Below are 115343 nucleotides of genomic sequence, written 5' to 3' on the forward strand. Positions count from 1 at the left end.
CGAGCGACGCGCTGACCTCCATCAGGGCCTGCTCGAACTCGCCTGCAGCATCATCTGCCTCCGACGGCTCCGGGCGGCATTCTGAAACGATCAGTAAGAGCTTCCCGGAGCGCAACTGTCCTACCTGGCAGGCGAATTGCTGTGCAGTGGTTTCGCCGAGTCGTCCGCCTCGTTTCTGGGCCTGCACTCTCAGTAGGGCCATGGTTACTCACATGCGCCGCACACCAAGCGAGCGAGTGCGCCGGGAAGCGCTGGCGGACGCCGCCAGCGGGCGCCCAAGCCGCATTCGAGTCGCTCTCTATGCCTGCATCGATGATGATCGTGAGCCGCTGGAGGTTATGACAGCTCTACGGCGATGTGCCGAGGCGCGTGACTGGGTCGTCGTCTCGGCGGTATACGACGCAGTCTCGCCGACCGTCGCTCGCTCCGACCGCAAATTGTGGCCGGTGGTGGAGAACATGTTGATGGCCAGGACGGTCAGTGGCGTCCTGGTCCAGTCCGATGAGGAACTTGCCCGGGGTGCGGACGAGATGCACGAGCTCCGCGAGTGGGTGGCCCAGCAGTCGGCCTTCCTCCTCTCGACCCAGGTGGAAGGCCGCGCTGCATCCGCAACCAGCGACAACAGGAGCCCGGAGGCACTCCCTGCGGCACTCTCGACCTTCGGTTACACGAGGGGCGGGCGAACGAAGTGAGACGGAGGAGCACCGCCCGCGAAACCTTGAGCTTGCTCATGGCTCTGCACGGCGAGAACGGTGTCCTGCTGGCCCAGGCAGCCAAACCCTCGCTGGCGTCCGCATGCCAGGTTCGCGGCTTGGGCGAGAGTGCCGACGGGCCTGACCTCCCGCCGGGAACCATGGAGTATCCCGACTGCGAGTGCCCGCGGCACCGTGCTGGCCTGGGAAGGCCGGACTCGACGGTGAGACTTACGGCCGGCGGGGGGCGTTAATGGCCATCCGTAACCGTTACGCCTACGGCGAGTGGACCTCGTTGGCGGACCCGGAGGCGGAGCAGGAGTATTCCGTCGAATGCCTGGAACACGGCTGCGGCGCGGAGTTCAAAATCAAGGATGGTCCCGCCGAGGCTGATGGATGGAAGTACCAGCACACCATCCACACAGGTCACCGTCGCTTCTGGGAGACGCACGGTCGCGCCATGCTCGTCGGCCCGCCGCCCGGTGCGATCGTCGCCGGGGAGATCGTGGGCCGTGAACAGGCCGCTAACAGCCCGGAACGGGGGCGCCCCCGCTCGAACCCGTGCGCGGCACCGCAAGACTGGGAGCGCCGTGAAGGCCAGGGCGCGAGGTGACGGCGTACGGCGGCGCCCCAAGTTCCTGCTGCGCCGTCCCATGGAGTCGCTTACGCAGGAGGAGCGCAACATCCTCAGCAGCTTTTGCGAGCCAGTTCCGACGCTAGGCGAGCGAATGAGACGAGGGGCGTGGCCGGTCGGAGAATTCTGGCGTCGCCACGTGACCCACCGGGAGTTGTATCAGGGGCTCGACTCATGCCGTCGGCTGTTCGACGCGGGCCGCCTGAATCCAGCTCTCTGTCCGCTCAAGAATGAAGGAGATACCCGTGGTCATTTTGAGACCGGACGATTTTCCCGATGAGCTCCCGCCTCCCCCCAAGCAGCCGCCGGCGCCCGCCGAGGTCGGGTCGGCACTGCCGGTACCGGTATGTGGCGCAGAAGGGCATCAGCCGGCGGGTCGGTAAGTACTGACCCACGCAGACCCCCGCCCGGTCGTCCTCGTGGCCGTCGATGGCCGGGCGGGCCCTAGCTCCTGTCTCCCTGTCGGGCGAGGCTCACCCCCGAGGCCCCCGGCGGGGAGGCAGGGCACCAAACCCGCCCAACCGCTTCCTTGCTCCGGGACCTGGTTGAGCGGGTCAATACGTTGCCAGGCTTCATCCATAGAAGAAGGAGGCAGCAGATGAATGTGCAACATGCCGCCGCTCGCCCCTGGGGCGCTAGCCGGCTCGCACCGTACCCGACCACCCTTCGCCGTTCGCACACCACGGTGGCCATTGACGGTGACAGCCAGCTCGGCGTCTTCCGTGACCGCTTCGGCAACGTGCTCGAAATGGGCAAGCACGGCACCAGCTCCGGCACCGAGACCAACACAACTACAAACTCGGACTCGGCGCCCGACCAAGGTCACGACCAAGACAGCGAGCAGGACTGATGCCGTGACGCACAAGAGGCCGGTTCTGGTGGCCACCGAGGCGGACGATGTCACTGCTGACATGGTGATCACCGAACTCAACCGGCGCAGTGTGCCGGTGGTCAGGTTCAACCCCGCCGACATCGGCGAGGCTCTGACAGTCTCGGCTCGATTCGGTACCTGCCCGGCCTCGGTGGTCGGGCAGATCCGTACTCCGTCGAGAACCACCGGCCTGGCAGACGTTCGAGCGGTGTACTGGCGCCGCCCCATCTGGCCCGAGTTCCGGCACCTGAACCCCGACGACGCGCGATTCGCCGCCGCACAGGTCCGCTATGGACTAGGCGGTACCCTCTACGCACTTGATGGTCCTCTATGGGTTAATCATCCGCTTCGCAATGCCGCCGCCGATTACAAGCCCGCTCAGCTTGCCCTCGCTCAACGCCTGGGCCTCACTGTGCCGCCGACCCTCGTGACCAACGATCCGGGTGAAGCCCGAGAGTTCATCACCGCCCACCGTCGGGTGATCTATAAAACCTTACGGTGGACGCCGTACGAGCGAGACGGCGTCCCCATGACGGGATGGGCCGAGCCGGTCACAGCGAACGAGGTGGACGACAGCGTGCGCGTGGCTCCACACCTCTTCCAAGCCCGCGTCGACAAGATCGCCGACGTGCGAGCGTTGGTCGTTGGTCGGCGAGTGTTCGCCATACGCATTGATTCCGGTCTCTTGGACTGGCGTAAGGACTACTCCCGCCATTCGTACACCGTGATAGACCTGCCCAACCGCATGGTCTCAGCGCTCCTTGCCTACCTCGATCACCTCGGCCTGGTGTCCGGGAGTTTTGATCTCGCCCTGGACCGAGCTGGCCACTACTGGTGGCTGGAGCTGAATCCAAACGGACAGTGGGGGTGGCTGGAGGAACAGACCGGGCTGGGAATGTCCGCCGCATTCGCTGACCTGCTGACACGAGGAGACAACCCATGACCGATACCGCACGTCAGCGACGTGCCCTCGCTGACCGACTGGAGAAGTCCGGCGCCCTCACGACCCCGCAATGGCGGGCCGCAGTGGAGTCCGTACCGCGCGAGTTGTTCCTCACCTCCGGGGTGTTCCTGCCCGTGGACGGTGGTCGCTGGCGGCCGGTCACCGCAACGGGGTCTGACCCGGCGGAATGGGCGGAGATCGCTTATAGCGATCAGACCCTGACCACCCAGCTCGACGGCCACCTCACCGCCGACCAGGCCGGCGAGCCGGTGACCGGCGTCCCCACGTCCTCCTCGACTACCCCGGTCACCGTCGTCAGCATGATCGAGCACCTGGACGTGGAAGACGGGTACCACGTTCTGGAGATCGGCACGGGCACCGGGTACTCCGCGGCGCTGATGTGCCACCGCCTCGGCGAAGACAACGTGACGACGGTCGAGGTTGACCCCCGTGTGGCGGCCCGTGCGGATGCTGCACTGGAGACGGCGGGGTTCTCGACCTGGACGGTGACCGGGGACGGACTCCTCGGCCACCCCCGCCGGGCCCCGTACGACAGGGTGATTGCGACCTGTGCCGTCCGCCGTATCCCCTACGCCTGGGTGAGGCAGACCAAGCCGGGTGGCTTCATCCTGGCCACCGTCGGTTCCTGGCCCTACGGAACGGGCCTCGCCAAAGTAAGGGTGAACGACGGCGGTACCGCCGAGGGCTGCATCATCGGCCGCTCCTCCTTCATGCAGGCCCGATCACAGGCCACCACACCAGTGGCCGGCGACCTGTCCGCCCGCACGGCCTACCCCGACAACGAACGGGCGACGAAGGTCTCGCCACTCGTGCTCGAAGAATGGATGCCCGCCTTCCTGGCTCAGCTCGCGGCCCCTGGCGCACAATTCGTTCGCGCCACGGCGCACAATGGCGCCCAGCTCCTCTACGTCTTCGATCCTGACCGCGAATCCTTCGCCGCATTCACGGCCGACGGCGACGCCTGGATGGTCCGCCAGGGCGGTCCCGTGGCCCTATGGGACGACATCGAGCAGACCCTCATTGCCTGGCAGAAGGCCGGAAGCCCGGAGATCACCGCCGTACGGCTCCACGTCACTGAAAAAACGCATACGTACTGGATTGGTGACAAGCCCGCGCTGCGATGGGAGCACCCTCTTACCTGACCCGCAGAGCTCGGAAAGAGCTTCGGCCGTCCGGTTCAGGAAACAGCCAAAGGCACCCCCACGTCAGGTCAATCTGTCGCCGCTTCCGTCTTGCGGGCCTTAATGTACGTCCCCCGCTTCGGAATCGCGTAGGCGTAGCCCTCCGCCACGAGGTGGCCAAGCGCCCTCTGTGCAGTCGCCCGAGCTACGCCGTAGCGGTTCATGAGCTCGGGCGCTGAGGGGATAGAGCGGTCGACCTCAAGCTTTCCAGCCTCGATGTCCCGAATGATGTCCTCCGCGATCTGCTGGAACGGCGGCTTCGGGGCCCTGCGGTCGATCGCGTGCTCTGCCATGGGCTGAGCGTAGACAACCAGGCCGCGTCACGCCTACCTAGGTAAGGGTAGGTAAGCCTAGACAAGGAGCGTAGCGTCGCGATCGCAAAAGTGACTCTCGAACTGGTTGCCGGGGAATGGATCCCGCTGGTGTGAAATCTCCTCCTATGGAGTGGACGATGCATGGCCCGGGGTTGCAGTGCCGCGCGGCCGGGCCGGCCGCTGCCATCACCGCTTCGCACCCACAACGGAGATGATGTGTCACCCGAGAGCACGAACCGACCGAACGGGCCGTCAGAGCAAGCCGAGGACAACGGCCTTCGGGACGGGTTTTCGAAGGCCTTCGCCAGACGGCCGGCCGTGCCCCGGCGGGGGCTGATGCCGGGCAGGAGGGTGTGGACCGCTCTCGCCTCCGCCGCGGCGGTGACGGGGCTCGCCGTGGGGGCCGTTCCGCTGGCGAAGCAGATCCAGTTCACCTCGGACGACTCGAAGAAGGTCGCCGCGGTCAAGGAGCCGGGGAAGCCGGGCGCTGACGCTTCCTCAGCGCCCGGCCGCTCGAAGGACGCGGGGAAGGACGCGGGGAAGGGCCCGGGAGAGGCGAAGCCGGCGGGCACCGCGGGCGCCGGCAGCGGTGGTGCCGCCGGTGGCAAGGGCGGATCGGGGCAGCCCTCCGGCTCGGGCTCCGCGTCGGGCTCCGTATCGGGGTCGGGATCCGGATCCGGGGGGTCCGGGGGCGGCTCGGCGTCCGGCTCCGGCGGGTCCGGTGGCTCCAGCGGCTCCGGCGGGTCCTCCGGCTCCGGTGGTTCCGGTTCCGGGGGGTCCACCAGCTCCGGCAGCTCCGGCAGTTCCAGCAGCTCCGGCGGGTCCTCCGGCTCCGCGCACGAGGATCCCGGTGCGGCCTTCAGGGACGGCGGCATCAAGCCGCTGCCGCCGGAGCCCCCGAAGAAGGGCGTCGTCCAGCCGCCCAAGCCCGAGATCCCGCGCCCCCCGAAGCTCGACGACGGCAAGATCAAGGGCCAGGTCATGGGCTTCGCCGCGAAGCGGTGCGTGGACATCGTCGGCGGCAAGTCCAAGGAGGGCGCGCCGCTGGAGCTCGACGGCTGCTCCGGAGACCGGAATCAGCGCTTCGAGTTCCGGCCGGACGGCGAGGTCTGGTCCCTCTACGACGACCGGCTCTGCCTGGACACCCAGCGGGGCTCGACGGCGGACGGAGCCGCCCTCCAGCTCGCCGACTGCAACGGCAAGCCCAGCCAGGCCTTTGCGATCCAGCGGGACGGGTCCCTGGTGAACTCCAAGTCCGGCAAGTGTGTCGAGGCCGCGGACAGCGGCTCGAAGGGGCAGCGGCTCCAGTTGCAGACCTGCAACGGTGCCAAGAAGCAGAAGTGGCAGATCGGCTGAGCCGGAGCCGGAGCCGGAGCCGGAGCCGGAGCCCCGGGCCCCAGGCCTCGGGCTCCGGACCCCGGACGGTGCGCGCTACGCCGCCCCGTCCGGGACCGCCCCCGCCGGCTCCGGCACGTCCGGGCGGGTGAGGGTGACCAGGTCCGCCTCCGACGGCGCCTCGATCTCGGCGACCCGGTACGCCTGACGTTCCGTCATGGCCTGGAAGGTCTGGCGGGCGGAGCGCCCGTTGCCGAACCTGCTGTCGCGCGGGACGTGGGAGAAGTACACGCCGAGCGCGGCCCGCGCGTCCTCGGTGAGCTCGTACTGGTGCGAGGCGGCGTGCTGCTCCACGATCCGGACCAGTTCCGCGTCGTCGTAGTCCTCGAAGAGCAGGGTGCGGTTGAAACGGGAGGCGAGGCCGGGGTTGGAGTCGATGAAGTGCTCCATCTCGCCGGGGTAGCCCGCCACGATCACCACGACGTCGTCGCGGTGGTCCTCCATCAGCTTCACCAGGGTGGCGACGGCCTCCTGCGCGAAGTCGTTGCCCCCGCCCGCGCCCGCGGGGGCGAGCGAGTACGCCTCGTCGATGAAGAGCACGCCGCCCATGGCCTCCTGGAAGACCCGCTGGGTCTTCGGGCCGGTGTGCCCGACGTACTCGCCGACCAGGGAGGAGCGGTCGGCCTCGACGAGGTGGCCGCGTTCGAGCAGCCCGACGGCGGCGAGGATGCGGCCGTAGAGGCGGGCGACGGTGGTCTTGCCGGTGCCGGGGTTCCCGGCGAAGACCAGGTGGCGGCTGAGCGGCGGGGCCGCGAGTCCGGCGGCCTCCCGGCGGTGGACCATCCGCATGAGCTTCACGAGCGAGGCGACGTCCTGCTTGACGCGGTTGAGCCCGATCAGCCGGTCGAGTTCGCCGAGGAGGTCGTCCAGGCTCTCCTCGGGCCCCTCCCCGTCGCCGTCGGCCCCCGCCGTGGCGCCGGCGGTCCCGTGCCCGCCGGCCCCTGCCGGTACGGGCGTCTTCCGGTCCGGGGCACCGGTGAGCTGCGGCCACTGCGCCGACCCGACCCGTACGGAAACGCATTCCTCCACCACCGGCGCGGCGTCCGGATCGGCGCTCAGGTCCTCGGCGGCGTCCTGGACCCGGACGCGACGGAGCACCGGTGCGGCGGATCCGGCGAGATGGACGGCCGGGAAGCCGGGGGAGACGATCTCGCACTCCTCGAAGACCCCGCCGCCGCCGGAGTCGACGATCAGCCCGTTCTTCCCCGGCCGCAGCACGCGCACCCCGCTCAGCCGGGGCTCGGCGCCGCCGGCGACCACCACCCCGGACCCCGCGGCGTCCAGGATCTCCAGGCCGGTGACGCGGGGCGCGGCGCCGGATTCGACGACGAGGCCCGCGGTGCCCGCTCGCAGCAGCCTGCCGCCGGTGATCTCCTGGTCGCCGGGGCCGAGGACGGCCGCGGCGCGCTCGCTGTCGGCGATCTCGCAGCCGTGCAGCAGGGCCGGGCCGCGGCCGGCGGCGGTCACGCCGTTGCGCGTGCGGTGCACGGCGACGCCGCGGAGTTCGGCGCGGACGGAGTCGGCGAGGTCCACCCCCGACATGCCGCAGTCGCTGATCCAGGTGCTCTCGATGACGGCTCGCGCGCCGGCGACCAGGTGGGTGCCGTGTTCGGGGGTCCTGGTGATGCGGAGCCCCCGCAGCCGGATCTCGGCGCCGCCCCCCGCGTGGACGGGGCTGTAGGCGCACTCGTCCAGGGCGCTGTCGTCGAGGTGCACGACGGCGTCGCCGGTGGCGACGAGGCCGTTGGCCGCCGACGCGCGGATCACGGTTTCGCGGGCCGTGAGCCGGGCGGAGCCGTGCACGACGACGGACGCGGCGCCGGTGCGCACGATCCTGGTGCCGGTGACCTTGATCCGGGCCTCTTCCCCGGCGCTGATGCCGGAGCCGCCGCTGTCGCGCAGCGTGCAGAAGGCCAGCTCCACCTCGCTCCGGCCGTCGGCGCGTACGGAGTCCCCGCCGCTGCCCGAGAGTTCGCAGTCGTGCAGCCGGACGCCACCGCCCGCATCCTGCGGTTCTGCCGCCTCCGCCCCGGGTGCGGGGGAGCTGCCCAGGACCCGTACGGCGTCCGAGGCGCAGGCCCTGACGCGGCAGTCGGTGAGCCGGGCGGAGCCCTGGTCCTCGACGAGCAGCCCGCTCCGGCCGGCACCGTCGATCAGACACTCCCGCAGGGTGACGGCGGCGTCCTCCCGTACCCGCAGCGCGGACCCGGTGGTGTCCCGGATGTCGGTGCGGAGCAGTTCGACCCTGGTCGATCCGCCCGCGACGATCCCCGTGCCGTCGGTCCCGAGCAGCCGGCAGTCGGTGAGGGCGACGGCCCCGCCGGTGCGCAGCAGCACCCCGGCGAGGGCGGCGCCGGCGAGGGCCGTGCCGGTCATGGCGAGCGCGGCGTCCCCGTGCACCTCCAGCCGGCCCGTGCCGATCCGGCCGCCGGACCACTCCGTGCGCCCGCCCGCGAGCACGACGGCGGGCCGGTCGGCGGCCTCCCCCGCGACCACGAGCCCGTCGACCACCACCCGTGCGCCCGCGGCCACTTCGAGGGCGGGGCGCCCGTCACCGGGGGCGGCCAGGACCACGGCACCGGGGCGTCCCCCCGCCTCCTCGCCGAGGACCCGCAACGCCACGCTGCGCTCGACCCGCACCGCCTCCCGGTAGACGCCGGGGGCGATGCGTATCTCGTCGCCCTCGGCGGCCGCGGCCAGGGCGGACGCGAGGCCGGGGTGGGCGCTGGGGTCGCCGGTGGCCACCCGGTGGGTGGCGGCCGGCTGGGCGGGGACTGTCACGGGGGCTCCGTCAGAGGTACAGGTGCGGGACCGGGCGGTGCCGGTGGTGATGACAACTTCTCATTACCCGTCGGCCCCGGGTTGCGGGGGTGGCGCGAGGCGGCCGAGCGCCTCGGACCGCATCTGCTCCGCCCAGCCGACGTTGTGGTACTCGCGCAGGAACGCGAGGAGGTTGTCCATGCGCCGGTCGAAGGGCCGGGACTTCCCCCAGAGGGACCCCAGGCCCCCTTGGGACTCCAGGGGCTTGAGGAGCTTGGACCAGGACTCGACGGCGTGCCCGATGTTCTCCTCGGTCAGCGTCTGCCTCTCCGTGATGACCCCGGCCAGCTCGGCGAGACCGGCGAAGTCCTGCTGGACGGCCAGTTGCCTGCGGAACTCGTCCATCCGCCGCTTGTACGGGGCGATGAGGTCGTTCGTCAGGAGCTTGTACTGGTCCTTGCTCCAGACGGCCTTGTCGTCGAGCTGCAGGAGCGCCCGGTCGACCCTCTGCCGGTACGTGGTCTCCAGCCCCTCGTAGACCGTCTTCGTGTAGGCCAGCTCACCGCCGGGCTCCAGACGGAGGTCGCGGGTGAGGTCGTGCGTCCTGGAGAGCCCGAGCCACGCGCCCCTGTCGCTGTAGAGCATGTCGCTCTCCTGGCTGAGGATCTTCCACTGCCCGCTGCTCCTGTCGTGCCACAGCATGTTGGCGGCCTGGTACTGCCCTCGCTTCACCGGCGTTTCGTACTCCGCGTCACCGAACCAGTCGACCACCTGGCGGTCCTGATGCAGACGGAAGCGCATGTCGGCCCCCTGGCTGCTGCCGGGGGACTGGAAGTGCCAGGCGGTGAACCCGGTCTCGTCGACGTCGGTGATGGCCAGGGCGCAGCCGTTCATGGTGGGGGTCACGACGAATTCGGAGCCGGGGTGCTCGCCGGGCACCCTGGGAACGCGCACCGTCCCGATGTTCGAGATGACGTTCCCGTTCGCGCTCACCTCCGGGAGCCCGTTCATGTAGGGGAGGAACACGGGGGACAGGTAGTCGCTGTCCCGCGCCACCGGGGGACGGCGGTCCGCGTACTTGGCCAGCCCGGCGCGGTCCGCGTTCACCTGGATGTACTTCTCCACGGCCGGGGTGAGCATCACGGTGGTGTCCCGGGCCGGCAGACCCTCGGCCTGGTGGATCACGAACCAGTGGCGGCCCTCCCAGGTGTTCAGCTTGTCCAGGAACTCCACGATGTCGCCGCTGTTCAGCCAGGGCGACCTCGAGGCGATGTTCATGTCGAAGCGAACGGAGATCACGTGCGACGTGAAGAAGGCCTCGGGCTCCGCGGCGAAGGCCCGTGTGAAGCGTTCGTCCTGCGGTGCGAGGTTCGTCAGCGGCGTCGGGACCGGTGCCGGCGCCGGCTCGACGGCGTGCGGCGTCGCTGCCGGGGCGACAGCGCCGTCCGGCACGATGTCGTCCGGCACGGTGCCGTCGGGCACCGGGTGCTCCGGTACGGCGCCTTCGGCCCCCGCCTCCGGCAGTCCGGTGCCGGAACTCCCCTCACCGGGGTCGGTCCACCGCATGCCGCCGGGCAGCCCCTTGCTCTCCTTCCCGCTGCGCGTGATGGTCTCCTCGATCTCTGCCCGCACCCCCTGCGGGTCGACGCCGAGAGCTCTCAGCTCCTCCCCGGCCTGCTGCAACTGTTCCTCGGCGGCCGCGAGCCGGAGCTCGGGCTGTGACGGCCCCGGCGGCAGGGCCGACGGGCCCGCCCCGCCGGCGAACCGCGCGTTCCACTCGTTCAGTTCGAACTGGGCGCGGCCACGCTCGGCGTACGCCTGTGCGTACGCGTCCCGTGCCCGGGTGACCGGCGGACCGGCCTCGCCGGGGACGGCCGCGGGTTCGGAGACGGGGAGCGTTCCGTTCCCGGGGGCGGGATCGTGCCCGAAGGCGGGGGCCTTGAGCCGGGCCTTGGCCTCGCGCTTCAGCTCACGGGCCCAGCGCGGCTCCTCGAAGCGTTCGAGGATGCCGTCGAGCCGGTCCCTCAGGGGGGCGTCCAGGGTGGTGCCGTCCAGGACCTGCCGGAGGGTGTTCGCGGTGTCGCGGCGCAGGTTCCCGAGATGCTCCGCGGCCTCCACGAGCGCCTCGAGGTCGCCGGCCGCCGCCAGCCGGGTCTCTTCGTCCAGCCGGGTGCTGAAGAGCTTGTCGAGGATGCTCCTCTGCAGGGACCCTGCCAGTCCGGGGTTGCTGCGGGTGAGCCCCGCCAGTGAGGCGACGAGCTCGCCCTCGATCTCCAGGGCGTTCTCGACGCGCATGCCGTCGTAGATCCGCCGGAGGTAGGCGGGCGCGTTGCCGCCGGTGAGGTCGAGCGGGAAGACCCTGGTGGACCGGCGCAGGGCGAAGTCTTCGAGGCCGGACCGGCCGGGGGTCGCCCGGTACTCCTGGCTCACGACGTGCCACGTGCCGTCCTCCTTGCGCCAGAGGACGTTCGTGGCCCCCTTCCAGCGCCGGGACCCGTGCTCCGGCGTCAGGTACATCGCGTCACCGACCCAGTCGCGCACCGAGCGCTCCGGCGTCACGGGACCCTCGAAGCTGTCACCGCCGCGCCCCAGGCGGAACCTCGCGGCGTACTCGTTGGCCGCCTCGCCGCCGGGGGACTGGTAGTGCCACGCCCGGAAGGTGTCCTCGGTGACGTCGGTGACGGCGATCGCGCAGCCGTTCATCTCCGGGGTGAAGACGAACGCGGAGCCGGTTCCTTCCCGCGGGGTGCGGGGGATGACGGCGTGGCCGATGTCGGCGTCCTTCTTGGCGATGCCCGTCTTGTACGGGATGTAGTGCGAGGAGAGGTAATGGTCGTCGGACAGCGGGCGGAGGAGACCGGGGTGCGAGCGCAGGCCGTCGAACAGCTCCCTGGTCTCCCGGGGGACGAGGGCGAGGTCGGGGAAGAGCTCGCCGTTGTCGAAGGCCTGCACGTACCGTTCCACGGCGGGGGTGAGCACCACGGCGCGTTCGCTGAACGGGAGGCTGTTGTCCCGGTGCAGGACGAACCAGTGCCGGTTCCAGCCGCCCATCTGATCCACGAAGGCATTGCTCTGCGCGAGACTCAGTCCCGGCATCCGCTCCCGGATGCCCCGGGAGAGCTCGGTGGACACGGGGTGCTCGTTGAGGAACCGCACGGGGTCGGTGGCGAACGCCTCGGACCGGACGCCTTCCAGCGCGCCGAACGGGTTGTCGACCTGCCCCACGGCCGGCACGGGCTGCGGGGCGGGTGCGGCGGCCGGCTCCGGTGCGTGGACGGGACCGGGCACGGTCTCGTCGAGCACGCCGGGCACGGCCTCGTCCGGCAGGAGGTCGTCCGGCTCGCCCGCCTGCGCGCCGGAGTCCGCCGTCTCGCCGGCGGTGTGCGCCGGTTCCGCCTGCGGCGCGTCGGTGTGCGGAAGCGCGCCGCGCCGTGAGCCGCCGAGCGCGGTCCCGTCGCCGGTCCGGATCCTCGCCACGGCCTCGTCGATCCGGTCGCTCGTCGCCCCCGGATCGATGCCGAGCTCACGGAGACGGTCCTCCGCGTGGGCCAGTTCGCTCTCGGCCGCGTCCCGTTGCGCCTGCAGGAGCTGCTGACTCCGCGTGGGCCCGGTCGACGGGCCGGTGTGCGGCTCCCGCCCGACGCCCTCCTGCAGCCGGCCCAGATCGGTCCGGGCGAACTCGTACGCGTCCCACGCGGCGAGCCGCAGCTCGGCCTCGGGGCCGGTCGTTCCGCCGGTGATGATCTCCTGCCGGACCCGGATCCGCTCCTGCATGACCCGCGCCGCCTCCTGGGCATCGGGGCGTGCGCCGGACGACAGGAGGGGCTGGGGCTGCTGTGCGTCGGCGCGGCCCTTGCCCTTGCCGCCGGACGGGGGCGCGGCCGGTGCGGGCGCGTCCTCCCCGGGGTGGACGGCCGAAGGGACGGGACCGGTTCCTACGGGCTCGGCGACCGTCGCTCCGCCGGTGTTCACCGGAGGCTGAGCCTCGGCGCCGAGCTGGTTTCCGGCCCTGACACGGGCCTCGGCCTCGGTGGCCGCCGTGAGCCAGCCGGAGTTCTCGAACTCCCCGACGCTCCATTCGATCTTGCTCTTGAGGGATTCGGGCACGGCGAGTCCGTCGAGGGCACGCCGGACGCCCTTCGCGGTCGTCTGACGCTGCCCCTTGAGCGTCGTCACCGTCGTGGCGAGCTCCTCGAAGCTCGTGACCTTCGCCAGATGCGCGTCCTCCCCGAGGAGCGTGCGGGTGATCGGTTCGAGGACGACTTCCTGGAGCTCGTTCAGTGCGCGGGGCCCGAGGCCGCGCGTCTGCAGGAGTTCCAGCAGCTTCTTCTGGAGCGCGGTGTCGGCCGCCCCGCGCATGCCGTCGTAGATCGTCTTCGTGTAGGCGAGTTCGTTGCCCGGAGTGAGGCGCAGCGGCTGGACGGAAGGCTCGCGCGGCAGGGTGAAGGCGCCGAGCTCCAGGTCGAGCGGTGCCCGGTACTCCTGGCTCAGGATGTGCCAGGAGCCGTCCTCGTGGCGCCAGAGGATGTTCGTCGCCCCGTTGCGGTACCCGTCCGGCATCGGGCCGAGGTAGCGCGCGTCGCCGAACCAGTCGGTGGGGGACCGCTCCGCCCGGAAGGCGGCGGCGAACTGCCGCTGGGACATTCCGTTGGGGGACTGGTAGTGCCAGGCCCGGAAGGTGTCGTCGGTGACCTCGGTCACGGTGAGGGCGCAGCCCGTCATCTCCGGGGTGAACACGAATTCCGCACCGACGTGGCTGCCGGGGTTCCGGCGGATGACGGTGTTCCCGATCGTGCTCGGGCCCTTGGCGACGCCCCCTTGGTACGGGATGTAGCCCGAGGCGAGGTAGTGGTCCGCCGCCATGGGCCGGGGGAGCGCGGGGTGCCGGGTGAGTTCCTCGAACAGGTCCACGACCTTCTCGGTCACGTGGGGGGTGTGGAACAACCGGCCTTCGGCGAAGGCCTGTACGTAGCGTTCGACCGCGGGGGTGAGCAGCAGGGTGCCCTCACGGGCGCCGGAGTCGCCGGCCCGTACGAGGACGAACCAGTGTTGCGTGGCCGTGTCCATCGTCTGGAGGAACCGGTTGGCCAGTTCTTCCGTGAGACCGGGCATGCGCTGCGCCATGCCGACTTCGAAGGCCCCGTAGAGGGGCTGCCTGCCCAGGAACGCCAGGGGATCGTCGGCGAATTCGGCGGTGAGGCGGCCCTCGGCCTGCGCGAACCGGTTGTCGACGTGGCCCACGGTGACCTCGTGGTGGACCTGCGGCACCGGGGTGATCTCCGGGGCCGCCCCGCCGGGAAGCGGTCCGCCGTCCGGGACGGTGAGGTCGTCCAGGGGGCCTTCCGCCGGATCGTCGGAGACGTGCTCCGCCGAGGGCGTCGCGGCGTCGGCCGCCTCGTCGTCGAGCACCCGGGAAAGATCGGGCCGTTCCGCGCCGCCGGGCACGCCGCCGTGGCCGAGGACCGTGCGGACGTTCAGCGACCGCACCTCGTTCAGCATCACGTCGGGGTCGACGCCGATCTCCCGGAGGGCCTTGCGCGCGTCCTTGACCTCCGCCAGGGCGGCGTCGAGCCGGGTCTCCGCCGCGGACCGCACTCCGGTGGGCCTGCTGGAGGGCCCGGCGCCGGGGGTCTTCGGGGCTCCGGCGCCCGCGTCGCGCTGCGCGGCGCGCAGCTCGGCGAGGGAGTGCTCGTACGCCACGTAGCGCTGCATGCGCAGCTCGGCCGTCGCCCCGTCCGCGGCACCGCCCGTGATGACGTGCCCGATGGAGAGCCGGAGCTGGTTCCTGACCGTGGCCGCGGCATGCCCCTCGACGTGCGCCGGCACGGGGGCGGGCGGGCCGAGGGGAGAGGGGTGCGCGGACGGGGACGGGGACGGGGACGGCTGACGAAGGTCTCCGGGGCTCGCCGGCGTGTCCGTACGGCCTCGGGGCACGGCGCTCTCGCTCGCGGTCACCGGGTGCACCGGCCGGGGCGCAGGAGGCTGCGGGGCGGCCTGCACCGGCAGGGGCGCTCCCGCGGCGTCGGCGGAGCGGCCGGGCCGGGCCACCAGGTCCAGGGCCTGGGTGTCCACGCGGGACGGGGAGACCCCGGCCGCGTCCAGGGCGGAGCGGGAGGAGACGCCGCCCGCCGGCGCGTTCGCCGACGCGCTCAGGCCCGCGCCGCGGGGGCGGGAGTCGTCACCCTTGAGGAGGGCGAGGGCCTGCTCGCGGCTGTTCGCCGCGGACACGGGGGCCGGCACGCCGGCGTCCCTCACCGTGTGCGGGACCTGGGGCGCCGTGTCCTTGAGCGAGGAGGCGGAGGGGGCGTGGGTGCCGCCGTGCGCCGCAGGAGCCGCCGTCGTGCCGTGCGGCGGGGAGGCCACGTGCGTGGTCACGGGCGCGACGGGCTGCGCGGGCAGGGCGCCGGCCGGCCCGCCGTGCGGCGTCGCCGTGTGCGCGGCCGGGCTCACCGCGGCGCCCTCCGGAAGCCCGGCCGTGCCGGGGAGGCCGCCGGTGTGCGGCGCCGCCGCGTTCGGTGCCACGTGCGGGACGCCGCCGTGGGAGCCGCCGGCGAGCGACGTCAGGGACTGGGCGTTGACCGTCACGTCGGTCTCGCGGCCGATGCGGAGGGAGATGCCGTCCGCGGTGATGCTGCGCACGGTGACGTCGCCCTGCTGCAGGGCCATGAGTTCGGGGAGCTTGAGGTCGGCCAGGTCTTCGGCGTGGCCGATGGCGCTCCGCGCGATGACGTTGCTGTCGTCCAGGACGCCCACGGGGTGCGCGAGCCCTCCCGGCGCCTCGATGCCGTGGCCCGTGACGGGCGCGTCCGTCACGAGCGACAGCCCCGAGGGGTGGCGGGCCCCTTCCACGACGCCGAGGGCCGTGTCGGCCGGGAGCAGCAGGTTGCTGTCGAGCCGGACCTGGCCCAGGGAGGCGTCGAGGTGGGTCAGGGAGGTGATCGCGGAGTCGCCGGCGGCCGACGCCGGAACGGCCAGGCCGGCCTTGCCGAGCGTGAAGTTCCCCGGCATGGGCGGGGTGGCGAGGCCGGAGACGGCGTGCAGGCCGGGAGCGGCGCCCGTGCCGGAGTGCGTGGCCGCGCCGGGGTGCGACATCAGCACGTCGCCCAGCTTGGCGAAGCCCAGCTGCGTGAAGTCGAGCGCGGGGGTCCGGGTCAGCGAGAGGTGGAACAGGTCGGTGGACACCGACCCGAAGCCGGGGCCGAAGCGGAGGCCGCCGAACGGGGCGGCGCCGAGGTGCTCGCCCGCCCGGCCGGCGGACCAGGCGCCCCGCCCCGCCCCGGCCGCCGGGGCGCCGGCCTTCATGAGGTATTCGAGATCGCCCGCCCTGGCCATCATCTGACGGAGCGAATACTGCGGGATGCCGAGCACCCGGTCGCCGAACGCCAGGGCCGCCGCGCCCCGGAAGCCGAGGACGCCGATCTCGGTGAAGTTGAGGGGCACCAGGGCCGCCACCATGAACCGGCCGAGCCGCTGCAGGGTGACCGCACCGTAGGCGCCGGCCTTGGCCCAGCCGCTGTTCAGACCGCCGGTGATCTTCGCCCAGTCCTCGAGGCCGGCGCGGCCGAGGCCCTTCACACCGCTCCAGAGCATGGGCAGGAAGCCGCGCAGCCCGCCGCCGAGCTTGGAGGCGAGGAGGAGCGGCGCCACCACCAGGCGGCTCGTGCCCGTCATGAGGGCGATGCGCCCCACCTGGGTCAGGAAGCCCTTGCCGCTCGCCATGATGCCCTTGCCGATGGCCTTGAGGGTGCCGCCGATGCCCTTGGTGGACGGGAAGAGCATGCCGAGGAAGGCCAGCCCCAGCTGGAGGCCCGTGGCCTTGCCCTGGCTGAAGTCGACGGCGGTCTTCACGAACTGCACGGCGTTCATCGCCCAGGCGATGATGCCGAGGATGCCGCCGGTGAAGATGGCGAGGACCGAGAAGATGATCGTGAAGATCTCGAAGACCTTCCAGAACGTCTCGCAGGCGCTCGTCGGCTGCTGCATCCGCTCGCCGGCCTCGTGCAGCTGATGGGTGAGCTGGGTGACGGCGGTGGCCAGAGCGCCGCGGGCGGTCGAGACGCGCTCGGTGAGCGTCTTCCGCTGGGGATCGTCCTGAGCCAGCCCCTGGGCGGCGGTCAGGGCCTGGCCGGCCGCCGTCTGGGCGTCGCCGACGGCGGTGGCGTAGGTCCGCAGCGCCGTCTCGGCCATCAGGAACGATTCGCGGACCGATCCGGCGAACTTGTTCAGGTGCTCGTCCACCTTGCCGCGCAGCGCGTCCGCGGTCTTGCCGATGAAGCGCTGTCCCTCGCCGGAGGTCTGCTGCAGGGCGTTCAGGCCGTCGTGGATCGTTCCGGCGGTCTCGGCGAGCCGGTGCATCGCGTCGGCCAGGCGGTTGATGACGGCGGGGTCGCCGGGGACCGGGTCCCCGCCCAGCCCGACGGCACTCCAGTCACCGGGACGCGTGGCCACCTGGTACTTCCCCCCTGTTGTGCACTGCGCCGCCCTCTTCCGGGGCGGCGCGCGGTCAACCTGTCCGATGGGATCGGAGCGGTTTCGGTTCACTCTGTGCCGGAAGTCACCAAAGGAACGGAAGTCTTTCCTGTTCCGAGTGAACGGATCGCGCAGGAAGGACATCTGTCGGGGTGACAGGTCCCCGCGAACCCCGAGGAAACGACCGTGCCCGACATAGCCGTGGACTACGAGCTGCTCTACGACGTGGCGAAGCAGGCCCGCTCGTTGAAGGACCAGGTCCACGAGGCGCGGACGAACACCCCCGACGCCTCCGTCGAGGACATCGGCTCGCCCGGGGCCAGGACGGCGGTGCGCCAGTACTACGTCCGGTGGACGGGGGCCTTCCGGGACTCCGAGGAGAAGCTGGGCAAGCTCGGGGAGCTCTACGAGAACGTGGCCAAGGGCTGGTTCGACTGGGACGCCCGCCACGCGAAGGCCGCCAACGAGCAGGGCGCCGCCATCGCCGCGGACCTGTGGAAGGGCCAGAAGTCCGCCTGGGACGCCTGGCAGAAGCTGGTGGCCGAGGGCAAGGCCGACCCGAAGGACCCGGACGCCCCGGTGAACCCGGGAGACCGGCCGGCCGCCTGGACCACCACCGACGCCAACGGCAACACCACGACCACCTCGTACACCTACGACGGCGACAGGCTGGCGTCGGTCACCACGACCGTCACCTCGAAGAGCGGGCTCACCAGCACGGAGACGACGACCTACCGGCCCGACGGCACCTACGAGTCGCGAGCCACCGACGGGACCGGCAACGTCACGGTCTCCAACGGCCGCTCCACCACGACGGACACGCCGGACGGCCGCAAGTCCACGACCAACAACTTCACGAGCACCACCACCGACACGGACGGCAAGACGACCACCACGAGCGGCGACACCACCTCGGTCTTCAACCCGCAGACGGGGGAGCGGACCTCCCGCACCACGTACACGACCACCGGTCCCGACAAGAACGGCAAGGAACGGACCGTCAAGGGCACCATCGACACGACCGTCGACGACAAGGGCCACGAGACGACCACGACCGTCGAGATCAAGTCGGACGGCAGCGGCACGAAGACCGTCGAGGATCCCGGCGGCCGCACGGAGAAGTGGGTCAGCAGCAGCGCGGACAAGGACACGGGCTGGCGCCTCGAATCCTGACCCCCGCAACACGACCCCCGGCCGCCGAGGCCGGATTCCTACCCCCGGCCGATCCGGCCGGAGCAGCACCCGCACCCGCACTCGCAGCACAGCAAGGAGCACCCATGGCCAGGGGCAACGTCAGCATCGACTACGCCGAGATCGACAAGGTCGCCAAGACCATGAACGACGCCGTCACGCACATCGTGCCGATGCTGCAGTCCACCAAGACGACCGTCGAGGGCCTGCTCGACAACGGCCTGTTCATGCAGCAGAGCAGCCCGGCGATGAAGATGTCGTACGAGAAGCTGACGACGTCCCTGAGCGAGGCGATGAAGGGCATCACCACGTTCTCCGAGCAGTTCCAGAAGATCAAGACCGCCGTGGCGCAGATGGACGCGGACATCGCCAAGAGCACCAACGGCGGCTGACCCGCGGCCCCGCACGCACCACGAGGCGCCCCCGGCCCGCCGGCCGGGGGCGCCTCGCGCGTCGTCACCCCCCTTGCAGCACGGTCTCCGGCACGAGGAGGGACACCAGCGACCCGGTCACCGGATCCACCGTCAGCCCGCGCCCGGGCACGGGCCGGGTGCGCAGCAGGTCGTACGGGAGCCGCACGCCGAGCATGTCCCCCTCGCCCGGGGACTGCGGGGCCAGCAGCAGTCCCTTGCGGAGCCTGCGCGCCTGCCCCAGCCAGCCGAACCCGGCGGAGGTCATCGTCTCCGGAGTGCCCGCGGCCGCCAGGCCGAGGCCCCGGTCGCGGCCGGTGGCCGCGATCTCGCGCAGCACCTCGTCGGCCGCGGGCATCGAGGACAGCAGATCCGCGTCGTCGACCAGCACCACGGCCGGACCGGTGCCGGCGTCGAGCGCGGCCCGTACGTCCTCGCCGGGCGGATCCGCCTGCTCCAGCACGGTCGCCAGCGGGTGCCGGGCCAGGCCGCGCAGCGGCGACTCCCGCGGGGTGAGGGCGACCACCCGCGTGCCCCCGGCCAGCAGGGAGACCGCCAGGGACGCCAGCGCCGTAGAACGCCCCGTTCCGGGCGGGCCGCTGATCAGGAACGACGGGGCGTCCGCCGCGAAGTCCACGCCGAGCGGGGCCAGGTCGTCGCCGCTGATGCCCAGCAGGCCCCACAGCGGCCGCCGCCGTGCCTCGGGCACCTTGTCGTACGCGTCCGTGAAGGAGACCTTCGCGGGCAGGGTGAGCACCCGGGCGGGACGCCGCGCGGCCGGGACGTCCCGGTCGCGCCGCTCCGCCCGCGCCCCGATCTCCCGCAGCGCCTCCGCCTGGTCGCGGCCGGCGGCCGGCAGGGCGGTGGTGTTCTCCGCGGACCGGCCCAGCAGGGCGACCTGGACCTCGGTGGCGCTGCCGCCGCGCCACGCGCGCCCCGGCGGCACCAGCTCGGGAACCCGCTTGGCCGGCACCCCCGCGAGCGTGTACTCGGACCGGTCGGTCAGCCGCAGGAGGAGGCGTTCGTCGTTGAGCGCGGCGACCTTGCCCGTCAGCAGGGCCCGCTCCGAGGTGGCGACGACGTGGATGCCCAAGGGCGCACCCTCCCGGATGAGGGCGGTGAGCTCCTGGACGGGACGGCCGCCGTCGTGGTCGCCGAGGAGGGCGACCAGCGAGTCCCAGCCGTCGACGAGGAGCACGATGTGCGCCGGGCGGTCCTCCGGCCGCAGCAGCGACCGCAGTTCGGCGAGACCGGCGGCGCCGTGCGCGGCCAGCAGCTCTTGACGGCGGGCCGTCTCGGCCATGAGCCGCGCGAGCAACCGGCCGAGGCGCTCCAGGTCGGCGCGCGGCACGACGGCCCCGCAGTGCGGCAGCGGGTTCAGGGCGGCGAGCGCGCCGCCGCCCGCGTCGATGCCGTACAGGTGCACGTCCGCCGTGGAGTGGCGGCGGGCGAGCGCCCCCGCCAGCGTGCGCAGCACCTGGGAGCGGCCCGAGCGCGGGGTCCCGATGACGTAGAGGTGACCGAAGGCACTGAGGTCCAGCTCCAGGGCCTCCTGCCGCTGGGCGCCCGGCAGGTCGGCGAGCGCCCAGGGCACCGGGGCGAGGTACCCGTCGGGCAGGCCCGCCGGGACGGGCCGCTCGGGCAGGTCGTCCAGGGTGAGCCGGTGCGGCAGCGGCGGCAGCCACGGGCTGGGCTGCTGCGGGATGCCGAGGTCCGCGGCGGCCTCCTGGACGGCCTCGACGAGCGCGGTGAGGTCCGTGGGGGCCGAGGGGTCGTCCAGGGCGTCCGCGTCGTCCTCCGCGGCGCGGTCCGCCGCTGCCGGTGCCGGACGCCCGAGCTGAGCCCACGTCACGTCCGCCGCCCGGATCTCGGCGGCGGTGACGGCGCGCTCCGGCCGCACCGCGACCGGTGCGGCCTCCGCCGGCCCGTCTTCGCGCGGCGTGCCCGCGTACGCCGTCTGGAACGGCAGGACCGAGCGGTGCCCGATCCGGGCCAGCGCACGGCCGGGGGTGCCCGCGGAGATGCCGACGGCGTCGTTGACCTCCAGGACGTCCTGGCTGTCCGCGGCGTCGGTGACGCGCAGGGAGATCCGCAGGTTGGTGTTGGCCCGGATGTCGGCGGTGACCACTCCCGCGGGCCGCTGCGTCGCCAGCACCAGGTGGATGCCGAGGGAGCGGCCCCGCTGGGCGATCGAGACCAGCCCGGGGACGAACTCCGGCACGTCCCGGGCGAGGGTCGCGAACTCGTCGATGACGAGGAGCAGCCGGGGCAGCGGCGCCAGCTCCGGGTTCCGCCGCCGCAGGGCGCGGTACTCGGGGTGGTCCTTGGCACCGACCCCCGCGAGGACGTGCTCGCGCCGGGTCAGTTCGGCGCCCAGCGAGGTGAGGGCGCGCTCGACGAGGTGGCTGTCGAGGTCGGTGACCATGCCCAGGGTGTGCGGCAGCCGCACGCAGTCCTTGAAGGCGCTCCCGCCCTTGTAGTCGACCAGAACGAACGTCATCTCGTCGGGCCGGTTGGCCGCCGCGAGAGACGCCACCAGCGTCTGCAGCAGCTCGGACTTGCCCGCGCCCGTCGTCCCCGCGACCAGGGCGTGCGGGCCCTCCTTGACGAGGTCGAAGGTGACGGGCCCGGAGTAGCCCTTGCCCAGCAGCATCTCCGTGGACGCGGGCTGCTGCTCCCACCGGCGGACGAGCTCGTCGCCGCGGGGCGGTTCGAGACCGAGCAGCCGGAGCAGGCCGACGCCGGTCGGCAGGCCGTCCGAACCGTCGGGGGTCACGTCGCGGACGGGCGCCAGGGCACGGGCGATCCGCTCGCACCACGCGGCGTCCACCAGGTCCGGCCGGGCCGTGGTGACGGCGGTCCGCCCTGAGCGGCGCAGGGTGAGCTCGCGGGCCCCGACCGAGCAGACCGACACGCACTCCTCCGGGAGCATCCGCTCCTCGCGGTCGACGCAGATCAGGAAGACCCGCACGGCGGGCCCCTCCTTCAGGACCTGGATCATGCCGGGGACGTCGCGCAGGTGCCGCGCCCCGTCGAGGACGACGAGCAGGTCGGGCTCGGCGATCAGCGTGCCGGCCAGTCCCGACTCCCGGGCGCGGCTGCGGGACCGGACGGCCGACACGAGCTCGGTGACCCGTGCGGCGACGGTCTCGGGGTCATTGCCCAGGGTGACCGCCGGTCCGCCCGGGGCCGGGGCGGCCGGGCCGCCCTCCCCGGGGCGGGCGTGCGGCAGCCAGCGCACCCACTCCCAGCCGGCCGCGCCCGCCGCGTCGGTGAGCACCGTGATCCGGACGTCGCGCGGGCTGTGCAGGATCGCCGCCTGGGCGACGGCCCAGCGGGCGAGGGCCGTGGTGGCCTCGCGCTCCCCGGCGATGCCGAGCACCCCGTCGCCCACCAGATCCACCCCGACCGGCATGTCGGGGATGTCCCAGTGGACGGAGCGGTGGTTGTCCTCGCGCGCGGCGTCGTCGACGGTGAGCAGGGACGGCTGCCCGACGGTGCCGACGCGCAGGTGGAGATGGTCGGAGTGGGAGCGCTGGCGCTCCCAGAGGCGAGCACCGGGCCCGACGGCCCACAGGCCCGCCGTCGCGGGGTCCGGGGCGGCCTCCGTGCGCAGCGCGCGCTCGCGGTCCACCTTGCCCCGCACGTCCGCCTCCAGCGACGCCCGGCGCGTCCGGTAGCCCGCGACGGCGGCCACGTAGTCCCGCCGGCCGCTCCGCTTGCCGCTCCAGTGGTTGGCGAGCGCCATCACAGGACTGAAGAGCGCGAACACCAGGTAGTAGTACGACTTGAGGAAGACGACCATGCCGATGCCCATGACCAAGGGCGACAGCACCATCAGCAGCGGGATCGCCCGGTGGGCGGGCGCGGTGGGCGGAGCGGGCAGGACGAAGCGCTCCGGCTGCAGCGGCGGGACGATGCGCGGCGGCCGGTTGAAGTCCAGGTGCGCGCCGTCCGCGGAGACCGCGACGGCGGCGTCCGCCTCCGTCGGCTCGGCCACCCGCAGCAGGAACTCCCCGAGCACGAGCTCACCGCCCAGCGGCCACGCGCACCAGCCCGGCGGGAGCGGCTCGGCGGTGTCGGCGTCCGGGTCGGGGAGGTCGCCCGGGGGCTCCGGGGGCAGCGCAGGCGCGTCGGCGCGCGGACGGTCCGGCGGCGGGACGGGCAAGGAGAGCGCGACGTGCGCGCCCTGCTCGCCGGTGTGGAGCAGCACCGTGCCGTCGGGGCGCACGGTGACCCGCACCCCGGCGGGCGGCACGTCCCGCCCCTCCAGCCGTACGGAACAGCCGGGCCGCGGGCCGACGGTGTGCGTCCCCGGCCCCAGCGCCCAGACGCGGCCGGCTCCCCGCCCGCCGACGAGCTGCAGCTCCACGCCCGCGGCGCGCGGCAGGCGCCCGCCGTCGGGAGTGCGGGACGGGGACGGGAGCGCGCCGCGCGGAGCACCGTACGCGGCGGGCTCCGGGGCGGCGGGCCCGCCGAGCCCCAGCCGGGCGCCGTCGCGGAGCCCGGTGGCGGAGAGCGTGGCCTCGGGCGGGAGCGGGCGGTCGCCGAGGTGGAGGACGGGCGGCTCGGCGCCGTCCGCGGCGCCGCCGAGCCGTTCGGCGAGGGCACCGACGGTGGTTCCGCCGGGAACGTCCAGGACGAGGTCCCGGTCGGCGCCGGGCGCGGTGAGGCTGACGAAGAGTCTCATGGGTGTTCGGGGGTCCGATCCGGGTGCGTGCGGGCGGCGGAGACGCCGGGGGCGGGGCGGGGGCCGGCCCCGGAGCCGGGCTCGGGTTCCGGCTCCAGCAGGGAGCCGGGGGCGGGGGCGGCGGTTCCGGGGGCCGGCCCGCCCGGGGCCGGGGCCGCGGGGACGGTGGCAGGGCCGGGTGCGGCGGCGGGCGGGCGCCCGCCGGTGCGAGTGCCGGCGCCGGCACCCGCACCGGCTTCGGGCTCGGCGAAGTCGCCCTCGCGCGGCCCGGGCACGGCGGGCGCTGCGGGCACCGGGGCCGGGACTGTGGCTGCGAGCGCGCTCGCGCCGGCCGTGCCGGGGGTGGGAGCGGATGCGGCCGCCGGCCGGACCGGGGCGCCGGTGTCGGGTGCCGGTGCGGGCAGCACAGGGGTGGGGGCCGTCGTACCGGTTGCTCCGGCGGTGGGCCCGGATGCCGCCGGCGAGACCGGGGAACCGGCCCCGGCAGACGTGCCCGGTCCGGGCGCGGGCGGCGCGGGCGCCTCTCCGGCCTCTGCAGGTACGGGCGCGGCCGCCGGTACGGGGACGGTCTCGGCGGGTGAGGGTCCGCCACCGGGCCCGGCCTCTTCCACCGGTTCTACCGGTTCTACCGGTTCCACCGGCTCCACCGGGACGGAGCGGTGCACGACAGGGCCGTCCCCGTCGCCCCCCGGCCCGTCGGGCGGGACGGCCGTGTCCCTCGCCGCCCACCAGCCGGTCCCGCGGCGGCGGAACCTCTTGACGGCGGAGCCCACCGCCGTGCTCAGCGCGGCGGCCTCCACGTCGAGGCCGGCGCCCGGAGCGAGCAGCCGCCCGCCCGGCTCGGTGTGCAGGCTCCAGCAGTACCCCGGCAGCCGCCCGCCCACCAGGGCGCGGACCCGCCCCGAGGCACACAGCGCGGCCAGCCGCTCCCACTGGGCGGGCGACGGGGTCCAGCACACCAGCACCACGGGCAGGGCGTCGCCGGAACCGGCGGAGTCGTCCGGCGCGTCGGCCTCCAGCTCGTCGAGGATCCGGTCGAGCTCCCGGCCGGGGTAGCGGGGATGCACCCCGCGGGCGACCTGCACCACCGGCCCGCCGGAGAGCAGGTCGAGCTGCGCCGCCAGCGCCTGGAGCACACTGCGGACCACCCGCACGTCGCCTTCCAGGCTCACGGCGGGCGGCCCGCACATCCAGTCGGCGACGACCGTCGCGCCCGAGAGCCGGTCGACACCGACGACGAGCGGCAGCGTCCGCCGCGCGGCCGGCGCCTCCGCACCGGCCCCGAGCGCGGCGGCCCCGGCCGACCACGTCCAGTCGCCCGGCTCGTCCCGGGCGTCCTGCCAGGGCGCCGCCGCCGCGCGCGGACTGCGCCCGGCCACGACGACCGCGACCCGCTGCCGGTCGGCGCTCACCGCGGCCGCGGGTACGCGGCAGCCCTCCCCGGCCGCCTCCTCCGCGCCGGTGAGCGCGTGGTCGACCAGGGCGGGAACGGCCGGGTCGGAGAGGAACGACGTCAGGGTGCGGACACGGCGCCGGTGCAGACCACGGGCACGGAACGGCGCGGCGAAGGCACGCCGCGTCATCCGGAGCTCCCAGGCCACCCGGCGGCAGGCCCGCCGGAAACCACCCTGCCGCGCGACCGCCCGGATCAGCCACCACAGGAGCAGCACCAGGACGACGGCCATGCCGGTGAGGATGAAGGACGATTTCTGGTCGGGCAGCGGCAGGGCGAGCGCCCAGGGGCCGCCGCCCGGTCTCCCGGCGGTCACGAACACCACCGGGAGACCGCGGGGACGGCGGAAGCCGAGGCGCCCTGACGGCGAGTCAGGAGCAGTCGGACGGGGGATCCGGGCGGGTGGGCGGGCACGGGCACCTCGGGAAGGACGGAGCGGACGGAAGAAGGCCACGGGGTGCACCGTGGACCTCCGCCGGCCGACTGCACCCGCAGTGAGCAGCGCATTCGTGCCGACACCGAGGTACATGGCAAATGCAGGCGCCAGGTTGTCTGTGATCGCGCCGGGCCGGCGAACGTGGCCGGATCTCGCCCCTCCCGCCCCCGGGAGGAGGGGCGGCCCGCGCCCCGGGTGTGCCCCGTGTCACGTCACCGCCACGTCTCCGCCCGGCCGCCCCGGATGGCGTGGGCGTATGACGGACCGTGGTCGAACGATCCCGGAAGCGCCCGGAAAATCCCGGGTACCATGAGGGAACAGCAACCCCCTTCCGACGGGGGTTTTCGCAGGTCGGTGATCTGTCGACCCGATGTCCGGGCGGAGCGGCCACGCTCCGGCGGCTTTCGGGATTCCCCGTCGCGCCGGGGTTTTTCTGTGTGCGCGCAGCGCGTCCGCTGTGTTGCGAAGCTCCACTCACCCCCTGCGTTGAGGCATGAACGTTTCTCTTACCGACCGCCGCCCTGTCAGCGTGGGCGTGCTGGTCACCGCACTCCTGACCGCCTGCATCGCCTTCCAGCTCAACGCGAGCATGCTCAGCCCCGCGCTGAAGAGCATCGAGGACAGCCTCGGCGCCAGCTCCGCGGAGATCGGGCTCACCCAGACCGCGTTCTTCACGTCGGCCGCCCTGTTCTCGCTCTTCCTGCCGCGGCTCGGTGACGTCCTCGGGCGCCGCAAGGTGCTGACCGGCATGCTCGTCCTCATGGCCGTCGGCTGTGTGATCGCGGCGCTGGCGACGAGCGTGCCGGTGCTGTTCGCCGGGCGGATCGTGCAGGGCTTCTCCGGCCCGGTCGTCCCGCTGTGCCTGATCATGCTGCGCCAGGAGGTGACCGAGCCCAAGCGGTACGGCACCCTGCTCGGCGTGATCACCGCGGTCAACGGCGGCATCGCCGGTGTCGACTCGCTCGCGGGCGGGTTCCTCGCCGACGAGCACGGCTTCCAGTCCGTGTTCTGGGTCATGTCCGTCGTCGCCGTCCTGGCGGCCGCCCTCGTCGCGTTCATGACCCCCGAGTCCAAGGTCCCCGGCGCGGACCGGATGGACTGGCCGGGGGTCGGCCTCCTCGTCGTGTCGGTCGGCTCGCTGCTCGTCGCCCTCAACGAGGCCGGCAAGCTCGGTGCCGCGAACTGGGGCCTCATCGCCGCCCTGGTCGTCGTCTCCGCCGCCGCCTTCGCGCTGTTCTGGCGCACCGAGGACCGCTCGTCGCACCCGCTGGTCGCCACCCGCCACCTGCGCCGGCGCGCCACCTGGGCGACCCTCCTCACCACCACCCTCACCATGACCGGTGTCTTCGCCGTCATGAACGGCCTGATCCCCGCCTTCGCCCAGGACGCCGAGGCCGGCCTCGGCATGGGCGCCGAGGGCTCCGCCTGGTGGACCCTGACCCCGTACGCCCTGGCCGGCCTGGCCATGGGCCCGCTGGCCGGTCGCCTCGCCGCCACGTACGGCTACGGCCGCGTCCTGCGCATCGGCCTGATCGGTTCCGCCGCCTCCGTCGTGCTGATGATCCTCACGATCCCCGCCCACTCGAAGGCCCTGCTCCTGGTGGCGTCGCTCCTGGTGGGCATCACTTACGCGGGCGTGGCGAACATCGTCCTCAACGGCCTCGGCATCGTCCTGTCCCCGCGCGAGAACCCGGGCTTCCTCCCCGGCCTCAACGCGGGCGCCTTCAACCTGGGCGCCGGCCTCAGCTTCGCCGTCCTGTACGCGGTGAAGACCGCGGTCCAGCCCGCCGACGCCTCCTCGGCCACCGGCTACACCTCCGGCATGATCGCCGGCGTCGTCATCCTGGCCGCGGCCCTGGCGACGTCCTTCCTCATCCCGAAGCCGGTCGCGGCCGAAGCCGCGGAGGAGACCGAGGCCGGCCCGGCGGCTGCCGCGGTGCCCGCCCGGACCCGCGGCTGACCGCCGCCCCGACCGCAGAAAACCCCGGCTCCCGAGCCGGGGTTTTCGCGTTCCGGGCGGTGCCCGGAGGGCCCTGTGGTGTCCGGCACCGCCGGGCCGCGCCGTCGTGGCTGATCGCCGCTGCGGCGGAGGGGCGGGACCGGGCCTCAGACCCCTCTCGGCCGGTCCTGCCGATGGTGGCGGCCCGTGCGGCCGCACCTCGGCACCCCGGCCCCGCGTCTCAGGGCGTCCCGCTCGCCCGTGCCGCCGCGAGGCCTTCGCCGTTCGCGGCGGTCTTGGGCGTCCTCCGGCCGTTCGCCGCCGCGGGGCGCTTTCCCCCGGGGGCGGACCCGCCGGCCGGCTCCGGTGTCCCGCCGGCCGTCGCCGGAGCCCCCGCGGCTCCGGGGGTGTTCTTCCGCTCCGCCGCCTCCTGGATCAGCCGCGACCGCATCGCCAGGTACTTGGCGTTCAGCTCGTCGACCGGGATGAACTTGCTGACGCCGCCCTCGCTGATCTTCGGTTCCTGGCGCTCCATGATGCGGACGTCCTGGACGTCCTGGATCCACTTCTCCATGTAGAGGGAGGCGCGGGGCAGGATGCGGCGCAGCCTCTCCGAGCGGAGGAAGGGCTTGACCGTCGGGTACTCGTACCAGCGCAGGATGTGCTCGGTGTGCTCGTCGTCGATGGGGACCAGCCACGACGTCGCCTCGAACTGCTCGGTCTGGACGTGCACCTGGCAGGGGAAGGTGAACGTGATGACGTAGTGCGTGGTGTTGGCGGGGTCCGCCTCCTCCTGGTGGTCGAAGGAGTAGCGGAGCGTCCGGCCCTCCGTCACGGTCTCCAGCTTGTGGTTGACGATCTTCGTGGCCGAGAGGTAGCGCTCCTTGCCGTCGAGGCCGAGCTTGCGGGCCGTTCCGTAGAGGAACAGGTAGTCGATGTAGTTGAACCAGTGATCACGGTGGACGTAGGTGATGTGGTAGAACTCGAGCAGGCTTTCGATGTAGCGGGTGTAGTGGACCGGGCGGGTCCAGTGCAGCGTCGAGTGCACCTTGGGGTTGTCCGCGATCACCGGTGCGATCTGTATGTCCGGCAGGTCGGCGCGCTCCTCGCCCCACCACAGCCACACCAGCCCGTGGGCCTCCCGCACCGGGAGCACGGGCACCCGGAGCGAGCCCGGTATGCGGGCCTCCGAGCCCATCGCCGGTACGGCCTTGCACGCGCCGTCGGGTCCGTAGCGGAAGCCGTGGTACGGGCACTCGACGGTGTTGCCCTTCATCCGGCCGTCGGCCAGGTTGGCGCCCTTGTGCGGGCAGCGCGCGCCCTGGCAGACGAGGTTGCCGTCGAGGTCGCGCCACAGGACCAGCTCCTGGCCCATCCGGCGGACGCCCGTCGGCTTGTCGTTGCGCACCTCCTCGGCCGGGAGTATCGGATACCACTGGTCGGGGATCATCTTTCGTTCCTCCTCGGTGGGTTGCGCTGACGGTGGATCAGCCTTCGACGACCTCCACCGTCCCCGTGTCGCCGTCGACCATGACCATGTCCCCGGTGCTGATGCGCTGCGTCGCGTACTTGGTGTTCACGACCGACGGCACGTGGAACTCGCGGGAGACGATCGAGCTGTGCGACAGCATCGAGCCGACGTCGGTGACGACGCCGCCGGCGATGGCGAACAGCGGGGTCCACGAGGCGTCGGTGTAGCGGGTCACGAGGATCTCGCCGGCCTCGAACTCGTCGGCCTGCCAGACCAGGTCCTCCACGATGCGGGCGCGGCCGACGACGCGTCCGGGGCTCGCTCCCAGCCCGCTCAGCCGCGCGCCGCCCGGGGCGGGGCGCACGGCCTGGGTGATGTCGTGCTCGCCGATGAAGGTGAGCGGCGGCTCCGGGAGCCGCTTGCGGTACTCGTGGACGCGCCGGGCCTCGTCGATCCGCTCGCGCGGGAAGGCCTCCGGCTCGCCGGCGTCCCCGGCCAGATAGGCCCGGACGTCCTCGAAGTCCAGGTGGGCGACCTCGTCGAGGGAGTGCAGGACGCCCTTGGCGACCAGCCGCCGGCCCACCTCGTACACCACGTTCCGCACCAGCCAGATCGAGGTGATCATCGACATCCGGGTGGTCTCGCGCAGCTCGCTGCAGAGCGCGTACAGCGAGATGACCGTCTCGATCACCTTGCGCTGCGGCAGCAGGAGCCTCTTGAGGAGCCGGCGCGAGTCGTCGTGGTAGCCGCTGCTGCGCTTGAGGATGTCGTCGGCGGAGAAGCCGTCGGAGGCGTACCGCCGGATCATCTGGAAGATGTACGAGGGGTCGTCGATCCACCGCGAGTGGGTGAGCTCCATCTCCTGGTGCCCGCGAGTGCCGTTGGCGCGCAGGAACGGCTCCATGTGCCGGTCCCAGAAGACGGCGCCCTCGTCGTCCGCGCGCAGCGCCCCGGCGACGGCCTCCAGCGGCTCCTCGTCGATGATCTTCAGGACGCGGGGGCTGTCCTTGGCGGCCTGGGCGACGGCCCAGATCTCCTTCGCGGACTCCACGGTCCGCAGGCTGGACATGTCGGTCTTGATGCGGTTCTGCAGGTTCTCGCCCTCCTCGCCGAGCCACATGCGGCACAGCTCGGTGAGGATCCCGTAGAAGCCGAAGGCGTTGATGTAGTACGGCATGTAGCCCACGTGGCTGTCGTGGAAGTAGCCGAGGTTGCGGGTGAGTTCGGCGTGCAGCTCGCGGCGGCTCATGCGGGTGAGGTCGAGCCGCCGGGCCCGGTCGAACTCGTAGAGCCGCGAGGCGGCCATCTCCTCCGACCGCGACTTCATCCGCAGCGCCTCGGCGGCGGTGCAGCGCAGCCAGTGCGCCGTGGACAGCGCGTCTTCCAGGCCGCCCGGGAACTTCCCGAAGGGGTTCTTGTAGTCGGCGAGGTTGCCTCCCTCGACGTCCTCGCCGACGAACCGCTTGGTGAAGTGGCGCTGGTCGCGCGTGGGCAGGGCCTGGCCCAGGAGGTGGGCGCTGTAGGAGATGTTGAGGTAGATGTGGCCCTGGTAGTAGCCCATGTGCAGGTCGGCGTCGCCGGTGTCGCGGACGCCGAGGGCGGCGGCGCAGTCCAGGTGGACGTGCTTCTGGTAGTAGCGCGCGAAGCTCAGGCCGAGCGGTGACATCAGCCCGACGAAGATCTCGCCGATGTCCATGCGGGACCACAGGGTGCCGCTCCGGACGGGCTCCGGCTGCTCCGTCACGTACGGGCTGAGCGCCCCCGTACGGGCCGGTGCGTCCCCGGGGGCGGGCCGGGTGGTGATCGGGCGGGTCTGGAAGAGCCGGAACTCGCCCTTGCGGAGGCCCCATTCGATGTCCTGCTCGCTGCCGTAGTGCTCGCGCACGCGCAGCCCGAGCCGGGCCAGCTCGGCGAGCTGGGCGTGGTCCAGGCAGGGGGTGTCGCGGTCGGCGGCGTCGACCTTCGTCATCCCGATCTTCCCGGGGGCCAGCGGCGCCCACTTGGCCACCTTGTAGCGCACGCGCTCCTCGACGACCTCCAGGCTGCGGTCGTCGACGACGAACAGGTCGCTGGAGACCCGCCCGGAGACGAGGCCCTCGCCCAGCCCCCGGCAGGCCTCGACGACGACGCGGTGCGGCCGGGCGCTCACCGGGTCGACGGTGAACAGCACGCCGCTGACGTCGCAGTGGACCATCTCCTGGACGACGACGGCCATCGCCTCGGCCGTCTCGCCGTCGCGGTAGGCGGTGGCCCGCGCGGACCACAGGGACGCCCAGCACTGCCGCACGGCGTCCAGCAGCGCCGCGTCGCCCGAGACGTCCAGGACCGTGTCGTGCTGGCCGGCGAAGGAGCGTGCCGCCGAGTCCTCCTTGAGCGCGGAGGAGCGCACGGCCACCCGCGGCCGGCCCAGCCGCTCGTAGGCGGCGAGGATCTCGTCGGCGATCGGCGCGGGGATGCGGGTCGCGAGGATCAGCTCGCGGACGCCGCCGCCCTCGCCGCCCGTGCCGTCCCCGCCGCCCTCGATGCCCTTGATCCTGCCGTCCAGGCCCGTGCCGGCGAGGTAGCGGGTGAAGAGACCGGTGGTGAGGCAGAAGGCGGGCGGCACCGGAAGCCCCGCCGCGATCATGTCGGCGAGCCGGGCCGCCTTGCCGCCGAGGACGGCGGGGTCCGCGGGCTCGGGGCCGCCGAGGACGACGACATCGCCGGCCTGCGGCGCGAGGGTCGTGGTCGCTGGGTCAGTGGTACGGGTTGCCATGTCGGGCTCTCCTGGGCGCTCGGGCCGTCGGCGGGACTGTGCGGGCTACTTGCTGGTGCCCGTGAAGGCGCGGAACTGCTCGCCCGGCACCACGCGGGCCGCCTCGACGCCGGTGAACCCGGCGCGCTCCAGTTGCGCGACGAGCTCCGCCTCCCGGGGCAGCGGCCCGCCGAAGTCGGCGTAGGCGAACCAGAGGCTGAGCACGTCAAGGCCGATGTTGCCGCCCTGGCACGACGTGGTGAGCAGGATCCTGCCCCCCGGCGCCAGCAGCGAGCGCGCCTTCTCCAGCGCCGCCACCCGCTCGTCCTCGGCGAAGTAGTAGATGTTGTTGTGCATCGTCACCAGGTCGAACTGGGGCTGCAGGTCGAGGTCGAGCAGGTCGCCCTGCCGGGTCTCGACGCGGTCGGCGAGGCCCCACTCGGCCATGTTCTTGGTCGCGGTCTCCGCGACCTCCTCCTGCAGGTCGATCGCCACGGCCGACAGCCGCGGGTTGAGCTGCGCGGCGTGCCGCACGTGGATGCCGCTGCCGCAGCCGACCTCCAGCATCCGCACCGGGTTCTCGCGGTCGAGGGCGCGCGCGATCGCGGCCTCGACGAACGGCTCGATCACGCGCGTGGAGCGGGCGATGACGAGCCCGTCCTGGTCGCCCAGCGAGAAGCGCTCGCCGGTCGCCGCCATCCGCGGGCCGCCGAGCAGCACCGGCACGTGGAAGCGGAGCACCTCCTCCAGCGCGGCGGCCAGGGCGTCGTTGCCGGCTCGCGCGAGGGTCCGGGCGGCGATGCCCCGCAGCCGGTAGCAGCCCTCCCGCTTGTCCAGTTCGCCGAGGCGCACGCCCACGTCCAGCCAGGCCCGCAGCCGCTCCTTGTCCTGCGCGGCGCCCAGCTTGTCGGCCAGCGACTCCAGGTCGCAGGGGCGCACGGCGAGCCAGCCGAGGATGCCGGAGCCCGCGGCCGAGGCGAGGAACGCGGCCCGGTAGACCGGTGTGATGAAGCCCTTCGACACGGCGAGCAGCAGCGGCATCCGCCAGTTGCCGACGACGCGCGCCGCGGAGAGGACGTCGCCGAGCGGTTCCCCGACGCGGTCCCTGACGCTCTTGACCAGGCTCAGTACATCCATGAGGGCTCCCTGTGCTGCGTGGTGGTCGAGTGGCCCGCGTCCGCGGCGCGGGGGAGGCGGGCCAGCTCCCGCCGCAGCTCCCGCAGCAGCCGCTGCCGCGCGGGGCCGTCGCCGTTGAGGAAGAAGTGGTCGCCGTGCACGTGGTGGTGCAGGAACGAGCTCGTCGTGTACGCGCGCCACGCCTCCACGCCGGCGGCGTCCGCGACCGGGTCGTCGTTCGCGGAGAACGCCGTCATCGGGCAGTCCAGCGGGCGGCGCGGCCGCCACCGGTAGTCGTTGCAGACCCGCAGGTCGGCCCGGAGGACCGGCAGCCTCCGGTCGAGGTAGGCGCTGTTGAGCAGCGCCTGGTCGCCGGCGCCGAGGGCGCCGATGCCCGCGGCGAAGTCGCGCAGCTCCGCGTCGGGCAGCAGGTGTTCGGTGCGGTCCCCGTACAGGTGCGGCGCCCTGCTGCCGGAGACGAACAGGTGGCGCGGGCCGGGCTCGCCGCGGTCCCGCAGCGCGCAGCCCACCTCGTAGGCCAGCAGGGCGCCCATGCTGTGCCCGAAGAACGCGTAGTCGCGGGTGAGCCCCCGGCGCACGAGCTCGGCGGCGATGCCGGCGACGAGCGGCTCCACGGCCGTGTACGGCTCCTCGCGCATCCGCAGGCCGCGCCCCGGCAGCTGCACGGCGGCCACGTCGGCGGCCCCGCCGCCGAGGTGCTCGCGCCAGTCGCGGTAGACGGAGGCGGTGCCCCCCGCGTACGGGAAGCAGATCAGCCGGGTCCCCGGCGCGTCCGGCGGGGGCGGCGGGGTGCCGAAGCGCGGGAGCCACGGCGACTCCCGGCCGGGCAGGACGGCCGGCGGCTCAGCGGGCGACATGCTTGCGTCCTTCCGGCGAGTCCAGCCAGGCCACGGTCCGGCGCATGCCCTCCTCGAAACCCACCGGGCTCTTGAAGCCGAACTCCTCCTGCGCGCGCCCGATCCCGTACGACTGGTCGCGGTCGAAGAGGTGCACGGCGTGGCGGGTGAGGACCGGCCGGGCCTTGACGCCGAGGAGCCCGTAGAGCTTCTCCGAGACCGTCGCCACGGCCGTGGCGACAGGGGTGGGCAGGCTCAGCTTCGGCGGCGGGGCGCCCAGGCCGCGGGCGAGCGCCTCGATGTACTCGCGCCACGTCGTCAGCCCGGGGTCGCGCAGGTTGTACGCGCGCCCCGCCGTGGACTCGGAGGTGCACGCGTCGATCATGGCGTCGGCGGCGTTCTCCACGTACAGCAGGCCGGCCGGGACGCGGCCCTGGCGGATGTAGACCATCTGCTTGCGCAGCAGCAGGTCCGCGATCTCGATGACGAAGTCCTTGCTGCCCGGCCCGTAGACGGACACCGGGCGGACGATCGTCACCGGCACGCCGGTGCGTTCGGAGGCCTCGCGCACGGCCCGCTCGCCGAGGAGCTTGCTGCGGTTGTACGGGAGGCCGGTGTCGCGCGGCTCGGTGTTCTCGTCGCAGGGCCGTACGGGATAGCCGTACACGTCGGTGGTGCTCACGTGCAGCACCCGCCGGACCGTGCCCGCGCGGGCGGCGGCCTCCACGACGTTCGCCGCGCCGGTGACGTTGATGCGCCGGAAGTCCTCCCAGGCGCCCCAGTCGGCCGACATCCCGGCGCAGTGGTACACCTGCCGCACGCCCGCCATGGCCCGCTGCAGGGCCGGGAGGTCGCCGAGGTCACCGACGGCGGTCTCGGTCTCGGAGCCGGCGAACCCCGAGCGGTCGCTGCCCTCGCGGACGAGGACGCGCACCCGGTGCCCGCGCTCGGCGAGGCGGCGGACGAGGTGCCCGCCGATGAACCCGCTCGCCCCGGTGACCAGGACGCCGGGCCGCTCGCCGGGGCCGGGGACGGTGGTGCCGGACGTGTCCGTGTTCTGCGTCGACATGGGATCACACCAGAAGGTCGAGGGAGTGTTCGAGGTCGGTCTCGCTGTGGTCGACGTTGACGAAGAAGCGCAGCCGGCACTTGTCGCGCTCGACCGCCGGATAGCCGATGGGCATCACGTTGACGCCCTGCTCCAGCAGGGAGTTCGACAGCGCCATCGTCTTCTCCCAGTCGCCGGTGATCACCGGGATCACGGCGGACGCCCGGGACACCCCGATGTCCAGGCCGCGTTCCCGGGCCCCGGCGCGGAAGAAGTCCGACAGCTCGCGCAGCCGGGCCACGCGCTGCGGCTCCTTGCGGACGACCCGGATCGCCTCCAGGGCCGCGGCCGCGTTCGCCGGCGAGATGCCGGTGCTGAAGATGTGCAGGGGAGCGGTGAACCGGAGGTACTCGACGATCGGTTCGCGGGCCGCGATGTAGCCGCCGAGGCTGCCGAGCGCCTTGCTGAGGGTGCCCATCCACAGGTCCACGTCGGCCCGGTCGACGGGGAAGTGCTCGCCGATGCCGCGCCCGGTCCCGCCGAGCACGCCCACCGAGTGCGCCTCGTCGATCATCAGCATCGCGCCGTGGCGCTGCTTGACCTCGACGAACCGGGGCAGGTCGGGGATGTCGCCGTCCTGGCTGTACGCGCCCTCGATCACCACCAGCGCCCGGCGGTGCCGGCCGCGCAGCGTGGTGAGGATCCGGTCCAGGGCCTCCCAGTCGTTGTGCGGGAACGGCCGCCGCCGCGCGCCCGAGAGGACGCAGCCGCGCACGGTGCTGTCGTGGCTCCACTCGTCGTGGACGATCAGGTCCTCCGGGCCGAAGAGGTGCCCGACCGTGGCCACGTTGGTGGCGTGGCCACCCGCGAAGACGATCGCCGCCTCGGTGCCGAGGAACGAGGCGATCTCGGCGTCGAGCTCGTGGTGCAGCGGCGTCTCGCCGAACAGCAACGGTGTCGCCGAGGCCGACGTGCCGTACTGGTCGATGGCCTCCTTGGCGGCCTGGCGCACCTGCGGGTGCCCCGACAGCGCCAGGTAGTTGAAGGCGGCGAAGTTGACGACCTTGCGGCCGGCGATCGTGGCCTCCGCGGAGTTGAAGCCCTCGTGCGAGCGGCCGTACGGGTTCGAGCCGCCGGACCGCGCCTGCCGCAGCCGTCCCTGGAGCTCGGCGTACTCGGCCCACTCCTCGAACGCGTACTCCTGCTTCACCGCGCGCCGCGCGGGCTGCGGTGCCAGGGGCGGAACGGCGGGCGCGGGGGCAGGGGTGGCAGGCGCCACGGATCCCGCGCCGTCGCCCAGCCGGTCCAGCAGATCCCGGACCGTCGGGTCCTCGGGCAGGTCGCGTTGCAAGTCGTCCATCCGATCGGGGTATTGGGCGGCGATGCTGCGCTGCAGATCGGTCCGCATCAGCGAGTCGAACCCCAGGTCCACGCCGAGGCGGGCGTACGGCGGGATCTGCTCGGCGGGGAAGCCGCAGATCCGCGCGATGTGGCCGAGGACGCTGCCCTCGACGCCCGCGCCGACCGCCGCGACGGCGTACGTCTCCTGCGGCGCGGAAGCGGGCGCGGCGGGCAGGGCGGGGCCCGTCACCGCGGAACGCCCGGCGCCCTCGCGCCCGGGCGCCGTGAACCAGTACGACTCCCGCTCGAAGACCGCGTGCGGCACCGGGACGCGCCGCGGCGGGTCCTCCCGGTCGAGCGCGCCCCAGTCCACGGCCCCGCCCGCGCAGTGCAGCCGGCCCAGGGACTGCAGGAGCGACTCCCAGGCGTTGCCGCCGCGCCGCAGCGACGGCAGCCACAGCGGCGCCGGCGAGCCGTCCGCGCCCGGCCCGGCCGCCGTCATGGAGCGGCCCAGGTTGAGCAGCGTCGGGTGCGGGCCGATCTCCACGAAGGCGTCGCAGCCGAGCCGGCGCAGCGTCGCGAACCCGTCGGCGAAGCGCACCGTGCCGAGCAGGTGCGCGCGCCAGTACGCGCCGTCGGGGCGCCCGGTGAGCTCTCCCGTGGCATCGGAGACCCAGGGGACGGCGGGCTCGGCGAAAGCGATCCGGTCGGCGGCGTCCCGCAGCGGGTCCGCCGCACCCGCCATCAGCGGCGAGTGGAAGGCGTGCGAGACGACCAGCGGCCGTACGGTGAGGCCGCGCCCGCGCAGGGCCTCGCCCGCCGCCGCGATCTCCGCGGCGCCGCCGGACAGCACCAGGTGGTCGGCGGTGTTGACGGCCGAGACCGCGACCGAGGCGTAACGGCCGGCCACGTCGCGGACCGCGCCGGGGTCGCCCACGCACGCGATCATCGCGCCGTCGCCCGGCTGCCCGGCCATGAGCCGGCCGCGCTCCGCGGCCAGCACCAGGGCGTCCTCCAAGGACATCGCCCCGGCGGCGGCCGCCGCGGCGATCGCGCCGGCGCTGTGGCCGAGCACGGCCGCCGGGCGCACGCCCAGCGACGTCCACACCCCGGCCAGCGCGGACTCCAGGGCGACCAGGACCGCCTGGCAGCAGCGCGTGCTCCGCAGCTCCTCGCCGCACTCCTCGTCGAAGAGGAGGCGGGTCAGCGGGGCGCCGAGCAGCGGCCGCAGGACGGCGTCGGCGCGGTCGAGGGTCCGGGTGAACGCCTCGTGCGTGCCGTACAGCTCCCGCGCCATGCCCGTGTACTGGGTGCCCTGGCCGCTGAAGAGGAACGCCACCTTCGGCTCGGGCCGGCCCAGCACGTGCCCGCGCACCGCCGCCGTCGACGCCCGGTCCCGGACCAGGTCGTCCAGCGCGGCGTCCAGGTCCGCGGCCGACGCGCCGGTGACGACGGCGCGGTGGGCGAGGTGCGCGCGCCCGGTGTTCGCCGCGTGGCACACCTCCCGCAGGTCCGCGTCCGGGCGGGCCGCGAGGTGCGTGCGGTAGTGGCGGGCGAGCGCGGCCAGGGCGGTGGGCGTGTGCCCCGACAGGCACAGGGCGTGCCGCGGGCGCAGATTGGTGGCCGCCGGAGCGGGCGGCAGGTCCGGCGCGGCCTCGACGACGACGTGCGCGTTGGCGCCGCCGAACCCGAAGGAGCTCACCCCGGCCCGCGCCGCGTCCCGTACGGGCAGCGGACGGCGGTCCGTGGCCACCTCCAGCCCCGCGCCCTCCTGCGCCAGGCCCCGGTTGGGCGTCGTCAGGTGCAGCGACGGCGGGACCTGGCGGTACTTGGTGACCAGGGCCGCCTTGATGAGCCCGGCGATCCCGGCGGCCGCCTCCAGGTGGCCGATGTTCGTCTTCACCGAGCCCACCAGGCACGGCTCCTCCGCCGGCCGGCCCTGCCCGTACACGCCCGCCAGCGCCTCCCACTCCACGGGGTCGCCGAGCGCCGTGCCCGTCCCGTGCGCCTCGACGTAGCCGACCGCGGAGGCCGTGAGCCCCGACCGCTCCAGGGCCCGCGCCATGACCGCGCGCTGGGCCGAACCCTTCGGCGCCGTCAGACCGTTGCTGCGGCCGCCGTGGCCCACGGCGGAGCCGCGGATCACCGCGTGGACCGGGTCGCCGTCGGCCAGCGCCGCGGACAGCGGCTTGAGGTACACCAGGCCGACGCCCTCGCCGCGCACGTAGCCGTCGGCCGCGTCGTCGAAGGTCCGGCAGCGCCCGTCCGCGGAGAGCATCCCGCCCTGTGCGAACGCCACCGAAAGGCCCGGTGTGATCAGCAGGTTCACCCCGCCGGCCAGCGCGGTGCGGCACTCGCCGGCGCGCAGGCTCTGGCACGCCATGTGGACGGCCGCGAGCGACGACGAGCACGCCGTGTCGACGGCGAGGCTCGGGCCGGCCAGGTCGAAGTGGTACGAGAGCCGGTTCGCCGCCACCGACTGGGCGTTGCCGGTCGCCGAATAGACGTCCACGGCGTCCAGGCGGGGCATCTGCAGCTCGGCGTAGTCGTGGCTGCTGATGCCGACGAACACGCCGGTCTCGCTGCCCGCCAGGCGCGCGGGCGTGACGTGGGCGTCCTCGAAGGTCTGCCACGCCACCTCCAGCAGCAGCCGCTGCTGGGGGTCCATGCGCTCGGCCTCACGCGCCGAGATCCCGAAGAACCGGGCGTCGAACGCGTCGACGCGGTCCAGGAAGCCGCCGTGCCGCGGCGCGTCCACGAGCTCGGGGTCCCAGCGGTCCCGCGGCACCTCGCCGACGGCGTCGCGGCCGTCCAGCAGGAGCCGCCAGTAGCTGTCCACGTCGGGGGCGCCCGGGAAGCGGCAGCCCATGCCGACGATCGCGATCGGTTCACCGGCCGCCGGGGCAGGGGCCGGGGCGGCCGGGGAGGCCGTGGGCTGCGGCCGCGCCTCCGCGCCGAGGGCGGCGGCCACCGCGCGGACGGACGGGTGCTCGAAGACCAGGTTCGGGGGCAGGCCGCGGCCCAGCCAGTCGCCCAGCTCGGTGGCGACGGCCACCGCCTGCTTCGAGTCGAGCCCGAGGGAGGTGAACGGCAGGTCCCGGTCGACGGCGGAGGCCCGCAGCCCGAGCCGCCCCGCGATCCGGGCGGCCAGCCACGCCTCGATCGCGGCGGCGCCGGGAGCGCCGTCACGGGGCGCGGCCGTGCTGCCGCCGGCCCCGCCCGCGTCCGTGTCCTCGTCCCGCCCCTCCGCAGCCCCGTTCTCGCCGGGGCCTCCCGCGAGCAGCAGTTCCACCAGCGTCTCCGCGTGCGGGCGCACCAGGAGTTCGCCGACGGGGAGCGGCACGCCGGACTCCCGCTCCAGTTCGCCGACCGCGTCCAGGAGCCCCGCGTAGTCCAGGCCGAGCTCGGCGAAGCCGCGTCCCGTGACGTCGTCCGCACCGGTCGCCCGGCGCAGTACGCGGGTGACCGCTTCCACCGCCCGCTCGCGGTCCGGGCCGCCCGCCGCCGCGGGGCAGGGCTCCGGGTCGTCGCGTACGACGCTCGCCGCCACCACGGACAGCTCCAGGCCCGTCAGGGCCGCCCGGCACGCCTGCCGCTGGATCTTCCCGCTGGTGGTCTTGGGGACCGTCGACCGCTTGAGCAGGACGACGGTGTGCGGGGAGACCTGGTGCTCCTCGGCGATGGCGGTCCGCAGCGCGGCCAGCGCGGCCGCCGGGTCGCCGCCGCCGAACTCGTAGGCCAGCGCGAGCTGTTCGCCCTGCGCGGTGGCGATGCCGAACGCGGCGCCGCTGCCGGGCCGGACGGCGCCGGTCGCCTTCTCGGCGGTGAGCTCGATGTCGTGCGGGTAGTGGTTGCGGCCCTGCACGATGACGACGTCCTTGGTGCGGCCCACCACGTACAGCTGGCCGTCGCGCAGGAAGCCCAGGTCGCCGGTGCGCAGGTACGGGGACGGGGCCTCGTCCTCGCCGGCGATGCGGGCGCGGAACACCTCGGCGGTGGCGGCGGGGCGGCCCCAGTAGCCGTCGGCGACGTTCGGCCCGGCGACCCAGATCTCGCCGACGCGGCCCTCGGGCGCCCGGCCGCGGGTGTCCGGGTCGACCACGGCGACCTCGACGTCCGGGACGGGGGTGCCGCACCCGACGACCCGGGTCACCCGCTCCGCGCCGTCCGCGGCCGGGCGGGCCTCGCCGCGGGCGAGGGCCCCGGCGTCGAAGGAGCCGAGGACGGGCGGTTCGCCGGCGGCGATGCCGGTCACCATCAGCGTGCCCTCGGCCAGGCCGTAGCAGGGCAGCAGGGCCCGCCGGTCGAAGCCGCAGGGGGCGAACCGGTCGGCGAAGCGCTCCAGCGTCTCGGCCCGCACGGGCTCGGCGCCGTTGAGGGCGAGCCGCCAGTGCCGCAGGTCGAGGGCGTCGCGCTGGTCGTCGGTGATGCGGCGCAGGCACTGCTCGAAGCCGAAGTTGGGGGCGACGCTGGTGGACGCCCGCGTCCGCGAGAGCGTGTCGAGCCACAGCAGCGGCCGCCGGACGAACGTGGCGGGCGCCATCAGGTGGGCGGGGAAGCCGCCGTAGAGCGGGGTGAGGATGCCGCCGATGAGCCCCATGTCGTGGTACGGCGGCAGCCAGGAGACCATGCCGGAGTGCTCGTCGTGCTCCAGGCGCAGGTGGATCGAGCGCAGGTTGCTGACGAGGTTGCCGTTGGTGACCATGACGCCCTTGGGGTCGGCGGTCGACCCCGACGTGTACTGCAGGAAGGCGAGGGATCCGCCGTCGCCGTCAGGCTCCCGCCAGGCGTCCGCGTCCGCCGGGCCGAGGTCGTCCGCCGTGAGCCACGTCAGCCCGGCCAGGCCGAGCGCCTCGATCTCGGCGGGCTTGGCGCGGGCCGCCTCGCGGACGTCCGCGGTGGTGTAGGCGTGGGTGGCCCCGGAGTCCCGGGCGATGGCCGCGAGCCGTGGCATGGTCTGCCCGAAGCGCGCGCTGTCGGGCGGGTAGGCGGGCACGGCGACCGCACCGGCGTACAGGCAGCCGAAGAAGGCCGCGACGTAGTCCAGCCCCGGCGGGTGGAGCAGCAGGACGGGCTTGCCGCGCAGGTCCTCGCGCAGCAGCCGGCCGGCGACGGTGCGGGCGCGCAGGTCCAGTTCCCCGTAGCTCCACGACTCGCTCGCGTCGTCGGCACCGGGGAGAAAGCGGTAGGCGAGCGCGTCCGGCGTGCGGGCCGCGCGGTGCCGGAGCAGCGCGGCCACGGTCTCCGGTTCGCCGCCCGGCCGGAGCTTCCCGATCGGTCCTCGGCTCAAGATGGTCTCCGTCATTTGCTGGCAGTGCCGGCAGGCTCTGCGGTGGGCTGGGCCGCCTCGTGGTCAAGGCGCCGGTAGTCGGTCTTGCCGTTGGCGTTGTGCGGCAGCCGGTCGAGGCAGGTGGCCGTCCGCGGCAGCATGTAGCGCGGCAGGAGGCGGGCGCAGTGCTGCTTGAGCCGCACCAGGCCGGGCCGGGCCGCGCCCGGGCGCAGCGTGTAGTACAGGGCGATGCGGGGCTGCCCGCCGCCGGCGTCCTGCTCCGTCCGCACCACGACCGCGGCTTCGGCGACGGCGGGGTGGGTGAGCACCGCGGCCTCGATCTCGCCGAGTTCGACGCGGTAGCCGTTCAGCTTGACCATGCGGTCCTTGCGGCCGCGGTAGACCAGCAGGCCGTCCTCGCGGCTGACGAGGTCGCCGGTGGGGTGCATCCCCCGGCAGTGGAAGGAGGCGGCGGGATCGTCGGGGCGGCGCCAGTAGCCCGGGGTCACGCAGTCGCCCTCGACGACGAGTTCGCCGATCGCGCCGGGCACGCCGGTGGGCCGGCCGTCCGCGACGACGCTCACGCGCGCGCCCGTGATCGGCAGCCCGATGGGCACCGGCGTGTCGCGCAGCAGGTCCTCGGGGCGCACGCGGTGGTAGGTGCAGACGTTGGTCTCCGTGGGCCCGTAGAGGTTGTACAGGGCGGTGTCCTCGGGCAGGCGCTCCGCGAGGGCGCGCAGCTGGGGGACGGGAAAGACCTCGCCGGCGAAGAGGACGTAGCGCAGGCTCCGGGTGACGTCCGGGGTGAGGGCGCCCGACGCCGTGAGGAGGTGCAGCACGGACGGCACCGAGTACCAGACGGTGATCCCGTGCTCGCGCATCCCCGTGGCCAGGGCCGTGACGTCCCGGGCGGCGGCGTCCGGCACGATCCACACCGCGGCGCCCGCGGACAGCGCGACGAACAGGTCGAAGGTGCTGAGGTCGAAGTTGAACGACGCGTGGTTGGCGAAGACGTCCGCTGGGCCCACGTCGAGCTCGCCGCGGGCCCAGCCGACGAAGTTGGCCAGGTTCCGGTGGGAGATCCGGACGCCCTTGGGCACCCCCGTCGACCCCGAGGTGTACAGGATCGCCGCCAGGTCGGAGGGGCGCGGCGCGGGCACGATGGTCACCCGCCCGGCCCTGACCCGCCCGAAGCCGTCCCAGGAGTGGACGGGCACCCCGCAGACCTCGTCCCCCGGTGCCTCGCCCAGGGCGACGACGGCCTCCAGGGAGGCGGGCAGCGCGCGGCCGGCGAGCAGGTCCAGGCGGCGGCGGTCCGTGAAGAGCACGACCGGCTCGGCGTCCCGGAGGATGGTCTCCACGCGGCCCGCCGGCTGCCCGCCGTCCAGGGGGACGTAGGCGCAGCCGGCCTGCAGCGCGGCCAGGATCGCCTCGGCGTAGCGCGGCTGCTTGTCCGTCCAGATCGCGACCCGGTCGCCGGGCCGGACCCCGAGGTCGAGGAGCCGGCAGGTGAGCGCGTCGACGGCGGCGGTGAACTCGCCGTAGGTGAGGGGGTGGTCGCCGGTGAAGGCGGGCCTGGCGGCCTGCCCGGCGGGGAAGTCCCGCCGCAGCTGGACCACGCCGGCGCTGAGGGCTCCGGTGGCTCCGGTGGTGGTGTGCATGGTGTGCACTTCCTCGCTCACTCGGATCGCGGCAGGACGCCGGTCTCCGTCGCGGACTCGATGAAGATCTCCGTCGCGAGCTCCAGGTCCCGCGGTGTGTGCTCGCAGGTGACGCTGACCCGCAGGCGGGCGTCGCCGAGCGGTACGCCCGGGTAGACCACGGTCTGGCAGAACAGGCCGCGCGCCCGCACGGCGCGGCCCATCTCCATGGCCCTGCGCTCGTCCCCGATGACGATGGGCAGGATGGCGCTCTCGGTGCGCTCCAGGTCGAAACCGGCCTTGCGGAGCCCGTCCCGGAGGGTGGTGATGTTGGCCCACAGCTGCTTGAGGCGCTCGGGCTCGGACTCGATGACGTCGAGCGAGGCGATCAGCCCGGCGGCGACGCCGGCGGGGATGTTGGCGGCGAAGACGTACGAGTTGGAGTAGTACCGCAGGTACTCGACGACTTCCTCCTCGCCGACGACGAAGCCGCCCATGCCGGCGAGGGCCTTGCTCATGGTGCCGAGCTCCAGGTCGACCTCGCCCTTGAGGCCGAAGTGCTCGGCGGTGCCGGAGCCGCGGGCGCCGAGGACACCGGTCGCGTGCGCGTCGTCGACGAGCACGCGGGCGCCGTAGGCCTTCGCCAGCCGGACGATCTCCGGCAGGTCGCAGATGTCGCCGTGCATGCTGAACACGCCGTCGGCGACGATCAGCGTGCCGCCGCCCGTGCCCTGCTCCGCCCCGCGGCGCAGCACCTGCTCCAGGTCCCGCATGTCGTTGTGCTGGTAGATCCGGCGGATGCCGCCCGACAGCCGGCTGCCGTCGACGATGCTCATGTGGTTGAGCTTGTCGACGACGAGCGTGTCGCAGCTCTTGACCAGGCCCGAGATGGCGCCGAGGTTCGCCGCGTAGCCGCCGGGGTAGACGATGGCGGCCGGGCGCTGCTTGAAGGCGGCCAGGCGCCGTTCCAGCTCCTTGTGGAGCATGTTGGTGCCGCCGATGAAGCGGGAGCCGGTGTGGGTGGCGCCGTAGGTGCGGGTCGCGTCGCACACCGCCTCGATCACCCGGGGGTGGTTGGCGAGTCCCAGGTAGTTGTTGGAGGCGAACATCAGGAACTCGCGTTCGCGGCCCGCCAGTTCGTCGTAGATGACCGCCCGGTTCTCGCAGCGGGAGACCAGCGGCATGCCGTACCAGTACAGCCGCTCCTCCTCGCGCCTGCGCCGGTACGCGCCGAAGCTGCGGGCCTTGGCGAAGAGGTCGGGGTCGCGCTGCTCGGTGAAGTCCTTCATCGAGCGGTCGTCCCAGGCGCCGTCACCGGCCGCGGCGGGTTCCCCGGCCCGTCCGGCGGCGGGCTTGAGCAGCGCGGCCAGCTCGGCGGCCAGTCCGCGCAGCGTCTTCGCGGTGACGGTGCCCACCACGGTCTCGGGCAGGCCCAGTTCCTGCGCGGCCTCGGCGACCAGGGACGTGAGGATGACGGAGTCGATGCCGAGCTCGCTCTCGAAGTCGGCGTCGAGGGCCAGCTGGCTGCGCTGGTACTGCGTCTGCCGCACGGCGCCGGCGAGCACGGTCTCCAGGACGGCGTCCGTGCCCTCCGGGCCGGCCGGGGCCGCGGGCTCCGCCGCCGCGGAGGGCAGGCCCAGCGCGCCCTCCACCCGGGCGACCAGTTCCCGGATCGTCGTGACGTCGCCCGGCAGCCGCTCCTCGATGCCGAACTCCTCGCCGACCGACACCAGGATCGACTCCAGGATCACCGAGTCGATGCCGAGGTCGCCCTCGAAGTGGCTGTCGGGAAGCAGCTGCGCCTCGTCGTAGAGGGTCCGCTCCGCGACGATCCCCACGACCTTCCGGTGAATGCGCACGGTGTCCTGCGGACCGTCCATGAGGTGTGTCATGCGGACGTCGCCCCTTCCCCTGCCTGCAGCCGGCCGACCAGGTCCGAGATCGCGTTGACGGAACGGAAGTTCGCCAGGGAGATCTGCCGCAGCGGAACGGTGATCCGGAACTCCTGCTGCAGGTAGTGGACGAGGTCGAAGACGCCCGCCGAGTCGATGATGTTCAGCTCGTCGATGGGGGTGTCCGGCTCCAGCCCGTCGGCGTCGCCGTCCATCCAGACCTCGACGATGTAGTCCGTGATGAGTTTCTGAGGGGTCATCGCTTTCCTTGCCGTCAGTCGCGGTCGAGGGCGGGCCAGGTGAGCACCGTCGCCCCCCAGGTGAGGCCGCCGCCGAAGGCGGTCAGCAGCAGCCGGGCCCCGGGCCGCAGCGTCCCCCCGGCGTGGGCGTGGTCGAGGGCCAGCGGGATGGAGGCCGCGGCCGTGTTGCCGACCTCGGCGATGTTGCCGGCGCAGCGCTCCTGCGGGATGCCCAGCTCGTCGGCCAGGCGCGCGGTGATTCTGTGGTTGGCCTGGTGGCTGACGAGGCAGTCGACGTCCGTGACCCGCCAGCCCGCGCGGTCGAGCACGGTGCGCGCCGACCCGCTCATGCGCTGCACGGCGAGCCGGAAGACCTGCTTGCCCCGCATCGTGAAGTAGTGGTCCTCCGGGGCCGGGGCGTGCGGGCGCCGCTCGGAGCCGCCCGCGGGCACCGTGATCAGCTCCAGGCCCTCGCCGTCGCTGCCCAGGTCGAACGGGCCGAGCGCCCCGGTCTCGCCCTCCTCGCCCGGCCGCAGGACCAGCGCCCCGGCCCCGTCCCCGAAGATCACCGCGGTGGAGCGGTCGGCGGGGTTGAGGATGCGGGAGAACGTCTCCGCGCCGATGACCAGGGCCCCTTCGGAGGCGCCGCAGGCGATGAGCCCGGCCGCGGTCGCGAGGGCGTAGACGAAGCCCGAGCACACCGCCGCGACGTCGTACGCCGCGACGTGGCCCAGGCCCAGCTTGGCCGCCACGGTGGGCGCGGTCGCCGGGCACGGCCGGTCCGGCGTGGTGGTCGCCACGACGACGGTGTCGACGGGCCGTCCGCCCGCGGACTTCAGCGCCTTGGCGCCGGCCCCCGCGGCCAGGTCGGAGGTGGCCATGGAGTCCGGGGCGAAGTAGCGCTGCCGGATGCCGGTCCGGGACCGGATCCACTCGTCGGAGGTGTCGAGCGCCGCCACCAGCTCGGCGTTGCCGACCGGCACCGGGGGCAGCGCGCTCCCCACGCCGGCCACCACGGCCGCCCGCGTCACCGGGCACCGCCGCGGGCCCGGCACCCGCACTCGGCATGCCGTGCGATCACTGCGTTCCCTGCGTTCCGGAAAGGTGTGCGAACCACGAGAGCGCTCCTCCGTTGCGGACGGCTCCGGCGTGCCGAGTCTGCTCACCCGGGCTGACCGGACGCTGACGGATGGCTGACCCGTGGCGGGGTCAGTCATCCGTCAGCACCCCGTCAGCGCGGCCGTCCAGACTGACCGGCACACCGCGCCGGACGGCGTGCACGCGCAACGAAAGGCGGACGCACCATGAGCCCTGTCTACGACAAGCTGGTGGACCTGCTTGTCGACCGCTTCGCGGTGGACCGCACGGCCATCGGCCCCGACGTGACCTTCGAGGAACTGGAGATGGACTCGCTGTTCCTCGTCGAGCTGCTCCTCGTCGTCGAGTCCGAGTTCCGGGTGAAGCTCGGCGAGGAGGCCGCCGCGCCGACCGACACCATCGCCACCGTGGTGAAGGTGATCACGGACGAGATCGCGGCCGCGGCGCCGTGAGCGCCACGACGGCCGTGCGGCCCGTGACGCCCGTCGCCGTCACCGGCCTCGGCCTGGTCACCGCGGCCGGCATCGGCACCGAGGCGACGTGGGACGGCGTGTGCGCCGGGGTCTCCGCGGCCGCCCGCAACCCGGCCCTGGAAGGGCTCCCGGTGGACATCTCCTGCACCGTGCCCGGCCTGGACCCCGCCCGGCACGTCGGCCGCCGCAGCGCCCTGATGCACGACCGCTTCACCCAGCTCGCCCTCGTCGCCGCCCGCGAAGCAGTCGCCGACGCCGGGCTCGACCCGGCGCACTGGGACGGCGCGCGCGTCGCCGTGGTCGTCGGCTGCGGCCTGGGGGGCGTGAGCACCTGGGAGGAGCAGCACCGCCGGATGCTCGAAGGCGGCCCCTCCAAGGTCTCCGCGCTCCTGGTGCCGATGCTGGTGCCCAACATGGCCGCCGGCAACCTCGCCATCGACCTCGGCGCCACCGGCCCCAACTTCGTCACCGCCACGGCCTGTTCCTCCGGCGCCACCGCCGTCGGCACCGCCGCCCAGCTGCTCCGCGAGGGCGCCTGCGACATCGTCGTCGCGGGCGGCGCGGAGGCCGGCGTCAGCCCGCTGATGGTCACCGGCTTCGCCCAAATGGGGGCGCTCTCCCGCAGGCTGGACGACCCGGCCGCCGCCTCCCGGCCCTTCGACGCGGACCGCGACGGCTTCGTCATCGGCGAGGGCAGCGGCATCCTCGTCCTGGAGCGGGAGGACGACGCCCGCGCCCGCGGCGCCCGCGTCCGCTCGCTCCTCGCGGGATACGGGGCCTCCGCCGACGCCCACCACCTCACCGCGCCCGAACCGGAGGGCAGGGCCGTCCTCGCGGCCGTCCGCACCGCGCTCGGCCAGGCGGACACGGACCCCGCCGCCATCGGCCACGTCAACGCCCACGGCACCTCGACCCGCCTCAACGACGCCGTCGAGGCCGCGACGCTGCGGCGGGCCCTCGGCGACGGGGCGGCCGTCACCTCCACCAAGGGCGTGCTCGGGCACACCCTCGGGGCCGCGGGCGCCATCGAGGCCGCGCTGACCGTCCTGGCGGTCGAGCGCTCGCTCGTCCCGCCCACGGCCAACCTCGAACGGCTGGACCCGGACATCGAGCTGGACGTCGTCGCGGGCGCCCCCCGCAAGACGGCCGTCGACGCGGCGCTGTCCACGTCGTTCGGATTCGGGGGGCAGAACGCGGCGCTCGTGTTCCGAGCGGCGTGACGGATCGCCGTTCCGGCGGATCCCGTCACGCGGCGGTGCCGGCCGGTGTGGATTCCGCCGGACCCACGCCGTTGCGGCAGCTCGCCGTTCCGGCGGGAGGGGTCCGGCCGGCGAGGGTCCGGCGGAATCCGCGATCACCGCACACCGACAACACCCCGAGAAGAAAGGCGGCGTGCCAATGCCCCTCACCGTCCCGGAGGACGACCTCCGGGAACTCGAACAGCACGTACGGGCCGCGCTCGCCGCGGGCGACCCCCGCGGCCTGACCGTCCTCGGCTACGGCGAGGTCACCCTCGTCCTCGCCCTGGAGACCGCCCGCGGCGCCTTCGCCTGCAAGCGGCTCCCGGTCTTCGGCGGCCGCGAGCGCTTCGAGGCCTATGGGCGGACCCTCACCCGCTACACCGACCGCCTCTCCGCGGCCGGCGTCCACGTCGCCGAGACCGCCCTGTGGCACACCGGGCTGCCCTTCGGCAAGATCGTCGGCTACTGCGTCCAGGAGACCCTGCCCGTCAAACGGCTCGTCTCCCACCTCCTGCACACCGAGGACCGCGCCTGGGCCGAGGACTTCTTCGCCCGCTTCCTCGACACCGTGCACGGCGCCGTCTCCCCGGTCCTCGGCCTGGACGCCCAGGCCTCCAACTGGATCGACCTCGACGGCGACCTCGTCTACCTCGACGTCACCTCGCCCCTCATGCGCGACGCCCGCGGCCGCGAACTCCTCGACGTCCGGCTGTTCTTCACCTCGCTGCCCTGGATCCTGCGCGACGCCGTCCGCATCGCCGTGGCCAAGTCCATCTTCGACAAGTTCTACACACCGCGCGGCGTCGTCCTCGACTTCCTCGGCAACCTCCACAAGGAGAGGCTGGACGCCCTCGTCCCCGCCTTCCTCGAACAGGCCAACGCCCGCATCACCCCCGCCCTCACCGCCGGCGAGGTCGCCGCCTACTACAAGGGCGACGCCTCGATGTGGGAGCTCATCCAGCGGCTGCGCAAGGCCGACCGCGCCTGGCACCTCAAGGTGCTCCGCCGCCCCTACCCCTTCCTGCTGCCGCCCGATGCCGACCGCTGACGCCCTCCTGCCGGCCCCGCCGCGCCCCGGCGCCGGCCGCCTCGCCGGAGAGACCCTGACCCTCGACCCGGCCCGCCCGCTGCACCTCGCGCGGCCCACCGGCGAACTCACCGCCGCCGTGGTGTCCATCGCCTGGCTGCGCGCCCAGGGCGACGCCGTCCGGGCCGGGCTCGAAGCCCGGCACCTGACCGACGACGAGGCCGCGCACGCCGCGGGCCTCCGCTTGCCCAAGCGGCGCTGCGAATGGCTGGCGGGCCGTCTCGCCGTCAAGCACGGCGTCCTCGCCCACGGCAGGCGGCACGGGGACCGGTCCGGCCGCACCCGCGACATCCGCGTCGGCGCCGTCGCCCACGGCCTGCGGGCCGGCAAGCCCGTCGTCAACGCCCCCGTCGACGTGGGCCTCTCGCACTCCGGGGACTTCGCCGTCGCCGTGTGCGGACCGCGCCCCGTCGGCGTCGACCTGGAGCACGAGCGGCGCATGCCGCCGCTGCTCACCGAACTGCTGACCGCCGACGACCACAGCGCCGCCGCGGACCCCGACCCCGACCGCCGCCGCCTCGCCGCCATGCCCCTGCCGCTGCGCTGGGCCTGCAAGGAGGCCGTGCTCAAGCACTTCGGCTTCGGGCTGCGCATCGACCCCCGCGAAGTCGCCCTGCACGCCTGGCGCCACGACCACACCTTCACGTGGCGGCCCGGCCCCGGACTCCTGCGCCACGCCCCTTCGGCGGGCGACGGCCGGCGGCACGGCTGGGCCCGGCGCATCGACGGATACTTCCTCGCCCTGGTATGGACGTGATGAGCGGACCCATGACACCGGCCACCCCGCGCACCCCCGGGCTCGGCGAGGCCTTCCCCGAGGCGCTGCGCCGCGCCACCGGAATCGCCGCCCTCAGCCCCTCCTCGCACAACTGCCAGCCGTGGGCGCTCGCCCGGCTGGAGAGCCACCCGGCGCGCCGGGCCGCCGCCGACCTGCTCGGCTGCCCCGACGACGGCTCCACCGTCTACCTCGCGCTCGCCGCCGACCGCCGGCGCAGCCTCACCGCCCTGCCTGCCCACGTGCTGGAGATGCGGCTGAGCTGCGCCGCGTACTGGCGGCTGCTCTGCCGGGCCCTGGCCGCCCAGGGCTGGGCCGTCGTCCGGGAGCGCGCCCACGACGGGGGCGCCGGGGCCTGCGGCCCGGCCGCGGACCCGCGGCTGCCCGGCGGCCCCTGGCCGCGGGACTGGTCGCTGCTGTGGACGGCAGCGCTGCGCCGCACCGGGGAGGCGGCCGAGAGCCTGGCCGCCCTGGACGCCACGGCGCACGCACGGCACACCAACCGCGGCCCGTACGAGGACGAACCGCTCGCCCCGGGGCTGCTCGGCGACCTCGCGCGTCCCCAGGTCACCGTCGGCCGGGCGATCACCGTGCGCCATCTGACGGAGGATCATGAGCGGGAGGCGTTCGCCGAGTTCCTCGGACGCTACGGGGGCATTGATTTCAGCCATCCGGCCGCCTGGCGGGAAACCCACTCCTATATCCGCTGGAGCCCCGCGGCGGTGCGCGCGCACGGCGACGGCTTCCCCGCGACGCAGCTTTTCGGACCGATGTCGGGCCGCCAACTGCTCGCCAAGCGGATCGCGCTGGCCCCGCCGGTGATGAAAGTGCTGTGCCGGTTCGGTTACGACCGTTCGCTCGCCGGAGGACTGGCCGCCGAGGTCCGCCGCACCCCCGCCGTCGTCCTGATGAACTTCGCGGACGAGACCCCCGGGGTCGCCGACGCCTTCCGGGGCGGCGCGCGCATCGCCGACTACTGGCTGGGCGCGGCGTCCGCCGGTCTCGCCCTGCACCCGCTGAGCGTGGTCATGCAGCACGACCGGCTGCGCACGATGCTCCAGGACCGGCTGGGCCTTTCCGGCAGGCTGTTCTTCGTGAGCCGCGTCGGGCGGCCCCGCACGGCCTTCCCCCCGGCTCCGCGGAGCCTCGGTGCGGCTGACCACCGCACGGTCTGAACGGAAGCCGGAAAAGCAGCGGAACGTTCCGGACAGGCCCGGATCGCGTACGCCGCGGGGTCGGGGATACTGCTCCTTGCCACCGCCTTTACCGTGACAGATTTCCGCCAAAACCCGGCGGGACACCCGGTTGCCAGTTGCCGCTGGCGTACAGTCGGGGGAGACGTTCAGGGGGAGCCGTGGCCACGGAGAAGACGTCAATCAGCCGGTGGACCGCCGACGGGGGGAGTCGGGTCTTCACCCCCGCAACCCCGTCCGCCACAATAACGCCTGCTCCCCGGAGCGACTCTGCTCGGAACCGTTCCGATTACTGGAAGCAGGCTCGATGAGTATGCGCATACTGCTGTGCTGCGACAAGCTCATTCTGGGCGCAGGTATGCAGGCGCTGCTGGGCCAGCACGGCCTGGAAGCACATACGAAAACATCCGTGCGCAGCACGGTGGCGGCGGCCAGGGAGACGACCCCGGACGCCATTGTCGTCGTGGCCCCGGCGCTCGGCATCGACGACACCCACGAACTCGCCGAACTCTCCCGGATGGCCAAGGTCATCCTGCTCGCCCGGCCCGACTCGGCCTCCAGGGCGTTCGAGGCGCTCCGCATCGGCGTCCGCGCCGTGCTCTCCCTGGAGGACCCGCCGGAGGAGCTCATCCGCATGATCAAGACGGTCATCGAGGTCGACGCCATCGTCGCTCCGCTGACCGCCCGCAAGGCGCTCGACCAGCTCCGCACCGAGCAGCCCCCCGCCCCCGCTCCGCCGCCGGCCGGCGCCCTGACCCCGCGCGAGTCCGAGGTGATGCTGCTGCTCGCGCAGGGCCGCTCCAACGCGGAGATCGCCGAGAAGCTCTCCATCTCCAACACGACGGTCCGCTCCCACGTCCACCACGTGCTGCGGAAGCTGGACGCCGGGACCCGGGCCCGGGCGGTCGCCATCGCCTACGAGACGGGTCTGATCGACGTCATGGAGCGGCAGGTCGAGGGCCGCCGCTGACACCCTCGGGCGGCCGTCCGGTCCCGGGTGCCCGCGGCGGCCGTCAGGCCCCCGCGGCACGGTATCCGGGCTCCACGCGGACCCCGGCGAGTTCGTCCAGCACCTCCGCCATTCCCTCGAAATCGGTGACCAGCCGGGCGAAGGCGGGACCCGCCGCGTCCTTCTCGAACTCGGCCAGGCTGCGCACGCCGATGACTTCGAAGAAGTGCACCGGCGCGGCCGGGTCCGCGGAAACCCGCTGCACACTGAATGACAGCACGCTCGGGAGTTCCGGACAGGTCGCGTAGTCGGTCTCCCGGACCCATGTTTCAAAACGGTCGGGAGTGACTCCCGGGCGGAGCCGAATTCTGTGCACAATCATGTCCACGACGTCGTCATTCCCCTCTGTATTCCGCTGCTGTTCACCGTCCGCGGCGCTTTCGGGAGCGCCGGCCGCCCAGGCCCAGGGCGCGGGCGACATTGTTCTTCTGGATCTCATTGGTGCCGGAGAAGATGCGGGCGGGCAGGGCGTCCCGGAGAAACGTCTCGGCCTCGCCGCCGAGGATCCCGAGCGCGCCGCGCAGCTGCACGGCGTCCAGCCCGAGCTGCACGGCGGCCTCGCTCACCGCGAGCTTCGCCAGGGCGGGGGCGACCTCGTCGTCGCTGCCCGCGGCCAGCCCGCACGCGGCCTTGTAGAGCATCAGCCGGGCCGACTCCAGCCGTACCGTCATGTCGACGATGCGGTGGCTGACGGCCTGGAAGCCGCCGATGGCCGAGCCGAACTGCTCCCGCTCCCGCGCGTGGGCCATGGTCGACTCCAGCACGCGCTGCATCGCCCCGAGGTAGGTGGCGAACAGGCAGGTGCGCTCCCACTTCATCGACGAGGAGAAGATGCTCGCGCCCGAGCCCTCCTCGCCGAGCACGTTCGCGGCCGGCACCGCGCAGTCCGTGAGGTACACGTCGGCCATCGGCGAGCCCCGCAGGCCGACCTTGTCGTAGCGCGGCCCCACCGTCAGGCCCGGCGTGCCCGCCTCCACGACGAACGTGGTCAGGCCGAAGAAGCCGCCGCCGGGCGACGTCGCGGCCTGCAGCACGAACACGTCGGCCACGGGGGAGTTGGTGGTGAAGCACTTGCTGCCGTTCAGCACGTACGCGTCGCCCTCGCGCGTGGCACGCGTCTGCAGGTGCAGGGCGTCGGACCCGGCCCCCGGCTCGGTGATGGCGTGCGCCGCGATCGCCTCGCCGGAGGCGAGCGCCGGCAGCCAGCGCTGCTTCTGCTCCCCGGTGCCGAACTCGGCGATCGGCATGACGGCCGCGAACAGGTGGGCGGCGACGGAGAACGCGAAGCCCTGGTCGGCGCAGCCGTAGCCGAAGGCCTCCATCAGCGCGGCGGTCGTGACGGCGTCGAGGCCGCTGCCGCCGTACGCGGCGGGCACGCTCGCCCCGGTGAGGCCCTGCTTGCCCGCGAGCTGCCAGCGGCGCCGGAACTCCTCCGGGCCGGGCACGTCCGTGCCGTCGCCGAGGTCGCGCCTGGCGAAGCGCACGACCATGTCGCGCATCTCCGCGGTCTCGGTGTCGAAGTCGAAGTTCATCGTGGCCCGTCCAGGTGTTCCTCGATCAGCACGTGATAGTTGATGCCGCCGGTCCCGAAGGAGCTGACGCCCGCGCGCCGCGGCCGGCCGGGCGCGGCCTCCCACGGCCCCGTGGCCGCCGAGACGCGGGCGGGGATGCGGTCCAGGTCCAGCTCCGGACTGACCGTGGTGAGGCCCGCGTTGGCCGGCAGCACCCCGGTCCGCAGGGCCTGGAGCGCCCGCAGCAGCCCGGCTCCGCCCGCGGCGGCGAAGGTGTGGCCGAAGAACGACTTGGCGGAGCCGATCTCCAGCGGGCGCCGCCGGTGCGGGCTCGCGTACACCCGTGCGGCCGCGGCGATCTCGACCCGGTCGCCCACCCGGGTGCCCGTGCCGTGCGCCTCCAGATAGCCCACGTCGGCCGGGTCGAAGCCCGCCTGCCCGAAGGCCTGGCGCATGGCCCGCACCTGGCCGTCCGCATCCGGGGCGATCAGGGACTTGGCGTCGTTCGACGCGCCGATCCCGCACAGCAGGCCGTGCACCGCGTCCCCGTCGCGCCGGGCGTCCGCGTAGCGCTTGAGCAGGAACAGCGCGCAGCCGTCCCCCGGCGTGAAGCCGTCGGCCGCGGTGTCGAAGGGGGTGATCCGCCCGTGCGAGAGCAGCCCCAGCGCCGAGCACAGCACCATGTCGCGGGCGTTGCAGGGCAGTTCGACGCCGCCGGCCAGCGCGTAGTCCACGCTGCCGGAGCGCAGCCGCCCCACCGCCACGTCCAGCGCGGCCAGCGACGACGCGCACGCCGCCTCGACCGCCAGCGGCACGGCGTCCAGCCCGTACTCGTTGGCGATCACGGCCGCGACGCCGCCGGCCAGGGAGCCGTCGAGGTCCTCCGGCCCGCGCGGGGCCGGGTCCGCGGCGTAGCGTTCGCGGACCAGGTCGAGCAGGGTCGCCGCCTCGGTCGCGTCCAGCCGGCCGAGCGCCGCGAGACCGCCGACCGCCGACTCGACCTCGGCCAGCGCCATCCCCGCGGCCGCGCGCCGCTCCCGGGACAGGCTCAGGTTGGTGCCCATCGCGACCAGCCCCGGTCCGCGCAGCGCGGCCGCCGCCGGCCCCCGGCGGGCCAGCAGCTCACCGGCCACGGACAGCGCCACCCGCTGCGCGGCGTCCATGGCCGCGTAGCGGCGCGGCGGGATCCGCAGCCCTTCCGGGGGCGCCGCCGGGACCTCCACGGGCGAGCCCAGGTCGGTGTAGCTGCGGGTGAGGCTCAGCTTGCCGGGCGCGTAGTAGAGCTCGCGGTCGAGGAGGGACTCCGGCAGGGGCGCGATGCGGTCCCGGCCGGTGAGCATGGCGGCCCAGAAGGCGTCGGCGTCGGGCGCGTCGCCGAAGCGGCCCCCGTAGCCGACCACCGCGACCGGCTCCGGCGCGACGGAGACGCGCGCGGCCCGCGGCCGGTCCGGCGGGGGTCCGGCGGCTTCCGGTGCGTGCTCCTCCAGCACCAGGTGGCAGAGCGTGCCGGTCAGCGACGCCCCGCCGACCGCGGCCCGCCGGGGCCCGCCGCCCGCCGCCCGGTGCCACTTCCGCGGCTCGCGCAGCGTACGGAACGGTGTGGCGGAAAGGTCCCGCTCCGGCCCGGGCTCCGGCCACTGGGCCGGGAGCCGCCGGTGGTGCAGGGCCAGGGCCGCTTTGGTGACGCTCGCCAGGCCCGCGTTGGCGAAGGTGTGCCCGAGCCGGTCGCGCACGCTCCCCACCGCCACCGAGCCCGCGGCGGTCCCCTCGTACACGGCGTCCAGCGCGGCGAGTTCGGCGTCCGTCTCGTGCACCACGCCGTAGCCACCGCACTCCACGTAGCCGACCGAAGCCGGTGCCGCGCCGCACGCGTCCAGCGCGGCACGGACCGTCTCCGCGCGCCGCTCCACGGACGTGGAGTAGCGGAACACGCCCGGGCGCCCCTCGTGGCGCACCGCGCACCCGCGGACGGACGCGTAGATGCGGTCGCCGTCGCGGACCGCGGACGACAGCCGCTTCAGCAGCAGCGCGCCCACGCCCTCGCCGAGCGCGAAGCCGTCGCCGTCCGCGGCGAACGGCCGCGTCCGCCCGGCCGCGGGCCCCTTCGCGGTGAGCCCCTTCGCCGCGAGCGCCGCCCGCAGGAACGGGCCCTCGTCGCGCTGCCCGGTGACCACCAGGACCGCCTCCGACAGGCCGCTGCGCAGGCTGTCCACGGCGTGGGCGATGGCGAGGAACGACGTAGCGTCGGCGGACTCCAGGGCCAGGGTGCGCCCCCGCAGTTTGAAGGCGCTCGCGATGCGGGCCGGGATGGTGCTGGCCATCTCCCCGACCCGGTCGTGCGGGGACGCGCCGAGGCGCCGCACCAGTGCCGTGCGCAGCTCGTCGGCGGCCTGCGCGGCCGTCCGGGCCGAGCCGCCGAACTCCGGTGCCGACAGGGCCCGTTCCAGCTCCCGGGCGTACCGGCTGCCCTCGACGCGCAGGGCGTTGGCGTACTGCCGGTCGAGTCCCGCGCACACCCCGGCCACCACGTCCGTGCGCTCGGCCTGCGACGCCCGGTCACCGGCCTTGGCGTCCTCCAGGCACTCCCGGGCCGCTTCCAGCATCAGCAGCTGCATGCGCGTGAGCGCGCCGGCCTGGGCCGGCGGGATGCCGAACCGCGCGACGTCGACCTCGATGTCCGCGAGCGAGGGGGCCACGGCCCCGGGCGGCGGCGGTGGCTCGGTCAGGAACCTCCAGTACGCGTCGGCTCCTCGTACACCCGGGTAGAGCGCCGCGATGCCGACGATCGCGACGGGTTCGGAAGGGTCCTGCGATGCGTGCGCGGCGCCGGAAGCGCCGCGCACGCCGGGCTCGGAGTGCATGTCGGAACGGCTCCAGTGATAGCGGCCCGGCCGGAATCGGCGGCCGGGCGGAGGAAGCGGCGCGGCCTCGCGGGCCGCGCCTTCGCGGTGCCCGCCGTCGCGGCGAAGGGAATGCCCCCGCAGCGACGGCGGGAACCACGGTGGTGAGCCCGGCGGAACGCCTGGTGCCCGGGCTCAGACGCCCGTGGCGACCCGCCGGACCGGCGTCAGTGCGTCCGGCTGCGCCAGCCCGGGATCCTGGGCCAGGATCTCGGCGTGCCGGCGCTGCAGCCCGGCGCCCGGCCGGATGCCCAGCTGCTCGTCCAGGCGCTTGCGGGTGAGCCGGAACCGCTCCAGCGCCTCGCTCTGCCGCCCCGACCGGTACAGCGCCAGCATCAGCAGCTCGCAGAACCGCTCGTGGAGCGGGTTCTGGGCGACGAGCTGCTGCAACTCGGCGATCACCTGGGTGTTGTGGCCGAGCACCAGCCGGGCGCTCACCAGGTCCTCCCAGGCGGTCAGCCGGCGCTCCTCGAAGAGGGTCGCCGCGCTCGCGCACCGCAGCCCCTCCCCGGCGTCGAACAGGGCCGGGCCGCGCCACAGCCGCAGACCGGTCTCCAGCATCCTCGCCGCCCGCTCGGGGTCGGTGGTCAGCGCGGCTCCGCCGCGGGAGGCGAGATCGAGGAATCTGTTGGCGTCGACGCACTCCGCCGGCACGTCCAGCAGATAGCCGTTCGGAACGGCCCGCAGGACGGTCGTACGGTGCATCGGAGTGTGTGCTTCGAGCACTTTGCGCACCCTCGTCGCCTGCGCCTGCAGGGCGTTACGGGGATTGCCGAGGGGCGAACCGCACCACAGCTCGTCGACGAGCTCCGTGTGCGACACCGCCCGCCCCGCCCGGAGGGCGAGGGTCGCGAGCATCGACCGGACCTTGCTGGCCCGAATGTCACTGCTCCTTTCCGCAACGCTTATGCGCACCGGACCGAGTATTTCAATTTGCACGAATTTCCCCCGGAGATTCAGAACAGGAGCTGGGTCAGAGCTTCCCCCTTCCGGATCCCCATCCTTCCAACATCGAAGAACTGGCGTCATCCATCCCCCGGCCCCTTTCCGCCCTCAACGGATGGCGGATCCCGGGCGCACGCCCGGAACGTTCATTGAGGCGCGCGCACGCCCGGCTCAACGCGGCGTCAACGCCCGGAGGACGCCGCCGGTCCGGGCCGGTCGGCACCGCGGCGTAGCGGCGGCGCCCGTTTTCTTCAGCTCTTCTTCAGGATGAGCAGACGCCGTCCCCCGCACTCGCACCCGGCGGCATTCCGGGCGCCGAGCCGGGCGTGACCAGCCCCGCCTCGTACGCGGCGATCACCAGCTGCACCCGGTCGCGGGCGCACAACTTGCCCATGATGCGGCTGACATGGGTCTTGGCGGTCAGCGGGCTGAGCCCCAGCACATCGCCCACCTCGGCGTTGTTGAGACCCCTGGCCACCAGCGTCAGCACCTGGCGCTCGCGCACCGAGAGCACCGCCAGGCCGTTCGACACGAAACTCGCCGGGATGTCCGCCCGCGGCGCCCGCAGCACCCGGGCGATCAGCCGCGAGGTGGGGCCGGGCGACAGCAGCGCCTCCCCGGCGGCGATGGTCCTGATCGCCTCCAGCAGCGCCGCCGGCCGGGTGTCCTTCACCAGGAACCCCGAGGCGCCCGCCCGCAACGCATCGATGACGTACTCGTCGGTGTCGTAGGTCGTCAGGACGAGCACCTTCACGCCTGCCATGTCCTCGTCGGCGGCGATGCGCTGGGTCGCCTCGATGCCGTCCAGGTCCGGCATCCGGATGTCCATCACCACCAGGTCGGCGCGGGTGCTGCGGGCCAGCTCGACGGCCTGCCGGCCCGTGCCCGCCTCGCCCACGACCTCCATGTCCGGGGCGGTGTCCACCAGCATGGCGAAGGCCGAGCGGACGAGCCGCTGGTCGTCGGCGAGCAGGACCCGGATCGGCTGCTGCGCGTTCATCGGTGCCCCCTCCCCCCGGAGGTGCGCGGTGCCGCCGGGCTCGGTGCTGCTGTCATCGGCCATCCTTCGGTGTGGGGACCCGCGCACCGCGGGGCGGAGACGGATCGATTCGCTGACGCGCGCACGGGGCGTTCCGCCGGCGCGCTCACTGGCTGAAGGGCTCTCACCGGAGGGCGGCTCCGTCCACGGGGGCCGCCGGCAGGACGGCGGTGACGGCGAACCCGGCACCGCCCGCCCGGGGGCCCGCCTGCAGCCCGCCGCCGACGCTGCGGGCGCGCTCGCGCATCCCGACGATGCCGTAACCGCCGGTGCCGTTCGGCTCGTTCCCCGGCACGGAGGCCCGCACCGGCGCGTCCGCGCCCCCGTCGTCGAGCACGGTGACCCGCAGGGCGCCGTCGGCCTCGCCGCGCGCCACCGTCACCCAGACGCGGACCGCGGGGCCCCCGTGGCGGACCGCGTTCGTGAGGGCCTCCTGCACGATGCGGTACGCGGCGGCCCCGACCGCCGGGGCCAGGGCCCGGGTTGCCGCCGCGGACCCGTCCGGGCCGTGGTGCACCTTCAGGCTCACCCGCGCGCCCGCCGCTTCCGCGGCCCGCACCAGATCCGGCAGCGCGTCGAGGCCCGGCAGGGGTCCGTAGGCCGCCGCGTCGTTCCCGCGGAGCACCTCCAGCGTCGCGCGCAGCTCCGCGCGGGCGTCCCGGCACGTGTCCGCGATGCCGTCCAGCGCCTTGGCGAGCGCCGCGCGGTCGAGCCGCTCGGGGTCGGCGACCAGGACGTGCGCGGCGACCGCGGTCTGCACGCCGATCAGGGTGATGCTGTGGGCCAGCAGGTCGTGGAGGTCGCGCGCGATGTGCACCCGCTCCTCGGCGACCCTGCGGGCCGCCTCCCGCTCGCGCGTCCGCTCGGCGCGCTCCGCCCGCTCCATGATCGCCCCGACGTAGTTGCGGTGCAGCCGCACCGCCTCCCCGATCAGGACGACGTCGGCGATCCAGCCCGCACTCACCAGCGTCGGCAGGATCTGGTGCCCCTTCCCCATGGCCAGCATCACGACCGTCGCCACGCCGAAGATGCCGCCCAGGGTGAGGAAGCTGCGCCGCGGCGGCCCGACGACGGCCAGCGTGCACAGCGCCACCAGGCCCGCCGGCAGCACCGCCGCCCGGGGGTAACCGAGCAGGTAGAAGGGGCAGTTCATGCAGGCCACCGCCAGCACGGTGAGCCACGGCGCCTGGCGCCGCGCCGTCACGGACAGCGCGGCGCCGGTGAGGAGGGCCCACCCCGGGAGGTCCAGCGCCCGCCGCGAGGTGACGACGAACAGGACGCTCTGCACGGCGAGCACCATCAGCGCTATGCCGAGGTCCTGCAGCAGGACACTGCGTCGTGCGGTCGCGTGCCGGGGCAGCAGCAGGCGCGCGATCATGGGGGCAACCGGGTCCCGGGACGGCATCACGCTTCCATGGAACCCCGGGAGAGCTTCCCGGGCCACCACATCCACCTCTTCAGCAACAGGCTTGCGGAGGTGACCAGATAGGTACGGACCAGGAAGGTGTCCAGCAGCACGCCGACCGCGATGATGAAGCCCATCTCGACCAGCGCCACCAGCGGCAGCGTCGCCAGCACGGCGAACGTCGCCGCCAGCACGATGCCCGCCGAGGTGATGACCCCGCCCGTCGTGCGCAGCGCGGTGAGCGCCGCCTCGGACGGCCCGGCCCCCTTCAGCCGCTCCTCACGGGCCCGGTGCATCAGGAAGATGCCGTAGTCGACGCCGAGAGCGACCAGGAAGACGAACGTCAGCAGCGGCAGGCTGGGATCGAGGCCCTTGTATCCGAGGGCCGGGCCGAACACCAGGCCGCTGAGCCCCATCGCCGCGCCCCACGAGGCGATCACGGCGAGCACGAGGACCAGCGGCGCCACCAGGCTGCGCAGCAGGGCGACCAGCACGACCATCACGGCGACCAGCACCAGCGGGATCACCTTGCGGCGGTCGTCGGCGTTGGTGGTCGCGAGGTCCATCTGCTGGGCGGTGGGCCCGCCGACGATCGCCTGCGCGCCCTTCACGTCGTGCACCGCGCCGCGCAGCGTGCCGATGGTCTTCTTCTCGCCGTCCGACTCGGGCTTCGCCACGGAGAAGACCTGCATCTCGGTGAGGTCCCCGCCGCTGCGGCCGGGCTGCACCGTGGCCACGCCCTTCGTGCCCTTGACGGCCCGCTCCACCTCGCCCGCCTGCCCGGTGCGCGTCACCACCGTGATCGGCAGGCTGCTGGCGTCGGGGAACGCCGTGGCCACCGTGCTCATCGCCGCGACCGAGTCGGGCTTCTTCAGGAACGCGTCCTCCTGCCGCAGCGTGCCCGGCAGCTTGACGGCGCCGATCGACAGGGCGCCGAGCACCGCGACCCCGCACAGCAGCACCAGGGCCGGGCGGCGGGACGCGGAGTTGCCCATCGCCGCGAACAGCGAGCGCCGGTGCGCGGCCTCGGTCCCGTAGGCCGGAACGATCGGCCAGAACACGCGGCGGCCCAGCAGGACCAGCACCGCGGGCAGCAGCGTCAGCATGGCCGCCAGCGCGCAGAACACGCCCACCGCGCCGACCGGTCCGAGGCCGCTGCTGCTGTTGAGGTCCGCCGCCATCAGGCACATCAGACCGGCGACGACCGTGCCGGACGAGGCGAGGACGGCCGGCCCGCAGCCGCGGAGCGCCGACCTCATCGCGTCGTAGGGCTGCTCGGTGTGGCGCAGCTCCTCGCGGTAACGGGCCACCAGCAGCAGGGCGTAGTCCGTGCCCGCGCCGAAGATGAGCACCGTCATCACGGACGTGCTCATCGTGGTCACCGTCAGGTCGAACGCCTTGATCAGCCCGTACACGCCCGCCATCGCGGCCGAGGCCGCCACGCCGACCACGCCCAGCGGCACCAGCCACAGGAAGGGGCTGCGGTAGATGAGGATGAGCAGGACCGCCACGACGCCCGCCGTGCCCAGCAGCAGGACGCCGTCGATGGACTGGAACACCTCGTTCTGGTCGGCCATCAGGGCCGTCTGGCCGCCGAGTTCGGCCTTCAGGCCCGCGGGCTTGTCCTCCTTGACGATGTCCCGGATGCCGTCGACGGCCTTGCCCTGCTTGGCGGTGTCCGACAGGCCGCTCACCGACAGGGCCGTCATCGACGTGGCGCCGTCCTTGGAGACGACGGTGGGCGGCTCGCCGCGCAGTTCGTAGCGGGCCGTGATCTTCTTCAGGTGCTCCTGGGCCGCCTTGGTGTCGGCGGGCCGGAGGCCGCCGTCGCGGTGGTAGACGAGGAGCGCGTCGGAGGTGTTGCCGCCCGGCAGCTTCTGCAGCAAGTGCTCGACCCGGGTGGACTCGGCGCTGGCCGGGAGGTAGTCCACGGGGCGGTCCCGCGCGGCGCCGCTGAGCTTCTCGGCGAAGGGCGCCGTGACCGCCAGGACCACGATCCAGAAGGCGATCACCACCCACGGGAGCGCGTGCCGCCTCGCTTTCCCCTCGCGGGCCGGTCGTGACCGGCCCTCCTTCTGCTGCGTGTCCGCCGCCGGGGCCATGTGCTCGCCGCCTCCTCGAAGCCGGAGTTCGCTGACCCTTCCAGGATTCCGGCGCGAAGCGCCCGGGGCGTCGGCCCGGAGACCGAAGCGGAAGCTAATCCGCCGGGTGCAACGGGGCGGTGGGTACTCCCGGGGGAGTATCCGCCGCCGGGCGTAGCCGGTCTCCTCCCGAAGCGGACGCGGGCCCCGGCCGCCTGCCCCTACGTCCCGGGTATCCCCCTACTCCGCGGGGAGGAGGCCGCGATCCGTCCCCTGGGACGACGACGGACCGGGCGGGGCGCGGCATGGTGGAGCGCATGAAGAGCAACGGGGCCGGGCGGCGGCGGGGAGTGGTGTGAGCTCGATCGCGCTGCCGGTGCTGCTCTGCCTGGTGTCGGCCGTCGCGTACGCGGGGGCGGCCATCGTGCAGGAGCGGGTGGCGGCCTCGGCGCCGGACGGGCCCTGCGGCCCGCTGCGGCGCCCGGGCTGGTGGGGCGCGGTCGCCCTGACGGGCCTCGGCGCGGGGCTGCACGTCGTGGCGCTCGCGTACGGGCCGCTGAGCCTGGTGCAGCCGCTCGGGGCGCTCACCATCGTCTTCGCGCTGCCCATGGCGGCGCTGTCCGCCCGCAGACCCGTCGGCCCGGCCGGGTGGCGCGGCGCCCTCCTGGCGACCTCCGGCCTCGCCGGGCTCCTGACCCTCACCGGGCCGCCGCGCGCCGAATCCCTCGGCGCCGCGCAGCGGCCCGTTCTTGCGGCCGTGGTGCTGACGGGGGCCGCGGTGCTGGCGCTCGGGGCGCGGTGGGTGCGGCGGGCCGTCGTGCGGGGGGTGGTGCTGGCCGCGGCCGCCGGCGCCGCCTTCGGCATGGCCTCCGTCTTCACCAAGGCCGCCGCCCAGGACTGGACCTCGCACGAGACGGGCGCCCTCGTCCCGACGCTCCTCACCACGGCCTTCCTCGCCTCGGCGGGCATGCTGCTGTCCCAGGCCTCCTACCGCGGCGCGGGCCTGGCCGCCCCGCTCGCCACGGTGACGATCGTGAACCCCGTGGTGGCCGCGGCCGTCGGGACGGCGGTGCTGGGGGAGACCTTCCGCTACGGCGTGCCGGGCGGGCTCCTCGCGCTGCTGGCCGGAACGGCCGCCACGGCGGGCGTGGTGACCCTGAGCCGCCTCGCCCCGGACCCGGCCCGCCCGCGCCCGCCCGGCGGCCCCCCGCCGCCGCGCACCCGGCACTGCCTGACCCACGCGACCGGTCCCCGCACCGCCGGGCTGCGCCGCGGGGGTTGACCGCTCCGCCCGCTGCGGAGGAGGCCGCGCTATGGCCACCCCGCCCGAACCACGACACGATGGGCCCGTCGTCCGGCCGACCCCCTCCGGAGGTGCCCCGTGGACTTCGACGTCGTCGTGGAGATCCCGCAAGGCAGCCGCAACAAATACGAGATGGACCACGCCCGCGGCCGGATCCGGCTGGACCGGCTGCTGTTCACCTCGACCCGCTACCCCGCCGACTACGGCTACATCGAGCAGACCCTCGGCGCCGACGGCGAGCCCCTCGACGCCCTCGTCCTCGCCGGCGAGCCCACCTTCCCGGGCGTCGTCATCCGGTGCCGCGCCATCGGGATGTTCCGCATGCGCGACGAACAGGGCGAGGACGACAAGGTGCTGTGCGTGCCCTCCGGCGACCCCCGCCACGAGCACGTCAGGGACCTGCGGCACCTGCCCGAGTTCGACCGGCTGGAGATCCAGCACTTCTTCGAGGTGTACAAGGAGCTCGAACCCGGCAAGTCCGTCGGCGACGGCGCCCGCTGGGCCGGCCGCGCCGCCGCGGAGGCGGAGATCGCCGCCTCCCGCGAGCGGGCGGCCGCGGTGCGCCCGGGGGAGGAGAGCCGGTAGAAAGGGGGCCATGACAGGCACGGGCGCCCGGCGGCGCCGCATCCTCCCGCCCCTCGCGGCCGTCGCCGCCGCCTACGCCGTACTGCAACTGTGCTACGCGGTCGCGCACATGAACCTCGGATGGGACGAGAGCGTCTACCTCTCCCAGGTCGACCCGCGCACCCCGGCGGCGTACTTCAGCGCCCCGCGTTCACGCGGCATCAGCCTCCTCGTGGCACCGGTCGTATCGCTCACCGCGTCCACCACCGCCCTGCGCGTGACCCTGGTCCTGCTGTCGTCGGCCGCGCTGTACGGGGCGTTCGCGGTCTGGCACCCGCTGCTCGGGCGCGGCCGGACGGCGCTCGCGGCGGGCCTGTTCGCCGGGCTGTGGATCACGGTCCTCAGCGGGCCGGAGGTCATGCCGAACCTGTGGATCGCCCTCGCCGCGGTCGCCGCCACCGGCTTCTTCCTCCGCGCCCGCGACCCCGCCGGTGCCACGGGGCGCCCCGCCGGCCGCGTCCTCGCGGGCCTCGCCGCCTCGCTCGCCGCTGCCGCCCTCCTGCGCGCCCCGGACGCCGTCTGGCTCGCCCTGCCGATGCTGGGGGCCTGCGCGGCCGTCCGCGCGTGGCGCCGCCCCCGCACCGCGGCGGCCGTCCTCGGCGGGCTCGCGGCGGGCGGCGCGCAGTGGGCCGTGGAGGCGTACGTCCGCTTCGGCGGCATCGCGCAGCGGCTCGCCGACTCCAGCGACACCGAGGGCGGCATGGGCGCGCACCTGGGCGCGGGCCTGACCGCCGCCCGGCGCAGCCTCAACGGCCCCCAGCTGTGCCGCCCTTGCCACATCGCCGCCCCGTCCGTCACGCACTCGCTGTGGTGGCTGCTGCTCCCCGTCCTCGCCGCGGCCGCCTGCGCGCTCGCGTGGCGGGATGGCCGCCGCCCCCGGGCCGTCACCCTGCTCCCGGTCGCCTGCGCGCTCTCCCTCGCCGCCCCGTACCTGCTCCTCCTCGACTACTCCGCGCCCCGCTTCCTGCTCCCCGGCTACGCGCTGCTCGCCCTGCCCGTCGCGGACCTGGCGGCCCGTGCGCTCACCGCCTTCCGCGCCGGGCCGGCCCGGTGGGCGGTGGCCGCGGCCCTGTGCGCGGTCCTCGCCGCGCACCTCTCGGTGCAACTGAAGGAGCTGCGCGTCAACACCGCCGACGCCCGGGACACCACCGTCCGCTACCGGCGCGCCGCCGAGGCCCTGCGCCACCTCGGCCTGTCCGCCCCCTGCACGGTCACCGGCCCGCGGGCGCAGCCCATCGCCTATGCCGCGGGCTGCGCCTCCGCGCAGACCATGGGCAACAACCGCTCGACGACGGAGGACGCCCTCGCCCGCACCGCACGCCGCATGCCCATGGCCGTCCTCTACGACCCCGCCGACGCCTACCTCCCGCCGTACGCCCGCACCTGGCACCCCCACGAGCTCCCCGGAACCGACTGGATCGCGTACCTCCCCTGAAACCGGGCCTGCCTCCCGCGAATCAGGCCTCCCGCAGCAGCGCCGCCAGGTCGCCGTCCACATCGAGGTGCCCGCCCTCGCTGCCGGCCGGCACCAGCGCGTAGGAGCGCGCGAGGAAGCGCCGCAGCTCGGAGGTCTCGATCTGCACCATGGCCACGCCCTCGACGGCGTGGAACTCCAGCACCGTGCGGTCCGGCCCGCACGGCCACACGTGGACGTCTCCGCCCCCGGTCGGCGCGATCAGGCCGCAGGCGAGCGTCTCGCGGGCGAAGACCCATTCCACGTCGGCCCCGTCCAGGGAGGCCACCGGCGGGAAGGCGATGTGCACGGCGAAGGGATCGGAGGGTTCGTAGCGCAGCTGCGCGGGGACGGCGCGGTCCTCGGGGGCCGACGCAATGAGCCGTGCCTGGACAGCCTGGTCGATGACAGTGGACAACGCGTGCTCCCTCGCGATCGCTGTGACGTGGTGCGGTGTGGTGCGGTTCCTTGCGGGTGGTGCGGGGTCCTTGTGCGGTGGTGCGGTCGTGGTGCTGCTGCCGGGGCGGTCCGGAAGGGCCCGCCCACCGGAGAGACGCCGACTGGAGAGACGGCGGTTCGATCGCTGCAGTGCACATGATTCGGGGGTGACCTGCATCACGCTCCCCGGTCCGGAGCCTTGGATTGGAATAGACAACTGGCGTATCAGCGATGAAATCGCTGCCCAACCGGCGCTCTGACTCACCGTTGCACCGGGAGTACCGCCGGCACCTCCGCGCACCCGGGCCCCGGCGCCCTCCGGCGGGCGGTGCGCCGCAGGTGCTAGCTTGCGCCGTCATGAGACGGACGCTGACGACGTTACGCACCCTCGCCGCCGCCCTCTGCGGCACCGCACTCGCGCTCACGGGCACCGCGGCCGCCCCGGCCCAAGCCGCAAGCACGCCCCTCGCGTGGGAGAACCGGGACAGCGGCACCGACGCCCGCTTCCGGGGACTCGCCGCGGTCAGCCGCTCCACGGCCTGGGCCGCGGGCACGAAGGGCACGGTCCTGCTCACCCGCGACGGCGGCCGCAGCTGGCGGAACGTCTCGCCGCCCGGCGCCGGAGCCCTCGAATTCCGTGACGTGGAGGCGTTCGGCGCACGGCGCGCCGTCGTCCTGGCCATCGGCGAGGGCGAGGCCTCCCGGGTCCTGCGCACCGACGACGGCGGCACCACCTGGACGGAGACCTTCCGCAACACCGACCCGAAGGCCTTCTACGACTGCCTGACGTTCTTCGACGCACGTCACGGCATCGCGCTCGGCGACCCCGTCGACGGCAGGTTCCGCATCCTCTCGACCGGTGACGGCGGCCGCAGCTGGCGCCTCCTGCCCGCCGCCGGCATGCCCGCCGCGCTCCCCGGCGAGGCCGCCTTCGCGGCGAGCGGCCAGTGCGTGGTGAGCTCCGGGACCCGCGACGCGTGGATCGCCACGGGCGGCGGCGCGACCTCCCGCATCCTGCACTCCGCCGACCGGGGCCGCACCTGGAGCGTCGCGGGCACGCCCGTACCGGCAGGCGACCCCGCGCGCGGCGTCTTCGGCCTCGCCTTCCGCGACCGGGCGCACGGGCTGGCCGTCGGCGGCGACTACCGCGCCGGGCAGCCGTCCGGGCGGGCCGCGGCCGTCAGCGGCGACGGCGGCGCGACCTGGACGGCCGCCGCGCGCCCGCCCGGCGCCTACCGCTCCGGCGCCGCCTGGCTGCCGCACAGCCGCACCACGGCGCTCGCCGTCGGCCCGGCCGGCAGCGACGTCACCACGGACGGCGGCCGCACCTGGCGCGCCTTCGGCACCGGCTCGTACGACACCGTGGACTGCGCCCCGGACGGCGGCTGCTGGGCCGCGGGGGAGAAGGGGCGGATCGGCCGCCTCACCGCACGGTCAGGACGGTAGTTCCTGCCGGTAGGGCTCCAGGGCGGGCGCGGTCTTCGTCGCGATGAACTCGGTGATCGTGTACTCGCACACCCCCGCCACGGTGAACGGGTCGCTCGCCGTGATCTCCTCGATCTTCTTCCGGTCGTCCCCGAGCGCGAGGATGACGCCGCCGTCGCGCGGCACCTTGCGCCCGGAGGCGATGAAGACGCCCGACGCGTAGTGCGCGTCCAGCCAGGCGACGTGCTCGGGGAGGGCGGCGTCGATGCGCTCGATCGGCGCGATGTAGGTCAGCTCCAGTACGAACATGATCGCCAGGCTACGCGCCGGGTACGGTGGGCCGCACAATGAGCGCTGCAGATGTGACCGGTGTCCCGCCCGGCTGGCCCACGACCGAGGCGGAAGCGACCGCCCTCCAGGACGAGTTGCGCGGCCGCGCCGTCCTGGACGAGCCCGGCCCGCCGCCCGGCGAGCCCCTCGTGGCCGTCGGCGTCGACGTCGCCTACGACGACGAGCGGGACGTCGTCGTGGCCGCCGCGGTCGCCCTGGACTCCGTCACCCTGCGCGTCCTGGAGGAGGCGACGGCCGTCGGCCGGGTCGCCTTCCCCTACGTCCCCGGACTGCTCGCCTTCCGCGAGATCCCCACCGTGCTCGCCGCCCTGGAACGCCTGGACGTCACCCCCGGGCTGGTCGTCTGCGACGGCTACGGCCTCGCCCACCCGCGCCGCTTCGGCCTCGCCAGCCACCTCGGCGTCGTCACCGGGCTGCCCACCATCGGCGTCGCCAAGAACCCCTTCGCCTTCCGCTACGACCCTCCCGGGCCGCACCGCGGCGACACCTCGCCCCTGCTGGACGGCGACGAGGAGGTCGGCCGCGCCCTGCGCACCCAGCCCGGCGTCAAACCGGTCTTCGTCTCGGTGGGCCACCGCACCGGCCTCGGCAACGCCACGGCCCACACCCTCGCCCTGGCCCCCGCCTTCCGCCTGCCGGAGACGACCCGGGCCGCGGACGCCCTCTGCCGCCGGGCGCTGAAGGGGCTGGTCGCGGGCTGACGGGCGGGCAGCCGCTGCCCGGCCGGCAGAGTGGCCCCACGGCGGCGCGCGGCGCCGACATACTGGCCTCGCCCCTTCCGAAGGCTCGGCGCGGCCGGATCGCGCCGGAAAGGCGGTCGCCATGGGTCTGCCCGTCCCCCTGTCCGGTGTCGTCCCGCCGCTCTGCACGCCGCTGACCCCCTCGGGCGAGGTCGACGTCCGGTCGCTGGGGTCCCTCGTGGAGCACGTGCTCCACGCCGGCGCCCATGCCGTGTTCGTGCTCGGGTCCAGCGGGGAGGGCGCCTTCCTGAGCGACGCCCGGCGCCGCACCGCGCTGCGGGCCGCCGTCGACGCGGTCGCCGGGCGGGTGCCCGTCCTCGCCGGCGTCATCGACATGACCACCGCCCGCGTCCTCGACCACGCGCGCGCCGCCGCCGCGCTGGGCGCGGACGCCCTCGTCGCCACCGCCCCCTTCTACGCCGCCACCCACCCGGCGGAGACCGCCGGCCACTTCCGCCGCGTCAAGGAGGGCGCCGGGCTGCCCCTCTTCGCGTACGACATCCCGCAGTCCGTCCACACCAAGCTCGGTGCCGGGACGCTCCTCGCCCTCGCCGCGGACGGGACCGTCGCCGGGCTCAAGGACAGCAGCGGCGACCTCGGCGCGCTGCGCCGGCTCCTCGAGGCGCTGCGCCGGCGCGGCCTCGACCGCACCTTCGCCGTCCTGACCGGCTCCGAACTGGCCGTCGACGCGGCGCTGCTGTCGGGCGCTCACGGCGTCGTCCCCGGGCTGGGCAACGTGGACCCGGCCGGGTACGTACGGCTGTACGAGCATGCGCGCGCCGGCCGCTGGGCCGAGGCGGCCGCCGAACAGGACCGGCTCGCGGCCCTGTTCGCGCTCACCGAGGCGGGCGACCCCACGGACATGAGTGCGAGCGCGTCGGCCCTGGGCGGCTTCAAGGCCGCCCTGCACCTGCTCGGCGTCATCGACTGCCCGGCGACGGCCGCGCCGCAGCGCCCCCTGCCCACGATGGCCGTGGAGACCGTGCGGCGGCACCTGACCGAGGCCGGGCTGCTGTGATCCCGGGTGATGTCAGACCCGCGGGCTAGCGTGGACGAGCACGCGTACGCAGACCCCGGAGGCACCGATGACCCTGTCCGCTCCCCTCAAGGCCCGCGCGAAGGTCAGGGAGTTCGCGCTCTCCCTGCCCGGCACCGTCGAGGAGTTCCCCTGGGAGGAGGACGCCGTCGTCAAGGTCAACAAGAAGATCTTCGTCTTCCTGGGCTCCGAGGGGGACGCCGGCTCGCCCCGCATCTCCGTCAAGCTCAAGGACGAGGAGGTGCACGGCCACGCCCTGGCCGTCCCCGGCGCGGTGCCCACGGCCTACGGGCTCGGCAGGCACGGCTGGGTGTCGGTCCCCCTCGGCGCCGAGGGCGCCCCGGCCGACATGCTGTGCGACTGGGTGGAGGAGAGCTACCGCACCATCGCCCCGAAACGGCTCGTCGCGGCACTCGACGCCCGCTGAGCCGGGGTCTTGTGAAAACTGGAACCTGTTCTTAGCATCGCGAGTGTTACAGCAGTTGTGTCACAAGCGGTTGTCCCACAAAGCCACAGGGGGTCCGGATGACCGGAACGGCCGGCGGTCCGCTCGGCGGCGTGCGCGTGGTCGAGCTCGCGGGCATCGGGCCGGGCCCGTTCGCCGCCATGCTGCTGGCCGACCTCGGGGCCGACGTCGTCCGCGTCGACCGGCCCGGCGGCCCGGGCCTGCACATCGCCCCCTCCCGCGACGTCACCAACCGCAACAAGCGCTCGGTGACCGCCGACCTCAAGACCGAGGACGGCCGGCGCGCGGTGCTCGACCTCGCCGCCCGGGCCGACGTGCTGATCGAGGGGTACCGCCCCGGCGTCGCCGAACGCCTCGGCGTCGGCCCCGAAGCGTGCCTCGCCCGCAACCCGCGCCTCGTCTACGGCCGGATGACCGGCTGGGGCCAGCAGGGCCCCCTCGCCGACACCGCCGGGCACGACATCGCGTACATCGCCGTCACCGGCGCCCTCGGCCTGTCCGGCCCGGCCGGCGGCCCGCCCGCCTTCCCCGCCAACCTCCTCGGCGACTTCGGCGGCGGCGCGCTCTACCTCGTCGTCGGCGTCCTCGCCGCCCTCCACCACGCCCGCACCGCGGGCACCGGGCAGGTCGTCGATGCCGCCATCGTCGACGGCACCGCCCACCTCACCGCGCTCCTCCACGGCATGCTGGCGGCCGGCGCCTGGCAGGACCGGCGCGAGGCCAACTTCTTCGACGGCGGCTCGCCCTTCTACGGCACCTACGAGACGGCCGACGGCGGCCACATGGCGGTCGGCGCGCTGGAGCAGCGGTTCTACGCCGAGTTCATGGAGCTCCTCGGCCTGCCGGAGACGGCCCCCGCCCGCGACGACCCCACCCGCTGGGACGAGCTGCGCACCGCCATCGCCGCGCGCTTCCGGGAGCGCACCCGCGCCGAGTGGACGGCCGTCTTCGAGGGCTCGGACGCCTGCGTCGCCCCCGTGCTGTCGCTGCGCGAGGCCCCCGGCCACCCCCACCTCGCCGCCCGCGGCACCTTCGTCGAACACGGCGGCCTCACCCAGCCCGCGCCCGCCCCGCGCTTCTCCGCCACCCCCGGCTCCGTGCGCCGCCCGCCCGCCCGGCCCGGCGCGGACACCGCCGAGGTCGCGCGGGACTGGGACGTCCCCAGCCTCGAGTCGCTCCGGAAGGGCCCCCAGAGATGAAGCGCCAGATCTACACCGCCGACCACGAAGCCTTCCGCGGGACCGTGCGCACCTTCCTCACCAAGGAGGTGCTCCCGCACTACGAGCAGTGGGAGCGCGACGGCATCGTCCCGCGCGAGGCGTGGCGGGCGGCCGGCCGCCAGGGCCTGCTCGGGCTCGCCGTGCCCGAGGAGTACGGCGGCGGGGGCACCGGCGACTTCCGCTACAGCGCCGTGCTCACCGAGGAGTTCACCCGCGCGGGCGCCGCCGGGCTCGCGATCGGCCTCCACAACGACATCGTCGGCCCGTACCTGACGGGCCTCGCCACCGAGGAGCAGAAGCGGCGCTGGCTGCCCGGCTTCTGCACGGGCGAGATCATCACCGCCGTCGCGATGACGGAGCCGGGCGCCGGCTCGGACCTGCAGGGCATCCGCACCGCCGCCGAGGACCGCGGCGACCACTGGCTCCTCAACGGCTCCAAGACCTTCATCTCCAACGGCATCCTCGCCGACCTCGTGGTCGTCGTGGCGCGCACGACCCCCGAGGGCGGGGCCAAGGGCCTCAGCCTGCTCGTCGTCGAGCGCGGCATGGCGGGCTTCGAGCGCGGCCGCAACCTCGACAAGATCGGGCAGAAGGCGCAGGACACCGCCGAGCTGTTCTTCCACGACGTCCGCGTGCCCAAGGAGAACCTGCTCGGCGAGCTGCACGGCGGCTTCGGCCACCTGATGACCAACCTCGCCCAGGAGCGGATGAACATCGCCGTCGCCGGCATCGCCGCCGCCGAGCACCTGCTGGAGATCACCACCTCCTACGTCAAGGAGCGCGAGGCGTTCGGCCGCCCGCTCGCCCGGCTGCAGCACATCCGTTTCGAGATCGCCGAGATGGCCACCGAGTGCGCCGTGACCCGCGCCTTCCTCGACCGCTGCATCGCCGAGCACGCGGCCGGCACGCTCGACGCCGTGCACGCCTCCATGGCCAAGTGGTGGGCGACGGAGCTGCAGAAGCGCGTCGCCGACCGGTGCCTGCAACTGCACGGCGGATACGGGTACATGAGCGAGTACCGGGTCGCGAAGGCCTTCACCGACGGCCGGATCCAGACGATCTACGGCGGCACCACCGAGATCATGAAGGAGATCATCGGCCGTTCCCTGCTCTCCTGACCAGCAGCCCCCGTCGCCCCGAAAGGCTTACGACCTTGAGCACCGAAGCGTACGTGTACGACGCGATCCGCACCCCCCGCGGCCGCGGCAAGGCCAGCGGCGCCCTGCACGGCACCAAGCCCGTCGACCTCGTGGTCGGCCTCATCCACGAACTCCGGCGCCGCTTCCCCGGCCTGGACCCGGCCGCGATCGACGACATCGTGCTCGGCGTCGTGAGCCCCCTCGGCGACCAGGGATCCGACATCGCCCGGATCGCGGCGATCGCCGCCGGCCTGCCCGACACCGTCGCCGGCGTCCAGGAGAACCGCTTCTGTGCCTCGGGCCTGGAGGCCGTCAACACGGCCGCCGCCAAGGTCCGCTCCGGCTGGGAGGACCTCGTCCTCGCCGGCGGCGTGGAGTCGATGTCCCGGGTGCCGATGGGCTCCGACGGCGGCGCCTGGTTCAACGACCCCATGACCAACTTCGACGTCAACTTCGTGCCCCAGGGCATCGGCGCCGACCTCATCGCGACCCTCGGCGGCTTCACCCGCGCCGACGTGGACGCCTTCGCCGCCCGCTCGCAGGAGAACGCGGCCGCCGCCTGGAAGGACGGCCGTTTCGACCGCTCCGTGGTGCCCGTGCGCGACCGCAGCGGCCTCGTCGTCCTCGACCGGGACGAGCACCCCCGCCCCGGCACCACCGTCGAGACCCTCGCCGGGCTCAAGCCCTCGTTCGCCGCGATCGGCGAAGCGGGCGGCTTCGACGCCGTCGCCCTGCAGCAGTACCACTGGGTCGAGAAGATCGACCACGTCCACCACGCCGGCAACTCCTCCGGCATCGTCGACGGCGCCGCCCTCGTCGCGATCGGCAATCGCGAGGTCGGCGAGCGCTACGGACTGACGCCGCGCGCCCGCATCGTCTCCGCCGCCGTCTCCGGCTCCGACCCCACCATCATGCTCACCGGCCCGGCCCCCGCCACCCGCAAGGCGCTCGCCAAGGCGGGCCTGACCATCGACGACATCGCCCTCATCGAGGTCAACGAGGCGTTCTCGGCCGTGGTGCTGCACTTCGCCCGCGAGATGGGCATCGGCCTCGACAGGATCAACGTCAACGGCGGTGCCATCGCCCTCGGCCACCCGCTCGGCGCCACCGGCGCCATGCTGCTGGGCACCGTCATCGACGAACTCGAACGCCGGGACGAGCGCTACGGCCTGGTCACGCTCTGCGTGGGCGGCGGCATGGGCATCGCCACGGTGGTGGAACGGGTGTAGCGACCGGCCGGCCTTCCCGGTCCCGCCCCGACCCGTCGGACACCCACACAACACGGAGAGCAAGAATGGCCGCATCCACCATCCGCTACGACCGCGACGCGGACGGGATCGTCACCCTCACCCTCGACGACCCCACCCAGTCCGCCAACACCATGAACCAGGCCTTCAAGGCCTCCCTCACGGTCGTCGCCGACCGCCTGGAAGCGGAGCTCCGGGCCGAACCGGCATCCGTCCGGGGCGTCGTCTTCACCTCCGCGAAGAAGTCCTTCTTCGCCGGCGGAGACCTGCGCGAGCTGATCGCCGCGACCCCCGCCGACGCGCAGCGCGTCTTCGACTCGGGCATGAGCATCAAGCGCGACCTGCGCCGCATCGAGACCCTCGGCGTGCCCGTCGTCGCCGCGGTCAACGGTGCGGCCCTCGGCGGCGGCTACGAGATCGCGCTCGCCTGCCACCACCGCATCGCCCTCGACGCCCCCGGCACCAAGATCGGCCTCCCCGAGGTCACCCTCGGCCTGCTGCCCGGAGGCGGCGGCGTCACCCGCACCGTACGGCTCCTCGGCATCACCGACGCGCTGCTGAAGGTGCTGCTCCAGGGCACCCAGTACGACCCGCGCCGCGCCCTGGAGGCGGGGCTCGTCCACGAGCTGGCCGCCGACCACGACGAACTCCTGGCCAAGGCCCGTGCGTTCATCGCCGCGCACCCCGAGTCCCAGCAGCCCTGGGACGTCAAGGGCTACAAGATCCCCGGCGGCACGCCGGCGAGCCCGCGCTTCGCCGCCAACCTGCCGGCCTTCCCCGCCAGTCTCCGGAAGCAGCTCGGCGGCGCCCCCTACCCGGCGCCGCGCAACATCCTGGCCGCGGCGGTCGAGGGCTCCCAGGTCGACTTCGAGACCGCGCAGGTCATCGAGGCCCGCTACTTCACCGAGCTGGTCACCGGCCAGACCTCGAAGAACATGATCCAGGCGTTCTTCTTCGACCTCCAGGCCGTGAACGCCGGGGCCAGCCGTCCGAGCGACGTCGCCCCCCGCGAGGTGCGGAAGGTCGCCGTCCTCGGCGCCGGCATGATGGGCGCCGGCATCGCCTACGCCTGCGCCCGGGCCGGCATCGAGGTCGTCCTCAAGGACGTGACGGAGGAGGCCGCCCGCAAGGGCAAGGCCTACTCCGAGGGCCTGCTGGCCAGGGCGCTCGCCAAGGGCCGCACCACGGAGGCGAAGCGGGACGCGCTCCTCGCCCGGATCACGCCGACCGCGGACGTGGCCGGCCTGGCCGGGTGCGACGCCGTCATCGAGGCGGTCTTCGAGGACTCCGCGCTCAAGCAGAAGGTCTTCCAGGAGATCCAGCACGTCGTCGCCCCTGACGCGCTGCTGTGCTCCAACACCTCCACCCTGCCCATCACCCTCCTCGCCGAGGGCGTCGAGCGGCCCGCGGACTTCGTCGGCCTGCACTTCTTCTCGCCCGTCGACAAGATGCCGCTCGTGGAGATCATCAAGGGCGGGCGCACCGGCGACGAGGCGCTGGCCCGCGCGTTCGACCTGGTCCGGCAGATCCGCAAGACGCCCATCGTCGTCAACGACTCGCGCGGGTTCTTCACCTCGCGGGTCATCGGCCGGTTCATCAACGAGGGCGTCGCGATGGTCGGCGAGGGCGTCGACCCGGCCTCGGTCGAACAGGCCGCCGCCCAGGCCGGCTACCCGGCGAAGGTGCTCTCCCTCATGGACGAGCTGACCCTCACCCTGCCGCGGAAGATCCGCGAGGAGACGCGGCGCGCGGCCGAGGCCGCCGGCGAGACCTGGGAGCCGCACCCCGCGGACGAGGTCATCGACCGCATGGTCGACGAGTTCGGCCGCACGGGGCGCAGCGGCGGCGCCGGCTTCTACGAGTATGCGGACGGCAAGCGGGCCGGCCTGTGGCCGGGGCTCCGCGAGCACTTCGCCCGGCCGGGCGTCTTCGTCCCGTTCGAGGACATGAAGGAGCGGATGCTGTTCGCGGAGGCGCTGGACACGGTCCGCTGCCTGGAGGAAGGCGTCCTGACGTCGGTGGCCGACGCCAACATCGGCTCGGTCCTCGGCATCGGCTTCCCCGGCTGGACGGGCGGCGCGCTGCAGTACATCAACGGCTACGAGGGCGGCCCCCGAGGCTTCGCCGCCCGCGCCCGCGAACTCGCGGCAACCTACGGCCCCCGCTTCGAGCCGCCGGCCCTGCTCGTACAGAAGGCGGACCGGGACGAACGCTTCTGACCTGCGGCAGGCTTGGCACCGCCGACCGCCGACCGCCGACCGCCGCCGCGGGGCTTGCTCGCCGCGGCGGCGGCAACCAACTGCCTGCCGGCAGCCGTGGTCGCCCGCAAGGCATCTACCGCCGCGGCGGCGAGCAACCACCGTGTACGTCTTCGGCGGTGCCGTCCCGGGCCCGGCCTGGCACCGCCGGGAGCCGTCGTTGGGCTTACTCGCCGTTGCGGCGGCAAGAGTTCTTCCGAGCAACCACCACGTACGTCTCCGGCGGTGCCGTCCGGGCCCGAGCCGGCCCGGCACCGCCGGGAGCCGCCGTGCGCCCCGCTCGCCGTTGCGGCAGCAAGACGTCTCCCGCCGCCGCGGCGAGCAACTACCGCGAACGTGCCTGGCGGTGCCGGATGACCCCGCCCGTTGCGGTGGCACCCGTCAAACGCGCCCCGCATCCTCATATGCCGCGCGAAGTTCCTCGTTGAGGGACCGCTGGAACGCCGTCACCAGTGCCTGGATCACGAGCGGCTGCATGTGGGCCGAGAGGGACTTCATCGCGGCGACGTCCGGCGTCCGGGTCTCCACCTCGTCGCGGAAGAGCCGCGACAGCTCCCGCGCGGTGGCGCGGGCGTGGTCCAGCAGGACGGTGCGGGCGGCCAGGATCGTCTCCGGGGCGATCGGCACGTCCAGCAGCCGGACGCCCAGGTGCAGGAGGCCCGGGTCGACCCGGAAGCCCCCGGCGCCGTCCCGCCGCAGGACGTCCATCGCGGCGAGCCGGTCGACGTCCTCCTCGGTCAGGGGCCGCCCCGCCCGCCGCTCCAGCTCCTCCCGGCTCGTGTCCTCGGCCTGGTCCGGCGTCCAGGAGGCCACGAGGGCCCGGTGGATGGCCAGGTCCTGCGCGCTGAGCCCCTCGGGCAACCGGTTGAGGTAGCGCTCGATGGCGGCGAGGGTGAGGCCCTGGTGCTGCAGTTCCTCGATGAGGGCGAGCCGGGAGAGGTGGCCGGGCCCGTAGCGCCCGACCCGCCGGGGGCCGATCTCGGGCGGCGGCAGCAGCCCGCGGGTGCCGTAGAAGCGCACGGTGCGGACGGTCACTCCGGCCCGGGCGGCCAGTTCGTCCACCGTCAGGGACGGTTCCCCGGTCTCCTCGGCCATGGGCGGCACCTCGCTCTCTGTTCCGCACCCGTCGGTGTGTCGAACAGTATTGCTGTGCCACCAGCGGTGTGAAAGCCGGTAACGGCGACGGCCCGCCGCCCGCGCCGGGGCGCGCGGGTGCGGCGGGCCGCCCGTGAGCGGGGGAGGTCAGTGCCGGTGGGCCCGCTCCGCGTCCTGGATCTTCTTCCAGGACTTGGGCGGGGTGAGGCCCGACGTCAGCGACGTCTTCGCCTTCGCGGCGCCGCCCGCGGCCGGAGCGGGCAGCGTGGCCGGCTTCGTCGGCTGGAACAACCAGGTGTCGAAGAGCGCCGCGAGCTTCTTGCCGGAGGCCTTCTCGGCGAACTTCACGAAGTCCTGCACGGAGGCGTTGCCGTACCGGTGCTCCGCCGGCCACTGCTTGAGGATGCCGAAGAACGTCTTGTCGCCGACGGTGTTGCGCAGCGCCTGCAGGGCGACGGCCCCGCGGTTGTAGACGGCGCGGTCGAACTGCCGGTCCGCGCCCGGGTCGCCCGGCTTGACCTTCCAGAAGTCATTGGCGGCGGGGACGCTGTTGTAGACGTACTCGGCGAGCTCCTGGGCCGTGCCCTCGCCCTCCTTCTCCGACCACAGCCACTGGGCGTACGAGGCGAAGCCCTCGTTCAGCCAGATGTCGCGCCAGTCCTTGACGGAGACGCTGTCGCCGAACCACTGGTGGGCGAGCTCGTGCACGACGATCGAGGTGTTGGCGCCGTTGGAGAAGACCGAGGGGCTGTAGAAGGGCCGGGTCTGGGTCTCCAGCGCGTAGGAGGACGTCACGTTCGGCACGTACCCGCCGAGGGCCGTGAAGGGGTACGGGCCGAAGACCGTGCTCGCCCAGTCGGCGATCTCGGCGCTGCGCTCGACGCTCGCCTTGGCGGAGGAGAGGTTGTCGCCGAGGTCCTTGCTGTACGCGTTGACGACGGGCAGGCCGTTCGCCGTCGTGTCCGTGGTGATGTCGAACTTGCCGACGGCCAGCGTCGTCAGGTAGGTGGCCTGCGGCTTGGTGGAGCGCCAGTTGTAGCGCGTCCAGCCCAGCTTGGAGGACTGGGAGACGAGCACGCCGTTGCTGATGGCCTGGACGTCGTCCGGTACGGAGACGGACACGTCGTAGGTGGCCTTGTCGGTCGGGTGGTCGTTGCTCGGGAACCACCAGGCTGCCGACTGCGGCTCCTGGGCGAGGACCGCGCCGTCGGGGGTGTGCTTCCAGGCGGAGTAGCCGTCTATCTTCACGGCGGACGGGACGCCGCTGTAGCGGACCACGACGGTGACGGGCTTGCCCTTCTCCAGCGGCCCCGCCGGAGTGACCTCCAGCTCGTGGGCGCCCGACCGCTGGTAGGTCGCCTTCTTGCCGTTGACCAGGATCTCGCTCACGTCGAGGGTGAAGTCGAGGTTGAAGCGGGACAGCGCCTGGGTGGGGGTGGCGAGCAGGGTCGCCGTGCCCTCCAGCCGGTCCGTCTTCGGCTGGTACTTCAGCCGCAGGTCGTAGTGGGAGACGTCGTAGCCGCCGTTCCCGTCTTCGGGGTAGTACGAGTCCCCGACGCCCGGGGCGCCGGGGGTGGCGTCCGCCGCCGACGCCGGGACCGCGAGCAGCAGGAAGGCGGCAGCGGCCGTGCTCGGAACGATGAGTCTCTGACGCACGAGTCACTCCAACTCGTAGAGGAGAAAGATCACTCGAAGCCTATGTACTCACCATCCAAGGGGCCATGTCCATGGGGCCTTCCGACATGTGATCGACACGCGGGCGTCATGCGCCGGGACAGCCGTCAACTCCTGAAGCCGCCGTCACCCCTTCTGTTCACCGCCCCCGCAGCGCTACCGTCCGGCAGTGATCAGACGCCCGCGGGACGCCCGCATACCCTGGACTTCACTCGTACTGGCGGCCGTCGCCGCCCTGTTGACGGTTCTCGTGGCGCCGCCGGGCGCCGCGCAGGCCGCCCCGGCCCGCCGCGGGGAGAGCGCGCCGGTCTACTCCTACGACCGCGCCGTCCGCGAATCCGTGTGGGTCGACACCCGGGTCGACGCCGACGGCGACGGCCGGACCGACCGCGTTGCCGTGGACATCATCAGGCCCCGGGAGGCGGCCGAGCAGGGCAAGCGCGTCCCGGTCATCATGGACGCGAGCCCGTACTACTCGTGCTGCGGCCGCGGCAACGAGAGCCAGAAGAAGACCTACGACGCGCAGGGCCGGCCGGTGCAGTTCCCGCTGTACTACGACAACTACTTCGTCCCGCGCGGCTACGCCGTGGTCCTGGTGGACCTCGCGGGGACCAACCGCTCCGACGGGTGCGTCGACATCGGCGGCCGGTCCGACATCCAGTCCGCCAAGGCCGTCGTCGACTGGCTGAACGGCCGGGCCCGCGGCTACACCACGCGCGGCGGCCAGGCCACGGTCAAGGCCGGCTGGACCACCGGGGCCGTCGGGATGATCGGCAAGAGCTACGACGGCACCGTCGCCAACGGAGTCGCCGCGACCGGCGTCGAAGGCCTGAAGACCATCGTCCCCATCGGCGCCATCAGCTCCTGGTACGACTACTACTTCGCCCAGGGCGCGGCCCTCTACGACGGCGGCCCCGACGGCCTCTCCGACGGCATCGAGAGCCCCGCGGCGCGCGGCCGCTGCCAGGCCGTACAGCGTGCGCTCGTGGAAGGCGCCCCGCGCAACGGCGACCGGACGCAGCTGTGGGAGGACCGCGACTACGTCAAGGACGCCGGGAACGTGCGCGCCAGCGTGTTCGCCGTGCACGGCCTGCAGGACCTCAATGTACGAACCAAGCACTTCGGCCAGTGGTGGGACGCCCTCGCGGAGAACGGCGTCGAGCGCAAGGTCTGGCTCTCCCAGACCGGCCACGTCGACCCGTTCGACTTCCGCCGCGAGGCCTGGGTGCCCACCCTGCACCGCTGGTTCGACCACTACCTCCTCGGCTACGACAACGGCATCGAGCGCGAGCCCATGGCCGACATCGAGCGCGCCCCCGACCAGTGGTCCACCGACCGCGTCTGGCCGCCGCGCGACACCCGGCCCACCACGCTGCGCCCGGCCGCCGGCCCCGTCGCGGGCGTCGGCACCCTCGGCCTGAAGCGCGCCCCGCAGGGCGCCACCGCCGCGTTCACCGACGACCCGAAGCTGAGCGAGAGCGACTGGTCCGCGGACATCGACAAGCCCACCCCCGGCAAGGCCGGCTTCACCACCCCGCCGCTCACCCGCGACCTGCGGCTCTCCGGCTCCTCCGAGGTGACCCTCACCGTCACCCCGTCCACCGCCTCGGCCCACCTGTCCGCCGTCCTCGTGGACCTCGGGCCCGCCACCATCCGCGACTACTCCGCCTCCGGCGAGGGCATCCGCACCCTGCCCGACCGCACCTGCTGGGGCAGCGGGAACGCCGGTGACAGCGCCTGCTTCCAGCGCACCGAGGCGGCGACGGCGAAGGCCGGCCACACGGTCTTCAGCCGCGGCTGGGCCGACCTCGGCCACTGGGACGGCTCCGGCGAAGGCGGCCCCCTGACCCCCGGGCAGCCCTACACGATGACCATCGGCCTCGCCGCCACCGACCACGTCGTCCCGGCGGGCCACCGCCTGGCCCTGATCGTCGCCGGCACCGACGCGGGCCTCATCGAGCCCGCCTCCACCACCCCGCACGTGAGCGTGGACCTGCACGACACCTCCGCGAGCCTGCCCCTCGCCGGCGGCTACGCGGCCTTCGCCCGCGCCACCTCGGGCGGCGGGCACAGCAAGCCCGCGGCGCCGTGGGGGCTGCGGGTGCCGTCGCTGACCCACGTGCCGTAGGCGGCGCCCGGACCACGGGACCGGGCAGGGTGCCGCACGCGTCACGCCGTGCGGCACCCTGCAGGTCACCGGCCCGGCGGCGGCCCGGCGGCAGCCCGGTCCGCGGGCCGGTCCGCGGGCCGGGGAAACCGGGAAAAGCGGTACGGGACCGCCGTCCGCTCCGGTTACAGTCGACGGGATATGAGTGCCACCCTCGTCGCCAAGAACCTCGCCGCCGGCCACGGCGACCGCACCCTCTTCTCCGGGCTCGACCTCGTCGTCGCGCCCGGTGACGTCATCGGCCTGGTCGGGGCCAACGGCGCCGGGAAGTCGACGCTGCTGCGTCTGCTCGCCGGGCTGACCGGGGCCGAGGAGGGCGGGATCTCGCTCAGCCCGCCCACGGCCACCGTCGGGCACCTGCCGCAGGAGCCCGAGCGGCGGCCGGGGGAGACCGTGCGGGCCTTCCTGGCCCGCCGCACCGGTGTCGCACGGGCCCAGGCCGAGCTCGACGCCGCCACCCAGGCGCTCGTCGACGGCGCCCCCGGGGCCGACGACGCCTACTCCGTGAGCCTCGACCGCTGGCTCGGGCTGGGCGGCGCCGACCTGGACGAGCGCGCCGAGGAGGTGACCGCCTCCCTCGGCCTCGCCGTGGGCCTCGACCGGCCCATGACGAGCCTCTCCGGCGGGCAGGCCGCCCGCGCCGGGCTCGCCTCCCTGCTGCTGAGCCGCTACGACGTCTTCCTGCTGGACGAGCCCACCAACGACCTCGACCTCGACGGGCTCGCCCGCCTGGAGTCCTTCGTCACCGGGCTCCGCGCCGGCACCGTCGTCGTCAGCCACGACCGCGAGTTCCTCACCCGCACGGTGACGAAGGTCCTCGAGCTCGACCTCGCCCAGCAGGAGATCCGGCTCTACGGCGGCGGCTACGGCGCCTACCTGGAGGAGCGCGAGACCGTCCGCCGGCACGCCCGCGAGGCCTACGAGGACTACGCGGACACCCGGGCCGGGCTGGAGGCGCGCGCCCGCACCCAGCGCAACTGGATGGAGAAGGGCGTCAAGAACGCCCGCCGCAAGGCGACCGACAACGACAAGATCGGCCGCAAGTTCCGCTCCGAGGCCACCGAGAAGCAGGCCGCCAAGGCCCGGCAGACCGAGCGCCTCATCGAGCGGCTGGACGTCGTCGAGGAGCCCCGCAAGGAGTGGGAGCTGCGCATGGAGATCGCCGCGGCCCCGCGCTCCGGCGCCGTCGTGGCCACCCTGCGCGGCGCCGAGGTGCGCCGCGGCGACTTCACCTTCGGCCCCGCCGACCTCCAGGTCGACTGGGCCGACCGCATCGCCGTCACCGGCGCCAACGGCTCCGGCAAGTCCACGCTCCTCGCTGCGCTCCTCGGCCGGCTGCCGCTGGACGCCGGGCACGCGGCGCTCGGCCCCGGCGTCGTCGTCGGCGAGGTCGACCAGGCGCGCGCCCTCTTCTTCGGCACGGAGAAGCTGCTGGAGGCCTTCGGCGCGGCCGTCCCCGACCTCGCGCCCGCCGACGTGCGCACGCTGCTGGCGAAGTTCGGCCTGAAGGCGGATCACGTGCTGCGCCCGGCCGCCACGCTCTCGCCGGGGGAGCGGACGCGCTCGGCGCTGGCCCTGCTGCAGGCCCGCGGCGTGAACCTGCTGGTCCTGGACGAGCCGACGAACCACCTGGACCTGCCGGCCATCGAGCAGCTGGAGTCCGCCCTCGCCTCGTACGACGGCACGCTGCTCCTCGTCACGCACGACCGCCGGATGCTGGACGCGGTGCATACCACACGCCGCATCGAGGTCTCCGAGGGGCGCCTGACGGAGCGCTGACACCTGAGACCCGGACACTCCCTACCCGGGAGTGTCCGAAAACAACCCCAGGTTCAGGCCAAACCTTCCCCAAGGACCGCCGTCGCCCCGGCCCGCCCGCCGGCCGCAAAACCCCTGCGGCAGGCGGGACATCACGGTTTCTTGGGGCCGTGCGGACTCTGTTCGATTTACGGAATGTTGGGACCGCGATCCGAACCGGCCGCACCGCAGCCGCCGTCTGTGGTGGCGGACGTCCGAAGGACGCCCGTACCACCCCGCACCACGGCATCAAGTGAGGCCGCCCCGATGTCCCATTCCACCGTCTCCGCCCCCGGCACGCACAGAACCCGGGCGCTCTACGACGGCGCCCCGCCGGCACCACCGCGCACCCTGCTCGACGTCCTCGACGCCACGGCGGACCGGAACCCCGGCGCCCCCGCCCTCGACGCCGCCGGTGACGTCCTCACCTACCGGGCCCTGCGCGACGAGGTCGCCCGCCGGGCGGACCACCTGCGGCGGGCCGGCATCGGACCCGGCGACCGCGTGGGCGTCCGCATCCCCTCCGGCACCGCCGACCTCTACCTGGCGATCCTCGCGGTCCTCCGCTCCGGCGCCGCCTACGTGCCCGTCGACGCCGACGACCCCGACGAACGCGCCGCCACCGTCTTCGGCGAGGCCGCCGTCTGCGCGGTCCTCGGCCCCGGCGGCCGGCTCTCGCCCACCCCCACGCCGCCCCTGCACGCCGGCCCCCGCGCCGTCCTTCCCGAGGACGACGCCTGGATCATCTTCACCTCCGGCTCCACCGGCGCCCCCAAGGGCGTCGCCGTCACCCACCGCAGCGCCGCCGCCTTCGTCGACGCCGAGGCCGGGCTGTTCCTCCAGGACGCGCCCCTCGGGCCCGGCGACCGCGTGCTGGCCGGCCTGTCCGTCGCCTTCGACGCCTCATGCGAGGAGATGTGGCTGGCCTGGCGGCACGGCGCCTGCCTGGTCCCCGCCCCCCGCGCCCTCGTCCGCGCCGGCCACGAACTCGGGCCCTGGCTCGCCGAACGCGGCATCACCGTCGTCTCCACCGTGCCCACCCTGGCCGCGCTCTGGCCCCCGGAGACCCTCGACCGGGTGCGCCTGCTGATCGTCGGCGGCGAGGCCTGCCCCGCCGGGCTCGTCACCCGCTTCGCGGTCCCCGGCCGCGAGATGTGGAACACCTACGGCCCCACCGAGACCACCGTCGTCGCCTGCGCCGCGCGCCTGCTGCCCGGCGAACCCGTACGCATCGGACTGCCCCTGGCCGGCTGGCGGCTGGCCGTCGTCGACGAGGCCGGGGAAGCGGTGCCGTACGGCGCCGAGGGCGAACTCGTCGTCGCCGGCGCCGGAACCGCCCGCTACCTCGACCCCGTCAAGGACGCCGACCGCTTCCGCCACTCGCCCGCCCTCGGCGACCCCCGCGCCTACCGCACCGGCGACCTCGTCCGCGCCGACCCCGAGGGCCTGGTCTTCGCCGGCCGCGCCGACGACCAGATCAAGCTCGGCGGCCGGCGCGTCGAACTCGGCGAGATCGACGCCGCCCTCGGCGCCCTCCCGGGCGTGCGCGGAGCGGCCGCGGCCGTACGGAGCACCCCCGCCGGCGGGCACATCCTCGTCGGCTACGTCGTGCCGGACGCCGCCTACCGGCGCGAAGACGCCAGAGCGCTGCTGGCCGAACGCCTGCCCGCCGCACTCGTCCCCGTCCTCACCGAAGTCGGCGACCTGCCCACCCGCACCTCCGGCAAGGTCGACCGCGACGCCCTGCCCTGGCCCCCGCCGGAACCCGCCGGCGGCGACGGCGACGGCGAACTGCACGGCACCGCCGCCCGCCTGGCCGACCTGTGGGAACTCCACCTCGGCACCCGGCCCGGCGCCGGATCCGACTTCACCACCCTCGGCGGCACCAGCCTCACCGCCGCCCGCATGGCCTCCGCACTGCGCGAACACCACCCCGGCGTGTCCGTCGCCGGCCTCTACCGGCACCCCGTCCTGCGCGACATGGCCGCCCACCTCGACTCCCTCGCCGCCCCCGCCCCGGCACAGGGCGCCGCCGCCCGCACCGTCCGCCCCGTGCGCAGACGCACCGGCGCGGCCCAGATCCTCATCCAGACCGCCCTGTTCGGCGTCGCCGGACTGCGCGGCCTCGTCGCCCTCGCCGCCGCCGACAACGTCCTCGGCCTGCTGGCGCCCCGCCAGTGGGCGCCGCACACCTCCTGGTGGCTGATACTGGCCGGCTGGCTCGTCCTGCTCAGCGCCCCCGCCCGCCTCGTCGTCGGCGCCACCGCCGCGCGCCTGCTCACCCGCGGCATCGCCCCCGGCACGTACCGGCGCGGCGGCCGCGTCCACATCCGGCTGTGGGCCGCCGAGCGCACCGTCGCCTCCTTCGGGGTCCCGGCCCTCCTGGGCACCCCCTGGGCCGCCCGCTACGCGCGCGCCCTCGGCTGCACGACCGGCCGCGGCGTGGCCCTGCACGCCATGCCGCCCGTGACCGGCCTCGCCACCCTCTCCGACGGCTGCGCCGTGGAACCCGAGGCCGACATCTCCGGCTGGTGGCTGGACGGCGACGACCTGCACATCGGCCCGATCACCCTCGGCCCGGGGGCCCGCGCGGGCCACCGCAGCACGATGATGCCCGGCGCGACCCTCCCCGCGGGCGCCGAACTGGCGCCGGGCGCCTGCCTGGACGGCCACGCGGCCACGGGCGAGCGCTGGGAAGGATCCCCCGCCCGCTCCGCCGGCCGGGCCGAACCCCTCCCCGCCCGGGGCCCCGCGGCCCCCTCCCTCCGGGCGAAGGCCGCCTACGCCCTCACCCTGGCCGGCCTGCCCCTCCTCCCGTTCCTCGCCGCCCTGCCCGCGCTCGTCGGCACCTACTACCTCGTCAAGGACTGCACCACGCTGCTGTCCGTGTCGCTGCTGCTGCTCGCCGCCGTACCGGTGCTCACCGTCGTCAGCACCCTGTCCTGGGCCCTCCTCGTCGCCGCCACCGTCCGGCTGCTCGGGCGCGGGATCCGGCCCGGCGACCACCCCGCGTGGGGCGCCGTCGCCTGGCGCGCCTGGCTCGTCACCCGCCTCCTGGACGGCGCCCGCGGCAGCCTCTTCCCGCTCTACGCGAGCCTCGCCACGCCCGTCTGGCTGCGCCTCCTGGGCGCCCGCGTCGGCCGGCGCGCCGAGATCTCGACCGTCCTGCCGCTGCCCTCCCTGCTCACCGTCGGCGACGGGGCCTTCCTCGCCGACGACACGCTCGTCGCCCCGTACGAACTGCGCGGCGGCCGGCTCCGCCTGGGCACCGCGCACATCGGCCGGCGCGCCTTCGTCGGCAACTCTGGCATCGTCGGCCCCGGCCGCAGCGTCCCCGACCACGCCCTGATCGGCGTCCTCTCCGACGCGCCCGAGCACAGCGAACCCGGCAGCTCCTGGCTGGGCCGCCCCGCGATGCCGCTGCCGCGCAAGGCCACCGTGGCCGACGCGCACCGCACCTTCGAGCCCGCGCGCCGCCTGGTGGCCGCCCGCGCCGCCGTCGAACTGTGCCGCGTGCTCCCGCTGATGGCCGGTTTCGCCCTCGCCGAACTCGTCCTCCTCGCCGAGCAGGACGCCCTCGACACCGGCGGCCTCCTGCTCGCCGCCGCGGTGGGCGCCCCGCTGCTGCTCGCCGCGGGCCTCGCCGCCGGCCTGACCACCACCGCGGCCAAGTGGCTCCTCGTGGGCCGCTTCACCGCCGGCGAGCACCCGCTGTGGTCCTCGTTCGTCTGGCGCAACGAGCTCTACGACACCTTCGTCGAGACCCTCGCCGTGCCCTGGCTGGCCGGCCCGTTCACCGGCACGCCCGTCCTCAACTGGTGGCTGCGCAGCCTCGGCGCCCGCCTGGGCCGCGGCGTCTGGTGCGACACGCACTGGCTGCCCGAGACCGACCTCGTCTCCCTCGGCGACGGCGCCACCGTCAACCGCGGCTGCGTCCTGCAGACCCACCTCTTCCACGACCGGATCATGCGCCTGGACGCCGTCCGCCTCGACGCCGGAGCCTCCCTCGGCCCGCACGGCATCGTCCTGCCCGGCAGCACCGTCGGCGCCGGCGTCTCCCTCGCCCCCGCCTCCCTGGTGATGCGCGGCGAGACCGTCCCGGCCGGCACCCGCTGGGCGGGCAACCCCATCGCGGGCGCGGAGCCCCTCCCGGGGGGCGGGGACGGCGCCGGACGGCACCGGGGGAGCACCGCGCGTTCCGCCGAGGCCGCCCTGTGCACCACCGGAGCCGGCACGGCATCCGCCGGGGGCGCCGTCGTTCCGCCCGGGAGCACGGCATGACCCTGGGGGAGCGTCTCCGCTGCAGCCGCCGCGCCCTGTTCGGGGCCGCGGCGGTCCTCCCGCTGGCCGCGACCGCCGCCGACGCCGCCCGGGAGGGCGGCGCCGGCGGGCGCTACTTCCCCCGCAACGGCTCCGACGGCCACCGCACCCTCGCCTACGACCTGACGCTCGGCTACGACCCCGGCCGGGCCCGGCTCGACGGCCACGCCCGCATCCGGGCCGTCGCCAACGAGCGCACCGGCCGCATCGCCCTCGACCTCGCCCGGCTGAAGGTGCGCGCCGCGTACCTCGACGGGCGGCCCGTCACCGTGCACCACCACGCCGGCAAGGCGGTGCTCGCCGCCCCGCGGCCGCTCGCCCCCGGCCAGGACTTCGTCGCCGACGTCCACTACGGCGGCCGCCCCGGGCCCGTCCGGACGCCCTTCGGGCCGATCGGCTGGGACCGCACCGGGGACGCCCACGGCGGCACCCTCGTCGCCTCCCAGCCGGTCGGCGCGCCGTCCTGGTTCCCCTGCAACGACCGCCCCGACGACAAGGCCTCCTACACGTTCACCGTCACCGTGCCCCGCGGCCACCACGTCCTGGCCAACGGCACCCTGCGGGAACACCGGGAGACCGGGGACTCCGCGGTCTGGACCTACGACCACCCCGGGCCCATGGCCTCCTACCTCGCGGCCGTCTGCACCGGCCGGTTCGCCCACGAGGCCCGCGGCACCGTCCGCAACGCCTACCCCGCCCGGCTCGCCGAGCAGGCCCGCCACGACTTCGCCCGGCAGCCGCGGATGCTGCGCGCCTTCGGCGACTTCTTCGGCCCCTACCCGTTCGAGACCTACGGCGCCGTCGTCGTCGACGCGGAGCTCGCCGCTCCCGTCGAGAACCAGACGCTGTCCGTCTTCGGCAGCAACCACGTGGACGGCCGGCGGGGCTCCGAGACGCTCGTCGCCCACGAACTCGCCCACCAGTGGTTCGGCAACAGCGCCGGGCTCGCCGACTGGCGGCACATCTGGCTCAACGAGGGCTTCGCCACCTACGCGGAGTGGCTGTGGTCCGAACACCTCGGCGAGGACGACGCGGACACGCTCGCCCGGGCCGCCCGGAGCGACCTCGCGGCCCGCCCGCAGGACCTGCGCATCGCCGACCCCGGCCCGCGCCGGCTCTTCGACGACCGGGTCTACGTGCGCGGCGCGTGCACCCTGCACGCCCTGCGGCTCGCGGTCGGCGACGACTGCTTCTTCCGCACGCTGCGGACGTGGCACGCGGCGCACCGCGGATCGACGGCGGACACGGAGCGCTTCGTGTCCCACGCGGAGGGGGTGGCGGGCCGTCTGCTACGTCCTCTGCTGGACGCGTGGCTGTACGGGGCGCCGGTCCCCGCCTTCCCCTCCGCGGAGGGGAAGGCCACCTGACGCCCCTGCGGCTGACCGGGCACCGCCGGTCTGCCACGTGGTGGTTGCTCACCGCTGCGGCGGAAGGAAACACCGTGGCAGTGGCGCTGCAGAACGGTGCCGCGGCAAAGGCTCCCCGCCGCAACGGCGAGTCACCACGACGGCGGGGGCCCGGCGGAACGCGTGCGCGGCGATGCCGCCGGCTTGGTCGGCGTCGGACCGTAGCCCGGCGAAAAGCTCCCGCCGCAGCGGCGAAGTGCCACGACGGCGAGGGTCCGGCGGAATGTGCAAACCGCCGGACCCCGTACGTACGCGGCTACCGCAGGCCGGCCCTGCGCAGCGCCTCCGCCATCGCGTCGTTCACCGGCGGAGCCGCCTCGCGGGAGCCGCCGCGCCGCTGCTGGGGCGTGCTCCCGCCCCGGCGGCCCGGGCTGCCGGCCCGCTCGGAGCCCCGCTCGGAACCTCGTCCGGAGCCCCGTTCCGGGCGCTGACGGCCGCCGCCCCCGCCCCCGCCGGACGGCGACTCGTCGTCGAGCCGCAGCGTCAGCGAGATCCGCTTCCGCGGGATGTCGACGTCCATGACCTTCACCCGCACGATGTCACCGGGCTTGACCACGTCCCGCGGGTCCTTCACGAACGTCCGGGACATGGCCGACACGTGCACCAGCCCGTCCTGGTGGACGCCCACGTCCACGAACGCCCCGAACGCGGCGACGTTGGTGACGACGCCCTCCAGGAGCATCCCCGGCTCCAGATCGCCGATCTTCTCGACGCCGTCCTTGAAGCTGGCCGTCTTGAAGGCCGGCCGCGGGTCCCGGCCCGGCTTCTCCAGCTCCCGCAGGATGTCGGTGACCGTCGGCAGACCGAACGTGTCGTCGACGAAGTCGTCCGGCCGCAGGGAGCGCAGCACGGAGGTGTTGCCGATGAGGGAGGCGACCTCGCCACCGGTCGTCTTCACCATCTTCCGCACCACCGGATACGCCTCGGGGTGAACGCTGGAGGCGTCCAGCGGGTCGTCCCCGCCGCGGATGCGCAGGAAGCCCGCGCACTGCTCGTAGGCCTTCGGGCCGAGCCGCGCCACGTCCTTCAGCGCCCGGCGGGAGCGGAAGGGCCCGTTGGAGTCGCGGTGGGCGACGATGTTCTCGGCGAGGCCGGAGCTGATGCCGGAGACGCGCGCGAGCAGCGGGGCCGACGCGGTGTTCACGTCGACGCCGACGCCGTTGACGCAGTCCTCCACGACCGCGTCGAGCGAGCGGGACAGCTTCACCTCGGACAGGTCGTGCTGGTACTGGCCGACGCCGATCGACTTGGGGTCGATCTTCACGAGCTCGGCGAGCGGGTCCTGCAGCCGTCGCGCGATGGAGACCGCGCCGCGCAGCGAGACGTCCAGGTCCGGCAGCTCCTGGGAGGCGAAGGCGGAGGCGGAGTACACCGAGGCGCCGGCCTCGGAGACCATCACCTTCGTGAGCTTCAGCTCGGGATGACGGGAGATCAGGTCGGCCGCCAGCCGGTCCGTCTCGCGGGAGGCCGTGCCGTTGCCGATGGCGACGAGCTCGACGCCGTGCTCGCGGGCGAGCCGGGCCAGCGTGGCGAGGGAGGCGTCCCACTTGTTCTGCGGGACGTGCGGGTAGATCGTCTCGGTGGCGGCGACCTTGCCCGTCGCGTCCACGACGGCGACCTTCACGCCCGTACGGAAACCGGGGTCGAGCCCCATCGTGGCGCGCGTGCCGGCCGGCGCGGCGAGCAGCAGGTCGCGCAGGTTGGCCGCGAAGACGCGGACGGCCTCGTCCTCGGCGGCCTGGCGCAGCCGCAGCCGCAGGTCGATCCCGAGGTGGACGAGGACGCGCGTGCGCCAGGCCCAGCGCACCGTGTCGCCCAGCCACTTGTCCGCCGGCCGGCCCCGGTCCGCGATGCCGAAGCGCTGCGCGATCATCTGCTCGTACGAGCTCGGGCCCGCGGGCACGTCGCCGGCCGGCTCCGGCTCCAGGGTGAGGTCGAGGACCTCCTCCTTCTCGCCGCGCAGCATCGCGAGCACCCGGTGCGAGGGCAGCTCGGTGAAGGGTTCCGCGAAGTCGAAGTAGTCGGCGAACTTCGCGCCCGCCTCCTCCTTGCCCTCGCGGACCTTCGCGGCCAGGCGCCCGCGCACCCACATCCGCTCGCGCAGCTCGCCGATCAGGTCGGCGTCCTCGCCGAAGCGCTCGGTGAGGATGGCGCGGGCGCCCTCCAGCGCGGCGGCCGCGTCCGCGACCCCCTTGTCCGCGTCGGCGAAGGCGGCGGCAGCGGCGAGCGGCTCCGTGCCCGGGTCGGCGAGCAGCCCGTCCGCCAGCGGCTCCAGGCCGGCCTCGCGCGCGATCTGCGCCTTCGTCCGCCGCTTGGGCTTGAAGGGCAGGTAGATGTCCTCCAGGCGGGCCTTGGAGTCGGCGGCGCGGATGCGCGCCTCCAGCGCCTCGTCCAGCTTGCCCTGCGAGCGCACGGACTCCAGGACCGCCGTGCGGCGCTCCTCCAGCTCGCGCAAGTACCGCAGCCGCTCCTCGACGGTGCGCAGCTGCGCATCGTCGAGCATCTCCGTGGCCTCCTTGCGGTAGCGGGCGATGAACGGCACGGTCGAGCCGCCGTCGAGCAAGTCGACCGCGGCCTTCACCTGCCGCTCCCGCACGCCGAGCTCCTCGGCGATCCTGCCTTCGATCGACGCCCCGGGCGACGCACCAATTGCCGTCACGATCACGCTCCGCTTTCTCTTCGGGCTGCGGACTGCATTGTGGCAGGTGCCGCCGACAACGCCGCGCCCCCGTCCGCGTGCCCCGCCCGCGCGCCGCCGCCCGGCTCAGCCGTTGCCGAGGAGATCCGCCGGGAACGCGCCCGCCGCCACCACGGCCTTGGCGAAGCCCCTGCCCAGCTCGGTGAGGCGCGCCACGCCCGCCGCACCCAGGTGCTCGTACGGCGCGATGTCGAGGCGGTCCGTCTCCGCCTCCAGCTCGTCGCGCAGCGCGGTGCCCGCCTCCGTCAGCTTCCCGGCCTCGTCCAGCAGGCCCCGTACGCGCAGCCGCTCCCGGCCGGCGTGCAGCTCCTCCGCGGTCCACGCGCGCGTGCCGGTGAGCCACTTGTCGCTCATGCCGCCGCCGGTGGCGCTGTGGCTGACGAGCGCCTCGACCGGGTCGAGGCCCGCCCGGACGAGCGCCATGACGTGACCGTCGCCGCGGTGCTCGCGCAGCAGCGTGGCGGCGTGCCAGAGCGCGAGGTGCGGGGCCTCGGGCACGGGCAGACCGGCGTGGGCGGAGTACAGGGGCCGGCCGCCGCGGCTGCAGCCCTCGGCGGCGCGCAGGGCGAGCTCCGCCGCCTCGGCCATCCCGGCGGAGGCTATGGCGTCCTCGCCGAGCAGCCGGCGCAGCGTGGAGTCGACCGCGCGCAGCCGCGCGGCGAGGACGTCCTCCGGGGAGGCGAGGTCCCAGACGCCCGGGACGTGACGCGCGATCAGCTCGTGCTTGTAGTTGTAGAACGCGGCCGTGACCGGGCCCGCACCGACGCGGCCGAACGCGGCCGACCGGCTGGCCAGGTTGATCGCGGTGAAGTCCTCGATCCCGAGGGCGCCCATCTCCCGCACGATCTCGGGCGAGAAGTACACGGTGGCGTGAAGGGTGTTGAGGGGCAGCTGGCAGTGGCGTCCGGCCTGCTCGGGCAGGGCCCCGTCGAATGAAGTCATGCGCCGCACGCTACCGACTGGTCGGTACGGCGGGAAGGGGGGTGCCGCGGCCCGGCGGGCGATGGCAGGAAAGGTGGGGTACTCGTCATTGCGGGCGTGTTCCGGGGCGGCCAGCATGGTGGCCATGACGCACCGCCGCACCGTGCTGATCGTCCTGTTCGACGACGTCCAGAGCCTCGACGTCACCGGCCCCGCCGAGGTGTTCGACGGCGTCGGCCAGTGGACCGGCGACGCCACGTACCGGCTGCGCACCGCCACCCTCGACGGCGGCCCCGTGCGCACCAGCAGCGGCCTGCGCCTCGTGCCCGACTCCGCGCTCCACGACGCCCCCGCCCCGCACACCCTGCTCGTGCCCGGCGGCGACGGAACCCGCGACCCCGACCCCCGGCTGACCGCCTGGCTGCGCGAGCACGCGCCGCGCGCCGAGCGCGTGGTGTCGGTGTGCAGCGGGGCGTTCCTGCTCGCCGCCGCGGGCCTGCTGGACGGGCGCCGCGCGACGACCCACTGGGCGTTGTGCGCGACCCTCGCCGCCCGCTTCCCGTCCGTCCGCGTGGAGCCCGACCCCATCTACGTGCGCGACGGGAACGTCGTCACCTCGGCCGGCGTCACCGCGGGCATCGACCTCGCGCTCGCCCTCGTGGAGGACGACCTGGGCCGCGAGACCGCCCTCGCCGTCGCCCGCAACCTCGTCGTCTTCCTGCGCCGCCCGGCCAACCAGACCCAGTTCAGCGCCCCGCTCGCGGTCCAGACCGCGAGCCGCCCGGCGCTGCGCGACATCCAGCACTGGGTCGTCGAGAACCCCGCGGCCGACCTGTCCGTCGAGGCGCTCGCGGCCCGCGCGGGCCTCTCCCCGCGGCACTTCGCCCGCGCCTTCCACGGCGAGACCGGCATGACGCCCGGCCGCTACGTCGACCGGGTCCGCCTGGAGGCCGCGCGCCGGCAGCTGGAGGACACCGGCGACGGCGTCGAGGCGGTCTCGCGCGCCTGCGGCTACGGCACGCCCGAGGCCATGCGCCGCGCCTTCGTCCGCACCCTGGGCACGTCACCCGCCGAGTACCGCCGCCGCTTCCGCCCGCCCGCCGCCGCCTGACCGGCCGTCAGCCGAGGGCCGCCCGCCGGCCGGCCGTCCCGGCGCAACGCCGGCGAACGAGGAGAACACCGTGCAGATCGCCGTCCTGCTCTACCCCGGCTTCACCGCCCTCGACGCCATCGGTCCCGTCGACGTCCTGGGCCGGCTGCCCGGTGCCGAGGTCGTCCTCGTCGCCGAGCGGACCGGGCCCGTGCGCAACGAGACGGGCACCGTCGGCCTCGTCGCCGACGCCTCGCTCGCCGAGGTCACGAGCCCCGGCATCGTGGTCGTCCCCGGCGCGCCCGACCCGGGCGGGCAGATGCGCCCGGGGCCCGTCGCCGAGTGGCTGCAGCAGGTGGACCGCACCACCACCTGGACGACGTCGGTGTGCACCGGCTCCCTGATCCTGGCCGCCGCGGGCCTGCTGACGGGCCGTCGCGCCACGTCGCACTGGCTGTTCCTGGACGAGCTCGCGTCGTACGGCGCCGAGGCCACCGGCGAGCGCGTCGTCACCGACGGCAAGTACGTCACGGCCGCCGGCGTCTCCTCCGGCATCGACATGGGGCTCACGCTCGTGGGGCGGATCGCCGGCGACCGCGCGGCGCAATCCGTCCAGCTCCTCATCGAGTACGACCCGCAGCCGCCCTACGACGCGGGCTCCCCGCAGAAGGCACCGGCCGGCCTGGTCGCCGAGTGGCGGAACTCCGGCCTGGCGCAACTGGTCAGAACCGGGGACGGCCGGGCGGACGTGCCGGGGTCCGCCGGCGGCCGCGCCCGGTAAGGGCCGCGGGGAGCCGCCCGCCGGCCGCACGCGCGGTGCGGCGGTCAGCAGCCGGGGACGGGAAGGCCGGTACGGGGGTCCGGCCGCCCGTCCGCGGCGTGCTCGCCCACGGTCCACGCGAACCGCGGCCGCCTGCGCTCCAGGAAGGCGGCGACGCCCTCCGCGGTGTCGCCGCCGGCTCGTTCCTGCTCCGCCCAGTGCGCGATCCGGCCCAGGGACGGAGAACCCGCGGCGAACTCCTTGGCGGCGGCCTGCGTCAGCTGCGACCGCGAGGCCAGCACCTGCGTGAACTCCGCGACCCGCCCGTCCAGCTCCTCCGCCGGCCACACCTCGTCCACGAGCCCCGTCCGCAGCGCCCGTCCGGCATCGATCAACTCGCCCGAGTAGAGCAGGTACTTCGCGGTGGAGGGGCCGGTCAGCTCCACCAGGCGGCGGGTGGAGGAGGCCCCGTAGACGATCCCGAGCTTCGCCGGGGTCACCCCGAAGGACGCGTCGCCGGCCGCGAACCGCAGGTCGCACACGGCGGCGAGCTGGCAGCCGCCGCCCACGCAGAAGCCGCGCACGGCCGCGAGCGTGGGCTTGGGAAAGGCCGCCAGCGCGTCCTCGGCCGCGATCGCGAGGTCCCGGGAGGCCGCGACGCCCCCGGTCAGCGAGGAGATGTCGGCGCCCGCGCAGAAGGTGTCCCCCTCACCGGTGAGGACGAGCGCCCGGACGGCCGGGTCGGCGGCGCACCGCTCCAGCAGGCCGGGCAGGGCCCGCCACATGTCCGCCGTCATGGCGTTGCGCTTGGCGGGGTTGGCGATGCGGACCGTGGCGGTACCGCCGGTGACGTCCAGGTGAAGTGCGGGCTCCATGCGCCGGATGCTATCCGGGCGCCGTTCGGCGGCCTTCGCCTCCCCGCCTGGAACAGGCAGCTCCGGATCGCTCAGGGAATGCGGAACAGGGTGGCCAGGATCAGTCGCGTGAGTGACCGTGGCATACGCACCCGGTCAAACTCCGTCGATAGCCGCTGATTTGTGGTCAGCCCGCCGGTACGGACCCTTGTCTTCCCAACACTCTTGGGTGCGGTCGACCATGGTGAGGGGTTGGTATCGGACATGGAAATCCTCGGGAGCGTCCCGCCCGACCCCGGGCAGGCCCCACCCCGCAGCCCGGTCGCGTTCGACGGCGCCTGGCGGTTCACCGCTCCCGCGCTGGACTCCTCCGTCCCCCGGGCGCGGCACGCCGTCCGCGACCTGCTCCGCCACCAGCGGGTGCCGCTCTGCGACGACCTGCTGCAAGGGCTCCTGCTGATCGTCTCGGAGCTGGTCACCAACGCCGTCCAGCACGCGGCGCTGCTCTCGCCCGAGGTCACCGTCGAGGTCTCCATCGGGCGCCACTGGGTGCGGGTGGCCGTCGAGGACGACCACCCCTACCGCCCCAAGCCCCTGGAGGCGGACGACGAGCGCATCGGCGGCCGCGGCCTGCTGCTCGTCCAGGCCATCTCGGCCGAGGCCGGCGGCACGTGCGACGTCGAGCACACCGCGAGCGGCGGCAAGGTGGTCTGGGCCGCCCTGCCGCTCCCCGCGCCGGCCGGCGGGCCTACCAGCCCGCCGCGTCCCCGGTGATCTCGCGCACCACCGGCCGCGCCGCGTCCAGCACCGTCATGAACCACGCCGAGAAGGGGAAGCGCGCCCGCAGCGCGTCGAGCTCCTCCGGGGTCACGAACGCGGTCTCCGCGATCTCCTCCGGGGCCGGGCGCGGCTCGGCCCGCACGATTCCCACGAAGAGGTGGTTGTACTCCTGCTCGACCAGGCCCGAGTCCGGGTCGGGGTGGTTGTAGCGCACGGTGCCGGCCTCGCGCAGCAGCGCCGGCGCCAGGCCCAGCTCCTCACCGGTGCGGCGGGCCGCCGCCACGAACGGCGGCTCGCCCGGATACGGATGACCGCAGCACGTGTTCGACCACACGCCGGGGGAGTGGTACTTCTCCAGCGCCCGCCGCTGCAGCAGCAGCCGGCCCTTGTCGTCGAAGAGGAAGACCGAGAACGCACGGTGCAGCTTGCCGGGGGCGATGTGGGCGGAGAGCTTCTCCGCCGTGCCGATGGTTCTGCCGTCCTCGTCGACCAGCTCGAGCATGATCGGTTCGGCCGCGTCCTCCGGCGAGGGGGCAGCAGCGGTGTCGGCGGAGAGGCCATTGGCTGGTGTGATCGGCATTGACCATCCTCGTTGTCGGTCTTCGACCCTCAAGTCTGCCGTACCGGGACGGGGCGTCAATGACAGAGCTTCGCCTCGTGCTCCGCATGGCCGCCGGGCTCCAGCTGGAAGGTGCAGTGCTCCACGTCGAAGTGCTCGCCCAGGCAGCTCTGCAGGTCGTGCAGCATTTTCTCGTGCCCGGACGAGTCCAGGGCCAGGTGATCGACCACCACGTGCGCGGAAAGCACCGGCATTCCGGATGTGATCGTCCACACATGGAGGTCGTGCAGGTCCTGCACGCCCGGCAGCGCCATGATGTGCGCCCGGACCTCGTCCATGTCGACGTCCTTCGGCGCGGCCTCCAGCAGGACGTCCAGGGCCTCCCGCAGCAGCTTCAGCGTGCGCGGCACGATCATCAGGCCGATCAGGAGCGAGGCCACCGGGTCCGCCTGCGTCCAGCCCGTCGCCATGATGACCAGCGCGGAGACGACCACCGCCAGCGAGCCCAGCGCGTCGGAGAGGACCTCCAGGAACGCGCCGCGCACGTTGAGGCTCTCCTTCTGGCCGCGCATCAGCAGCGCCAGGGAGATCAGGTTGGCGACGACACCCACCAGACCGAAGACGACCGTGGTCCCGCCCGGCACCTCGGTGGGGCTCACCAGCCGCTGGACCGCCTCGTAGAGGATGAAGCCGCCCACGCCGAGCAGCAGCAGGCAGTTCAGCAGCGCCGCCAGGATCTCCGCCCGGGCGTACCCGTAGGTGCGCCGGCCGGTCGACGGCCGGTTCGCGAAGTGGATCGCGACCAGCGCCATGCCCACCCCGACGGCGTCCGTCGCCATGTGCCCGGCGTCCGCGAGCAGCGCCAGCGAACCCGTCAGCGCGCTGCCCGCGATCTCCGCCAGGAGCACCGTGACCGTGATGCACAGCGCGATGCGCAGCCGGCCCTTGTAGGCCGCCGCGGCCGTGCCGCTCGTGCCCGGCGGAGGTCCCCCGTGCGAGTGACCGTGATCGTGCCCTGCGCCCATGAACGCCGCCTTAGGAAACCGAGTGCCCGACCGGCCGGCGGCTGCCGGCCGGCACCCAGTGAACTACGGGTGGGGGGTATCGGGCAACGCGGCACTGAACACCGTTGTCATGTGCTCTGACCTGCGGCGATGCACATCTCGCCGACCTGCGGCGATCACCCTGCGTGCGGCGGTGTCAGCCCTGCGGAAGGGCCTGCCGGGCCTCCGGGTGATGCAGGCACCAGCCCTCCCACGCGGAGGTGACCATGCTGCGCACGTCGTGCACCGGGCTCCAGCCGAGCTCCTTCGCGATCAGCTCGTTCGACGCCACGACACGCGCCGGATCACCCGGACGGCGCGGCTCCACGAGCGGCGCGGGCTCCCTGCGCCCGGTCACCTCGGCGATCAGGCCGGCCATCTCCCGCACCGAGACGCCCGCGCCCGTGCCCACGTTCAGCGTCAGGTCGCCCGGCTCCGTCCGCCCGGCCAGCCGGCGGGCCGCCGCGAGGTGCGCGGTCGCCAGGTCCTCGATGTGGATGTAGTCACGGACGCAGGTGCCGTCCGGCGTGGCGTAGTCGTCACCGAAGATCCGCGGCGCCTCGCCCCGCGTGAGCCGGTCGAACATCATCGGGATGATGTTGAAGATCCCGGTGTCCGCGAGCTCCGGCAGCGCCGCGCCCGCCACGTTGAAGTAGCGCAGGCAGGCCGTGGACAGGCCGTGCGCCTTCCCGGTGGCCCGCACCAGCCACTCGCCCGCCAGTTTCGTCTCGCCGTACGGGTTCATCGGCACGCACGGCGTGTCCTCCGTGACGAGGTCCACATCCGGCATGCCGTAGACGGCCGCGGAGGACGAGTACACGAAGCTGCGGACGCCCGCGGCGACCGCCGCCTCCAGCAGCACGGTCAGCCCGTGCAGGTTCTCCCGGTAGTAGAGGAGCGGCTTCTCCACCGACTCCCCGACCTGCTTCTTCGCCGCCAGGTGCACGATGCCCGTCACGCCCAGCTCCGCGAACGCACGGTCGAGCAGCTCGCGGTCCAGCACCGAGCCCCGCACCAGGACGCAGTCCGCGGGCAGCCGCGCGGCCGTGCCCGTGGAGAGGTCGTCCAGCACGGCGACCCGCTCACCGGCCTCCGTCATCGCCCGGGCGACGTGCGCCCCGATATACCCGGCACCGCCTGTGATCAGCCATGTCATGACCGGCACCCTAGCGCCTGGACGGCGGGTCACGACGTGCGCTCGGGTCCGCCGGACGCGTGTTCCGCCGGGCCCCGCCGCGGTGGTGTCCCGCCGGGAACCGGACGCCCCGTCCGAGCGTCCTTCCAGCGGCGGGCCCCTGCCGGAGACCGGGGCGCACGTGCGGTGAACGGCGCCTTCCGGTGATCCGATAGCCTCTGCCGACGTGCCCGCCCCCGCCGGGGCCCCCGGCACCGACGCCGCCCGCCGCGCCCCGCGGCCCCGGGGCGGCCATGCCCGCCGCAAGGAGTGAGTTCGTCTGTCGACCGCCATCCTCACCGGTCCGCCGCCCGCCGGCTCCTCCCTGGAGGAGGACCTGCGGTCCCTCGGCTTCGACGTCCGCGTGGCGGCGGACGTCGCCGGGGCGCTGGCCGCCGTCCCGGCCACGGAACGGGTCGCTGTGGTGGACCACCGCTTCGTGGGCCACGTGCACGCCCTGCGCCTCGCCCTGACCGACCCCCGCTTCCCGGCGGGCGCCGCCGAGGGCGCGCTCACCGTCCAGCCGGAAGCGCGCGCGCCCCTGACGCGCGCGCTGGCCGCCACGGACGGCGGCGCGAGCCTGCCCGGGCTCCTCGCCGCCCGGCTGGAAGCCGACGGCGTCCCCGTGCACCGACCCGACCTCGGCGTCCTCGTCGCGGCCGTGCCGGACGGCGACGAGGCCCGCGCCAAGACGGCCGCCGAGACCGCGGCCGTCGACGACGAGGCCGTGCGCCTGCGCTCGGCCGTGAAGTCCCGCGACGGGTTCTTCACCACCTTCTTCATCAGCCCGTACTCGCGCTACCTCGCCCGCTGGTGCGCCCGCCGCGGCCTCACCCCCAACCAGGTCACCACCGCGTCCCTGCTCACCGCGCTCATCGCGGCCGGCTGCGCGGCGACCGGCACCCGGGGCGGCTTCGTCGCCGCGGGCGTGCTGCTGCTGTTCTCCTTCGTCCTCGACTGCACCGACGGCCAGCTCGCCCGCTACTCGCTGCAGTACTCCACGCTCGGCGCCTGGCTCGACGCCACCTTCGACCGCGCCAAGGAGTACGCCTTCTACGCGGGCCTGGCCCTCGGGGCCTCCCGCGGCGGCGGCCACGGCAGCCCCGATGACGTATGGGCGCTCGCGCTCGGCGCGATGGTCCTCATGACCTGCCGGCACGTCGTCGACTTCGCCTTCACCGAGGCGAACCACGACGCCACGGCGAACACGAGCCCGACGGCCGCGCTCTCCGGCCGGCTCGACAGCGTCGGCTGGACCGTCTGGGCCCGCCGCATGATCGTGCTCCCCATCGGCGAGCGCTGGGCGCTGATCGCGGTCCTCACCGCGCTCACCACGCCCCGCACCGTCTTCTACGTGCTCCTGATCGGCTGCGCCTTCGCCGCCTGCTACACCACCGCGGGCCGCGTCCTGCGCTCCCTGACCCGCAAGGCCCGGCGGACGGACCGCGCCGCGCAGGCCCTGGCGGACCTCGCCGACTCCGGCCCGGTCGCCGAGGCCGCGGCCGGCAGCCTCGGCCGCACGGTGCCCGGCCGGGCCTACAGCGCCCCCTTCTGGGCCGTCCTGGCCGCCGCCTCGCTGCTCATCGGCCCGCTGGTCACCGGCAACGGCGGCACCTGGCGCGCCGTCCTGCAGGCGGTCGTCTACGCGGTCTTCGCCGGCGTCGCCGTCGCCCAGCCCCTGAAGGGCCCCCTCGACTGGCTGGTCCCGCCGGTCTTCCGGGGTGCGGAGTACGGCATCATCCTCGGGCTGGCCGCGCAGTCGGGCGCCCCGGGGGCCCTCCCGGCGGCTTTCGGCCTGGTGGCCGCGGTCGCCTACCATCACTACGACACGGTGTACCGCATCCGCGGTGGCACCGGCGCGCCCCCCCACTGGCTGGTGCGGGCGATCGGCGGACACGAGGGTCGCGTCCTGGCGGTCACCATCGCGGCCGCCCTGTGGCACGGCCGAGGCTTCACCATCGCGTTGACGGTCCTCGCGGCCGCCATCGCCCTCGTGGTGCTCAGCGAGAGCATCCGCTTCTGGGTGTCCTCCGGGGCACCCGCAGTACACGACGAAACAGGAGAACCCGCATGATCGGCCTCGTGCTGGCCGCCGGCGCCGGACGGCGTCTGCGTCCCTACACCGACACTCTGCCCAAGGCCCTGGTGCCGGTGGACGGTGATACCACCATCCTCGACCTCACCCTGGCCAACTTCGCCGAGATCGGTCTGACCGAGGTCGCGATCATCGTGGGCTACCGCAAGGAGGCCGTGTACGCCCGCAAGGAGGCCCTGGAGGCCAAGTACGGCCTGAGCCTCACCCTGATCGACAACGACAAGGCCGAGGAGTGGAACAACGCCTACTCCCTGTGGTGCGGCCGGGACGCCCTCAAGGACGGCGTGATCCTCGCCAACGGTGACACCGTGCACCCGGTCTCCGTCGAGAAGACCCTGCTCGCCGCCCGCGGCAACGGCCAGAAGATCATCCTCGCCCTCGACACGGTGAAGCAGCTCGCCGACGAGGAGATGAAGGTCGTCGTGGACCCCGAGAAGGGCGTCCAGCGCATCACCAAGCTGATGGACCCGGCCGAGGCCACCGGCGAGTACATCGGTGTCACCCTGATCGAGGGCGAGGCCGCCGCCGACCTGGCCGACGCCCTCAAGGTCACCTTCGAGCGCGACCCCGACCTCTACTACGAGGACGGCTACCAGGAGCTCGTCAACCGCGGCTTCAAGATCGACACGGCGCCCATCGGCGACGTCCGGTGGGTCGAGATCGACAACCACGACGACCTCGCCAAGGGCCGGGAGATCGCGTGCCAGTACTGACGAGGCTCATCCCCTCGCCGGTCGTCGTCGACATCCGTGCCGGAGCCCTGGACGATCTGGCGAGCGTCCTCGCCGACCAGCGGATCTCCAGCTCCGGCAAGCTGGCCGTCGCCATCAGCGGCGGCTCCGGGGCGGTGCTGCGCGAGCGGCTCGCCCCGGCGCTGCCCGGCGCCACCTGGTACGAGGTCGGCGGCGGCACGCTGGACGACGCCATCAAGCTCGGCGACGCCATGAAGAAGGGGCACTACGACGCGGTCGTGGGCCTCGGCGGCGGCAAGATCATCGACTGTGCGAAGTACGCGGCGGCCCGGGTCGGGCTGCCGCTCGTGGCCGTCGCGACCAACCTGTCGCACGACGGCCTCTGCTCGCCGGTCGCCACCCTGGACAACGACGCGGGCCGCGGCTCGTACGGCGTGCCGAACCCGATCGCCGTGGTCATCGACCTCGACGTGATCCGCGAGGCCCCCGTCCGCTTCGTCCGCTCCGGCATCGGCGACGCGATCTCCAACATCTCCTCCGTCGCGGACTGGGAGCTTTCCCACCGCGAGACGGGCGAGTCCATCGACGGACTGGCCGCCGCCATGGCCCGCCAGGCCGGCGAGGCCGTGCTGCGCCACCCCGGCGGGGTCGGCGACGACAGCTTCCTGCAGGTGCTGGCCGAGGGCCTGGTGCTCACGGGCATCTCGATGTCCGTCGCCGGCGACAGCCGCCCCGCCTCCGGCGCCTGCCACGAGATCAACCACGCCTTCGACCTGCTCTTCCCCAAGCGGTCGGCCAGCCACGGCGAGCAGTGCGGCCTCGGCGCGGCCTTCGCGATGCACCTGCGCGGCGCCCGCGAGGAGTCCGCGCTGATGGTCGAGGTGCTGCGCCGGCACGGCCTGCCCGTCCTGCCGCAGGAGATCGGCTTCAGCGCCGAGGAGTTCGTCACGGCCGTGGAGTACGCGCCGCAGACCCGCCCCGGGCGCTACACGATCCTGGAGCACCTCGCCCTCTCCACCGACCAGATCAGGGACGCTTACGCCGACTATGCCAAAACCGTCACTAGCTGAACTCCGCCCGGTCGTCCACCCCGGCGGGCTCAAGGACCGGCGCAGCGGCGAGCACTGGGCCGGGCGCCTGTACATGCGCGAGATCTCCCTGCGCTGCACACGGGTCCTGCTGAACACCCGGCTCACGCCGAACCAGTACACCGGCCTGATGATCCTGGCCGGCGTCGCCGCGGGCGCGGCCCTGGTGATCCCGGGCCTGGCCGGGGCGATTTTCGGTGCGCTCCTCATCCAGCTGTACCTGCTGCTGGACTGCGTGGACGGCGAGCTCGCGCGCTGGCGCAAGGTCACCTCCACGACCGGCGTCTACCTCGACCGGGTGGGCCACTACCTCTCTGAGGCCGCGCTGCTCGTGGGCTTCGGCGTCCGGGCGGCGGACGTCCTGCACCGGGACGGCGCGGCCACGCAGTGGCAGTGGGCGTTCCTGGGCACCCTGGCGGCGCTCGGCGCGATCCTGATCAAGGCGGAGACGGACCTGGTCGACGTGGCCCGCGCCCGCAGCGGCATGGCGGCCGCCGAGGACTCCGCGGCCACGCCGCGCTCCTCCGGCATGGCCCTGGCCCGCAGGGCCGCGGCCGCGCTGAAGTTCCACCGGCTGGTCGGCGGCGTCGAGGCGTCGCTGGTGATCCTGGTGGCCGGCATCGCGGACTTCGTCCACGGCGACCTGCTCTTCACCCGTGTCGCGGTGGTCCTGCTCGCCGCCGTCGCGGTGCTGCAGACTGTGCTGCACCTCGTGTCCATCCTCGCGTCGAGCAGGCTCCGATGAACGCTCCCTCCGCTGCTCCGGTCAAGGTCGGCGCGGTTGTCCTCACCATGGGCAACCGCCCCGCGGAGCTGCGCGCCCTGCTGGAGTCGGTCGCCAAGCAGGACGGCGACCCGGTCGAGGTCGTCGTCGTCGGCAACGGCTCCCCGCTGCCGCCGATCGCCGTCCCCGGCCTGTCCGTGCGCACCGTCGAGCTGTCGGAGAACGTCGGCATCCCGGCCGGCCGCAACGTGGGCATCGAGGCGTTCGGGCCCGCCGGGCGCGAGGTCGACATCCTGCTGTTCCTGGACGACGACGGCCTGCTGCCCCGGCAGGACACCGCGGAGCTGTGCCGGCAGGCGTTCGCCGCGGACCCGAAGCTCGGCATCATCAGCTTCCGGATCGCCGACCCCGACACCGGTGTCACCCAGCGCCGCCACGTGCCGCGGCTGCGCGCCTCCGACCCGATGCGCTCCTCGCGGGTGACCACCTTCCTCGGCGGCGCCAACGCGGCCCGCACCCGGGTCTTCGCCGAGGCCGGCCTGCTGCCGGACGAGTTCTTCTACGCGCACGAGGAGACCGACCTCGCCTGGCGGGCCCTCGACGCGGGCTGGATGATCGACTACCGCGCGGACATGGTGCTGCACCACCCGACGACGGCCCCCAGCCGGCACGCGGTCTACCACCGGATGGTGGCCCGCAACCGGGTCTGGCTCGCCCGGCGCAACCTGCCGGCCCCCCTGGTCCCGGTCTACCTCGGGGTGTGGCTGCTGCTGACCCTGGCCCGGCGGCCCTCCCTGCCCGCGCTGCGGGCCTGGTTCGGGGGCTTCAAGGAGGGCTGGACGACGCCCTGCGGTCCACGGCGCCCCATGAAGTGGCGTACCGTGTGGCGCCTGACCCGGCTGGGTCGGCCTCCCGTGATCTGACAAGCTCTTGTCTATGAGCACCGGGCGCGGGCCGGGGCGAGCCCCCGGCAGCGCACCTTGAGGACGAAAGTGTCAACTGTGAGCGAGACAACGCACGGCAGTGCGGTCGCCATGAGTGCCCCGCCGTCGCCCGACGGCGGACTGCCCGCCGCCGAGCTGGCCCGGAAGTACGGCCTCGCCGTGAGCGGGGCCCGTCCGGGCCTGCAGGAGTACGCCCGGCAGCTGTGGGCGCGGCGGCATTTCATCATCGCCTTCTCCCGCGCCAAGCTGACCGCTCAGTACAGCCAGGCCAAGCTGGGCCAGGTGTGGCAGGTGGCGACGCCGCTGCTGAATGCCACGGTGTACTTCCTGATCTTCGGCGTGCTGATGGGTCAGAGCAAGGGCATGGGGATCGCGACGTACATCCCGTTCCTGGTGACGGGCATCTTCGTCTTCACCTTCACCCAGAGCTCGGCCATGTCGGGCGTCCGGTCGATCTCCGGCAACCTGGGGCTGGTGCGGGCCCTGCACTTCCCCCGGGCGGCGCTGCCGATCTCCTTCGCGCTCCAGCAGCTCCAGCAACTGCTGTTCTCGATGCTGGTGCTCTTCCTCTTCCTGCTCGGGTTCGGGCACACCCCGCAGCTGTCCTGGCTGCTGATCGTCCCGACGCTCGCGCTGCAGTTCCTCTTCAACACCGGCCTGGCGATGATCCTCGCCCGCGCGGGCAGCAAGACCCCGGACCTGGCGCAGCTGCTGCCGTTCGTCCTGCGCACCTGGATGTACGCGTCCGGTGTGATGTACAACCTGGTCGAGGCGCTGGAGAAGCAGCACGCTCCGAAGTGGCTCATCGACGTGCTGAGCGCGAACCCGGCGGCCGTCTTCATCAATCTGATGCGATCCTCCCTGATCAGCGGTCACGCCGCGCACAAGCACATCGACCTGCCGCCGCACGTGTGGGCGCTGGCCGTGGGCTGGGCGCTGCTGATCGGCCTCGGCGGTTTCGTGTACTTCTGGAAGGCTGAGGAGCAGTACGGCCGTGGCTGAACAGAACCCGAACCCCGCAGCGGACGCCGCCCGCGTCCCCACCGTGATCGCGGACGACGTCCACATCGTCTACCGCGTCTACGGCGGCAACACCGGCCGCGGCAGCGCGACCGCCGCGCTCAACCGTCTCGTGCGGCGCAAGCCGAGCGCGGGCGTGCGCGAGGTGCACGCCGTCAAGGGTGTGAGCTTCACCGCCTACCGCGGCGAGGCGATCGGCCTGATCGGCTCCAACGGCTCCGGCAAGTCGACCCTGCTCAAGGCGATCGCCGGGCTGCTGCCCACCGAGCGCGGCAAGGTCTATACCGACGGCCAGCCCTCGCTGCTGGGCGTGAACGCGGCCATGATGAACGACCTCACCGGCGAGAAGAACGTCATGCTCGGCGGTCTGGCCATGGGGATGTCGCGCGAGCAGATCCGCGAGCGCTACCAGGACATCGTCGACTTCTCCGGGATCAACGAGAAGGGCGACTTCATCACGCTGCCCATGCGGACCTACTCGTCCGGCATGGCGGCCCGGCTGCGGTTCTCCATCGCCGCGGCCAAGGACCACGACGTGCTGATGATCGACGAGGCGCTGGCCACCGGCGACCGCTCGTTCCAGAAGCGCTCGGAGGCCCGCATCCGCGAGCTGCGCAAGCACGCCGGCACGGTCTTCCTCGTCAGCCACAACAACAGGTCGATCCGCGACACCTGCGACCGCGTGCTGTGGCTCGAGCACGGCCGGCTGCTGATGGACGGCCCGACCGAGGAAGTGGTCCGGGCGTACGAGAAGGAGACGGCCCGCTAGCGCCGCGCGGGCCGGCGCCGACCGGTTCGTCACGGGCCCCTGCCGGTGTCCTCCGGCGGGGGCCTTGACCGTTCCGTAACGATCAACTGGCTTATTGGCAGGGTTGATTCGCGGTGTGCGTGGCATTGTATGGATCAAGCACCTACCCGGTCGCGCATCGGACGGGTGTGCGGCGTACGCTGTACCGTGCTGATTTGCGGCGAAGCGTGCGATACCGGTGTATCCGCGACTCCGGAGACGGCGTCGGATGCGATGCGGCGGCTGGTGCCGAAGGGGGGGGCAGGGGGGCGCCGAAGGGGGTGGCTACCCTGCGGCGTGTCCGAAATAGGATGTTCTGGGTCGGCAGTGTAGAACGGGAGATGTGACGGCAATGGCTGTATTGGCTGCGGGGCCGCTCCGGATCCGAGGCGTGCACGCCGTCCCCGGTCCGGGCAGCCCGCTGTGACGGCGGGGACGGACGCGCACGAGCGCGCCGTGCTCGACAAGGCCGCGCACGAGAACTTCCCCGTGGCACCCTTCTTCGTGCCGCGCGCCTGGCGGGACGACCTGATGGCCGTCTACGGCTTCGCCCGCCTCGTCGACGACATCGGCGACGGCGACCTGGCCCCCGGCGGCCGGGACGCCGAGCTGCTGGGGCTCGACCCGGCGCAGGGCGACGACCGCCTCGCGATGCTCGACGCCTTCGAGGCCGACCTGCTCCGCGTCTTCAACGGCTCCGGCCCCGGCCCCCGCCACCCCCTGCTGCGCCGCCTGCGCCCCACCGTCCGCCGCTGCGGGCTGACCCCGGAGCCCTTCCTCGGGCTCGTCGAGGCCAACCGCCAGGACCAGCGCGTCCACCGCTACGCCACGTACGATGAGCTGCTCGCCTACTGCGAGCTCTCCGCCAACCCCGTCGGCCGCCTCGTCCTGGGCATCACCGGCACCACCACCCCCGAGCGGGTCCGCCGCTCGGACGCGGTCTGCACCGGGCTGCAGATCGTGGAACACCTGCAGGACCTCGCCGAGGACCTCGGGCGCGACCGCGTCTACCTCCCGGCCGAGGACATGAAGCGCTTCCACGTCACGGAGGCCGACCTCACGCGCCCGACCAGCAGCGCATCGTTGCGTGCCCTGGTCGCGTACGAAGGGGAACGCGCCGGGGAACTGCTGAATGAAGGCACCCCCCTGGTGGGTAGCGTCCACGGCAGGTTGAAGCTGTTGCTCGCGGGGTTCGTGGGCGGGGGGAGGGCCGCGCTCCGCGCGGTCGCCGCCGCGGGACACGACGTACTGCCCGGACCGCCCAAGCCCACCAAGCTCAGCCTGCTGCGCGAGGTGGGAGCGACACTGCGAAGAGAGGGGTGAGCAGGACCGTGAACGGATCGCCGGACGCGTCCGCACCGGTGCTCGCCGCGTACAGCTACTGCGAAGCGGTCACCGGACAGCAGGCCGGTAACTTCAGCTACGGCATCCGGCTCCTGCCGACCGCCAAGCGGCGCGCCATGTCCGCGCTGTACGCCTTCTCCCGGCGTGTCGACGACATCGGCGACGGGCCGCTGGACGCCGCCGCGAAGCACCGCCGGCTGGAGGAGACGCGCGAGCTGCTCACCCGGATCCGGGAGGGCCGGATCGCCGAGGACGACACCGACCCGGTGGCCGTCGCGCTCAGCCACGCCGCGCGCCGCTTCCCCATCCCGCTCGGCGGGCTGGACGAACTGATCGACGGCGTTCAGATGGACGTGCGCGGCGAGTCGTACGAGACGTGGGACGACCTCGCGGTGTACTGCCGGTGCGTCGCGGGCGCCATCGGCCGCCTCTCCCTCGGCGTGTTCGGCACCGTGCCCGGCGCCCGGGACGCCGCGCGCGCCGCGGAGTACGCCGATACCCTCGGCCTGGCCCTGCAGCTGACCAACATCCTGCGCGACGTCCGCGAGGACGCGGCCAACGGCCGCACCTACCTGCCCTCCGACGACCTCGCGAAGTTCGGCTGCTCCGCCGGCTTCCACTCCGCCCGGCCCCCGGCCGGCGCCGACTTCACCGGCCTCGTCCACTTCGAGGTCCGGCGCGCCCGCGCCCTGTTCGCCGAGGGCACCCGGCTGCTGCCCATGCTCGACCGCCGCAGCGGCGCCTGCGTCGCAGCCATGGCCGGCATCTACCGCAGGCTGCTCGACCGGATCGCCGAGGACCCCGAGGCGGTCCTGCGCGGCCGGGTCTCGCTGCCCGGCCGGGAGAAGGTCTACGTCGCCGTGCGCGGCCTGTCCGGCCTGGACGCCCGCAGCGTCCACCGGCGGACCGCCGGGGGGCGCGCTTGATGCCCCTGTCCCGGGCCGCCAAACGGCGCGCAACCCTCCGCCCTGCGAAAACGTCCATGACAGCAGCCGAAGGGGTGCGCACATGACAGCCACGACAACCGGGCCCGGCCGCGGCCCCGCCGACGGGGACGGCGCCGCGCCCTCCCGCGCGGTGGTCGTCGGCGGCGGTCTCGCGGGCATCACGGCCGCCCTGGAGCTCGCCGACGCCGGAGTGCGCGTCACCCTCCTGGAAGGCCGGCCCCGCCTCGGCGGCCTCGCCTTCTCCTTCCGCCGCGGCGACCTCACCATCGACAACGGCCAGCACGTCTACCTGCGCTGCTGCACCGCCTACAGCTCCTTCCTGGACCGGATCGGCGCCCTGCACCTCGCGCCCCTCCAGGACCGGCTCGACGTGCCCGTGCTCGACGTCGGCCACCCCTCCGGCAAGCCCCGGCTGGGCCGGCTGCGCCGCGCTGCCTCCTCTTTGTTCCCCGTACCCCTGCACCTAGCGGCCAGCCTCGCCACCTACCCGCACCTCTCGCTCGCCGAGCGCGCCTCGGTGGGCCGCGCCGCACTGGCCCTGCGCGGCCTCGACCCGCAGGACCCCGCGCTCGACGGCACCGACTTCGCCGGCTGGCTGCGCCGCAAGGGCCAGTCCGACCGCACGGTCGAGGCCCTGTGGGACCTGATCGGCGTGGCCACGCTCAACGCCCCCGCCGGCGAGTCCTCCCTCGGCCTCGCCACCATGGTCTTCAAGACCGCCCTGCTCACCGACCCCGGCGCCGCCGACATCGGCTGGGCGCACGTCCCCCTCGGCGAGCTGCACGACACCCGCGCCCGCGCCGCCCTCGACGCGGCCGGCGTCCGCACCCTGCTGCGCACCCGCGCCACCGGCCTCCGCCGCGCCCCGGACGGCACCTGGCAGCTCGACGCCGAGACCGGCCCCGGCACCGCCGAGCAGCTCACGGCGGACACCGTCGTGCTCGCCGTGCCGCAGCGCGAGACCCACGCCCTGCTCCCCGAAGGCGCCCTCGACGAGCCCGGCCGCCTGCTGGAGATCGGCACCGCCCCGATCCTCAACCTGCACGTCGTCTACGACCGCAAGGTCCTGCGGCAGCCGTTCTTCGCCGCGCTCGGCTCGCCCGTGCAGTGGGTCTTCGACCGCACCGAGTCCTCGGGCCTCGCCGCGCGGGGGGACGGGGGCCAGTACCTGGCCGTCTCCCAGTCGGCCGCCCAGGAGGACATCGAGCGGCCGGTCGCCGAGCTGCGCGCCCGCTACCTCCCCGAGCTGGAACGGCTGCTGCCCGCCGCCCGCGGCGCCGGCGTACGGGACTTCTTCGTGACCCGGGAGCGGACAGCGACGTTCGCCCCCACCCCGGGCGTCGGCCGGCTGCGGCCGACCGCCCGCACGAACACGCCCGGCCTGTACCTGGCCGGCGCGTGGACCGCCACCGGCTGGCCCGCGACCATGGAGGGCGCGGTGCGCAGCGGTGTCCACGCCGCCGGCGCGGCACTCTCCCGGCTCGGCCGACCGCACGCGAGCCCCTTGCGGGAGGCGGTATGACCGAGGCGAGCCATGAAACGTCGCGAGCCCGGACCGGGCCGCGCACGAGCACGACCACCAGAGGAGAGACCGTGACTTCGGCGATCCCAGCTGTCGACACCGCAGGCGTCAACGCCATGCTGGAGCGGGGACGGACGCTCGCCACGCCGGTGCTGCGTGCTGCCGTGGACCGGCTCGCGCCGCCCATGGACACCGTCGCCGCCTACCACTTCGGCTGGATCGACGCCGAGGGCCGGCCGGCGCACGGCGACAGCGGCAAGGCCGTCCGGCCCGCGCTCGCCCTGCTCTCGGCCGAGGCCGCCGGGCGCGCCCCCGAGGTGGGCATCCCCGGCGCCGTGGCCGTCGAGCTCGTGCACAACTTCTCGCTCCTCCACGACGACCTGATGGACGGCGACGAACAGCGCCGCCACCGGGACACCGTCTGGAAGGTGTTCGGGCCCGAGCAGGCCATCCTCGTCGGCGACGCCCTCTTCGCGCTCGCCAACGAGATCCTGCTGGAGCTCGGCACCGTCGAGGCCGGCCGCGCCACCCGCCGGCTGACCACGGCCACCCGCAAGCTGATCGACGGTCAGGCCCAGGACATCTCGTACGAGCACCGCGAGCGGGTCACCGTCGAGGAGTGCCTGGAGATGGAGGGCAACAAGACCGGCGCCCTGCTCGCCTGCGCCGTCTCCATCGGCGCCGTCCTCGGCGGCGCCGACGACCGCACGGCCGACACCCTGGAGGCCTACGGCTACCACCTCGGCCTCGCCTTCCAGGCGGTGGACGACCTGCTCGGCATCTGGGGCGACCCGGAGGCCACCGGCAAGCAGACCTGGAGCGACCTGCGCCAGCGCAAGAAGTCGCTGCCCGTGGTGGCCGCCCTCGCCGCCGGCGGGGAGGCCTCCGAGCGGCTCGCCGGGATCCTCGCGGCCGACGCGAAGCTCAGCGACTCCCAGCTCGCCGACTTCGACGAGGAAGAATTCGCCAGCCGCGCGGCGTTGATCGAAGAGGCGGGCGGCCGGGAGTGGACCTCCCAGGAGGCCCGCCGTCAGCACGCGACCGCGATCGAGGCCCTGGACCGAGTTGACATGCCCGCAGAAGTCCGAGCGCAACTGGTGGCGCTCGCCGACTTCGTCGTCGTACGAAAGAGATGATTCCCATTCACCCGATCTAGCAGATCGCGGTCGCCGGCCGGCGCCAGGTTGCGGCGCCGGCCGACGGAGCCCCCAGGAAGGCAGAGAAGGAAGCTCACTGCAAAAAAGGGGAAACCATGACAGCGACGACCGACGGAAGCACCGGGGCCCTCCCGCCCCGCGCTGCCGCGGCCACCGACAGCACCACGAGCACCACAGCACAGCCCCCGCTCGGGGAGGGCGAGGCGCCCGGCGGCCTCGCCGCCGCCGAGCGGGCCACGGCCCGCGCGGCCGGCCACCTCCTCTCCCGCCAGGACGAGCAGGGGTGGTGGAAGGGCGACCTGGAGACCAACGTCACCATGGACGCCGAGGACCTGCTCCTCCGTCAGTTCCTGGGCGTGCGGGACGAGAAGACCACCCTCGCCGCCGCCCGGTACATCCGCTCCGAGCAGCGCCCGGACGGCACCTGGGCCACCTTCCTGGGCGGGCCCGGCGAGCTCTCCACGACCATCGAGGCCTACGTCGCCCTGCGGCTCGCCGGTGACGACCCCGGTGCCCCGCACATGGCCGCCGCCTCGGCGTGGATCCGCGAGCAGGGCGGCATCGCCGCCGCCCGGGTCTTCACCCGCATCTGGCTCGCCCTCTTCGGCTGGTGGAAGTGGGAGGACCTCCCCGAGCTCCCCCCCGAGATCATGTTCCTGCCGAAGTGGTTCCCGCTCAACCTCTACGACTTCGGCCAGTGGGCCCGGCAGACCATCGTGCCGCTCACCGTGGTCTCCGCCAAGCGCCCCGTGCGCCCCGCGCCCTTCCCGCTCGACGAGCTGCACACCGACCCGGCCCGGCCGAACCCGCCGCGCCCGCTCGCCCCCGCCGCCAGCTGGGACGGCGTCTTCCAGCGCCTCGACAAGGCCCTGCACCACTACCGCCGGTTCCCACTGCGCCGCCTGCGGCGCCTCGCGCTCGACACGGCAGCCCGCTGGATCATCGAGCGGCAGGAGAACGACGGCTGCTGGGGCGGCATCCAGCCCCCCGCCGTCTACTCGATCATCGCCCTCCACCTCCTCGGCTACGACCTGGACCACCCCGTACTGCGCGAGGGCCTGAAGTCGCTGGACCGTTTCGCCGTGTGGCGCGAGGACGGCAGCCGCATGATCGAGGCGTGCCAGTCCCCGGTGTGGGACACCTGCCTGGCGACCATCGCCCTCGCGGACGCCGGCGTGGCGCCCGACCACCCGGCGCTCGTCAAGGCCGCCGACTGGATGCTGGGCGAGCAGATCGACCGCACCGGCGACTGGGCGGTGCGCCGGCCCGGGCTGACCCCGGGCGGCTGGGCCTTCGAGTTCCACAACGACACCTACCCCGACATCGACGACACGGCCGAGGTCGTGCTGGCCCTCAAGCGGGTCCGGCACCCCGACCCGGCGCGCGTCGAGACGGCCGTCCGCCGGGCCGCCCGCTGGAACCTGGGCATGCAGTCGAAGAACGGCGCCTGGGGCGCCTTCGACGCGGACAACACCAGCACGCTGCCCAACCGGCTGCCCTTCTGCGACTTCGGCGAGGTCGTCGACCCGCCGTCCGCCGACGTCACCGCGCACGTCGTGGAGATGCTCGCCTTCCTCGGCGAGCGGCACGACCCGCGCACCCGGCGCGGCGTCGAGTGGCTGCTGGGGGAGCAGGAGGAGAGCGGCGCCTGGTTCGGCCGCTGGGGCGTCAACTACGTCTACGGCACGGGCTCGGTGGTCCCCGCGCTCGTCGCGGCAGGCATCCCCGCCTCGCACCCGGCGATCCGCCGGGCCGTGCGCTGGCTGGAGGGCGTGCAGAACGACGACGGCGGCTGGGGCGAGGACCTGCGCTCCTACCGCCACCCCGAGTGGATCGGGCGCGGCACCTCCACCGCCTCCCAGACGGCGTGGGCGCTGATGGCCCTGCTCGCCGCCGGCGAGCGGGAGGGCAAGGCGGTGGAGCGGGGCGTGGCCTATCTGGTGGACACCCAGCGCGAGGACGGCTCCTGGGACGAACCGCAGTTCACCGGTACGGGGTTCCCCTGGGACTTCTCCATCAACTACCACCTCTACCGGCAGGTCTTCCCCCTCACGGCCCTGGGCCGCTACGTGCACGGGGAGCTCTTCACCCCCGACCGCCTGGAGGCGTGATGGCGCACGGCACGGGCTCCGGCCCCGCACCGCTGCTGGTCGCCTGCGCGCTCGGCATCGAGCGCCTGGCCCTGCGCGGGGGCGGCACCGGTGAGGCGGCCGGGCCCGTGACCGTCCTGCGGACCGGCATGGGACCGCTCGCCGCGGAGCAGGCCGTCGCCCGCGCCCTGCGCGAGGACCCCGCGATGCGCGAGGCGGCGGTCGTCGCCACCGGCTTCTGCGCCGGCCTGGCCCCCGGGATGCACCCCGGCGACCTGGTCGTCGCCGACGAGACCCGGGACCGCTCGGGCCGCACCGAGTGCTCGGGCGTCGAGCTGCTCGCCAAGGAGCTCGCCCGTGCCGTGCCCCGGCGCGTCATCCACACCGGCCCGCTCGTCGGCTCCGACCACGTCGTGCGCGGCGCGGAGCGGGCCGCCCTGCACGCCGCGGGCGCGCTCGCGGTGGACATGGAGTCGGCCGCCACGCTCCGGAGCGCCGTCCGTGCGGGCGCGCGCCCGGTTGCAGCCGTCCGGGTGGTCGTGGACGCTCCAGAACATGAACTCGTCCGAATCGGGACGTTGCGCGGTGGAATATCGGCTTTCCGGGTTCTGCGCACCGTCCTCCCGGCTTTTATCGAATGGCACCGTTCTTTACTGCTCCCCAGGAGGTGAGCCAGATGGCCATGCCACTCCGCCAGTCCATCCGGGTGGGAACCTATCTCTTTGAACAGAAGCTCCGGAAGCGCGAGAAGTTCCCGCTGATCGTCGAGCTGGAGCCGCTTTTCGCCTGCAACCTCAAGTGCGAGGGCTGCGGGAAGATCCAGCACCCGGCGGGGGTGCTCAAGCAGCGCATGCCGGTGGCCCAGGCGGTGGGCGCCGTGCTGGAGTCCGGGGCGCCGATGGTCTCCATCGCGGGCGGCGAGCCGCTGATGCACCCGCAGATCGATGAGATCGTCCGGCAGCTGGTGGCCAAGCGGAAGTATGTCTTCCTCTGCACCAACGCCATGCTCCTGCGCAAGAAGATGGACAAGTTCACGCCGTCCCCCTATTTCGCGTTCGCGGTGCACATCGACGGGCTGCGCGAGCGGCACGACGAGTCCGTTGCGAAGGAGGGCGTCTTCGACGAGGCGGTGGAGGCCATCAAGGAGGCCAAGCGGCGCGGCTTCCGGGTCACCACCAACTCGACCTTCTTCAACACCGACACCCCGCAGACCATCGTCGAGGTGCTCAACTTCCTCAACGACGACCTGAAGGTCGACGAGATGATGATCTCGCCCGCCTACGCCTACGAGAAGGCGCCCGACCAGGACCACTTCCTGGGGGTCGAGCAGACCCGGGAGCTCTTCAAGAAGGCGTTCTCCGGGGGCAACCGGGCCCGCTGGCGGCTCAACCACAGCCCGCTCTTCCTGGATTTCCTGGAGGGCAAGGTCGACTTCCCCTGCACCGCGTGGGCGATCCCCAACTACTCCCTCTTCGGGTGGCAGCGCCCCTGCTATCTGATGAGCGACGGCTACGTCCCCACGTACCGCGAGCTCATCGAGGAGACCGACTGGGACAAGTACGGGCGCGGCAAGGACCCGCGCTGCGACAACTGCATGGCCCACTGCGGGTACGAGCCGACCGCCGTGCTCGCCACCATGGGGTCGCTGAAGGAGTCGATCCGCGCGGCCCGCGAGAGCGTCGCCGGGAACCGGAGCTGACGGCCATGGCCTCCGCGGGGCCGGTGGCCCTCGGGCTCCCCGGCGTGCCGGCCCGGCCGCTCGCGGTGCGCCGCCCCTCGCGGCGCATCCAGGTCGGGCCGGTCGCCGTGGGCGGTGACGCACCCGTGTCGGTGCAGTCGATGACGACGACGAGGACGTCGGACATTGGTGCCACGCTGCAGCAGATCGCGGAGCTGACGGCTTCGGGTTGCCAGATCGTGCGGGTGGCGTGTCCGACGCAGGACGATGCGGATGCGCTGCCGGTGATCGCGAAGAAGTCGCAGATCCCGGTGATCGCGGACATTCACTTCCAGCCGAAGTACGTGTTCGCCGCGATCGACGCGGGGTGTGCTGCGGTGCGGGTGAACCCGGGGAACATCAAGCAGTTCGACGACAAGGTCAAGGAGATCGCGAAGGCGGCCTCCGATGCGGGCACCCCGATCCGGATCGGTGTGAACGCGGGGTCGCTGGACCGGCGCCTGCTGCAGAAGTACGGCAAGGCGACGCCTGAGGCGCTGGTGGAGTCGGCGCTGTGGGAGGCGTCGCTGTTCGAGGAGCACGGCTTCCGCGACATCAAGATCTCGGTCAAGCACAACGACCCCGTCGTGATGGTCAACGCCTACCGTCTGCTGGCGGCGCAGTGCGACTACCCGCTGCACCTGGGCGTGACCGAGGCCGGCCCCGCCTTCCAGGGCACGATCAAGTCGGCCGTGGCCTTCGGTGCCCTGCTGTCGGAGGGGATCGGCGACACGATCCGGGTTTCGCTGTCGGCGCCGCCGGCGGAGGAGATCAAGGTCGGCATGCAGATCCTGGAGTCCCTGGGGCTGCGCCAGCGTCGGCTGGAGATCGTTTCGTGTCCGTCGTGCGGGCGTGCGCAGGTGGATGTGTACAAGCTCGCCGACCAGGTCAGTGCGGGTCTGGAGGGCATGGAGGTGCCGCTGCGGGTCGCGGTGATGGGCTGTGTGGTGAACGGCCCGGGCGAGGCGCGAGAGGCCGACCTGGGCGTGGCGTCGGGTAATGGCAAGGGGCAGATCTTCGTCAAGGGCGAGGTCATCAAGACCGTGCCGGAGTCGAAGATCGTGGAGACCCTCATCGAGGAAGCAATGAAGATCGCCGATGCCATGACGGCGGACGGCGCCCCCGGCGGGGCACCGCACGTCACCGTGGCCTGAAAACGGCGACTCGCCACCGTAGGAACAGCGACCGTGCGGCCGCCCGGCCCAGGCCGCAAGACGAGGAGGGGGCCCGCGTGTCGTTGCTGGAGAACGTCCGCAGTCCGCGCGACCTGAAGACCCTGGACGCCGAGGAACTGACCGAACTGGCGGAGGAGATCCGCCACTTCCTCATCCACGCCGTCGCCCGCACCGGCGGCCACCTCGGCCCGAACCTCGGCGTGGTGGAGCTCACCATCGCCCTGCACCGCTCCTTCGACT

82 protein-coding genes (1 of these 82 running past the window's edge) are annotated in these 115343 nt (G+C 73.8%); 49 read left to right on the forward strand and 33 right to left on the reverse strand.

Going from position 1 to position 115343, the window contains the following annotated elements; translation table 11 throughout:
* The coding region (locus ACFZCD_RS19200; RefSeq protein WP_391832303.1) for a hypothetical protein at positions 1 to 202 on the reverse strand (202 nt) is incomplete at its 3' end.
* 10 nt (positions 203 to 212) lie between these two features.
* Here ACFZCD_RS19200 and ACFZCD_RS19205 point away from each other — a divergent pair.
* From ACFZCD_RS19205 to tgmC, 5 genes are all read left to right on the forward strand, one after another.
* Entirely contained in the window at positions 213 to 692 is a 480-nt protein-coding gene (locus ACFZCD_RS19205) for a hypothetical protein (RefSeq protein WP_391832305.1), read from the forward strand.
* 253 nt (positions 693 to 945) lie between these two features.
* The gene (locus tag ACFZCD_RS19210) at positions 946 to 1305 is read left to right on the forward strand and encodes a hypothetical protein (RefSeq protein WP_391832307.1); all 360 of its coding nucleotides are present in this window, start codon (positions 946 to 948) and stop codon (positions 1303 to 1305) included.
* 619 nt (positions 1306 to 1924) lie between these two features.
* A complete protein-coding gene (tgmA, locus tag ACFZCD_RS19215; protein ID WP_391832309.1) occupies positions 1925 to 2176 on the forward strand; it encodes a putative ATP-grasp-modified RiPP in 252 nt (83 codons plus the stop codon).
* 4 nt (positions 2177 to 2180) lie between these two features.
* Positions 2181 to 3140 carry an ATP-grasp ribosomal peptide maturase gene (gene tgmB / locus ACFZCD_RS19220; protein WP_391832311.1) on the forward strand — a complete coding sequence of 320 codons (960 nt, stop codon included), beginning with the start codon at positions 2181 to 2183 and terminating at the stop codon, positions 3138 to 3140.
* Positions 3137 to 4303: an ATP-grasp peptide maturase system methyltransferase gene (gene tgmC, locus ACFZCD_RS19225; RefSeq protein ID WP_391832313.1), complete on the forward strand. Its 1167-nt coding sequence runs from the start codon at positions 3137 to 3139 to the stop codon at positions 4301 to 4303. The genes tgmB and tgmC overlap by 4 nt, the downstream gene beginning before the upstream one ends.
* Before the next feature lie 68 nt (positions 4304 to 4371).
* Here the strand turns inward: tgmC and ACFZCD_RS19230 are convergent, their stop codons facing one another.
* The gene (locus ACFZCD_RS19230) at positions 4372 to 4635 is read right to left on the reverse strand and encodes a GntR family transcriptional regulator (RefSeq protein ID WP_391832315.1); all 264 of its coding nucleotides are present in this window, start codon (positions 4633 to 4635) and stop codon (positions 4372 to 4374) included.
* Positions 4636 to 4992: 357 nt separating this feature from the next.
* Here ACFZCD_RS19230 and ACFZCD_RS19235 point away from each other — a divergent pair, with 357 nt between their 5' ends.
* Positions 4993 to 6012, forward strand: coding sequence for a ricin-type beta-trefoil lectin domain protein (locus tag ACFZCD_RS19235; RefSeq protein WP_391832317.1), 1020 nt, complete (start codon positions 4993 to 4995; stop codon positions 6010 to 6012).
* A gap of 75 nt (positions 6013 to 6087) precedes the next feature.
* On the opposite strand, the gene ACFZCD_RS19240 is transcribed toward ACFZCD_RS19235, so the two are convergent.
* Complete coding sequence (locus ACFZCD_RS19240; protein ID WP_391832319.1) at positions 6088 to 8832, reverse strand: right-handed parallel beta-helix repeat-containing protein; 2745 nt, start codon at positions 8830 to 8832, stop codon at positions 6088 to 6090.
* A 63-nt stretch (positions 8833 to 8895) separates the two neighbouring features.
* Complete coding sequence (locus tag ACFZCD_RS19245; protein ID WP_391832321.1) at positions 8896 to 17259, reverse strand: hypothetical protein; 8364 nt, start codon at positions 17257 to 17259, stop codon at positions 8896 to 8898.
* Positions 17260 to 17466: 207 nt separating this feature from the next.
* Here ACFZCD_RS19245 and ACFZCD_RS19250 point away from each other — a divergent pair, with 207 nt between their 5' ends.
* A complete protein-coding gene (locus ACFZCD_RS19250) occupies positions 17467 to 18453 on the forward strand; it encodes a hypothetical protein (protein ID WP_391832323.1) in 987 nt (328 codons plus the stop codon).
* A gap of 104 nt (positions 18454 to 18557) precedes the next feature.
* Positions 18558 to 18863: a hypothetical protein gene (locus ACFZCD_RS19255; RefSeq protein ID WP_391832325.1), complete on the forward strand. Its 306-nt coding sequence runs from the start codon at positions 18558 to 18560 to the stop codon at positions 18861 to 18863.
* Positions 18864 to 18927: 64 nt separating this feature from the next.
* On the opposite strand, the gene ACFZCD_RS19260 is transcribed toward ACFZCD_RS19255, so the two are convergent.
* Together ACFZCD_RS19260 and ACFZCD_RS19265 are read right to left on the reverse strand one after the other, a co-directional pair.
* A complete protein-coding gene (locus tag ACFZCD_RS19260; protein ID WP_391832326.1) occupies positions 18928 to 23571 on the reverse strand; it encodes an FtsK/SpoIIIE domain-containing protein in 4644 nt (1547 codons plus the stop codon).
* Positions 23568 to 25340: a hypothetical protein gene (locus ACFZCD_RS19265; RefSeq protein WP_391832328.1), complete on the reverse strand. Its 1773-nt coding sequence runs from the start codon at positions 25338 to 25340 to the stop codon at positions 23568 to 23570. Before ACFZCD_RS19265 ends, ACFZCD_RS19260 begins: the two co-directional genes overlap by 4 nt.
* 613 nt (positions 25341 to 25953) lie before the next feature.
* Between ACFZCD_RS19265 and ACFZCD_RS19270 the strand changes: the two genes are divergently transcribed.
* Positions 25954 to 27420: an MFS transporter gene (locus tag ACFZCD_RS19270; protein ID WP_391832330.1), complete on the forward strand. Its 1467-nt coding sequence runs from the start codon at positions 25954 to 25956 to the stop codon at positions 27418 to 27420.
* A 220-nt stretch (positions 27421 to 27640) separates the two neighbouring features.
* On the opposite strand, the gene ACFZCD_RS19275 is transcribed toward ACFZCD_RS19270, so the two are convergent.
* From ACFZCD_RS19275 to ACFZCD_RS19320, 10 genes are read right to left on the reverse strand one after another with little or no spacing between them, the layout of a single operon-like run.
* Positions 27641 to 28849 carry a Rieske 2Fe-2S domain-containing protein gene (locus ACFZCD_RS19275; protein WP_391832332.1) on the reverse strand — a complete coding sequence of 403 codons (1209 nt, stop codon included), beginning with the start codon at positions 28847 to 28849 and terminating at the stop codon, positions 27641 to 27643.
* A 37-nt stretch (positions 28850 to 28886) separates the two neighbouring features.
* Entirely contained in the window at positions 28887 to 31625 is a 2739-nt protein-coding gene (locus tag ACFZCD_RS19280) for a PEP/pyruvate-binding domain-containing protein (protein WP_391832334.1), read from the reverse strand.
* 45 nt (positions 31626 to 31670) lie between these two features.
* Positions 31671 to 32741: an SAM-dependent methyltransferase gene (locus ACFZCD_RS19285; RefSeq protein WP_391832336.1), complete on the reverse strand. Its 1071-nt coding sequence runs from the start codon at positions 32739 to 32741 to the stop codon at positions 31671 to 31673.
* Positions 32729 to 33598 (reverse strand): thioesterase II family protein, encoded by an 870-nt coding sequence (locus ACFZCD_RS19290; protein WP_391832338.1) that lies wholly within the window; start codon positions 33596 to 33598, stop codon positions 32729 to 32731. Before ACFZCD_RS19290 ends, ACFZCD_RS19285 begins: the two co-directional genes overlap by 13 nt.
* A complete protein-coding gene (locus ACFZCD_RS19295) occupies positions 33585 to 34646 on the reverse strand; it encodes an NAD-dependent epimerase/dehydratase family protein (protein WP_391832340.1) in 1062 nt (353 codons plus the stop codon). Before ACFZCD_RS19295 ends, ACFZCD_RS19290 begins: the two co-directional genes overlap by 14 nt.
* A 4-nt stretch (positions 34647 to 34650) precedes the next feature.
* A complete protein-coding gene (locus tag ACFZCD_RS19300) occupies positions 34651 to 41256 on the reverse strand; it encodes an aminotransferase class I/II-fold pyridoxal phosphate-dependent enzyme (RefSeq protein WP_391832342.1) in 6606 nt (2201 codons plus the stop codon).
* Between the two features lie 11 nt (positions 41257 to 41267).
* Positions 41268 to 42896 (reverse strand): D-alanine--poly(phosphoribitol) ligase, encoded by a 1629-nt coding sequence (locus ACFZCD_RS19305; RefSeq protein ID WP_391832344.1) that lies wholly within the window; start codon positions 42894 to 42896, stop codon positions 41268 to 41270.
* A 17-nt stretch (positions 42897 to 42913) separates the two neighbouring features.
* Complete coding sequence (locus tag ACFZCD_RS19310; protein WP_391832346.1) at positions 42914 to 44767, reverse strand: aminotransferase class I/II-fold pyridoxal phosphate-dependent enzyme; 1854 nt, start codon at positions 44765 to 44767, stop codon at positions 42914 to 42916.
* Positions 44764 to 45027 (reverse strand): acyl carrier protein, encoded by a 264-nt coding sequence (locus ACFZCD_RS19315; RefSeq protein WP_391832348.1) that lies wholly within the window; start codon positions 45025 to 45027, stop codon positions 44764 to 44766. Before ACFZCD_RS19315 ends, ACFZCD_RS19310 begins: the two co-directional genes overlap by 4 nt.
* 14 nt (positions 45028 to 45041) lie before the next feature.
* A complete protein-coding gene (locus tag ACFZCD_RS19320) occupies positions 45042 to 46037 on the reverse strand; it encodes a beta-ketoacyl-ACP synthase III (RefSeq protein ID WP_391832350.1) in 996 nt (331 codons plus the stop codon).
* Between the two features lie 273 nt (positions 46038 to 46310).
* On the opposite strand from ACFZCD_RS19320, the gene ACFZCD_RS19325 reads away from it, so the two are divergent.
* The 6 genes from ACFZCD_RS19325 (at position 46311) to ACFZCD_RS19350 (ending at position 51843) form a co-directional block, all read left to right on the forward strand.
* On the forward strand, positions 46311 to 46556 hold the full coding sequence (locus ACFZCD_RS19325; protein ID WP_391832352.1) for a phosphopantetheine-binding protein: 246 nt from the start codon (positions 46311 to 46313) through the stop codon (positions 46554 to 46556).
* Complete coding sequence (locus ACFZCD_RS19330; protein ID WP_391832354.1) at positions 46553 to 47797, forward strand: beta-ketoacyl-[acyl-carrier-protein] synthase family protein; 1245 nt, start codon at positions 46553 to 46555, stop codon at positions 47795 to 47797. The genes ACFZCD_RS19325 and ACFZCD_RS19330 overlap by 4 nt, the downstream gene beginning before the upstream one ends.
* 178 nt (positions 47798 to 47975) lie before the next feature.
* Complete coding sequence (locus tag ACFZCD_RS19335; RefSeq protein ID WP_391832356.1) at positions 47976 to 48866, forward strand: DUF6206 family protein; 891 nt, start codon at positions 47976 to 47978, stop codon at positions 48864 to 48866.
* Entirely contained in the window at positions 48853 to 49662 is an 810-nt protein-coding gene (locus tag ACFZCD_RS19340; protein ID WP_391832357.1) for a 4'-phosphopantetheinyl transferase family protein, read from the forward strand. Before ACFZCD_RS19335 ends, ACFZCD_RS19340 begins: the two co-directional genes overlap by 14 nt.
* Positions 49663 to 49673: 11 nt before the next feature.
* On the forward strand, positions 49674 to 50855 hold the full coding sequence (locus ACFZCD_RS19345; RefSeq protein WP_391832358.1) for a RedV protein: 1182 nt from the start codon (positions 49674 to 49676) through the stop codon (positions 50853 to 50855).
* Between the two features lie 325 nt (positions 50856 to 51180).
* Positions 51181 to 51843 carry a LuxR C-terminal-related transcriptional regulator gene (locus ACFZCD_RS19350; RefSeq protein WP_391832360.1) on the forward strand — a complete coding sequence of 221 codons (663 nt, stop codon included), beginning with the start codon at positions 51181 to 51183 and terminating at the stop codon, positions 51841 to 51843.
* A gap of 43 nt (positions 51844 to 51886) precedes the next feature.
* Here ACFZCD_RS19350 and ACFZCD_RS19355 read toward each other — a convergent pair whose 3' ends face one another.
* From ACFZCD_RS19355 to ACFZCD_RS19385, 7 genes are all read right to left on the reverse strand, one after another.
* Positions 51887 to 52321, reverse strand: a complete 435-nt coding sequence (locus ACFZCD_RS19355; RefSeq protein WP_391832362.1) for a RedY protein — start codon at positions 52319 to 52321, stop codon at positions 51887 to 51889.
* On the reverse strand, positions 52245 to 53414 hold the full coding sequence (gene redW, locus ACFZCD_RS19360; protein ID WP_391832364.1) for an L-prolyl-[peptidyl-carrier protein] dehydrogenase: 1170 nt from the start codon (positions 53412 to 53414) through the stop codon (positions 52245 to 52247). The genes ACFZCD_RS19355 and redW overlap by 77 nt, the downstream gene beginning before the upstream one ends.
* Positions 53411 to 56254 carry a polyketide synthase gene (locus ACFZCD_RS19365; RefSeq protein WP_391832366.1) on the reverse strand — a complete coding sequence of 948 codons (2844 nt, stop codon included), beginning with the start codon at positions 56252 to 56254 and terminating at the stop codon, positions 53411 to 53413. Before ACFZCD_RS19365 ends, redW begins: the two co-directional genes overlap by 4 nt.
* 174 nt (positions 56255 to 56428) lie before the next feature.
* Entirely contained in the window at positions 56429 to 57151 is a 723-nt protein-coding gene (locus ACFZCD_RS19370; protein WP_391832367.1) for a BTAD domain-containing putative transcriptional regulator, read from the reverse strand.
* 349 nt (positions 57152 to 57500) lie between these two features.
* Positions 57501 to 58238 (reverse strand): response regulator, encoded by a 738-nt coding sequence (locus ACFZCD_RS19375; RefSeq protein ID WP_391832369.1) that lies wholly within the window; start codon positions 58236 to 58238, stop codon positions 57501 to 57503.
* A gap of 163 nt (positions 58239 to 58401) precedes the next feature.
* Positions 58402 to 59655: a sensor histidine kinase gene (locus ACFZCD_RS19380; protein WP_391832371.1), complete on the reverse strand. Its 1254-nt coding sequence runs from the start codon at positions 59653 to 59655 to the stop codon at positions 58402 to 58404.
* Between the two features lie 26 nt (positions 59656 to 59681).
* On the reverse strand, positions 59682 to 61784 hold the full coding sequence (locus ACFZCD_RS19385) for an MMPL family transporter (RefSeq protein WP_391832373.1): 2103 nt from the start codon (positions 61782 to 61784) through the stop codon (positions 59682 to 59684).
* 334 nt (positions 61785 to 62118) lie between these two features.
* On the opposite strand from ACFZCD_RS19385, the gene ACFZCD_RS19390 reads away from it, so the two are divergent.
* The 3 genes from ACFZCD_RS19390 (at position 62119) to ACFZCD_RS19400 (ending at position 65125) form a co-directional block, all read left to right on the forward strand.
* On the forward strand, positions 62119 to 63045 hold the full coding sequence (locus ACFZCD_RS19390) for a DMT family transporter (RefSeq protein WP_391832375.1): 927 nt from the start codon (positions 62119 to 62121) through the stop codon (positions 63043 to 63045).
* A gap of 99 nt (positions 63046 to 63144) precedes the next feature.
* Positions 63145 to 63651: an inorganic diphosphatase gene (locus ACFZCD_RS19395; protein WP_391832377.1), complete on the forward strand. Its 507-nt coding sequence runs from the start codon at positions 63145 to 63147 to the stop codon at positions 63649 to 63651.
* Between the two features lie 10 nt (positions 63652 to 63661).
* Positions 63662 to 65125, forward strand: coding sequence for a hypothetical protein (locus ACFZCD_RS19400; protein WP_391832379.1), 1464 nt, complete (start codon positions 63662 to 63664; stop codon positions 65123 to 65125).
* Positions 65126 to 65147: 22 nt separating this feature from the next.
* On the opposite strand, the gene ACFZCD_RS19405 is transcribed toward ACFZCD_RS19400, so the two are convergent.
* Complete coding sequence (locus ACFZCD_RS19405) at positions 65148 to 65561, reverse strand: SsgA family sporulation/cell division regulator (protein WP_391832381.1); 414 nt, start codon at positions 65559 to 65561, stop codon at positions 65148 to 65150.
* 377 nt (positions 65562 to 65938) lie between these two features.
* Between ACFZCD_RS19405 and ACFZCD_RS19410 the strand changes: the two genes are divergently transcribed.
* Entirely contained in the window at positions 65939 to 67027 is a 1089-nt protein-coding gene (locus tag ACFZCD_RS19410) for a WD40/YVTN/BNR-like repeat-containing protein (RefSeq protein WP_391832383.1), read from the forward strand.
* Here ACFZCD_RS19410 and ACFZCD_RS19415 read toward each other — a convergent pair.
* The gene (locus tag ACFZCD_RS19415) at positions 67016 to 67315 is read right to left on the reverse strand and encodes a YciI family protein (RefSeq protein WP_391832384.1); all 300 of its coding nucleotides are present in this window, start codon (positions 67313 to 67315) and stop codon (positions 67016 to 67018) included. The genes ACFZCD_RS19410 and ACFZCD_RS19415 overlap by 12 nt on opposite strands.
* Positions 67316 to 67353: 38 nt before the next feature.
* Here ACFZCD_RS19415 and ACFZCD_RS19420 point away from each other — a divergent pair, with 38 nt between their 5' ends.
* The 7 genes from ACFZCD_RS19420 to ACFZCD_RS19450 all read left to right on the forward strand — a co-directional run bounded on the left by ACFZCD_RS19420 (position 67354) and on the right by ACFZCD_RS19450 (position 75424).
* Positions 67354 to 68058, forward strand: coding sequence for an endonuclease V (locus tag ACFZCD_RS19420; protein WP_391832386.1), 705 nt, complete (start codon positions 67354 to 67356; stop codon positions 68056 to 68058).
* A 121-nt stretch (positions 68059 to 68179) separates the two neighbouring features.
* Positions 68180 to 69115, forward strand: a complete 936-nt coding sequence (locus ACFZCD_RS19425) for a dihydrodipicolinate synthase family protein (RefSeq protein WP_391832388.1) — start codon at positions 68180 to 68182, stop codon at positions 69113 to 69115.
* 67 nt (positions 69116 to 69182) lie between these two features.
* The gene (locus ACFZCD_RS19430; protein WP_391832390.1) at positions 69183 to 69560 is read left to right on the forward strand and encodes an MmcQ/YjbR family DNA-binding protein; all 378 of its coding nucleotides are present in this window, start codon (positions 69183 to 69185) and stop codon (positions 69558 to 69560) included.
* A gap of 98 nt (positions 69561 to 69658) precedes the next feature.
* On the forward strand, positions 69659 to 70798 hold the full coding sequence (locus ACFZCD_RS19435; RefSeq protein ID WP_391832392.1) for a CaiB/BaiF CoA transferase family protein: 1140 nt from the start codon (positions 69659 to 69661) through the stop codon (positions 70796 to 70798).
* On the forward strand, positions 70795 to 71937 hold the full coding sequence (locus ACFZCD_RS19440; protein ID WP_391832394.1) for an acyl-CoA dehydrogenase family protein: 1143 nt from the start codon (positions 70795 to 70797) through the stop codon (positions 71935 to 71937). The genes ACFZCD_RS19435 and ACFZCD_RS19440 overlap by 4 nt, the downstream gene beginning before the upstream one ends.
* Positions 71938 to 71972: 35 nt before the next feature.
* The gene (locus ACFZCD_RS19445) at positions 71973 to 73187 is read left to right on the forward strand and encodes an acetyl-CoA C-acetyltransferase (RefSeq protein ID WP_391832396.1); all 1215 of its coding nucleotides are present in this window, start codon (positions 71973 to 71975) and stop codon (positions 73185 to 73187) included.
* A 65-nt stretch (positions 73188 to 73252) separates the two neighbouring features.
* Positions 73253 to 75424 carry a 3-hydroxyacyl-CoA dehydrogenase NAD-binding domain-containing protein gene (locus ACFZCD_RS19450; RefSeq protein WP_391832398.1) on the forward strand — a complete coding sequence of 724 codons (2172 nt, stop codon included), beginning with the start codon at positions 73253 to 73255 and terminating at the stop codon, positions 75422 to 75424.
* A gap of 420 nt (positions 75425 to 75844) precedes the next feature.
* On the opposite strand, the gene ACFZCD_RS19455 is transcribed toward ACFZCD_RS19450, so the two are convergent.
* Positions 75845 to 76558, reverse strand: a complete 714-nt coding sequence (locus tag ACFZCD_RS19455; RefSeq protein WP_391832400.1) for a MerR family transcriptional regulator — start codon at positions 76556 to 76558, stop codon at positions 75845 to 75847.
* A gap of 147 nt (positions 76559 to 76705) precedes the next feature.
* Positions 76706 to 78214 (reverse strand): M1 family metallopeptidase, encoded by a 1509-nt coding sequence (locus tag ACFZCD_RS19460; RefSeq protein ID WP_391832402.1) that lies wholly within the window; start codon positions 78212 to 78214, stop codon positions 76706 to 76708.
* Between the two features lie 187 nt (positions 78215 to 78401).
* Here ACFZCD_RS19460 and ACFZCD_RS19465 point away from each other — a divergent pair, with 187 nt between their 5' ends.
* From ACFZCD_RS19465 to ACFZCD_RS19480, 4 genes are all read left to right on the forward strand, one after another.
* Positions 78402 to 80360, forward strand: a complete 1959-nt coding sequence (locus tag ACFZCD_RS19465; RefSeq protein ID WP_391832404.1) for a Xaa-Pro dipeptidyl-peptidase — start codon at positions 78402 to 78404, stop codon at positions 80358 to 80360.
* Between the two features lie 180 nt (positions 80361 to 80540).
* The gene (locus ACFZCD_RS19470; RefSeq protein ID WP_391832406.1) at positions 80541 to 82178 is read left to right on the forward strand and encodes an ABC-F family ATP-binding cassette domain-containing protein; all 1638 of its coding nucleotides are present in this window, start codon (positions 80541 to 80543) and stop codon (positions 82176 to 82178) included.
* A 285-nt stretch (positions 82179 to 82463) separates the two neighbouring features.
* Positions 82464 to 86477 (forward strand): Pls/PosA family non-ribosomal peptide synthetase, encoded by a 4014-nt coding sequence (locus tag ACFZCD_RS19475; RefSeq protein WP_391832408.1) that lies wholly within the window; start codon positions 82464 to 82466, stop codon positions 86475 to 86477.
* Complete coding sequence (locus ACFZCD_RS19480) at positions 86474 to 87883, forward strand: M1 family metallopeptidase (protein WP_391832410.1); 1410 nt, start codon at positions 86474 to 86476, stop codon at positions 87881 to 87883. The genes ACFZCD_RS19475 and ACFZCD_RS19480 overlap by 4 nt, the downstream gene beginning before the upstream one ends.
* A gap of 295 nt (positions 87884 to 88178) precedes the next feature.
* Here the strand turns inward: ACFZCD_RS19480 and ACFZCD_RS19485 are convergent, their stop codons facing one another.
* Positions 88179 to 90581 (reverse strand): Tex family protein, encoded by a 2403-nt coding sequence (locus ACFZCD_RS19485; protein WP_391832412.1) that lies wholly within the window; start codon positions 90579 to 90581, stop codon positions 88179 to 88181.
* A gap of 105 nt (positions 90582 to 90686) precedes the next feature.
* Positions 90687 to 91562, reverse strand: coding sequence for a hypothetical protein (locus ACFZCD_RS19490; RefSeq protein WP_391832414.1), 876 nt, complete (start codon positions 91560 to 91562; stop codon positions 90687 to 90689).
* Between the two features lie 124 nt (positions 91563 to 91686).
* Here ACFZCD_RS19490 and ACFZCD_RS19495 point away from each other — a divergent pair, with 124 nt between their 5' ends.
* Both ACFZCD_RS19495 and ACFZCD_RS19500 read left to right on the forward strand, forming a co-directional pair.
* Positions 91687 to 92652, forward strand: coding sequence for a GlxA family transcriptional regulator (locus tag ACFZCD_RS19495; RefSeq protein ID WP_391832416.1), 966 nt, complete (start codon positions 91687 to 91689; stop codon positions 92650 to 92652).
* A gap of 70 nt (positions 92653 to 92722) precedes the next feature.
* A complete protein-coding gene (locus ACFZCD_RS19500; RefSeq protein ID WP_391832418.1) occupies positions 92723 to 93412 on the forward strand; it encodes a DJ-1/PfpI family protein in 690 nt (229 codons plus the stop codon).
* A gap of 44 nt (positions 93413 to 93456) precedes the next feature.
* Here ACFZCD_RS19500 and ACFZCD_RS19505 read toward each other — a convergent pair whose 3' ends face one another.
* On the reverse strand, positions 93457 to 94266 hold the full coding sequence (locus ACFZCD_RS19505; protein WP_391832420.1) for an enoyl-CoA hydratase/isomerase family protein: 810 nt from the start codon (positions 94264 to 94266) through the stop codon (positions 93457 to 93459).
* Positions 94267 to 94509: 243 nt separating this feature from the next.
* Here ACFZCD_RS19505 and ACFZCD_RS19510 point away from each other — a divergent pair, with 243 nt between their 5' ends.
* Complete coding sequence (locus tag ACFZCD_RS19510; RefSeq protein ID WP_391832422.1) at positions 94510 to 95019, forward strand: ATP-binding protein; 510 nt, start codon at positions 94510 to 94512, stop codon at positions 95017 to 95019.
* Here ACFZCD_RS19510 and idi read toward each other — a convergent pair.
* The 3 genes from idi to galE form a co-directional block, all read right to left on the reverse strand.
* Positions 94994 to 95605 (reverse strand): isopentenyl-diphosphate Delta-isomerase, encoded by a 612-nt coding sequence (gene idi, locus ACFZCD_RS19515; RefSeq protein ID WP_391832424.1) that lies wholly within the window; start codon positions 95603 to 95605, stop codon positions 94994 to 94996. The genes ACFZCD_RS19510 and idi overlap by 26 nt on opposite strands.
* A gap of 56 nt (positions 95606 to 95661) precedes the next feature.
* The gene (locus tag ACFZCD_RS19520) at positions 95662 to 96609 is read right to left on the reverse strand and encodes a cation diffusion facilitator family transporter (protein WP_391832426.1); all 948 of its coding nucleotides are present in this window, start codon (positions 96607 to 96609) and stop codon (positions 95662 to 95664) included.
* 175 nt (positions 96610 to 96784) lie between these two features.
* Positions 96785 to 97783 carry a UDP-glucose 4-epimerase GalE gene (gene galE, locus ACFZCD_RS19525; protein WP_391832428.1) on the reverse strand — a complete coding sequence of 333 codons (999 nt, stop codon included), beginning with the start codon at positions 97781 to 97783 and terminating at the stop codon, positions 96785 to 96787.
* A 298-nt stretch (positions 97784 to 98081) separates the two neighbouring features.
* Here galE and ACFZCD_RS19530 point away from each other — a divergent pair, with 298 nt between their 5' ends.
* The 16 genes from ACFZCD_RS19530 to dxs form a co-directional block, all read left to right on the forward strand.
* On the forward strand, positions 98082 to 99875 hold the full coding sequence (locus ACFZCD_RS19530; protein ID WP_391833100.1) for a DUF5941 domain-containing protein: 1794 nt from the start codon (positions 98082 to 98084) through the stop codon (positions 99873 to 99875).
* Positions 99872 to 100609 carry a sugar phosphate nucleotidyltransferase gene (locus tag ACFZCD_RS19535; protein WP_391832430.1) on the forward strand — a complete coding sequence of 246 codons (738 nt, stop codon included), beginning with the start codon at positions 99872 to 99874 and terminating at the stop codon, positions 100607 to 100609. Before ACFZCD_RS19530 ends, ACFZCD_RS19535 begins: the two co-directional genes overlap by 4 nt.
* Entirely contained in the window at positions 100597 to 101658 is a 1062-nt protein-coding gene (locus tag ACFZCD_RS19540) for an iron-containing alcohol dehydrogenase family protein (RefSeq protein WP_391832432.1), read from the forward strand. Before ACFZCD_RS19535 ends, ACFZCD_RS19540 begins: the two co-directional genes overlap by 13 nt.
* Positions 101636 to 102421, forward strand: coding sequence for a CDP-alcohol phosphatidyltransferase family protein (locus tag ACFZCD_RS19545; RefSeq protein WP_391832434.1), 786 nt, complete (start codon positions 101636 to 101638; stop codon positions 102419 to 102421). Before ACFZCD_RS19540 ends, ACFZCD_RS19545 begins: the two co-directional genes overlap by 23 nt.
* Positions 102418 to 103323 (forward strand): glycosyltransferase family 2 protein, encoded by a 906-nt coding sequence (locus ACFZCD_RS19550; RefSeq protein WP_391832436.1) that lies wholly within the window; start codon positions 102418 to 102420, stop codon positions 103321 to 103323. The genes ACFZCD_RS19545 and ACFZCD_RS19550 overlap by 4 nt, the downstream gene beginning before the upstream one ends.
* A 78-nt stretch (positions 103324 to 103401) precedes the next feature.
* Complete coding sequence (locus ACFZCD_RS19555; RefSeq protein ID WP_391832438.1) at positions 103402 to 104346, forward strand: ABC transporter permease; 945 nt, start codon at positions 103402 to 103404, stop codon at positions 104344 to 104346.
* A complete protein-coding gene (locus ACFZCD_RS19560) occupies positions 104339 to 105133 on the forward strand; it encodes an ABC transporter ATP-binding protein (RefSeq protein ID WP_391832440.1) in 795 nt (264 codons plus the stop codon). Before ACFZCD_RS19555 ends, ACFZCD_RS19560 begins: the two co-directional genes overlap by 8 nt.
* Before the next feature lie 474 nt (positions 105134 to 105607).
* Complete coding sequence (hpnC, locus tag ACFZCD_RS19565) at positions 105608 to 106474, forward strand: squalene synthase HpnC (RefSeq protein ID WP_391833102.1); 867 nt, start codon at positions 105608 to 105610, stop codon at positions 106472 to 106474.
* Positions 106471 to 107421 (forward strand): presqualene diphosphate synthase HpnD, encoded by a 951-nt coding sequence (gene hpnD, locus ACFZCD_RS19570; RefSeq protein WP_391832442.1) that lies wholly within the window; start codon positions 106471 to 106473, stop codon positions 107419 to 107421. The genes hpnC and hpnD overlap by 4 nt, the downstream gene beginning before the upstream one ends.
* Before the next feature lie 82 nt (positions 107422 to 107503).
* Positions 107504 to 108964, forward strand: a complete 1461-nt coding sequence (gene hpnE / locus ACFZCD_RS19575) for a hydroxysqualene dehydroxylase HpnE (RefSeq protein ID WP_391832444.1) — start codon at positions 107504 to 107506, stop codon at positions 108962 to 108964.
* 116 nt (positions 108965 to 109080) lie between these two features.
* Positions 109081 to 110100: a polyprenyl synthetase family protein gene (locus ACFZCD_RS19580; RefSeq protein ID WP_391833104.1), complete on the forward strand. Its 1020-nt coding sequence runs from the start codon at positions 109081 to 109083 to the stop codon at positions 110098 to 110100.
* 116 nt (positions 110101 to 110216) lie between these two features.
* Complete coding sequence (shc, locus tag ACFZCD_RS19585) at positions 110217 to 112232, forward strand: squalene--hopene cyclase (protein WP_391832446.1); 2016 nt, start codon at positions 110217 to 110219, stop codon at positions 112230 to 112232.
* Positions 112232 to 112882 carry a 1-hydroxy-2-methyl-2-butenyl 4-diphosphate reductase gene (locus tag ACFZCD_RS19590; protein WP_391832448.1) on the forward strand — a complete coding sequence of 217 codons (651 nt, stop codon included), beginning with the start codon at positions 112232 to 112234 and terminating at the stop codon, positions 112880 to 112882. The genes shc and ACFZCD_RS19590 overlap by 1 nt, the downstream gene beginning before the upstream one ends.
* Before the next feature lie 5 nt (positions 112883 to 112887).
* On the forward strand, positions 112888 to 113910 hold the full coding sequence (gene hpnH, locus ACFZCD_RS19595) for an adenosyl-hopene transferase HpnH (protein WP_391832450.1): 1023 nt from the start codon (positions 112888 to 112890) through the stop codon (positions 113908 to 113910).
* 5 nt (positions 113911 to 113915) lie between these two features.
* The gene (ispG, locus tag ACFZCD_RS19600) at positions 113916 to 115082 is read left to right on the forward strand and encodes a flavodoxin-dependent (E)-4-hydroxy-3-methylbut-2-enyl-diphosphate synthase (protein WP_391832452.1); all 1167 of its coding nucleotides are present in this window, start codon (positions 113916 to 113918) and stop codon (positions 115080 to 115082) included.
* 77 nt (positions 115083 to 115159) lie between these two features.
* On the forward strand, positions 115160 to 115343 hold the 5' end (the start) of the coding sequence (gene dxs / locus ACFZCD_RS19605; RefSeq protein ID WP_391832454.1) for a 1-deoxy-D-xylulose-5-phosphate synthase. The gene runs 1742 nt beyond the window's last position; 184 of the gene's 1926 nt are visible here — the first part of the coding sequence; it begins with the start codon at positions 115160 to 115162; the stop codon falls past the right edge of the window.

It is taken from the genome of Streptomyces sp. NPDC008001, assembly GCF_042958085.1.
Classification (GTDB): Bacteria; Actinomycetota; Actinomycetes; order Streptomycetales; family Streptomycetaceae; genus Streptomyces.

Bases quoted from the DNA above. Each gene is read 5' to 3' on its own strand.
- ACFZCD_RS19340 (WP_391832357.1), top strand. From the start codon at position 48,853: ATGCCGACCGCTGACGCCCTCCTGCCGGCCCCGCCGCGCCCCGGCGCC.
- ACFZCD_RS19210 (WP_391832307.1), top strand. From the start codon at position 946: ATGGCCATCCGTAACCGTTACGCCTACGGCGAGTGGACCTCGTTGGCG.
- ACFZCD_RS19470 (WP_391832406.1), top strand. From the start codon at position 80,541: ATGAGTGCCACCCTCGTCGCCAAGAACCTCGCCGCCGGCCACGGCGAC.
- ACFZCD_RS19475 (WP_391832408.1), top strand. From the start codon at position 82,464: ATGTCCCATTCCACCGTCTCCGCCCCCGGCACGCACAGAACCCGGGCG.
- ACFZCD_RS19550 (WP_391832436.1), top strand. From the start codon at position 102,418: ATGAACGCTCCCTCCGCTGCTCCGGTCAAGGTCGGCGCGGTTGTCCTC.
- tgmA (WP_391832309.1), top strand. From the start codon at position 1,925: ATGAATGTGCAACATGCCGCCGCTCGCCCCTGGGGCGCTAGCCGGCTC.
- redW (WP_391832364.1), bottom strand. From the start codon at position 53,414: ATGAACTTCGACTTCGACACCGAGACCGCGGAGATGCGCGACATGGTC.
- ACFZCD_RS19260 (WP_391832326.1), bottom strand. From the start codon at position 23,571: ATGAGACTCTTCGTCAGCCTCACCGCGCCCGGCGCCGACCGGGACCTC.
- ACFZCD_RS19280 (WP_391832334.1), bottom strand. From the start codon at position 31,625: ATGGCAACCCGTACCACTGACCCAGCGACCACGACCCTCGCGCCGCAG.
- ACFZCD_RS19400 (WP_391832379.1), top strand. From the start codon at position 63,662: ATGACAGGCACGGGCGCCCGGCGGCGCCGCATCCTCCCGCCCCTCGCG.
- hpnE (WP_391832444.1), top strand. From the start codon at position 107,504: ATGACAGCCACGACAACCGGGCCCGGCCGCGGCCCCGCCGACGGGGAC.
- ACFZCD_RS19315 (WP_391832348.1), bottom strand. From the start codon at position 45,027: ATGACCCCTCAGAAACTCATCACGGACTACATCGTCGAGGTCTGGATG.
- ACFZCD_RS19510 (WP_391832422.1), top strand. From the start codon at position 94,510: ATGGAAATCCTCGGGAGCGTCCCGCCCGACCCCGGGCAGGCCCCACCC.
- ACFZCD_RS19230 (WP_391832315.1), bottom strand. From the start codon at position 4,635: ATGGCAGAGCACGCGATCGACCGCAGGGCCCCGAAGCCGCCGTTCCAG.
- ACFZCD_RS19455 (WP_391832400.1), bottom strand. From the start codon at position 76,558: ATGGCCGAGGAGACCGGGGAACCGTCCCTGACGGTGGACGAACTGGCC.
- ACFZCD_RS19480 (WP_391832410.1), top strand. From the start codon at position 86,474: ATGACCCTGGGGGAGCGTCTCCGCTGCAGCCGCCGCGCCCTGTTCGGG.
- ACFZCD_RS19270 (WP_391832330.1), top strand. From the start codon at position 25,954: ATGAACGTTTCTCTTACCGACCGCCGCCCTGTCAGCGTGGGCGTGCTG.
- ACFZCD_RS19580 (WP_391833104.1), top strand. From the start codon at position 109,081: ATGCTGGAGCGGGGACGGACGCTCGCCACGCCGGTGCTGCGTGCTGCC.
- ACFZCD_RS19305 (WP_391832344.1), bottom strand. From the start codon at position 42,896: ATGCACACCACCACCGGAGCCACCGGAGCCCTCAGCGCCGGCGTGGTC.
- ACFZCD_RS19325 (WP_391832352.1), top strand. From the start codon at position 46,311: ATGAGCCCTGTCTACGACAAGCTGGTGGACCTGCTTGTCGACCGCTTC.
- ACFZCD_RS19450 (WP_391832398.1), top strand. From the start codon at position 73,253: ATGGCCGCATCCACCATCCGCTACGACCGCGACGCGGACGGGATCGTC.
- hpnH (WP_391832450.1), top strand. From the start codon at position 112,888: ATGGCCATGCCACTCCGCCAGTCCATCCGGGTGGGAACCTATCTCTTT.
- ACFZCD_RS19380 (WP_391832371.1), bottom strand. From the start codon at position 59,655: ATGATCGCGCGCCTGCTGCTGCCCCGGCACGCGACCGCACGACGCAGT.
- ACFZCD_RS19295 (WP_391832340.1), bottom strand. From the start codon at position 34,646: ATGTCGACGCAGAACACGGACACGTCCGGCACCACCGTCCCCGGCCCC.
- ACFZCD_RS19545 (WP_391832434.1), top strand. From the start codon at position 101,636: ATGCCAAAACCGTCACTAGCTGAACTCCGCCCGGTCGTCCACCCCGGC.
- tgmC (WP_391832313.1), top strand. From the start codon at position 3,137: ATGACCGATACCGCACGTCAGCGACGTGCCCTCGCTGACCGACTGGAG.
- ACFZCD_RS19410 (WP_391832383.1), top strand. From the start codon at position 65,939: ATGAGACGGACGCTGACGACGTTACGCACCCTCGCCGCCGCCCTCTGC.
- ACFZCD_RS19505 (WP_391832420.1), bottom strand. From the start codon at position 94,266: ATGGAGCCCGCACTTCACCTGGACGTCACCGGCGGTACCGCCACGGTC.
- idi (WP_391832424.1), bottom strand. From the start codon at position 95,605: ATGCCGATCACACCAGCCAATGGCCTCTCCGCCGACACCGCTGCTGCC.
- ACFZCD_RS19430 (WP_391832390.1), top strand. From the start codon at position 69,183: ATGACCCTGTCCGCTCCCCTCAAGGCCCGCGCGAAGGTCAGGGAGTTC.
- ACFZCD_RS19345 (WP_391832358.1), top strand. From the start codon at position 49,674: ATGACACCGGCCACCCCGCGCACCCCCGGGCTCGGCGAGGCCTTCCCC.
- ACFZCD_RS19535 (WP_391832430.1), top strand. From the start codon at position 99,872: ATGATCGGCCTCGTGCTGGCCGCCGGCGCCGGACGGCGTCTGCGTCCC.
- ACFZCD_RS19385 (WP_391832373.1), bottom strand. From the start codon at position 61,784: ATGGCCCCGGCGGCGGACACGCAGCAGAAGGAGGGCCGGTCACGACCG.
- ACFZCD_RS19495 (WP_391832416.1), top strand. From the start codon at position 91,687: ATGACGCACCGCCGCACCGTGCTGATCGTCCTGTTCGACGACGTCCAG.
- ACFZCD_RS19440 (WP_391832394.1), top strand. From the start codon at position 70,795: ATGAAGCGCCAGATCTACACCGCCGACCACGAAGCCTTCCGCGGGACC.
- shc (WP_391832446.1), top strand. From the start codon at position 110,217: ATGACAGCGACGACCGACGGAAGCACCGGGGCCCTCCCGCCCCGCGCT.
- ACFZCD_RS19590 (WP_391832448.1), top strand. From the start codon at position 112,232: ATGGCGCACGGCACGGGCTCCGGCCCCGCACCGCTGCTGGTCGCCTGC.
- ACFZCD_RS19255 (WP_391832325.1), top strand. From the start codon at position 18,558: ATGGCCAGGGGCAACGTCAGCATCGACTACGCCGAGATCGACAAGGTC.
- ACFZCD_RS19310 (WP_391832346.1), bottom strand. From the start codon at position 44,767: ATGACACACCTCATGGACGGTCCGCAGGACACCGTGCGCATTCACCGG.
- ACFZCD_RS19365 (WP_391832366.1), bottom strand. From the start codon at position 56,254: ATGCACTCCGAGCCCGGCGTGCGCGGCGCTTCCGGCGCCGCGCACGCA.
- ACFZCD_RS19425 (WP_391832388.1), top strand. From the start codon at position 68,180: ATGGGTCTGCCCGTCCCCCTGTCCGGTGTCGTCCCGCCGCTCTGCACG.
- ACFZCD_RS19275 (WP_391832332.1), bottom strand. From the start codon at position 28,849: ATGATCCCCGACCAGTGGTATCCGATACTCCCGGCCGAGGAGGTGCGC.
- ACFZCD_RS19290 (WP_391832338.1), bottom strand. From the start codon at position 33,598: ATGTCGCCCGCTGAGCCGCCGGCCGTCCTGCCCGGCCGGGAGTCGCCG.
- ACFZCD_RS19370 (WP_391832367.1), bottom strand. From the start codon at position 57,151: ATGCTCGCGACCCTCGCCCTCCGGGCGGGGCGGGCGGTGTCGCACACG.
- ACFZCD_RS19420 (WP_391832386.1), top strand. From the start codon at position 67,354: ATGAGCGCTGCAGATGTGACCGGTGTCCCGCCCGGCTGGCCCACGACC.
- ACFZCD_RS19490 (WP_391832414.1), bottom strand. From the start codon at position 91,562: ATGACTTCATTCGACGGGGCCCTGCCCGAGCAGGCCGGACGCCACTGC.
- ACFZCD_RS19375 (WP_391832369.1), bottom strand. From the start codon at position 58,238: ATGAACGCGCAGCAGCCGATCCGGGTCCTGCTCGCCGACGACCAGCGG.
- ACFZCD_RS19415 (WP_391832384.1), bottom strand. From the start codon at position 67,315: ATGTTCGTACTGGAGCTGACCTACATCGCGCCGATCGAGCGCATCGAC.
- ACFZCD_RS19350 (WP_391832360.1), top strand. From the start codon at position 51,181: ATGAGTATGCGCATACTGCTGTGCTGCGACAAGCTCATTCTGGGCGCA.
- ACFZCD_RS19285 (WP_391832336.1), bottom strand. From the start codon at position 32,741: ATGGATGTACTGAGCCTGGTCAAGAGCGTCAGGGACCGCGTCGGGGAA.
- ACFZCD_RS19205 (WP_391832305.1), top strand. From the start codon at position 213: ATGCGCCGCACACCAAGCGAGCGAGTGCGCCGGGAAGCGCTGGCGGAC.
- ACFZCD_RS19520 (WP_391832426.1), bottom strand. From the start codon at position 96,609: ATGGGCGCAGGGCACGATCACGGTCACTCGCACGGGGGACCTCCGCCG.
- ACFZCD_RS19235 (WP_391832317.1), top strand. From the start codon at position 4,993: ATGCCGGGCAGGAGGGTGTGGACCGCTCTCGCCTCCGCCGCGGCGGTG.
- ACFZCD_RS19355 (WP_391832362.1), bottom strand. From the start codon at position 52,321: ATGAGATCCAGAAGAACAATGTCGCCCGCGCCCTGGGCCTGGGCGGCC.
- ACFZCD_RS19435 (WP_391832392.1), top strand. From the start codon at position 69,659: ATGACCGGAACGGCCGGCGGTCCGCTCGGCGGCGTGCGCGTGGTCGAG.
- ispG (WP_391832452.1), top strand. From the start codon at position 113,916: ATGGCCTCCGCGGGGCCGGTGGCCCTCGGGCTCCCCGGCGTGCCGGCC.
- galE (WP_391832428.1), bottom strand. From the start codon at position 97,783: ATGACATGGCTGATCACAGGCGGTGCCGGGTATATCGGGGCGCACGTC.
- ACFZCD_RS19335 (WP_391832356.1), top strand. From the start codon at position 47,976: ATGCCCCTCACCGTCCCGGAGGACGACCTCCGGGAACTCGAACAGCAC.